The organism is Citrobacter sp. ANG330, assembly GCF_047467925.1.
Classification (GTDB): Bacteria; Pseudomonadota; Gammaproteobacteria; order Enterobacterales; family Enterobacteriaceae; genus Citrobacter_A; species Citrobacter_A amalonaticus_G.
This window is the reverse complement of sequence record NZ_JASJUI010000002.1, coordinates 459,205-550,663: the sequence shown is the minus strand read 5'-3', so window position 1 is coordinate 550,663 and position 91,459 is coordinate 459,205. Positions and strand designations below refer to the sequence as shown.

At 52.7% G+C, this 91,459-nt stretch carries 74 protein-coding genes, 1 tRNA gene and 1 pseudogene (1 of these 76 cut by a window edge); 44 read left to right on the top strand and 32 right to left on the bottom strand.

The annotated features are described in order from the left end of the window. Positions 1-857: dimethyl sulfoxide reductase anchor subunit family protein (locus QNN88_RS08335; RefSeq protein ID WP_414239790.1), on the top strand; the 857-nt coding region annotated here is incomplete at its 5' end. Positions 858-1,049: 192 nt separating this feature from the next. On the opposite strand, the gene ycaC is transcribed toward QNN88_RS08335, so the two are convergent. Next, entirely contained in the window at positions 1,050-1,676 is a 627-nt protein-coding gene (ycaC, locus tag QNN88_RS08330; protein WP_414239789.1) for an isochorismate family cysteine hydrolase YcaC, read from the bottom strand. Positions 1,677-1,989: 313 nt separating this feature from the next. On the opposite strand from ycaC, the gene QNN88_RS08325 reads away from it, so the two are divergent. Beyond that, a complete protein-coding gene (locus QNN88_RS08325; protein WP_414239788.1) occupies positions 1,990-3,138 on the top strand; it encodes an MFS transporter in 1,149 nt (382 codons plus the stop codon). A 119-nt stretch (positions 3,139-3,257) separates the two neighbouring features. Here QNN88_RS08325 and pflA read toward each other — a convergent pair whose 3' ends face one another. The 4 genes from pflA to ycaO all read right to left on the bottom strand — a co-directional run bounded on the left by pflA (position 3,258) and on the right by ycaO (position 9,566). After that, positions 3,258-3,998 carry a pyruvate formate lyase 1-activating protein gene (gene pflA, locus QNN88_RS08320; protein WP_061077019.1) on the bottom strand — a complete coding sequence of 247 codons (741 nt, stop codon included), beginning with the start codon at positions 3,996-3,998 and terminating at the stop codon, positions 3,258-3,260. Between the two features lie 204 nt (positions 3,999-4,202). Then, entirely contained in the window at positions 4,203-6,485 is a 2,283-nt protein-coding gene (gene pflB / locus QNN88_RS08315; RefSeq protein ID WP_414239787.1) for a formate C-acetyltransferase, read from the bottom strand. Positions 6,486-6,541: 56 nt separating this feature from the next. After that, complete coding sequence (focA, locus tag QNN88_RS08310; protein WP_414239786.1) at positions 6,542-7,399, bottom strand: formate transporter FocA; 858 nt, start codon at positions 7,397-7,399, stop codon at positions 6,542-6,544. Positions 7,400-7,805: 406 nt separating this feature from the next. Next, entirely contained in the window at positions 7,806-9,566 is a 1,761-nt protein-coding gene (gene ycaO / locus QNN88_RS08305) for a 30S ribosomal protein S12 methylthiotransferase accessory factor YcaO (protein ID WP_414239785.1), read from the bottom strand. Positions 9,567-9,702: 136 nt separating this feature from the next. On the opposite strand from ycaO, the gene QNN88_RS08300 reads away from it, so the two are divergent. From QNN88_RS08300 to QNN88_RS08240, 13 genes are all read left to right on the top strand, one after another. Continuing rightward, complete coding sequence (locus QNN88_RS08300; RefSeq protein ID WP_414239784.1) at positions 9,703-10,395, top strand: DUF421 domain-containing protein; 693 nt, start codon at positions 9,703-9,705, stop codon at positions 10,393-10,395. A 203-nt stretch (positions 10,396-10,598) separates the two neighbouring features. Further along, positions 10,599-11,687 carry a 3-phosphoserine/phosphohydroxythreonine transaminase gene (gene serC / locus QNN88_RS08295; protein ID WP_414239783.1) on the top strand — a complete coding sequence of 363 codons (1,089 nt, stop codon included), beginning with the start codon at positions 10,599-10,601 and terminating at the stop codon, positions 11,685-11,687. Positions 11,688-11,759: 72 nt separating this feature from the next. Beyond that, positions 11,760-13,043, top strand: a complete 1,284-nt coding sequence (aroA, locus tag QNN88_RS08290; RefSeq protein ID WP_414239782.1) for a 3-phosphoshikimate 1-carboxyvinyltransferase — start codon at positions 11,760-11,762, stop codon at positions 13,041-13,043. A gap of 181 nt (positions 13,044-13,224) precedes the next feature. Beyond that, on the top strand, positions 13,225-13,908 hold the full coding sequence (cmk, locus tag QNN88_RS08285) for a (d)CMP kinase (RefSeq protein WP_042320210.1): 684 nt from the start codon (positions 13,225-13,227) through the stop codon (positions 13,906-13,908). 113 nt (positions 13,909-14,021) lie between these two features. Beyond that, positions 14,022-15,695 carry a 30S ribosomal protein S1 gene (gene rpsA, locus QNN88_RS08280; protein ID WP_414239781.1) on the top strand — a complete coding sequence of 558 codons (1,674 nt, stop codon included), beginning with the start codon at positions 14,022-14,024 and terminating at the stop codon, positions 15,693-15,695. Between the two features lie 147 nt (positions 15,696-15,842). Further along, positions 15,843-16,127 (top strand): integration host factor subunit beta, encoded by a 285-nt coding sequence (gene ihfB / locus QNN88_RS08275; protein WP_002463068.1) that lies wholly within the window; start codon positions 15,843-15,845, stop codon positions 16,125-16,127. A gap of 202 nt (positions 16,128-16,329) precedes the next feature. Further along, a complete protein-coding gene (locus tag QNN88_RS08270) occupies positions 16,330-18,594 on the top strand; it encodes a ComEC family protein (RefSeq protein ID WP_414239780.1) in 2,265 nt (754 codons plus the stop codon). Between the two features lie 36 nt (positions 18,595-18,630). Further along, positions 18,631-20,379 (top strand): lipid A ABC transporter ATP-binding protein/permease MsbA, encoded by a 1,749-nt coding sequence (gene msbA, locus QNN88_RS08265; protein ID WP_414239779.1) that lies wholly within the window; start codon positions 18,631-18,633, stop codon positions 20,377-20,379. After that, positions 20,376-21,353, top strand: coding sequence for a tetraacyldisaccharide 4'-kinase (gene lpxK / locus QNN88_RS08260; RefSeq protein WP_414239778.1), 978 nt, complete (start codon positions 20,376-20,378; stop codon positions 21,351-21,353). The genes msbA and lpxK overlap by 4 nt, the downstream gene beginning before the upstream one ends. Positions 21,354-21,394: 41 nt before the next feature. After that, the gene (locus QNN88_RS08255) at positions 21,395-22,627 is read left to right on the top strand and encodes a winged helix-turn-helix domain-containing protein (protein WP_414239777.1); all 1,233 of its coding nucleotides are present in this window, start codon (positions 21,395-21,397) and stop codon (positions 22,625-22,627) included. Between the two features lie 51 nt (positions 22,628-22,678). Continuing rightward, positions 22,679-22,861, top strand: a complete 183-nt coding sequence (gene ycaR, locus QNN88_RS08250; RefSeq protein WP_414239776.1) for a protein YcaR — start codon at positions 22,679-22,681, stop codon at positions 22,859-22,861. After that, complete coding sequence (gene kdsB, locus QNN88_RS08245; RefSeq protein WP_414239775.1) at positions 22,858-23,604, top strand: 3-deoxy-manno-octulosonate cytidylyltransferase; 747 nt, start codon at positions 22,858-22,860, stop codon at positions 23,602-23,604. The genes ycaR and kdsB overlap by 4 nt, the downstream gene beginning before the upstream one ends. A gap of 152 nt (positions 23,605-23,756) precedes the next feature. Continuing rightward, on the top strand, positions 23,757-24,650 hold the full coding sequence (locus QNN88_RS08240) for a YcbJ family phosphotransferase (RefSeq protein ID WP_414239774.1): 894 nt from the start codon (positions 23,757-23,759) through the stop codon (positions 24,648-24,650). On the opposite strand, the gene elyC is transcribed toward QNN88_RS08240, so the two are convergent. Continuing rightward, complete coding sequence (gene elyC, locus QNN88_RS08235) at positions 24,627-25,406, bottom strand: envelope biogenesis factor ElyC (RefSeq protein WP_414239773.1); 780 nt, start codon at positions 25,404-25,406, stop codon at positions 24,627-24,629. The genes QNN88_RS08240 and elyC overlap by 24 nt on opposite strands. Before the next feature lie 136 nt (positions 25,407-25,542). Here elyC and cmoM point away from each other — a divergent pair, with 136 nt between their 5' ends. From cmoM to QNN88_RS08200, 7 genes are all read left to right on the top strand, one after another. Further along, complete coding sequence (gene cmoM, locus QNN88_RS08230) at positions 25,543-26,322, top strand: tRNA uridine 5-oxyacetic acid(34) methyltransferase CmoM (RefSeq protein WP_414239772.1); 780 nt, start codon at positions 25,543-25,545, stop codon at positions 26,320-26,322. 3 nt (positions 26,323-26,325) lie between these two features. Further along, positions 26,326-27,648, top strand: a complete 1,323-nt coding sequence (mukF, locus tag QNN88_RS08225) for a chromosome partition protein MukF (RefSeq protein WP_042320184.1) — start codon at positions 26,326-26,328, stop codon at positions 27,646-27,648. Continuing rightward, positions 27,629-28,333 carry a chromosome partition protein MukE gene (gene mukE / locus QNN88_RS08220; protein WP_043001183.1) on the top strand — a complete coding sequence of 235 codons (705 nt, stop codon included), beginning with the start codon at positions 27,629-27,631 and terminating at the stop codon, positions 28,331-28,333. Before mukF ends, mukE begins: the two co-directional genes overlap by 20 nt. Beyond that, positions 28,333-32,793, top strand: a complete 4,461-nt coding sequence (mukB, locus tag QNN88_RS08215) for a chromosome partition protein MukB (protein ID WP_414239771.1) — start codon at positions 28,333-28,335, stop codon at positions 32,791-32,793. Before mukE ends, mukB begins: the two co-directional genes overlap by 1 nt. A 333-nt stretch (positions 32,794-33,126) precedes the next feature. After that, entirely contained in the window at positions 33,127-34,977 is a 1,851-nt protein-coding gene (ldtD, locus tag QNN88_RS08210) for a L,D-transpeptidase (RefSeq protein ID WP_414239770.1), read from the top strand. Positions 34,978-35,153: 176 nt separating this feature from the next. Next, positions 35,154-35,702 (top strand): YcbK family protein, encoded by a 549-nt coding sequence (locus QNN88_RS08205; RefSeq protein ID WP_043001180.1) that lies wholly within the window; start codon positions 35,154-35,156, stop codon positions 35,700-35,702. Positions 35,703-35,721: 19 nt separating this feature from the next. Then, on the top strand, positions 35,722-36,369 hold the full coding sequence (locus QNN88_RS08200; RefSeq protein WP_414239769.1) for an MBL fold metallo-hydrolase: 648 nt from the start codon (positions 35,722-35,724) through the stop codon (positions 36,367-36,369). A 51-nt stretch (positions 36,370-36,420) separates the two neighbouring features. On the opposite strand, the gene aspC is transcribed toward QNN88_RS08200, so the two are convergent. From aspC to pncB, 4 genes are all read right to left on the bottom strand, one after another. Next, positions 36,421-37,611: an aspartate transaminase gene (gene aspC / locus QNN88_RS08195; protein WP_414239768.1), complete on the bottom strand. Its 1,191-nt coding sequence runs from the start codon at positions 37,609-37,611 to the stop codon at positions 36,421-36,423. A 183-nt stretch (positions 37,612-37,794) separates the two neighbouring features. Next, a complete protein-coding gene (ompF, locus tag QNN88_RS08190) occupies positions 37,795-38,904 on the bottom strand; it encodes a porin OmpF (protein ID WP_414239767.1) in 1,110 nt (369 codons plus the stop codon). Between the two features lie 602 nt (positions 38,905-39,506). Further along, positions 39,507-40,916 carry an asparagine--tRNA ligase gene (asnS, locus tag QNN88_RS08185; protein WP_414239766.1) on the bottom strand — a complete coding sequence of 470 codons (1,410 nt, stop codon included), beginning with the start codon at positions 40,914-40,916 and terminating at the stop codon, positions 39,507-39,509. Positions 40,917-41,078: 162 nt separating this feature from the next. Next, positions 41,079-42,281 carry a nicotinate phosphoribosyltransferase gene (pncB, locus tag QNN88_RS08180; protein ID WP_253318994.1) on the bottom strand — a complete coding sequence of 401 codons (1,203 nt, stop codon included), beginning with the start codon at positions 42,279-42,281 and terminating at the stop codon, positions 41,079-41,081. A 266-nt stretch (positions 42,282-42,547) separates the two neighbouring features. On the opposite strand from pncB, the gene pepN reads away from it, so the two are divergent. Then, positions 42,548-45,160 carry an aminopeptidase N gene (pepN, locus tag QNN88_RS08175; protein WP_414239765.1) on the top strand — a complete coding sequence of 871 codons (2,613 nt, stop codon included), beginning with the start codon at positions 42,548-42,550 and terminating at the stop codon, positions 45,158-45,160. A gap of 96 nt (positions 45,161-45,256) precedes the next feature. Here pepN and ssuB read toward each other — a convergent pair whose 3' ends face one another. From ssuB to ssuE, 5 genes are read right to left on the bottom strand one after another with little or no spacing between them, the layout of a single operon-like run. Then, positions 45,257-46,024: an aliphatic sulfonates ABC transporter ATP-binding protein gene (gene ssuB / locus QNN88_RS08170; RefSeq protein WP_414239764.1), complete on the bottom strand. Its 768-nt coding sequence runs from the start codon at positions 46,022-46,024 to the stop codon at positions 45,257-45,259. Beyond that, positions 46,021-46,812: an aliphatic sulfonate ABC transporter permease SsuC gene (gene ssuC, locus QNN88_RS08165; protein ID WP_414239763.1), complete on the bottom strand. Its 792-nt coding sequence runs from the start codon at positions 46,810-46,812 to the stop codon at positions 46,021-46,023. The genes ssuB and ssuC overlap by 4 nt, the downstream gene beginning before the upstream one ends. Positions 46,813-46,823: 11 nt before the next feature. Next, entirely contained in the window at positions 46,824-47,969 is a 1,146-nt protein-coding gene (gene ssuD, locus QNN88_RS08160) for an FMNH2-dependent alkanesulfonate monooxygenase (protein ID WP_414239762.1), read from the bottom strand. Then, the gene (locus QNN88_RS08155) at positions 47,966-48,940 is read right to left on the bottom strand and encodes a sulfonate ABC transporter substrate-binding protein (RefSeq protein WP_414239761.1); all 975 of its coding nucleotides are present in this window, start codon (positions 48,938-48,940) and stop codon (positions 47,966-47,968) included. Before QNN88_RS08155 ends, ssuD begins: the two co-directional genes overlap by 4 nt. Beyond that, entirely contained in the window at positions 48,933-49,508 is a 576-nt protein-coding gene (gene ssuE / locus QNN88_RS08150; RefSeq protein WP_414239760.1) for an NADPH-dependent FMN reductase, read from the bottom strand. Before ssuE ends, QNN88_RS08155 begins: the two co-directional genes overlap by 8 nt. A gap of 243 nt (positions 49,509-49,751) precedes the next feature. On the opposite strand from ssuE, the gene pyrD reads away from it, so the two are divergent. After that, a complete protein-coding gene (gene pyrD / locus QNN88_RS08145) occupies positions 49,752-50,762 on the top strand; it encodes a quinone-dependent dihydroorotate dehydrogenase (RefSeq protein WP_043001168.1) in 1,011 nt (336 codons plus the stop codon). 179 nt (positions 50,763-50,941) lie between these two features. Beyond that, entirely contained in the window at positions 50,942-51,484 is a 543-nt protein-coding gene (gene zapC, locus QNN88_RS08140) for a cell division protein ZapC (protein ID WP_414239759.1), read from the top strand. On the opposite strand, the gene QNN88_RS08135 is transcribed toward zapC, so the two are convergent. Next, the gene (locus QNN88_RS08135) at positions 51,481-52,590 is read right to left on the bottom strand and encodes a YcbX family protein (RefSeq protein WP_414239758.1); all 1,110 of its coding nucleotides are present in this window, start codon (positions 52,588-52,590) and stop codon (positions 51,481-51,483) included. The genes zapC and QNN88_RS08135 overlap by 4 nt on opposite strands. A gap of 97 nt (positions 52,591-52,687) precedes the next feature. Here QNN88_RS08135 and rlmKL point away from each other — a divergent pair, with 97 nt between their 5' ends. The 6 genes from rlmKL to rmf all read left to right on the top strand — a co-directional run bounded on the left by rlmKL (position 52,688) and on the right by rmf (position 60,612). Continuing rightward, positions 52,688-54,796 (top strand): bifunctional 23S rRNA (guanine(2069)-N(7))-methyltransferase RlmK/23S rRNA (guanine(2445)-N(2))-methyltransferase RlmL, encoded by a 2,109-nt coding sequence (gene rlmKL, locus QNN88_RS08130; RefSeq protein WP_414239757.1) that lies wholly within the window; start codon positions 52,688-52,690, stop codon positions 54,794-54,796. A gap of 11 nt (positions 54,797-54,807) precedes the next feature. Then, on the top strand, positions 54,808-56,715 hold the full coding sequence (locus QNN88_RS08125) for an ABC transporter ATP-binding protein (RefSeq protein WP_414239756.1): 1,908 nt from the start codon (positions 54,808-54,810) through the stop codon (positions 56,713-56,715). Between the two features lie 14 nt (positions 56,716-56,729). Beyond that, a complete protein-coding gene (pqiA, locus tag QNN88_RS08120) occupies positions 56,730-57,983 on the top strand; it encodes a membrane integrity-associated transporter subunit PqiA (protein WP_414239755.1) in 1,254 nt (417 codons plus the stop codon). Positions 57,984-57,987: 4 nt separating this feature from the next. Continuing rightward, the gene (gene pqiB, locus QNN88_RS08115; protein ID WP_414239754.1) at positions 57,988-59,628 is read left to right on the top strand and encodes an intermembrane transport protein PqiB; all 1,641 of its coding nucleotides are present in this window, start codon (positions 57,988-57,990) and stop codon (positions 59,626-59,628) included. Next, the gene (pqiC, locus tag QNN88_RS08110; RefSeq protein ID WP_414239753.1) at positions 59,625-60,188 is read left to right on the top strand and encodes a membrane integrity-associated transporter subunit PqiC; all 564 of its coding nucleotides are present in this window, start codon (positions 59,625-59,627) and stop codon (positions 60,186-60,188) included. Before pqiB ends, pqiC begins: the two co-directional genes overlap by 4 nt. Before the next feature lie 256 nt (positions 60,189-60,444). Next, the gene (gene rmf / locus QNN88_RS08105) at positions 60,445-60,612 is read left to right on the top strand and encodes a ribosome modulation factor (protein ID WP_042320000.1); all 168 of its coding nucleotides are present in this window, start codon (positions 60,445-60,447) and stop codon (positions 60,610-60,612) included. Between the two features lie 95 nt (positions 60,613-60,707). Here rmf and fabA read toward each other — a convergent pair whose 3' ends face one another. Together fabA and QNN88_RS08095 are read right to left on the bottom strand one after the other, a co-directional pair. Further along, positions 60,708-61,226 carry a bifunctional 3-hydroxydecanoyl-ACP dehydratase/trans-2-decenoyl-ACP isomerase gene (gene fabA, locus QNN88_RS08100; protein WP_042319996.1) on the bottom strand — a complete coding sequence of 173 codons (519 nt, stop codon included), beginning with the start codon at positions 61,224-61,226 and terminating at the stop codon, positions 60,708-60,710. A gap of 68 nt (positions 61,227-61,294) precedes the next feature. Next, positions 61,295-63,055 carry an AAA family ATPase gene (locus tag QNN88_RS08095; protein ID WP_414239752.1) on the bottom strand — a complete coding sequence of 587 codons (1,761 nt, stop codon included), beginning with the start codon at positions 63,053-63,055 and terminating at the stop codon, positions 61,295-61,297. Between the two features lie 185 nt (positions 63,056-63,240). Between QNN88_RS08095 and matP the strand changes: the two genes are divergently transcribed. Next, on the top strand, positions 63,241-63,693 hold the full coding sequence (gene matP / locus QNN88_RS08090; protein ID WP_061077056.1) for a macrodomain Ter protein MatP: 453 nt from the start codon (positions 63,241-63,243) through the stop codon (positions 63,691-63,693). 79 nt (positions 63,694-63,772) lie between these two features. Here the strand turns inward: matP and ompA are convergent, their stop codons facing one another. Next, the gene (gene ompA, locus QNN88_RS08085; protein ID WP_414239751.1) at positions 63,773-64,825 is read right to left on the bottom strand and encodes a porin OmpA; all 1,053 of its coding nucleotides are present in this window, start codon (positions 64,823-64,825) and stop codon (positions 63,773-63,775) included. Positions 64,826-65,180: 355 nt separating this feature from the next. Next, positions 65,181-65,690, bottom strand: coding sequence for an SOS-induced cell division inhibitor SulA (gene sulA / locus QNN88_RS08080; RefSeq protein ID WP_414239750.1), 510 nt, complete (start codon positions 65,688-65,690; stop codon positions 65,181-65,183). A 217-nt stretch (positions 65,691-65,907) separates the two neighbouring features. On the opposite strand from sulA, the gene QNN88_RS08075 reads away from it, so the two are divergent. Then, entirely contained in the window at positions 65,908-66,537 is a 630-nt protein-coding gene (locus tag QNN88_RS08075) for a TfoX/Sxy family DNA transformation protein (protein ID WP_414239749.1), read from the top strand. On the opposite strand, the gene yccS is transcribed toward QNN88_RS08075, so the two are convergent. Both yccS and QNN88_RS08065 read right to left on the bottom strand, forming a co-directional pair. After that, a complete protein-coding gene (gene yccS, locus QNN88_RS08070; RefSeq protein ID WP_414239748.1) occupies positions 66,491-68,653 on the bottom strand; it encodes a YccS family putative transporter in 2,163 nt (720 codons plus the stop codon). The two genes, QNN88_RS08075 and yccS, sit on opposite strands and share 47 nt — an antisense overlap. A gap of 6 nt (positions 68,654-68,659) precedes the next feature. Further along, positions 68,660-69,118, bottom strand: coding sequence for a YccF domain-containing protein (locus QNN88_RS08065; protein WP_414239747.1), 459 nt, complete (start codon positions 69,116-69,118; stop codon positions 68,660-68,662). Positions 69,119-69,241: 123 nt separating this feature from the next. Here QNN88_RS08065 and helD point away from each other — a divergent pair, with 123 nt between their 5' ends. Then, entirely contained in the window at positions 69,242-71,296 is a 2,055-nt protein-coding gene (gene helD / locus QNN88_RS08060; RefSeq protein WP_414239746.1) for a DNA helicase IV, read from the top strand. A gap of 12 nt (positions 71,297-71,308) precedes the next feature. Here the strand turns inward: helD and mgsA are convergent, their stop codons facing one another. Both mgsA and QNN88_RS08050 read right to left on the bottom strand, forming a co-directional pair. After that, positions 71,309-71,767, bottom strand: coding sequence for a methylglyoxal synthase (gene mgsA, locus QNN88_RS08055; RefSeq protein WP_414239810.1), 459 nt, complete (start codon positions 71,765-71,767; stop codon positions 71,309-71,311). Between the two features lie 93 nt (positions 71,768-71,860). Next, complete coding sequence (locus QNN88_RS08050; protein ID WP_414239745.1) at positions 71,861-72,523, bottom strand: DUF2057 family protein; 663 nt, start codon at positions 72,521-72,523, stop codon at positions 71,861-71,863. Positions 72,524-72,695: 172 nt separating this feature from the next. Here QNN88_RS08050 and QNN88_RS08045 point away from each other — a divergent pair, with 172 nt between their 5' ends. After that, positions 72,696-73,109 carry a CoA-binding protein gene (locus QNN88_RS08045; protein WP_414239744.1) on the top strand — a complete coding sequence of 138 codons (414 nt, stop codon included), beginning with the start codon at positions 72,696-72,698 and terminating at the stop codon, positions 73,107-73,109. A gap of 68 nt (positions 73,110-73,177) precedes the next feature. On the opposite strand, the gene hspQ is transcribed toward QNN88_RS08045, so the two are convergent. Together hspQ and rlmI are read right to left on the bottom strand one after the other, a co-directional pair. Then, complete coding sequence (gene hspQ, locus QNN88_RS08040) at positions 73,178-73,495, bottom strand: heat shock protein HspQ (protein ID WP_414239743.1); 318 nt, start codon at positions 73,493-73,495, stop codon at positions 73,178-73,180. A gap of 57 nt (positions 73,496-73,552) precedes the next feature. Beyond that, positions 73,553-74,743, bottom strand: coding sequence for a 23S rRNA (cytosine(1962)-C(5))-methyltransferase RlmI (rlmI, locus tag QNN88_RS08035; RefSeq protein ID WP_414239742.1), 1,191 nt, complete (start codon positions 74,741-74,743; stop codon positions 73,553-73,555). Between the two features lie 94 nt (positions 74,744-74,837). Here rlmI and yccX point away from each other — a divergent pair, with 94 nt between their 5' ends. Then, positions 74,838-75,119, top strand: coding sequence for an acylphosphatase (yccX, locus tag QNN88_RS08030; RefSeq protein WP_414239741.1), 282 nt, complete (start codon positions 74,838-74,840; stop codon positions 75,117-75,119). On the opposite strand, the gene tusE is transcribed toward yccX, so the two are convergent. Next, positions 75,116-75,445 carry a sulfurtransferase TusE gene (gene tusE, locus QNN88_RS08025; protein ID WP_414239740.1) on the bottom strand — a complete coding sequence of 110 codons (330 nt, stop codon included), beginning with the start codon at positions 75,443-75,445 and terminating at the stop codon, positions 75,116-75,118. The genes yccX and tusE overlap by 4 nt on opposite strands. Positions 75,446-75,694: 249 nt before the next feature. Beyond that, complete coding sequence (gene yccA / locus QNN88_RS08020) at positions 75,695-76,354, bottom strand: FtsH protease modulator YccA (protein ID WP_012905355.1); 660 nt, start codon at positions 76,352-76,354, stop codon at positions 75,695-75,697. A 274-nt stretch (positions 76,355-76,628) separates the two neighbouring features. Between yccA and QNN88_RS08015 the strand changes: the two genes are divergently transcribed. Then, a tRNA-Ser gene (locus QNN88_RS08015) sits at positions 76,629-76,716 on the top strand. Positions 76,717-76,784: 68 nt separating this feature from the next. Here the strand turns inward: QNN88_RS08015 and QNN88_RS08010 are convergent. Continuing rightward, positions 76,785-76,949 (bottom strand): annotated as a pseudogene (locus QNN88_RS08010) (hypothetical protein); the annotation flags it as partial. Between QNN88_RS08010 and QNN88_RS08005 the strand changes: the two are divergent. From QNN88_RS08005 to QNN88_RS07975, 7 genes are all read left to right on the top strand, one after another. Then, on the top strand, positions 76,903-77,130 hold the full coding sequence (locus QNN88_RS08005; protein WP_414239739.1) for a tail fiber assembly protein: 228 nt from the start codon (positions 76,903-76,905) through the stop codon (positions 77,128-77,130). The pseudogene QNN88_RS08010 and the gene QNN88_RS08005 sit on opposite strands and share 47 nt — an antisense overlap. 1,109 nt (positions 77,131-78,239) lie before the next feature. Further along, a complete protein-coding gene (locus tag QNN88_RS08000) occupies positions 78,240-78,800 on the top strand; it encodes a hypothetical protein (protein WP_414239738.1) in 561 nt (186 codons plus the stop codon). 206 nt (positions 78,801-79,006) lie between these two features. Continuing rightward, on the top strand, positions 79,007-79,567 hold the full coding sequence (locus QNN88_RS07995; protein WP_414239737.1) for a fimbrial protein: 561 nt from the start codon (positions 79,007-79,009) through the stop codon (positions 79,565-79,567). A gap of 91 nt (positions 79,568-79,658) precedes the next feature. Continuing rightward, positions 79,659-80,375, top strand: coding sequence for a molecular chaperone (locus QNN88_RS07990; RefSeq protein WP_414239736.1), 717 nt, complete (start codon positions 79,659-79,661; stop codon positions 80,373-80,375). Positions 80,376-80,511: 136 nt separating this feature from the next. Beyond that, a complete protein-coding gene (locus QNN88_RS07985) occupies positions 80,512-82,980 on the top strand; it encodes a fimbria/pilus outer membrane usher protein (protein ID WP_414239735.1) in 2,469 nt (822 codons plus the stop codon). 11 nt (positions 82,981-82,991) lie between these two features. Continuing rightward, positions 82,992-84,173: a fimbrial protein gene (locus QNN88_RS07980; protein WP_414239734.1), complete on the top strand. Its 1,182-nt coding sequence runs from the start codon at positions 82,992-82,994 to the stop codon at positions 84,171-84,173. Positions 84,174-84,501: 328 nt separating this feature from the next. Then, complete coding sequence (locus QNN88_RS07975) at positions 84,502-85,359, top strand: SdiA-regulated domain-containing protein (RefSeq protein WP_414239733.1); 858 nt, start codon at positions 84,502-84,504, stop codon at positions 85,357-85,359. 85 nt (positions 85,360-85,444) lie between these two features. On the opposite strand, the gene QNN88_RS07970 is transcribed toward QNN88_RS07975, so the two are convergent. The 3 genes from QNN88_RS07970 to QNN88_RS07960 all read right to left on the bottom strand — a co-directional run. Continuing rightward, a complete protein-coding gene (locus QNN88_RS07970; protein ID WP_414239732.1) occupies positions 85,445-85,993 on the bottom strand; it encodes a serine O-acetyltransferase in 549 nt (182 codons plus the stop codon). A 420-nt stretch (positions 85,994-86,413) separates the two neighbouring features. Continuing rightward, complete coding sequence (locus QNN88_RS07965; protein ID WP_414239731.1) at positions 86,414-86,962, bottom strand: invasion associated locus B family protein; 549 nt, start codon at positions 86,960-86,962, stop codon at positions 86,414-86,416. Between the two features lie 104 nt (positions 86,963-87,066). Next, positions 87,067-91,459, bottom strand: partial view of an autotransporter outer membrane beta-barrel domain-containing protein gene (locus tag QNN88_RS07960; RefSeq protein WP_414239730.1) — the final stretch only. 4,766 nt of this gene lie beyond the right edge of the window; only the last 4,393 of its 9,159 coding nucleotides appear in the window; the start codon falls outside the window, past its right edge; its stop codon occupies positions 87,067-87,069.

The window sequence follows — 91,459 nt, the reverse complement described above, 5'->3', positions numbered from 1 at the left end:
GTGGATGGCATGAATGGCCGCTGATGATCTTCACGGTCTTCGGACAATGTGTGGTCGGTGGTTTTATTGTTCTGGCGCTGGCGCTGATGAAAGGCGACCTGCGGGCAGAGACGCAGCAGCGCGTGATTACCTGCATGTTCGCGCTGTGGGTGCTGATGGGGATTGGCTTTGTCGCATCTATGCTGCACCTCGGCTCGCCAATGCGGGCGTTTAACTCGCTTAACCGTGTAGGGTCGTCGGCGCTGAGTAACGAAATTGCCAGCGGTTCGATTTTCTTCGCGGTTGGCGGGATCGGCTGGTTGCTGGCGATGACGAAAAAGCTCTCTTCCGCGCTGCGTAACCTATGGCTATTGGTCACCATGATTCTGGGCGTTCTGTTCGTCTGGATGATGGTGCGTGTCTATAACAGCATCGATACCGTACCGACCTGGTACAGCGTCTGGACGCCGCTGGGCTTCTTCCTGACTCTGCTGATGGGCGGTCCGCTGCTGGGCTATCTGCTGTTGCGCGTGGCGGGTGTCGACGGCTGGGCGATGCGTCTGCTGCCTGCGGTTTCACTGTTGGCGCTGGTGGTCAGTGCTGTCATGTCGGTGATGCAGGGGGCGGAGCTGGCCAGCATTCACAGTTCAGTCCAGCAGGCATCTGCACTGGTTCCGGATTACGGTTCGCTGATGGCCTGGCGAATTGGGATGCTGGCGCTGGCCTTGTGCTGCTGGATTGTTCCGCAGTTGAAAGGGTATCAGCCTGCGGTGCCGTTACTCTCCGTGGCCTTTGTTCTGCTGCTGGTCGGCGAACTGATTGGTCGCGGTGTATTTTACGGTCTGCATATGACCGTCGGCATGGCGGTCGCCGGCTAAGTGAAGAACCGGGGCTTTCGCCCCGGTCAGATTACTGACAAGGAAAGAAAAAACGTGGTTTTTCCTTCCTTGTGGTTATCAGCCGAAAATCAATGAATTGATTTTCCTGGTTTTTAATGAGGTGATCTTTGCTTTTCCGGTATCGGGATGAAGTTTGTCATCACTCTCACCGGGGCTTTCGCCCCGGTTTTACTATTTCTGTTTAGTCAACGTATCGTAGCTGGTCATCAGATTGCGGTAATCCGGAATGTGGTTGGAGAACAGCGTCGCCAGCCCCTCGATATCATTACGCCAGTCACGGTGCAGTTCACAGGCCACACCAAACCATGTCATGAGCTGAGCACCGGCCTGCGACATTCGATCCCACGCTGAATGACGGGTAATTTCATTAAACGTACCCGACGCGTCGGTGACGACGAAGACATCAAAACCTTCTTCAATGGCTGACAGCGCCGGAAATGCCACGCAAACTTCGGTCACTACGCCCGCAATGATCAACTGTTTTTTCCCCGTGGCTTTGACGGCCTTCACGAAGTCTTCGTTGTCCCAGGCGTTGATATTTCCTGGTCGCGCAATGTATGGGGCATCCGGGAACTGGGCTTTTAATTCGGGAACCAGCGGGCCATTTGGACCGGTTTCGAAGCTGGTGGTGAGAATGGTAGGCAGCTTGAAGTATTTGGCTAAGTCGCCCAGCGCCAGCACGTTATTCTTAAATTTATCAGGGTCAATATCCCTGACCAGTGAGAGTAGCCCGGCCTGGTGATCCACCAGAAGAACCGCCGCATCGTTTTTATCAAGACGAACATAAGACCTGGTCATTCTCTTCCCCTTGCTTGAGTCAACTCTGCGCCCGAAATCATTCAGGTGCGTATGGTTTATTCAAAGCATAGAACGGAAAAAAAATACTGCCGGGACTATGAGATTTTTCAACTAAACGAAACGGAACTCTTTTGCGTTAAATCAATAAAAACAGGCACCTGTAATGAGTTCGGCAGCAATAATACATAATCTTAATCAATAAATTCAATCGAAGACGGAAAAGGGCCGCCACGCCACGGTTTCCGCCGATTGACAATGTTTTTGTTGGTGGCATGATGCGCGTGAAATTTGAACTTCCTCACGGTTTATACTCATGTCCACCTATACCCGACCTGTCTTGCTTTTGCTGGCTGGTCTACTTCTGCTGACCCTGGCGATTGCGGTGCTTAACACGCTCGTCCCGCTTTGGCTCGCCCAGGAAAACCTGCCGACGTGGCAGGTGGGTATGATCAGTTCGTCCTATTTCACCGGTAACCTGGTCGGGACGCTGTTGACAGGGGCTTTAATCAAGCGCCTCGGGTTTAACCGTAGTTACTACCTTGCCTCGCTGATCTTTGCGGCTGGTTGTGTGGGCCTCGGGGTGATGGTCGGCTTCTGGAGCTGGCTGGCATGGCGCTTTGTCGCTGGCGTTGGCTGCGCGATGATCTGGGTTGTCGTCGAGAGTGCGCTGATGTGCAGCGGGACATCACGCAACCGAGGCCGTCTGCTGGCGGCCTACATGATGGTTTACTATGTCGGGACCTTCCTCGGACAGCTGCTGGTCAGCAAAGTCTCGACGGAGCTGATGAACGTGCTGCCGTGGGCGACAGGACTGATTCTGGCAGGGATTTTACCGCTGCTCTTTACCCGTATCCTGAATCAGCAGTCTGATGAACACAACGACACGCCAATTACCTCAATGCTGAAACTGCGTCAGGCGCGGCTGGGTGTTAACGGCTGCATTATTTCCGGGATTGTGCTGGGTTCGCTGTACGGCCTGATGCCGCTGTATCTCAATCATCAGGGTATGAGTAACGCCAGTATCGGTTTCTGGATGGCGGTGTTGGTTAGCGCGGGGATCCTCGGCCAGTGGCCAATCGGGCGGCTGGCGGATAAGTTTGGTCGACTGCTGGTTCTGCGTGTGCAGGTATTCGTGGTGATTCTCGGCAGTATGGCGATGTTAAGCCAGGCCGCGATGGCGCCTGCGCTCTTTATCCTGGGGGCTGCCGGTTTTACGCTCTATCCGGTCGCTATGGCCTGGGCCTGTGAAAAAGTGGAACATCACCAACTGGTGGCGATGAACCAGGCGCTGCTGCTGAGCTACACCGTTGGCAGCCTCTTAGGGCCTTCCTTCACCGCCATGTTGATGCAGAATTATTCCGATAATCTGCTGTTTATTATGATTGCCAGCGTGTCGTTTATTTATTTGCTGATGCTGTTGCGCAATGCCGGACACACTCCGAACCCGGTTGCTCACGTTTAATTCAGCGCCAACAGGATGCAATGGGTGTTATTGCATCCTGTTTTGGTTAATTCTCTGCCTTCCCTGACAGAAAATAAAAAGGCCGCCCGCCGGGCAGCCTTTCTAAAAGACTCAACGAGTTAGTACATCACTTTATGACCGTACTGCTCAAGAATGCCTTTGACGCGTTCCATCGTTTCTTTCTTCGGTGGATGTACGCCATCAAGTTTGTACTCTTCGCCCATCGCCACCCATTTATGTTTACCCAGCTCGTGATAGGGCAGAAGCTCGATTTTCTCAACGTTGCCCATATCGCGGGTAAATTCACCGAGTCGGTGCGCTGAGTCGTCATCGTCGGACCAGCCAGGTACCACGACGTAACGGATCCACACGTTGATATCTTTGTTTGCCAGATAGCGGGCGAACTCCAGCGTACGATGGTTAGAAACGCCGACCAGATTCTGGTGGATCTCATCGTTCATTTGCTTGAGGTCGAGCATCACCAGATCGGTGACTTCCAGCAGTTCATCAATCACCGGGTCGTAGCGGCGAACAAAACCATTGGTATCCAGACAGGTATGGATACCTTCTTGCTTACAGGCACGGAACCAGTCACGAACAAATTCCGCTTGCAGGATGGCTTCACCGCCTGACGCCGTTACGCCGCCGCCGGATGCGTTCATAAAGTGGCGATAGGTCACGACCTCTTTCATCAGTTCTTCAACAGTGACTTCTTTACCGCCATGGGTGTCCCACGTATCGCGGTTATGGCAATACAGGCAGCGCATCAGGCAGCCCTGGAAGAAAGTAATAAAGCGGATGCCCGGGCCGTCAACGGTACCACAGGATTCAAAGGAGTGAATGCGACCAATAACTGACATTGCGGTGTTTCTCCAGATGTGGCCCATCCGGGGCCGTGTTGGTGCACAGCTCATTGGCTGTGTCGAGTCTGTTTTGGCGGTTATCCATTGAGTATAGATAGCTGACAAAACAGGCTGCAGTCGGGAAACGACCTGTTAAAAAGGCCCCACTTACGTGGAGCCTTTATTGTACGCCTTTTACCGCGTGATTTCAGTCAAAACACATTACATGGTCTGAGTGAAGGTACGGGTAATAACGTCCTGCTGCTGTTCTTTCGTCAGGGAGTTAAAACGTACTGCATAACCAGATACACGGATGGTCAGCTGCGGATATTTTTCCGGATGTTCCATCGCGTCCAGCAGCATTTCACGGTTCATGACGTTCACGTTCAGGTGCTGACCACCTTCGATGGACGCTTCATGGTGGAAGTAACCATCCATCAGACCGGCCAGGTTAGTCTTACGAACTTCGTCATCTTTACCCAGTGCGTTCGGAACGATAGAGAAGGTATAAGAGATACCATCTTTTGCGTAAGCAAACGGCAGTTTAGCAACAGAAGTCAGAGAGGCAACAGCACCTTTCTGGTCACGGCCGTGCATCGGGTTAGCACCTGGTCCGAACGGCGCGCCAGCACGACGACCATCTGGGGTGTTACCGGTTTTCTTACCATACACAACGTTAGAGGTGATGGTCAGAACCGACTGAGTCGGGATTGCATCACGGTAGGTTTTCAGTTTCTGAATTTTCTTCATGAAACGTTCAACCAGGTCAACCGCCATGTCATCAACGCGCGCGTCGTTGTTACCAAACTGCGGGTATTCGCCTTCGATTTCGAAGTCGATTGCCAGACCGTCTTCGTCACGAATCGGTTTAACTTTCGCATATTTGATAGCAGACAGGGAGTCAGCCGCAACGGACAGACCTGCGATACCACATGCCATGGTGCGGATAACATCACGGTCGTGCAGCGCCATCAGAGAGGCTTCGTAGCTGTACTTGTCGTGCATGTAGTGGATAACGTTCAGTGCGGTGACATACTGCTTAGCCAGCCAGTCCATGAAGTGATCCATACGCTCCATCACTTCATCGAAGTCCAGAACGTCGCCTTTGATCGGCTCAGACTTAGGACCAACCTGCATTTTCAGTTTTTCATCAACGCCGCCGTTGATTGCGTACAGCATGGTTTTCGCCAGGTTTGCACGCGCACCGAAGAACTGCATTTGTTTACCAACGATCATCGGGCTTACGCAGCAAGCGATAGCGTAGTCGTCGTTGTTGAAGTCCGGACGCATCAGGTCATCGTTCTCATACTGCAGAGAAGAGGTGTCGATGGACACTTTAGCGGCGAATTTCTTGAAGTTCAGAGGCAGTTTTTCAGACCACAGAACGGTGATGTTCGGCTCCGGAGACGGACCCATGGTGTACAGGGTGTTCAGGAAGCGGAAGCTGTTTTTGGTAACCAGAGTACGGCCATCAACGCCCATACCACCGATGGATTCCGTTGCCCAAATCGGGTCGCCGGAGAACAGTTCATCATATTCAGGCGTACGCAGGAAACGAACCATACGCAATTTCATGACCAGGTGGTCAATCATTTCCTGAGCGTCTTGTTCAGTGATTTTGCCTGCTTTCAGGTCACGTTCGATGTATGCATCCAGGAAGGTGGATACGCGACCGAAGGACATTGCTGCACCGTTCTGAGATTTAACTGCAGCCAGGTAGCCGAAGTAGGTCCACTGGATAGCTTCCTGAGCGTTAGTAGCCGGACCAGAGATATCGCAGCCATATTTCGCCGCCATCTCTTTGATCTGACCCAGCGCACGGTGCTGTTCAGCAATTTCTTCACGCAGACGGATAGTCGCTTCCAGGTTTACGCCGTTTTCCAGATCGGACTGCAGGGAAACGAACTGCGCGTACTTGTCTTTCATCAGGAAGTCGATACCGTACAGCGCAACGCGACGGTAGTCACCGATGATACGGCCACGGCCATACGCATCCGGCAGACCAGTCAGAACGCCAGATTTACGGCAGTTCAGAATGTCTTTGGTGTAAACATCGAATACGCCCTGGTTGTGGGTTTTGCGGTATTCGGTGAAGATTTTTTTCAGCATTGGATCCAGCTCGCGGTTATACGCTTTGCAGGAACCTTCAACCATTTTGATACCACCGAACGGGATGATCGCGCGTTTCAGCGGAGCTTCAGTTTGCAGACCCACAATCTTCTCGAGCGCTTTATTGATGTAGCCAGCGTCGTGAGAAGTGATGGTGGAAGCAACAGAGGTGTCAAAGTCAACAGGCGCGTGAGTGCGGTTTTCCTGTTTAACGCCTTCCATTACGCTGTCCCACAGTGCAGTGGTCGCATCAGTTGCGCCAGCCAGGAAGGACTCGTCACCCTCGTACGGAGTGTAGTTTTTCTGAATGAAGTCACGGACGTTTACTTCATTCTGCCAGTCACCTTTGGTAAAACCTTCCCAGGCTGTGGCTAACTTTTCATTAAGCTCGGACATGTAACACCTACCTTCTTAAGTGGATTTTTTATTCACTGCGTGTATCGCGACATCAATTAATGATGATCGTTGTCACGCAGATAAATGACCCAGTATGTCAACCCAACCAACAAACCCCCGCCGATAATGTTACCGATCGTAACCGGAATCAGGTTATCAGTGATGAAGTTCATCGCGGTCAGGTGAGAAAAATTCTCCGGCGTCGAGCCAACTGCGCTCCAGAACTCCGGTGTGGCGAGATCACGGATTACAATACCCATCGGGATCATAAACATGTTTGCGATACTGTGCTCAAAACCGCTGGCAACAAACATCGCAACCGGTAATACCATGATAAACGCTTTATCCATCAGACTGCGGCCTGAGTAGCTCATCCAGACGGCCAGGCAGACCATCAGGTTTGCGAGAATACCGAGGCTGACGGCTTCAACAAAAGTATGGTGCATTTTGTGGTCGGCGGTTTGCAGGACGTTGAGTCCCCACTGGCCGTTGGCGACCATATATTCGCCAGAAAGCCACATTAACAGCACAAAGAGCAAGCAACCAATCAGGTTGCCAAAATAAACGTTGAGCCAGTTTTTTGCCAACTGACCCCAGGTGATACGGCCACTGGCTTTGGCGACGACAATCAACACGGTTGACGTAAAGAGGTCAGCACCGCAGATGACGCAGAGAATCAACCCCAGAGAGAAGCAGATACCGCCAATCAGTTTCGCCATACCAAAGGGCATCGTACCTGTACCGGTCGTGGCTGTGATATAGAAAACAAAGGCGATGGAAATGAACACACCGGCAGTAATTGCCAGGAAGAAAGTCTTAAGCGGATGTTTCGTTGCTTTATAGACACCTGCCTCTTCGGCCACTTTGGCCATTGCAGCAGGGAGTAAAAGATCAAAAGGGTTGTCAGCTTTCACACTAACTCTCTCTTTATTAAGTCGGCGACGAGATACTAACAAAGCATTATAGATGAGAAATTGATATAGATCATATCTCGCCTGGCTTATAGGCCCGCAATACGCATGGTTTTTATGCAATCTCGGGGTAATTTATTGATTAATTTGATAAAAATAAATTTTAAAATTTAGCAAATGAGTTGAAAGTTTTCCTCTTCGGGGCTGTTAGCCGGTTAATTAATATGGAGTAATTGGCAGGTAAAGTAACAACTATCCATTAAATTATGTAATATCAACTACCAATATTTAACCTTGTTATTACATTTATTTTGGGATATTCAAAAATAAGTAAAAAGGGGCGCTTAGCGCGCCCCGTAATATAGCTCAGACGATTATTTAAACCTACTCAGCGTAGGTTTAATTGGGTTTATTTTGACCAAAATGAAGATTTTGCGCGCTGCAACTTTTCATAGGCCTTTAACAACGACTGGTGTGATGCGAATGCGTGCAGATCGCTGTCGACCGGCTGTAGGCCATAAAAGGCGGCTTCACCGCTTAACGCTGCGCTGGCGGCTTCGACGGCATCTGCGCCATACATGCGAACAAACGCGTTCAGATACTGCAGCGGTTCACGTTCTTCTTCCTGCGACAGCAGTAACAGCGTTTGCAGGCAGCGGTAATAATTCGCCCGCTCAGCGCTAAAGATCGATGAATTAAATTCCATCGTCCATTCAGTCCAGATCAGCGCCTGTTCCAGATCGCCACCTGCCAGCGCCAGCATCGCTTTCAGCTCACCAATACGCAGGGTGTACCAGCCATTATCCGGACCGGTGGCCAGGCCTAACAGTTCACGAACACGGGTAAAATCATCAAACCCTTCTTCATCGAGTTGCTCAATCAGGTTGAGATAGTCTTCTTTATCCCAGTTACTGTTCGGCAGTGAGAGCAGGGTTTCGCGCAGATGGGCGCCCATGGCGTTGTTGGCTAACCACAGGTCTTCAGCAGGATAAATATCAGACATCCCCGGAACGATAATCCGGCAGGCGTACACGCCAAGGTGCTCGTAATCGGCGATGTATACTTCTTTATCTTCCGCGTTGAAGATAGCCATCAGCGTCGCAAACTCTTCTTCTGTGGTACCGGAGAAACGCCAGTCAACGAACGGGTAGTCGGCATCCTGCTTAAACAGATCCCAGGAGATCAGACCGCTGGAGTCGATGAAGTGCGTTTCCAGGTTGGTATGCTCGGCCACTTCTTCATCGTCGAAGGTCGGTGGTGTGAAGACGTCGAGATCTTTCAGTCCACGGCCCTGTAACAGTTCGGTCACCGTACGCTCCAGTGCGACGCCAAAATCAGGGTGTGCGCCGAAGGAGGCAAAGCAGGTGCCATTCGCCGGGTTGAACAGCACGACGCAGATCACCGGATACTGACCGCCCAGAGAACCGTCGTAGGCAAAGATTGGGAAACCTTCTGCTTCCAGCGTTGCAATAGATTCCACCACCGCCGGGTAACGTGCCAGTACGTCGGCCGGAATTTCCGGCAGACTGATACTTTCGGCAATAATGCGATTCTTCACGTAACGCTCAAAGACTTCAGAAAGTCCCTGCACACGCGCTTCATTACGCGTATTACCAGCAGACATCCCGTTTGAGACGTACAGGTTGCCGATAATGTTCATGGGAATATAGACGGTCTTGTTATCCGACTGGCGGGTAAACGGCAGACCGCAGATGCCGCGTTCTTCGTTGCCGGACTGCAGGTCGATCAGCATGCTGCCGGTCAGTTCGTTTTCTGGATCGTAGAACGCACGCAGGCGCGCATCCAGCAAGCCTTCCGGCACGTCGTCATTTTCGGTCAGCGGGAACCATTTCTCGTTCGGATAATGGACGAACGGACCATTGGCGATGGTTTTGCCCAGCCAGAAATCGGCAAAGAAATAGTTGGTCGACAGACGCTCAAAATATTCGCCCAGCGCAGAGGCCAGCGCAGCCTTCTTCGTCGCGCCTTTGCCGTTGGTAAAGCACAGCGCGCACTCTTTATCGCGAATGTGTACGGACCAGACGTTTGGCACCGGGTTCAGCCACGAGGCCTCTTCAATATGGAAACCGAGGTCGAGCAGTTTTTGCTGGAAGCGAGCGATGGAGTCTTCCAGTGCGGCGTCTTTGCCGGGAATAAATGTTTGCGTCATGAAAATCACTTTTGTCGTACGGAAAGCGCGCAATCATACGGGTTTTACGAGACTGACGCTATCGCCACCACTGAAGCGGCGCAAATAAAAGTTTTGGCTATGCTTTTATGCAGTGATCCACCATAAGAGCATAAAAATGAAAGCGTTTGATTTACAACGGATGGCACTCGATAAAGTGCCAATGGAATTCCTCGGTGAAGTAGCTTTACGCAGTCTGTATACCTTCGTACTGGTCTATCTGTTTCTCAAGCTCACAGGACGACGCGGCGTGCGACAGATGTCGCTCTTCGAAGTGCTGATTATTTTAACGCTGGGGTCGGCGGCGGGGGACGTGGCCTTTTATGATGATGTCCCGATGTTGCCGGTACTGGTGGTCTTCATTACCCTCGCGCTGTTGTACCGTCTGGTGATGTGGCTGATGGCGCGCAGTGAAAAACTGGAAGATTTACTGGAAGGTAAGCCCGTCGTGATTATTGAAGATGGCGAGCTGGCGTGGGCAAAACTGAATCAGTCAAATATGACCGAGTTTGAGTTTTTCATGGAGTTGCGACTGAATGGCGTTGAGCAACTGGGACAGGTGCGCCTGGCGATCCTTGAAACGAATGGTCAGATCAGCGTTTATTTCTTTGAAGACAGTGAAGTTAAACCCGGCTTGAGCATTTTGCCGAAGTATTGTACGCAGCGATATAAAGTCGTTCCTGAAGCAGGAGATTATTCCTGCGTGCGATGCAGCGAAGTGATCACAATGAAAGCTGGCGATCATCAGGTTTGCCCGCGGTGTAAAAATCCAGAATGGTCGAAGGCCAGCCGGGCAAAACGGGTCGTCTGACAGCAAAAATATCGGTCTTTCACCGTCAATCCCGAAGATTCTGTTGTGTGAGCGAATACTCATTTTTGCTCTGCTCAGTTTTAGCCATTGCGGCGCGTGTCACTGAATGATAAAACCGATATCCACAGGAATAACTTATACCCAATGTCTGTTCATGTATGAAAAGAGGTTGGGTTAATAACAACACAACGTGGTGAGGGGAAATGGCTCAGGTCTTCAATTTTAGTTCAGGTCCGGCAATGTTACCGGCAGACGTGCTCAAAATGGCTCAAAAGGATCTTTGTGACTGGAACGGTCTTGGTACGTCCGTCATGGAAGTGAGCCACCGCGGCAAAGAATTCATCCAGGTCGCGCAAGAAGCGGAGCAGGATTTGCGCGATCTGTTGAATATCCCCTCCAACTACAAAGTGCTGTTTTGTCACGGCGGTGGTCGCGGCCAGTTTTCCGCCATTCCGCTGAACATTCTGGGTGATAAAAACACGGCAGACTACGTTGATGCAGGCTACTGGGCCGCCAGCGCCGTTAAAGAAGCGAGAAAATATTGCACGCCGAACGTGATTGATGCCAAAGTCTCGGTTGATGGCCTGCGCGGCGTGAAACCGATGAGCGAGTGGCAGCTTTCTGATGATGCGGCGTACCTGCATTACTGCCCGAACGAAACTATCGATGGCATCGCGATTAACGAAACGCCCAATTTTGGTTCGAATGTGGTGGTGACCGCCGATTTCTCCTCAACCATTCTCTCCAGTCCGCTGGATGTCTCCCGCTACGGCATCATTTATGCGGGCGCGCAGAAGAACATTGGTCCGGCGGGTCTGACTATCGTCATCGTACGCGAAGATTTACTGGGTAAAGCGAAGGTGGCGTGCCCGTCGATCCTCGATTATTCCGTCCTGAACGACAATGACTCTATGTTCAATACGCCGCCGACCTTCGCCTGGTATCTTTCCGGCCTGGTGTTCAAATGGCTGAAAGCTAATGGTGGCGTGGCGGCGATGGATAAAATCAATCAGCAAAAAGCAGAACTGCTGTACGGTGTGATTGATAACAGTGACTTCTATCGTAACGATGTCGCGAAAGCGAACCGTTCACGGATGAACGTGCCGTTCCAGTTAGCTGACAGCGCGCTGGATAAGATCTTCCTCGAAGAGTCATTTGCCGCGGGTCTGCACGCGCTGAAAGGCCACCGCGTTGTCGGCGGAATGCGTGCCTCTATCTATAACGCGATGCCGCTGGAAGGGGTAAAAGCGCTTGCCGATTTCATGACTGATTTCGAGCGCCGTCGCGGCTAATCTGGTGTCTCTTTTCATCCCCACAGCGTTGTCTGTGGGGTTTTTATTTCTGTCTTTTGAGAGTTGAGTTTCATGGAATCCCTGACGTTACAACCCATCGCACGGGTCGATGGCACGATTAATCTGCCAGGCTCGAAGAGCGTATCAAACCGCGCGCTGTTACTGGCGGCGTTAGCTCATGGCACCACAGAGCTGACCAACCTGTTAGACAGCGATGACGTTCGCCATATGCTCAATGCCCTGAGTGCGTTGGGGGTTGATTATACGCTTTCAGCGGATCGTACCCGCTGCGACATCACTGGTAACGCGGGCTTTCTGCATGCCGAAGGCGCATTAGAACTGTTTCTGGGTAATGCCGGAACGGCGATGCGACCGCTGGCTGCTGCGCTGTGCCTGGGTGAAAACGACATTGTGCTGACCGGTGAACCGCGAATGAAAGAGCGCCCGATTGGTCATCTGGTGGATGCGCTGCGTCAGGGTGGGGCGAACATTGAGTATCTGGAGCAGGAAAATTATCCGCCGCTTCGACTGCGTGGCGGATTTACCGGCGGGCAGGTTGAGGTTGACGGCAGCGTCTCCAGCCAGTTTCTCACCGCGCTGCTGATGACCGCACCTCTGGCGCCGCAGGATACGGTGATCAGTATTAAAGGCGATCTGGTGTCGAAACCGTATATCGATATCACGCTGAACCTGATGAAAACCTTTGGCGTAGAAATAGAAAATCAGCGCTATCAACGCTTTGTGGTCAAAGGCGGCCAGCAATATCACTCTCCGGGCCGCTATCTGGTTGAAGGTGATGCGTCATCGGCCTCCTATTTTCTGGCCGCTGGCGCGATTAAAGGCGGTACGGTGAAAGTGACCGGGATTGGCCGCAACAGCATGCAAGGTGATATCCGTTTCGCCGACGTGCTGGAAAAAATGGGCGCGACCGTAACCTGGGCTGACGACTTTATTGCCTGCACTCGCGGCGAACTTAATGCTATTGATATGGACATGAACCATATCCCGGATGCGGCGATGACCATTGCCACGGCGGCGCTGTTTGCTAAAGGCACGACGACGCTTCGCAACATTTATAACTGGCGCGTCAAAGAGACTGACCGTCTGTTTGCGATGGCGACCGAACTGCGTAAAGTTGGCGCGGAAGTGGAAGAGGGGCATGATTACATTCGCATCACGCCGCCGGCACAGCTGAAATTTGCCGAAATTGGCACCTATAACGATCACCGTATGGCGATGTGTTTCTCGCTGGTGGCGTTATCTGACACGCCGGTCACGATCCTTGACCCGAAATGTACCGCCAAAACCTTCCCTGACTATTTCGAACAGCTGGCGCGCATTAGCACGCCTGCCTGATAAACGTAAAACACTGTCATCTTTCGGGCTGGTTTCTCCCCAGCCCGCTATAATTGCGCAATTATTCTTCATCTGAATACAGACAAAACTGGTTTTTGCACACAATGTTAACGATTGTGAGCGTTGGCGCGTATAATGCGCGGCGTTTACGTTAACAGAACGCCTGTTTAAGGAGATAAAGATGACGGCAATTGCCCCGGTAATTACCATTGATGGCCCAAGTGGTGCAGGAAAAGGCACCTTGTGCAAAGCGATGGCGGAAGCATTGCAATGGCATCTGTTGGACTCTGGCGCAATCTATCGCGTGTTGGCGCTGGCGGCATTACATCATCATGTTGATGTCGCATCGGAGGACGCGCTGGTTCCGCTGGCAACGCATCTCGATGTCCGCTTTGTCTCAACTGACGGTAACCTGGAAGTGATCCTCGAAGGGGAAGATGTCAGTGGCGAAATTCGCACGCAGGAAGTCGCCAATGCTGCCTCTCAGGTTGCGGCGTTCCCTCGCGTGCGCGAAGCGCTACTGCGCCGTCAACGCGCTTTCCGGGAAGCGCCAGGATTGATCGCCGACGGACGTGACATGGGAACAGTCGTTTTCCCGGATGCCCCAGTTAAAATTTTCCTGGACGCCTCCTCGGAGGAACGTGCGCATCGTCGTATGCTACAGTTGCAGGAAAAGGGCTTTAGTGTTAACTTTGAACGCCTTTTGGCCGAGATCAAAGAACGCGACGATCGCGACCGGAACCGTGCTGTAGCGCCGCTTGTACCCGCTGCTGATGCTTTAGTTTTAGATTCCACACGATTAAGCATTGAGCAAGTGATTGAAAAAGCGCTACAATACGCGCGCCAAAAACTGGCACTCGCTTAAGTGCGACCGAATTTGCAGTACCCCCGTTGCAATGGAATGACAGCGGGTATGTTAAACAACCCCATCCGGCACGGAGCCAGGTGGACGTTAAATATGAAACCTGAAGATTAAACATGACTGAATCTTTTGCTCAACTGTTTGAAGAATCCTTAAAAGAAATCGAAACCCGTCCGGGTTCCATTGTTCGTGGTGTTGTTGTTGCTATCGACAAAGATGTCGTACTGGTTGACGCCGGTCTGAAATCTGAGTCTGCCATTCCGGCAGAGCAGTTCAAAAACGCCCAGGGCGAGCTGGAAATCCAGGTGGGTGACGAAGTTGACGTTGCACTGGATGCAGTAGAAGACGGCTTCGGTGAAACTCTGCTGTCCCGTGAGAAAGCTAAGCGTCACGAAGCCTGGATCACGCTGGAAAAAGCTTACGAAGAAGCTGAGACTGTGGTCGGTGTTATCAACGGCAAAGTTAAAGGTGGCTTCACTGTTGAGCTGAACGGTATTCGCGCGTTCCTGCCAGGTTCACTGGTAGACGTTCGCCCGGTGCGCGATACGCTGCACCTGGAAGGCAAAGAGCTTGAGTTCAAAGTTATCAAGCTGGATCAGAAGCGCAACAACGTTGTTGTTTCTCGTCGTGCCGTGATCGAATCCGAAAACAGCGCAGAGCGCGATCAGCTGCTGGAAAACCTGCAGGAAGGCATGGAAGTTAAAGGTATCGTTAAGAACCTCACTGACTACGGTGCATTCGTTGATCTGGGTGGCGTTGACGGCCTGCTGCACATCACCGATATGGCATGGAAACGCGTTAAGCATCCGAGCGAAATCGTAAACGTTGGCGACGAAATCACTGTTAAAGTGCTGAAGTTCGACCGCGAACGTACCCGTGTATCTCTGGGCCTGAAACAGCTGGGCGAAGATCCGTGGGTAGCTATCGCTAAGCGTTATCCGGAAGGTACTAAACTGACCGGTCGCGTAACCAACCTGACCGACTACGGCTGCTTCGTTGAAATCGAAGAAGGCGTTGAAGGCCTGGTTCACGTTTCCGAAATGGACTGGACCAACAAAAACATCCACCCGTCCAAAGTTGTTAACGTTGGCGATGTCGTGGAAGTGATGGTTCTGGATATCGACGAAGAACGTCGTCGTATCTCCCTGGGCCTGAAGCAGTGCAAATCTAACCCATGGCAGCAGTTCGCGGAAACCCACAACAAGGGCGACCGTGTTGAAGGTAAAATCAAGTCTATCACTGACTTCGGTATCTTCATCGGCCTGGACGGCGGCATCGACGGCCTGGTTCACCTGTCTGACATCTCCTGGAACGTTGCAGGCGAAGAAGCAGTTCGTGAATACAAAAAAGGCGACGAAATCGCAGCAGTTGTTCTGCAGGTTGACGCAGAGCGCGAGCGTATCTCTCTGGGCGTTAAACAGCTGGCAGAAGATCCGTTCAACAACTGGGTTGCACTGAACAAGAAAGGCGCAATCGTAAACGGTAAAGTGACTGCAGTTGACGCGAAAGGCGCAACCGTAGAACTGGCTGACGGCGTTGAAGGTTACCTGCGCGCTTCTGAAGCTTCCCGTGACCGCGTTGAAGATGCGACCCTGGTTCTGAGCGTGGGTGATGACGTTGAAGCTAAATTCACCGGCGTTGACCGTAAGAACCGTGCAATCAGCCTGTCTGTTCGTGCTAAAGACGAAGCTGATGAGAAAGATGCCATCGCGACTGTTAACAAACAGGAAGATGCAAACTTCTCCAACAACGCAATGGCTGAAGCTTTCAAAGCAGCTAAAGGCGAGTAATTCTTTGATACTTCGGGATGTTTCATCCCGAAGTCAGATGAGAATACTTGACAGATTATAGAATTCGTTCTGTAATCAATGACAAAGGGCGGCTACGGCCGCCCTTAATCAATGCAACAGCAGCAGCCTATTGGAACCGGAGGAATCATGACCAAGTCAGAATTGATTGAAAGACTTGCCACTCAGCAATCTCATATTCCCGCTAAAGCGGTTGAAGATGCAGTAAAAGAGATGCTGGAGCATATGGCCTCGACTCTTGCACAGGGTGAGCGTATTGAAATCCGCGGTTTCGGCAGCTTTTCTTTGCACTACCGTGCACCACGTACCGGGCGTAACCCGAAGACTGGCGATAAAGTGGATCTGGAAGGAAAATATGTTCCGCACTTTAAACCGGGTAAAGAACTGCGCGATCGCGCCAATATTTACGGTTAAGTTTCCGCAAAACGTAACGTAAGAAAAGCACCTTGACGGTGCTTTTTTCTTGTCTGCTTTTCTGGCCGGAATGCCGCTCGCATTTCACACCGCACATTGCCTCGCAGTGATGAAAACTGCGGGATCATGGCCGTAAACCTCTCATTCTCCCCCTGACAACGGCTGTTGAAACCCACACACTTTCGCCAACACGGAGGTGTGTATGAAATTAACGACGGTCAGTCTGTGTGCGTTAGGGGGCATTTTCCCCTTATTCTTACTGCCCACGCTGCCGGGGTCATGGGCTGTTGGCATCCTGTTGGTGCTGGCCTGTCTGTCTGGTCTGCTCCGCTGTAAAGTGGCGCAGTGTGTCGGGTTTCTCCTGCTGTTTTTTCTCTGGGGCATCATGTCGGCGAAGCAGTCGCTATGGATGGTAAATACACTGCCAGCCGCCACGCAGGAGGCGATCGTCGAGCTTACGGCCACAGATAACATGGCCACGCATGCCGGACAGATCACCCATCTTAATGGACAGCGACTCTTCCCTGCCGCAGGTATTGTGCTTTATGACCAGTACTTGCCGATCTCTCCCTGTGCGGGGCAGCGTTGGGCAATGACGCTGAAGGTCCGTGCCACGCACGGCGAGTTGAATGACGGCGGATTTGACAGTCAGCGTTATGCCCTGGCACAGCATCAGCCGCTCACTGGCCGCTTTTTACAGGCGAAGGTTGTCGATAGCAAATGCAGTTGGCGAGCGCGCTATCTCGCCTCGTTAACGGCCTCTCTGAAAAACTATCCCTGGCAGCAGGTGATACTAGGTCTGGGGATGGGGGAGCGTCTGCTGGTGCCACAGGAAGTCAAAGCGATCATGCGTGATACCGGAACGGCGCATCTGATGGCGATTTCCGGCCTGCATATTGCTTTCGCCGCTTTACTGATAGCCACTCTGATTCGTGGCGTGCAGTTTCTGTTACCGCCCGCCATGATCCGCTGGCAACACCCGCTGATTGGCGGACTTATTTGCGCCGCGTTTTATGTATGGTTGACCGGACTCCAACCCCCGGCGCTGCGAACAGTGGTGGCGCTACTGGTATGGGGGGCATTGAAATTAAGTGGGCGACAATGGAGCGGATGGTCAGTCTGGTGCTGCTGTCTGGCAGCCATTCTGGTTGTTGATCCTGTTGCCGTGATCTCACAAAGCCTGTGGCTTTCGGCCTTTGCCGTTGCGGCTTTGTTATTCTGGTATCAATGGTTTCCTTGTCCCGCCTGGCCCACATCACGCGCCGGGCGCTTGCTGGTTGAACTGGCACACCTGCAACTGGGAATTACCTTGTTGCTCCTGCCGCTACAAATTGCGCTGTTTCATGGTGTCAGCCTGACCTCGTTTGTGGCGAATCTGCTCGCTGTCCCGCTGGTGACGTTTGTCAGCGTCCCACTGATCCTTGCCGGAATGGTCGCTCACCTCACCGGCCCGCTGCTGCTTGAGAGCGGACTCTGGTATCTGGCCGATCGCTCATTGGCCGCATTATTCTGGGCGCTTGAGCATCTGCCTGTGGGGTGGATTAACGTTGATACTCGCTGGCAGTGGCTGGTCCTTATCCCCTGGTTGATGCTACCCGGTTGGCGATTTATCGTCTGGCGCGCTTTCCCCGGCCTGTGTCTGGCGATGTTGGCGTTACTGAGCTGGCCGTTCTGGAGTCCGGTGCGTACTGACGCCTGGCAGGTACATATGCTGGATGTAGGACAAGGGTTGGCGATAGTCATCGCCCGCAATGGTAAAGCGCTACTCTATGATACCGGGCTGGCCTGGCCGGGAGGCGACAGCGCACAGCAAATTATCATTCCGTGGCTGCGCTGGCACCATCTACAGCCAGAAGGCATTATTCTCAGCCATGAACATCTTGACCACCGTGGTGGACTACACTCTTTACAGTCAACCTGGCCACTGCTTTGGGTGCGCAGTCCGTTAGGCTGGCAGGGGCATCTGCCGTGTTATCGCGGCGAGACCTGGCAATGGCAGGGACTGCGTTTTAGCGTGCACTGGCCGTTGAAGGGGGACCCGACGCAGGGAAATAACCACTCCTGTGTCGTAAAGGTTGAAGATGGTAAGCATAGTATTCTGTTGACGGGCGATATAGAGTCTCCGGCGGAACTAAAAATGTTAAGTCATTACTGGCAGCACCTTTTCGCAACGGTGATCCAGGTGCCACATCATGGCAGCAACACCTCTTCTTCACTGGCGCTACTTCAACGCGTGAATGGCAAGGTGGCGCTGGCCTCCGCTTCCCGCTATAACGCCTGGAGACTGCCGTCCTGGAAGGTAAAGCAGCGCTATCTACAGCAGGGATACCAGTGGAGTGACACCCCGCACGCGGGGCAAATTTCGCTGAATTTTTCAACACAGGGCTGGAATATAGTCAGCCTGCGGGAGCAAATTTTACCTCGTTGGTATCATCAGTGGTTTGGCGTGTCAGACGATAACAGGTAGAATATGCGGCTATTTCAACAGATGCTGGTTTCATGAATGCATAACGATAAAGATCTCTCTACGTGGCAGACGTTTCGCCGACTGTGGCCAACCATTGCGCCTTTCAAATCGGGTCTGATCGTGGCGGGTGTTGCGTTAATCCTCAACGCGGCCAGCGATACCTTCATGTTATCGCTCCTCAAACCATTACTGGACGATGGTTTTGGTAAAACAGATCGCTCAGTGTTGCTTTGGATGCCGCTGGTGGTTATTGGGCTGATGATATTACGTGGTATCACCAGCTATATCTCCAGCTACTGTATTTCCTGGGTATCAGGCAAAGTGGTGATGACTATGCGTCGTCGCCTGTTTGGTCATATGATGGGAATGCCGGTTTCCTTCTTTGACAAACAATCCACCGGGACGCTGCTGTCTCGTATTACTTACGATTCTGAACAGGTTGCCTCTTCGTCTTCCGGCGCGTTGATTACTGTTGTGCGTGAAGGCGCATCAATTATCGGCCTGTTTATCATGATGTTTTATTACAGCTGGCAGCTGTCGATCATCCTGGTTGTGCTGGCGCCCATCGTTTCAATTGCTATCCGCGTAGTCTCCAAACGTTTTCGTGCTATCAGTAAGAATATGCAGAATACGATGGGGCAGGTGACAACCAGCGCGGAGCAGATGCTGAAAGGCCACAAAGAAGTGCTGATTTTCGGTGGTCAGGGAGTGGAAACGAAGCGCTTCGACAAAGTCAGTAACAAGATGCGCTTGCAGGGGATGAAGATGGTTTCTGCCTCTTCCATTTCCGACCCTATCATCCAGTTGATTGCCTCTCTGGCGCTGGCGTTTGTTCTGTACGCCGCCAGCTTTCCAAGCGTTATGGACAGCCTGACGGCAGGTACGATCACCGTGGTCTTCTCCTCAATGATTGCTCTGATGCGCCCGCTGAAATCACTGACCAACGTCAACGCTCAGTTCCAGCGCGGTATGGCAGCGTGTCAGACCTTATTTGCGATCCTGGATAGCGAGCAGGAAAAAGATGAAGGTAAACGTGTGATTGATCGTGCAACTGGCGATCTGGAATTTCGCAATGTCACCTTTACCTATCCGGGCCGCGAAGTGCCGGCGCTGCGTAACATCAACCTGAAAATTCCGGCAGGCAAAACCGTTGCGCTGGTGGGACGTTCAGGTTCCGGTAAGTCAACCATTGCCAGTCTGATTACGCGTTTCTACGACATCAATGAAGGCGAAATCCTGATGGATGGTCACGATTTGCGTGAGTACACCCTGGCCTCATTGCGTAATCAGGTCGCGTTGGTTTCACAAAACGTGCATCTGTTCAATGACACGGTGGCGAACAACATCGCCTACGCGCGTAATGAGCAGTACACCCGTGAACAGATTGAAGAAGCGGCCCGCATGGCGTATGCGATGGACTTTATCAGTAAGATGGATAATGGACTGGATACGGTGATTGGTGAAAACGGCGTGCTGTTGTCCGGTGGTCAGCGTCAGCGTATCGCTATTGCGCGTGCCTTGCTACGAGACAGCCCGATTCTGATCCTTGACGAAGCGACGTCAGCTCTGGATACCGAATCAGAGCGCGCTATCCAGGCGGCGCTGGACGAACTGCAGAAAAACCGTACCTCGCTGGTGATTGCACACCGTCTCTCAACCATCGAGCAGGCCGACGAAATTGTGGTCGTGGAAGATGGGCTGATTGTGGAACGCGGCACGCACAGTGAGCTGCTGGAACATCGCGGCGTCTACGCGCAACTGCACAAAATGCAATTTGGTCAATGATCGCGCGAATCTGGTCCGGTGAGTCGCCCTTGTGGCGATTGTTACTCCCTCTCTCCTGGCTGTACGGTCTGGTGAGCGGGGGGATCCGCCTGTGCTATACGCTCGGAATTAAGCGCGCCTGGCGCGCACCGGTACCCGTGGTGGTGGTCGGTAACCTGACCGCGGGTGGCAACGGTAAAACGCCGGTGGTGATTTGGCTTGTGGAACAGCTCCAGCAGCGCGGTCTTCGCGTTGGAGTCGTTTCCCGTGGTTATGGTGGCAAAGCGTCGTCCTATCCCTTGCTACTGAATGCCGAAACGACCACTGCTGAAGCGGGTGATGAACCGGTACTGATTTATCAGCGCACCGGTGCGCCGGTTGCCGTGTCTCCCAACCGGGCTGACGCGGTCAAAACGATTCTTGCGCATCACGATGTGCAGATCATTGTTACCGATGATGGCCTTCAGCACTATCGCCTGGCCCGCGATGTCGAGATAGTGGTGGTGGATGGCGTTCGTCGCTTCGGTAACGGTTGGTGGCTACCAGCAGGCCCTATGCGTGAGCGGGCTGGTCGCCTGAAAACGGTGGATGCAGTCATCGTCAATGGCGGTATCCCGCAACCGGGAGAGATCCCGATGCGCCTGGCGCCAGGACTGGCTGTGAACCTGCGTACCGGTGAGCGTCGTGATGTCGCGCAACTGCAAAACGTGGTGGCGATGGCCGGTATAGGTCATCCGCCGCGCTTTTTTTCCACGTTAGAGGCTTGTGGCGTACAGCCGCAAAAATGTGTTTCGCTGGCGGACCATCAGGCATTGACTTCACGTGATGTCAACGGCTTACTGAACACATTACAAACGCTGGTCATGACGGAGAAGGATGCCGTTAAATGCCGCGCGTTTGCTGAAGATAACTGGTGGTATCTCCCTGTCGACGCACTTCTGTCGGGGGCTGAGCCTGAGGCATTACTCGAAAAATTGATCGCGCTGACACGTTAGCACACCACCATGACGGCAGCGTACAAATGAGGGAATCATGAATGTCGTTGCCGCACCTCTCACTTACGGATGCCCGTAACCTCCATCTCGCCGCCCAGGGATTGTTGAAAAAACCACGACGTCGCGCGCTGGCAAGCGACATCCTGCCGACGATTACCCGCATGTCGCTGCTGCAAATTGACACCATCAATATTGTTGCGCGAAGCCCTTACCTGGTGTTGTTCAGCCGACTGGGTGATTACACAACGCAGTGGCTGGATGAGGCATTAATACGGGGCGAGCTGATGGAATACTGGGCTCATGAGGCCTGTTTCCTGCCACGTAGTGACTTTTCGCTGATACGCCACCGGATGCTGGCACCTGAAAAAATGGGCTGGAAGTACCAGGCGGCGTGGATGAAAGAGCATGCTGACGAAATTGAGCAACTGTTGCAGCATATCCATCAAAATGGACCGGTACGCTCTGCGGACTTTGAGCATCCGCGTAAAGGCAGCAGTGGTTGGTGGGACTGGAAACCGCACAAGTTACACCTGGAAGGGCTGTTCACGGCAGGGAAGGTGATGGTGATTGAACGGCGTAACTTCCAGCGTGTGTACGATCTCACGCATCGCGTGATGCCGCACTGGGATGATGAACGCGATCTGCTGCCCAGGGCGCAAGCAGAATTTGTCATGCTGGATAACAGCGCGCGCAGTCTGGGGATTTTTCGCGAGCAATGGCTGGCAGATTACTACCGTCTGAAGCGGCCTGACTTACAAAACTGGCGTGACAGGCGGGTTGAGCAACAGCAGATTATCCCCGTTGAGGTCGAAAATTTGGGGACGCTATGGCTGCATGCGGATCTGCTGCCACAGCTTGAACAGGCACAGGCAGGAAAGCTGACAGCGACGCATAGCGCGGTACTGTCGCCGTTTGATCCGGTGGTCTGGGATCGCAAGCGTGCGGAGCAACTGTTCGACTTCAGCTATCGGCTGGAGTGTTACACGCCAGCGCCAAAGCGCCAGTATGGTTATTTTGTTCTTCCTTTATTGCATCGGGGTCAACTGGTCGGGCGGATGGACGCTAAAATGCACCGTAAAACGGGCGTGCTGGAAGTGATTTCTCTCTATCTGCAGGAGGGGGTAAAGCCGGGTATAACGCTGCAAAACGGCTTACAACAGGCGATAACCGATTTTGCCCGCTGGCAGAAAGCGGCTCGAGTGACGCTGGGTCAGTGTCCGCAAGGGATATTTACGCAATGTCGGCAGGGGTGGGAAATAGACGCAGTCGCATGAGCGAGTATGATAAGATTTCCCCATTCATTACCCGGTCCATCTGGAGGAACTATGGATCATCGTCTGCTTGAAATCGTTGCCTGCCCGGTCTGTAACGGCAAACTCTGGTACAACCAGGAAAAACAAGAATTGATCTGCAAACTGGATAACCTCGCTTTTCCGCTGCGAGAGGGTATTCCCGTTTTGCTGGAAACTGAGGCCCGTGTGTTAGCGGCGGATGAGCGTAAATCATGAGTTTCGTCGTCATTATTCCTGCCCGCTACGCTTCCACGCGTCTGCCGGGTAAGCCATTGCAGGATATCAATGGTAAGCCGATGATTGTCCATGTGCTGGAGCGCGCCCGTGAATCCGGCGCTGAACGCATTATCGTCGCGACCGATCATGAAGAGGTCGCGCGGGCCGTTGAAGCCGCGGGTGGGGAAGTATGCATGACCCGCGTCGATCATCAGTCCGGGACGGAACGTCTGGCTGAGGTGGTCGAGAAGTGCGGCTTCAGCGATGACACCGTAATTGTTAACGTGCAGGGCGATGAGCCGATGATCCCGGCCGTCATCATTCGCCAGGTGGCGGAAAATCTGGCGCAGCGTGAGGTTGGAATGGCCACGCTTGCGGCACCCATTCATAGCGCAGAAGAGGCGTTCAATCCTAATGCGGTGAAGGTGGTACTGGATGCTGAAGGCTATGCGCTCTATTTCTCGCGCGCAACGATCCCCTGGGATCGCGACCGTTTTGCAAAAAGTCGTGAGGCTGTGGGTGACACCTTCCTGCGCCATCTTGGCATTTACGGCTACCGCGCCGGATTTATTCGCCGCTACGTGAGCTGGCAGCCAAGTCCGCTGGAAAATATCGAGATGCTGGAGCAACTTCGCGTGCTGTGGTACGGCGAAAAAATCCATGTGGCTGTGGCAAAAGAGGTGCCAGGTACGGGGGTTGATACGGCTGAAGATCTCGAGCGCGTTCGCGCAGAAATGCGTTAATTCCCTTTACGACACTCCACTTTTCGTTGAGAGGAGTGTCGTACCGTTGCGATTTTCCTCGTTTTTTCTTTTCAACAATTGATCTCATCCGGGTGACATCTGTCGGTGTGGCGCTCATTATAAAAGCAGTAGCTTTTATGGGGGCAATCTGAATGGAACAGCTTCGTGCCGAACTCAGTCACTTACTGGGCGAAAAACTAAGCCGCATCGAATGCGTGAATGAGAAAGCTGATACGGCTCTGTGGTCACTGTATGACAGCCAGGGCAACCCGATGCCGTTGATGGCCCAAAGTTTCACCACGCCGGGAGTCGCACAGCAACTGGCCTGGAAAACCACCATGTTAGCGCGTAGCGGCACGGTACGCATGCCGGTCATTTATGGGGTGATGACTCACGATGAACATCCCGGTCCGGATGTCCTGCTGCTGGAACGTCTGCGCGGCGTCCCGGTTGAAGCGCCAGCCCGGACGCCGGAGCGCTGGGAACAGCTTAAAGATCAAATTGTCGAAGGATTACTGGCGTGGCATCGCCAGGATAGCCGGGGGTGTGTCGGCGCGGTGGATAACACGCAGGAGAATATCTGGCCTTCCTGGTACCGCCAGCGGGTTGAGGTGCTCTGGAGTACGCTCAACCAGTTTAACAACACCGGGCTAACCATGCAGGATAAACGCATTCTGTTTCGCACCCGCGAATGCCTGCCAGCGCTGTTTGAAGGTTTTAACGACAACTGTGTGCTGGTGCATGGCAATTTGAGTTTGCGCAGCATGCTGAAAGACGCCCGCAGCGATCAGCTTCTGGCGATGGTGGGGCCCGGCATTATGCTCTGGGCACCACGGGAGTACGAACTGTTCCGGCTAGTAGATAACACGCTGGCGGAAGGACTACTCTGGCATTACCTGCAACGCGCGCCAGTGGCGGAGTCGTTCATCTGGCGGCGTTGGCTATATGTGTTATGGGATGAAGTAGCGCAACTGGTCAACACCGGGCGCTTTAACCGATCTCATTTTGATCTCGCTGCGAAATCACTGCTGCCCTGGCTCGCCTGAAGCGCCTTTCAGCCACTGCCAGATTCTCCCCAGCGTCTCATAGCTCGCGCGATCGCTATGCATCAACCATACGGGAGAAGGGATCGCGCGTTCCCATGGATTCAGCGGCGAATCGATGGCCAGTTGATTCGCCGGAGCCGGCAATGGGTTTAACCCGGCTTGTTGAAAGAAAATTATCGCCCGCGGCAGATGAGAAGCTGAAGTGACCAGCAGGAACGGCGCGTCGCCGATAGCCTGCTTCACGGCAGCGGCTTCTTCCTCCGTATCCCTGGGCTTGTCGAGCGTGATGATATCTTCTTCCGGTACACCTAACGATTGCGCCACCCGTGCGCCGACCTCTGCCGTACTCACCGGATTGGTTCTGGCATTCGCGCCGGTAAAAATCAATTTTGCCCCCGGATTGGCCCGCCAGAGGCGTATTCCCTCATTAAGACGCGGCAGACTGTTATTGATCAGGTTGGAACTGGGTGCCCACTGTGGGTTCCAGGTATAGCCGCCGCCTAACACGACGATGTATTCAACTTTCTGCGTATCCTGCCAGGTCGGGTAGCGATTTTCTATCGGGCGCAGCAGATGATCAGCAACGGGTTGCAGGCTGAGCAGGAAAAGTGTCAGCCAACTGAGGCTGATAAATACCTTGCCGGTTTTCTGAAAACGACTAAACCACAGTAGTGCCAGACCGATACCCATCATCAGGAGCAGAAAAGGGAGAGGCAACAGCATGCCGCCAATCACTTTCTTCAGCGTAAAAAGCATCCTTTTTGGTTCCTTTTTTGACCATATAGCAGAAGAATAATCGTGATATTACACCAGAGAGGTTCATTCTCCGCGCGGGTGTGACAAAATAGCGGTTTTATCAGAGAAGCACCTAAGCCAGCCTGTGGAGAACCCGATGCGGGATCGCAATTTTGATGACATTGCTGAGAAGTTTTCCCGTAATATTTACGGCACCACAAAAGGGCAGCTAAGACAGGCGATCCTGTGGCAGGATCTCGACCGCGTTCTGGCAGACTTCGGCTCACAACCACTGCGTGTGCTGGACGCTGGCGGCGGTGAAGGGCAGACAGCCATTAAAATGGCGGAGCGCGGCCATTATGTGACGTTGTGCGATCTGTCTGGTGAGATGATCGACCGTGCGCAACGGGCGGCAGAAGCCAAAGGTGTGAGCCACAACATGCATTTTATACAATGCGCTGCTCAGGACGTCGCTTCGCATTTGGAAAGCTCTGTTGATCTGATATTGTTTCACGCTGTGCTGGAGTGGGTCGCCGATCCGGTCAGCGTGTTAGAGACTCTTTGGTCGGTATTGCGCCCCGGTGGCGTACTGTCGTTAATGTTCTACAATGCCAACGGCCTGTTGATGCATAACATGGTGGCGGGGAACTTTGACTACGTGCAGATAGGGATGCCCAAACGTAAGAAGCGTACCCTTTCACCAGACTATCCGCGTGATCCGGGACAGGTTTACCAGTGGCTGGAACAGATAGGCTGGCAGATCACCGGAAAGACCGGCGTACGCGTGTTTCATGATTATCTGCGTGAGAAACATCAGCAGCGTGACGGTTATGAGATATTGCTTGAATTAGAAACGCGTTACTGTCGCCAGGAGCCTTATGTCAGCCTGGGTCGTTACATTCACGTCACCGCGCGTAAACCGCAGATGCAAGGATAACCTATGAGTGAATTTTCCCAGACAGTCCCCGAACTGGTTGCCTGGGCCAGAAAAAATGACTTCTCTATCTCGCTGCCGGTAGACCGACTCTCGTTCCTGTTAGCGGTAGCTACACTGAACGGCGAGCGCCTGGACGGTGAGATGAGCGAAGGCGAACTGGTGGATGCGTTCCGCCATGTAAGTGATGCGTTTGAGCAAACCAGCGAAACCATTGGCGTGCGCGCGAACAATGCGATCAACGATATGGTGCGTCAACGTCTGCTGAACCGCTTTACCAGTGAGCAGGCAGAAGGGAACGCGATTTATCGTTTGACGCCGCTCGGCATTGGCATTACCGATTACTACATCCGCCAACGTGAATTTTCCACGCTGCGTCTGTCAATGCAGCTGTCGATCGTGGCGGGTGAACTCAAGCGTGCGGCAGATGCGGCAGATGAGGGTGGCGATGAATTCCACTGGCACCGCAACGTCTATGCACCGCTCAAGTATTCGGTCGCTGAGATTTTCGACAGTATCGATCTGACCCAGCGCATCATGGATGAACAGCAGCAGCAGGTGAAAGATGATATCGCGCAACTGCTGAATAAAGACTGGCGCGCGGCGATTTCAAGCTGTGAACTGCTCCTGTCAGAAACCTCCGGCACGCTGCGCGAGTTGCAGGATACGCTGGAGGCGGCAGGCGATAAATTGCAGGCTAATCTGCTGCGTATCCAGGATGCGACGCTGGCCCATGACGATCTGCATTTTGTGGATCGTCTGGTGTTTGACCTGCAAAGCAAGCTCGATCGTATTATCAGTTGGGGCCAGCAGTCGATCGATCTGTGGATTGGCTATGACCGCCACGTTCACAAATTTATCCGTACCGCCATCGATATGGATAAAAACCGCGTCTTTGCCCAGCGCTTACGTCAGTCGGTACAGACCTACTTTGACGAGCCGTGGGCACTGACCTACGCCAACGCCGATCGTCTGCTGGATATGCGTGACGAAGAGATGGCGTTGCGTGATGAAGAGGTTACCGGGGAACTTCCGCCGGATTTAGAGTACGAAGAGTTTAACGAGATCCGCGAACAGCTGGCGGCAATTATTGAAGGCCAACTGGCTATCTACAAATCTAAAGAGACCCCATTGGATCTCGGTCTGGTGGTGCGCGAGTATCTTGCCCAATATCCGCGTGCGCGTCATTTCGACGTTGCGCGCATTGTTATCGATCAGGCGGTACGTCTTGGCGTAGCGCAAGCAGACTTCACCGGACTGCCAGCCAAATGGCAGCCGATTAATGATTACGGAGCCAAGGTACAGGCGCATGTCATTGACAAATATTGAACAAGTGATGCCGGTTAAGCTGGCGCAGGCGCTGGCGAATCCGTTATTTCCGGCGCTGGATAGCGCATTACGTTCAGGCCGCCACATCGGTCTGGATGAACTGGATAATCATGCCTTTTTGATGGATTTTCAGGACTATCTGGAAGAGTTTTACAGCCGCTATAACGTGGAATTGATCCGCGCGCCGGAAGGTTTCTTCTACCTGCGTCCGCGTTCAACGACCATTATCCCGCGTTCCGTGTTGTCTGAACTGGATATGATGGTCGGTAAAATTCTCTGCTACCTCTACCTCAGTCCGGAGCGGCTGGCGAACGAGGGGATTTTCACTCAGCAGGAGTTGTACGACGAGCTGCTGACGCTGGCTGACGAAGCGAAACTGTTGAAGCTGGTGAATAACCGTTCAACCGGTTCCGACGTTGACCGCCAGAAGTTACAGGAAAAAATGCGTTCGTCATTAAACCGCCTGCGCCGTTTAGGCATGGTGTGGTTTATGGGGCACGACAGCAGCAAATTTCGCATTACGGAATCGGTGTTTCGCTTTGGCGCGGATGTACGAACGGGCGACGACCCGCGCGAAGCGCAGCGTCGTCTGATTCGCGATGGTGAAGCGATGCCGGTCGAAAACCACCTGCAGCTCAATGATGAGACCGAAGAGAATCAGCCGGACAGTGGAGAAGAAGAATAATGATTGAACGCGGTAAATTTCGCTCACTAACGCTGATTAACTGGAACGGTTTCTTTGCCCGCACTTTTGACCTGGATGAACTGGTCACCACGCTTTCCGGAGGGAACGGCGCGGGGAAATCCACCACCATGGCGGCATTCGTCACGGCGCTGATCCCGGATTTAACCCTGCTGCACTTCCGTAACACCACTGAAGCAGGCGCGACCAGCGGCTCACGCGACAAAGGTCTGCACGGTAAGTTGAAAGCCGGTGTCTGTTATTCGATGCTCGATACGATCAACTCGCGCCATCAGCGCGTGGTGGTGGGTGTGCGTTTGCAGCAGGTTGCCGGACGTGACCGTAAAGTCGACATCAAACCGTTTGCCATTCAGGGGCTGCCGATGTCGGTACAGCCCACGCAACTGGTGACGGAGACGCTGAACGAACGTCAGGCGCGCGTCCTGCCGTTAACGGAGCTGAAAGAAAAGCTCGACGAGATGGAAGGCGTGCAGTTTAAGCAGTTCAACTCGATAACCGATTACCATTCGCTGATGTTCGATCTGGGCCTCATCGCCCGTCGTCTGCGCTCTGCGTCTGACCGTAGTAAATTCTATCGTCTGATTGAAGCCTCTCTGTACGGCGGGATTTCCAGCGCGATCACCCGTTCTCTGCGCGACTACCTGTTGCCGGAAAACAGCGGGGTGCGTAAGGCGTTCCAGGATATGGAAGCGGCGTTGCGGGAAAACCGCCTGACGCTGGAAGCCATTCGCGTTACCCAGTCCGATCGCGATCTGTTTAAACACTTGATCAGCGAAGCCACCAACTATGTGGCGGCGGACTATATGCGCCACGCCAATGAGCGCCGGATCCACCTCGACAAAGCGCTGGAATTTCGTCGCGAACTCTACACCTCACGCAAACAGCTGGCAGCGGAGCAGTATAAGCACGTTGACATGGCGCGTGAGTTGGGCGAGCACAACGGCGCGGAAGGCGATCTCGAAGCCGATTATCAGGCGGCCAGCGATCACCTGAATCTGGTGCAAACCGCGCTGCGTCAGCAGGAAAAAATTGAACGTTATGAAGCGGATCTCGACGAGTTGCAGATCCGTCTCGAAGAACAAAACGAAGTAGTCGCAGAAGCCGCCGATCGTCAGGAAGAGAACGAAGCGCGCGCCGAAGCGGCCGAGCTGGAAGTGGATGAGCTGAAAAGCCAACTGGCGGATTACCAGCAGGCGCTGGACGTTCAGCAGACCCGCGCGATTCAGTACAATCAGGCGATCTCGGCGCTGGAGCGCGCCAGAGCGGTGTGTCATCTGCCGGATCTGACGGCCGATAGTGCCGCTGAGTGGCTGGAGACCTTCCAGGCGAAAGAGCAGGAAGCGACCGAAAAAATGCTCTCGCTGGAACAGAAAATGAGCGTGGCGCAAACCGCGCACAGTCAGTTCGAGCAGGCGTATCAACTGGTGGTGGCGATCAATGGCCCGCTGGCGCGAAATGAGGCCTGGGACGTGGCGCGCGAACTGCTGCGCGAAGGCGTTGACCAGCGTCACCTGGCGGAACAGGTGCAGCCGCTGCGTATGCGACTGAGCGAACTGGAACAGCGTCTGCGTGAGCAGCAGGAAGCCGAACGCCTGCTGGCGGAATTCTGTAAACGTCAGGGCAAAAATTTCGATATTGACGAACTGGAAGCCCTGCATCAGGAACTGGAAGCGCGTATCGCCTCGCTGTCTGACAACGTTTCCAGCGCACATGAACAGCGCATGGCGCTGCGCCAGGAGCAGGAACAGCTACAGTCGCGTATTCAGCACTTAATGCAGCGGGCGCCTGTCTGGCTGGCGGCACAAAACAGCCTGAGCCAGCTCAGCGAACAGTGTGGTGAAGAGTTTACTTCCAGCCAGGAAGTGACCGAATATCTGCAGCAATTGCTCGAGCGTGAACGTGAAGCGATTGTGGAACGCGATGAAGTTGGCGCGCGCAAGAACGCCGTCGATGAAGAGATCGAACGTTTAAGTCAGCCAGGCGGTTCGGAAGATCAGCGCCTGAATGCGCTGGCGGAACGTTTTGGTGGCGTGCTGTTGTCTGAAATTTACGACGACGTCAGTCTGGAAGATGCTCCGTACTTCTCCGCGCTGTATGGTCCGTCGCGTCACGCCATCGTAGTACCGGATCTGTCGCTAATCGCTGAACAACTGGAAGGGTTGACGGATTGCCCGGAAGATTTGTATCTGATCGAAGGGGATCCGCAGTCGTTTGATGACAGCGTCTTCAGCGTCGACGAACTGGAAAAAGCGGTGGTGGTGAAAATTGCCGATCGCCAGTGGCGCTACTCGCGTTTCCCGTCCGTACCGCTGTTTGGTCGTGCGGCGCGAGAAAACCGTATCGAAACGCTGCATGCCGAGCGTGAAGGATTATCCGAGCGTTTTGCCACACTCTCTTTTGACGTGCAGAAAACACAGCGTCTGCATCAGGCGTTCAGCCGCTTCATTGGCAGTCATCTTTCGGTGGCCTTTGAATCCGATCCGGAAGCTGAAATTCGCCAGCTCAACAGCCGTCGCGTTGAGCTGGAACGTGCACTGACCACCCACGAAAATGACAACCAGCAGCAGCGTCTGCAGTACGAACAGGCGAAAGAAGGCGTTACCGCACTGAACCGCCTGCTGCCCCGTCTGAATCTGCTGGCTGACGATAGCCTGGCGGACCGTGTGGACGAGATCCGCGAGCGTCTGGATGAAGCGCAGGAAGCCGCTCGCTTTGTACAGCAGCACGGTAATCAACTGGCAAAACTGGAACCGATGGTTTCGGTGTTGCAGAGCGATCCGGAACAGTTTGAACAACTGAAAGAAGATTACGCGTACTCCCAGCAGACGCAGCGTGATGCCCGTCAGCAGGCGTTTGCGCTGACTGAAGTCGTTCAGCGTCGTGCGCACTTTGGTTATTCCGACTCAGCGGAAATGCTCAGTGGCAACAGCGATCTGAACGAAAAACTGCGTGAGCGACTGGAACATGCGGAAGCGGAACGTACCCGCGCCCGTGAAGCCCTGCGCGGTCATGCGGCGCAACTGAGTCAGTACAACCAGGTTCTGGCCTCGCTGAAAAGTTCTTACGATACCAAGAAAGAACTGCTCAACGATTTACAGCGTGAACTGCAGGATATCGGCGTTCGCGCCGACAGCGGAGCGGAAGAACGTGCGCGCATTCGTCGCGATGAGTTGCATTCGCAGCTCAGCAACAACCGTGCGCGGCGTAACCAGCTCGAAAAAGCGCTGACCTTCTGTGAAGCGGAGATGGATAACCTGACCCGTAAACTGCGCAAACTGGAACGCGATTACCATGAAATGCGTGAGCAGGTGGTAACCGCGAAAGCAGGCTGGTGCGCGGTGATGCGACTGGTGAAAGACAGCGGCGTCGAGCGTCGTCTGCACCGCCGTGAGCTGGCCTATCTCTCGGGTGACGAACTGCGTTCGATGTCGGATAAGGCGCTGGGTGCGCTGCGTCTGGCGGTCGCTGATAACGAACATCTGCGTGACGTTCTGCGTCTGTCGGAAGATCCGAAGCGCCCGGAACGTAAGATTCAGTTCTTTGTCGCGGTGTATCAGCACCTGCGCGAACGTATCCGTCAGGATATCATTCGTACAGACGATCCGGTGGAAGCCATCGAACAGATGGAAATTGAGTTAGGCCGTCTGACCGAAGAGCTGACGTCGCGTGAGCAGAAACTGGCGATCAGTTCACGTAGCGTGGCGAACATTATTCGTAAGACCATCCAGCGCGAGCAGAACCGTATCCGTCAACTCAACCAGGGGTTGCAGAGCGTATCGTTCGGCCAGGTTCACAGCGTGCGTCTGAACGTGAATGTGCGTGAAACTCATGCCACGCTGCTGGAAGTGTTGTCTGAACAGCATGAGCAGCATCAGGATCTGTTCAACAGCAATCGCCTGACTTTCTCGGAAGCGCTGGCGAAACTGTATCAGCGTCTGAATCCGCAGATCGACATGGGACAGCGTACGCCACAAACCATTGGCGAAGAGTTGCTGGACTACCGTAACTATCTCGAAATGGAAGTGGAAGTTAACCGTGGTTCTGATGGCTGGCTGCGTGCGGAGTCCGGTGCGCTGTCGACCGGTGAAGCGATCGGTACCGGGATGTCGATCCTGGTGATGGTGGTTCAAAGCTGGGAAGATGAAGCGCGCCGTCTGCGCGGGAAAGATATCTCACCATGCCGTCTGCTGTTCCTCGATGAAGCCGCCCGTCTGGATGCGCGCTCTATCGCGACGTTGTTTGAGCTGTGTGAGCGTCTGCAGATGCAGCTTATCATCGCGGCGCCGGAAAACATCAGTCCGGAGAAGGGCACCACCTATAAGCTGGTGCGTAAAGTCTTCCAGAATACGGAACATGTCCATGTGGTCGGGCTGCGCGGATTCGCGCCGCAGTTGCCGGATCCACTCCCCGGCGAGGCTGACGCCCCGTCAGAGGCCAGCTAAAACCCTAAAGACGGCTGAAAAGCCGTCTTAGGCTGCTGACAAGAAAGGAAAAAACGTGGTTTTTCCTTCCTTGTGGTTATCAGCCGAAAATCAATGAATTGATTTTCCTGGTTTTTAATGAGGTGATCTTTGCTTGTCCGGTATCGGAATAAAGTTTGTCATCACTCTCGGACGGCTGAAAAGCCGTCTTTTTCATTTCTTAAACGATGGATTTCAGGTGCATTTTCTTTAAACTTCTTTACATTAGGTTAGGCAATCGCATATCAGCCTTTCTATAATGAAGGAAAGCTCCGATAGATGTGAGCATGTCGTAATGTAACCAGAGGGCAAGGGATGTTGCTTAATAAAATTGGTGGTCGTCGGCTCCCGGCAATGAGTTTATGCCTGGCCGTAGCATTCGCTCCACTGTCCAGTGTTCGGGCTGATGAGCCTGAGGTTATTCCTGGTGATAATCCTGTTGTTGCCAGTGAGCAGAGTCTCGCCCAACCGCAGGCGCAATCTGGCGCAACGGCAGTGATGGCGGGCCTGCAGCCGCTCCCTGAGGGGGCGGCGGAAAAGGCGCGAGCTGAGCTTCAGTCGCAACTTCCTTCAGGCTATACGCCTGTCTATATGAATCAGCTTGAACTGCTTTATGCGGCGCGCGATATGAAACCAATGTGGGAAAATCGCGAAGCTGTCAAAGCGTTCCAGCAACAGTTGGCAGAAGTCGCCATTGCTGGCTTCCAGCCTCAGTTCACCACCTGGGTGGCGTTATTGACCGATCCGGGGGTTAGCGGTCTGACGCGCGATCTGGTCCTGTCTGACGCCATGATGGGCTACCTTCATTTCATCGCCAATATTCCAGTCAAAGGTAATCGCTGGCTTTATAGCAGCAAGCCGTACGCGCTGGCCACGCCGCCCCTGTCAGTCATCAATCAGTGGCAGGTTGCGCTGGATAATGGGCAACTCCCGACGTTTATCGCCGGGCTGGCACCTCAGCACCCGCAATACGCACCGATGCACGCATCGTTATTAACGCTGGTGGGCGATTCGCGCCCGTGGCCGCAGTTAACCGCCAAAACGACGCTGCGACCGGGTCAGTGGAGTAACGATGTACCGGCGCTGCGCGAAATCCTGCAACGTACCGGGATGCTGGAAGGGGGGCCAAAAATTGCGCTGCCGGGCGATGAGACCCCATCAGACGCGGTGGTTAGCCCATCAGCGGTTTCTGTCGAAACGCCAGGCGTTGATGCAGCGAAACACACAGAGTCGCGCAGTAAACCCGCACCGGCTGTTCGTGCTGCATACGATAAAGAGCTGGTCGAAGCGGTAAAACGCTTCCAGACCTGGCAAGGGCTGGGCGCGGATGGCGCAATTGGCCCTGCTACCCGCGACTGGCTGAATGTAACGCCTGCCCAGCGTGCGGGCGTTCTGGCGCTCAACATCCAGCGTCTGCGTTTGCTACCGTCTGAACTATCAACGGGAATTATGGTGAATATTCCGGCGTATTCGCTGGTCTATTATCAGGGCGGCAATCAGGTGCTGGCATCCCGGGTGATTGTCGGTCGTCCCGATCGTAAAACGCCGATGATGAGCAGCGCGCTGAATAACGTGGTGGTCAATCCACCGTGGAATGTCCCGCCGACGCTGGCACGTAAAGACATCCTGCCCAAACTGTGGAACGATCCGGGTTATCTTGAACGTCACGGCTACACCGTGATGCGTGGCTGGAACAGCCGGGAGGCGATTGATCCGTGGCAGGTTGACTGGTCAACCATCACGCCGTCAAATTTACCGTTCCGTTTCCAGCAGGCGCCGGGAGCGCGTAACTCGCTGGGGCGCTATAAGTTCAATATGCCAAGTTCAGATGCTATTTATCTGCACGATACGCCGAACCACAATCTGTTTCAGAAGGATACCCGGGCGCTCAGCTCCGGTTGCGTGCGCGTAAACAAGGCGTCTGAACTGGCCAATATGCTGTTGCAGGACGCAGGCTGGAACGACACGCGCATTTCTGATGCCCTGAAGCAGGGAGACACGCGTTACGTGAATATTCGCCAGACGATTCCGGTCAATCTTTACTACCTGACGGCGTTTGTTGGCGCGGATGGGCGTACTCAATATCGTACAGATATTTACAATTATGATCTGACAGCGCGATCCAGCGCACAAATTGTGGCAAAAGCAGAACAATTAATCAGGTAAATGAAGAGGTTCTGGGAAATTTGTTGTCGTAATATTTGGCAGTGACAGGGGCATCGGCCCAGAAGCCCCGTCATTGCTGGGGTTGGGCCAACTTGACGGCGGCTTTGATGCCAGTTAAGGTGCCTATCGTGCGCTAAAGCATATCGACGATAACATTGACCTGTAGACCTTAAACCATGGACAAATTTGACGCTAATCGCCGCAAACTGCTGGCGTTAGGTGGTGCTGCCCTCGGGGCTGCCATCTTGCCTGTGCCTGCGTTTGCCACACTCTCTACCCCGCGTCCGCGTATTTTGACTCTGAGCAACCTCAACACCGGAGAGTCAATCAAAGCGGAATTTTTTGATGGCAGAGCTTATATTCAGGATGAATTAGCCAAACTTAACCATTTTTTCCGTGACTATCGCGCGAATAAGGTGAAGTCCATCGATCCCCGACTTTTCGATCAGCTTTTCCGCCTGCAAGGGCTGCTTGGAACGCGTAAACCTGTTCAGTTGATTTCCGGTTATCGATCGCTGGATACCAACAATGAATTACGTGCCCATAGCCGTGGGGTAGCGAAACAGAGCTACCACACCAAAGGCCAGGCAATGGATTTTCATATTGAAGGCATTTCGTTAAGTAATATTCGCAAAGCTGCGTTATCTATGCGCGCAGGTGGTGTAGGATACTACCCACGCAGTAACTTTGTGCATATTGACACCGGGCCGGCGCGGCACTGGTGATTAACGAAACAGGAGCAGTATGAACTATCGTATTATTCCGGTCACCGCGTTCGCCCAGAACTGTTCTTTGGTCTGGTGTGAGCAAACGCGTCTGGCAGCGCTTGTCGATCCCGGCGGCGATGCTGAGAAAATCAAACAGGAAGTGGACGCCAGTGGTACCACGTTGACGCAGATCCTGCTCACTCACGGACACCTTGATCATGTAGGAGCCGCGGCAGAACTGGCGCAGCATTATGGCATCCCGGTTATCGGTCCGGAAAAAGAAGATGAGTTCTGGCTGCAGGGCCTGTCTGCTCAAAGTCGCATGTTTGGCCTCGGCGAATGTCAGCCACTGACGCCTGACCGTTGGCTTAACGAAGGAGATCGTGTCAGCGTAGGGAATGTGACTTTACAGGTGTTACATTGCCCGGGCCATACGCCTGGACACGTGGTTTTCTTTGACGAGCGCTCACAACTTCTCATCTCAGGCGACGTGATTTTTAAAGGTGGAGTCGGGCGCAGTGATTTCCCGCGCGGCGATCACAGTCAGTTGATTGACTCGATCAAACGTAAGCTGTTGCCGTTAGGCGATGATGTGACGTTTATTCCGGGCCATGGCCCACTGTCGACGCTGGGCTATGAACGGTTGCACAACCCGTTCCTGCAGGATGAAATGCCTGTCTGGTGAGACCCAATAAAAAAGCCCGCGAGTAAGCGGGCTTTGCTTTTATTGCACGTCTTACAGCACGGCGACAATAGCTTCGCACAGCGGCGCCATGTTATCCGGGGTCATTCCGGCAACGTTGACGCGACCAGAAGCCACCGCATAAACGCCAAACTCTTCACGCAGACGCAGAACCTGCTCTTTGGTCAGGCCGCTGAACGAGAACATGCCGTTTTGTTTGATGATGAAGCTGAAATCGCGATCCGCCCCTTTCTCTTGCAGGGTGTTTACAAACAGCAGACGCATGCGCTGAATGCGCTGACGCATGTCGGTCAGTTCCTGTTCCCAGATTGCGCGCAGCGCATCGTTGCTGAGGATAGTGGCAACCACCGATGCGCCATGGGCCGGTGGGTTAGAGTAGTTCGCACGGATGGCGGATTTCATCTGGCTGAAGGCGCGGTCAACGGTTTCTGCATCAGCGGCTACCAGCGTACACGCACCGACGCGCTCGTTGTACAGGCCAAAGTTCTTGGAGTAGGAGCTCGCGACGATCAGCTCTTTGTGCAGTGCGGCGAATGCACGCAGTCCTTCGGCATCTTCTTCCAGACCACGGGCGAAGCCCTGATAAGCGAAGTCAAACAGGGGTAACCAGCCTTTCTCGACGGAAAGCTGAGCCAGGGTTTGCCACTGTTCAAGCGTAGGATCGATACCGGTTGGGTTATGGCAACAACCGTGGAACAGAACCACATCACCCGCCTGTGCTTCGCTCAGGCTATTTTGCAACGCGTCAAAGTCCAGAGAATGGTTTTCTGCGTCGTAATAAGCGTATTCGCGTACTTCCAGCCCGGCGGAGTTAAACACGCTCTTATGGTTCGGCCAGCTTGGGTTGCTCACCCATACGCGTTTTACTGCCGTATTTTTTGCCAGGAAGTCGGCTGCAACGCGAAGTGCGCCGGTGCCACCCGGCGTTTGCGCCGTGCGTGCGCGTTTGTCATTGATAAGCGCACTTCCTTTGCCGAACAGCAGCTCCTGCGTGCAACGGCCAAATTCTGGAATACCGTCAATGCCGAGGTAGTTTTTTGTTGTTTCATTTTCGAGTAAGTATTGCTCGGCTTTTTTAACGCTGGTCAGCACTGGCGTTTTGCCAGTTTCATCTTTATAGACACCGATCCCAAGGTTAATTTTCGAAGGACGGTCATCAGCACGAAACAGATCGGCCAGACCCAGAATGGGGTCGGCAGGGGCGGCAGTAATGTTCTCAAACATGACGAGGTTCCATTGTGGTTACAGAAGGGAAATCCGTTATCAGGTTAACGGTAGATTTACAAAATGCCAACCGTTAGTGATGAAAAGCCTGAAGGTTTTTTGAAGTCGCAAGATTTTGCTGACAGGCATAAAAAAACAGGACCGAAGTCCTGTTTTTTAGGCATTTAACAAAGGGGTCTGCTATTAGAACTGGTAGACGATACCCAGAGCAACGGTGTCGTCAGAGTTCACGCCCAGTTTGTTGTCAGAATCAATCTGGTTGATCTGGTAGTCAACATAGGTGGACATGTTTTTGTTGAAGTAGTAGGTAGCACCTACTTCAATGTAGTTCACCAGATCTTCACTACCCACACCTTCTACGTCTTTCGCTTTAGATTTGTTGTAGGAGATGGACGGACGCAGACCGAAATCGAACTGGTACTGAGCGACCACGAAGAAGTCCTGAGTTTTGTTGGCGAAACCACCGCTGATCGGAGTCGCGTTACGGGTTTCACCGTAGTTGGTCGCAAGGTAAATGTTGTTCGCGTCATATTTCAGGCCGGTCGCCCACTGCTCAGCTTTTTCGCCACTGCCACGCAGTGCCGGATCTTGCTGTGCATTAGTACGGTCAGCAGCACCGTAAGCACCTACAACAGCGAAGCCTTCGAACTCATAGCTGATGGAGCCGCCAACGCCGTCACCGTTAGAACGACGAACATCGCTGAAGTTGTTGCTGGTCGGATCGGTAGCGTCAACTTCGTAGCTGCTTGCGCGCTCGTTTTTGCCCAGGTACTGAACGCCGAAGTTCAGGCCATCAACCAGACCGAAGAAGTTAGCGTTACGATAGGTCGCTACGCCACCAACACGGCCAACGAAGAAGTTATCGCTGTACGCAGTATCACCGCCGAATTCTGGCAGCATATCGGTGTAACCCAGCGCATCGTAAACGATACCGTAGTTACGACCATAGTCGAAGGAGCCCGCGTCACCGAATTTCAGACCGGCGAATGCCAGACGGGTTTTGTTGTTGTTCTGCGCGTCAGAACCACCTTCAGAGTTGTTACCGGCGAAGTTATATTCCCACTGGCCGTAACCGGTCAGTTGGTCATTGATCTGAGTTTCCCCTTTAAAGCCAAGACGTGCATAAGTCTGGTCGCCGTCATTGCCTGCGTTGTCAGAAAAATAGTGCAGACCTACCGCTTTACCGTACAGGTCCAGTTTGTTGCCATCTTTGTTGTAGATTTCTGCAGCGTTAGCTGCACCGGCTACCAGCAGGGCAGGGATAACCACTGCCAGAATATTGCGCTTCATCATTATTTATTACCCTCATTGGTTTTTTTATGACACCTGCCACTGCCGCCAATAAATTCCGTCAATAAAAATTTACGGAACTATTGATGAGAGTTTGGTGTCTTTATGTGTCTGACAGGCATCTTTCCATTCAAACTATCGTTTCGCTACCGTGAAAGTGCTACAAAGATAAAGAATTGGTTTCAGAAAGAAAAAATGTGTAACCAATTATTACATTTTTGGAACTTTGTGAACGACATCATATTTCGAATCGATTTCAGCGCCAGATCACACCACTTATATCTATTTATATGATTTTCTTATCTTTAATTTGAATAAAAGAAAAACGGCGTACAGAAAATAGACGTTTCCAGTTTTGCTTATGGCAGTATCTGGACGTCTGGAATGCTGTAGAGTTGTGTATAAAATGTGCTATTGGATGAGTAAATACTAATCCGCAATAAGAATACGGATTATTTTTTGTGCGGAAATGTTACGACGAAATATCAGGTAACAGTAGTGAGGGATTGGACGGTTGATCTTAGAATTGCTTACTTATTCTTCACAAAAACTGACATTTCAGGCGATAAAAAAGGCCAGCAACGCTGGCCTTTTTGAGGACCGTTTTAGAACGTCGCGTTACGTGGTGTACGCGGGAAGGCGATGACGTCACGAACGTTCTGTACGCCGGTAACGTAGGCGATCAGGCGCTCAAAGCCGAGACCAAAGCCGGAGTGCGGCACGGTACCGTAGCGGCGCAGATCGCGATACCACCAGTAGTCTTCTTTGTTCAGACCCATTTCCAGCATGCGCGCATCCAGTACATCCAGACGCTCTTCACGCTGAGAACCACCGATGATTTCACCAATGCCCGGAGCCAGAACGTCCATTGCGGCCACGGTTTTTCCGTCTTCGTTCAGACGCATATAGAACGCTTTAATGTCTTTCGGATAGTTTTTCACCACCACCGGCGCTTTAAAGTGCTCTTCTGCCAGATAACGTTCATGCTCGGAGGAGAGATCGACACCCCAGTAAACCGGGTTCTCGAACTTTCTGCCTTTCTTAATGCACTCTTCCAGAATGGCGACGGCATCGGTGTAATCCACCTGGGCGAAATCTGCTTCGATGAAACGTTCCAGACGGCTAATCGCTTCTTTGTCCACGCGCTCGGCAAAGAACTTCATGTCGTCAGCACGCTCAGTCAGTACGGCTTTGAAGGCATATTTCAGCATGCCTTCAGCCAGACCTGCGATATCACTCAGGTTGGCGAACGCCACTTCCGGCTCCAGCATCCAGAACTCCGCCAGGTGACGGCTGGTGTTGGAATTTTCCGCACGGAAAGTCGGGCCGAAGGTATAGATTTTCGACAGCGCGCAGGCGTAAGTTTCGCCGTTCAACTGGCCGGATACGGTCAGGAAGGACTCTTTACCAAAGAAGTCTTTGTCGAAATCCACTTTGCCCTGATCGTCACGCGGCAGGTTTTCCAGATCCAGCGTCGACACGCGGAACATCTCACCAGCACCTTCGGTATCAGACGCAGTGATAAGCGGAGTGGAAACCCAGAAGAAGCCCTGCTCATCGAAGAAACGATGCAGCGCTTGCGCCAGCGTGTGACGAACACGTGCGACGGCGCCAATCATGTTGGTACGCGGACGCAGGTGGGCAACTTCACGCAGGTACTCGATGCTGTGACGTTTCGCCGCCATCGGGTACGTGTCCGGATCTTCTACCCAGCCGCTGACTTCAACATCCGTGGCCTGGATTTCAAAGCTCTGTCCTTGTCCCGGAGAAGCGACAACTTTGCCGGTGACAATAACGGAGCAGCCGGTGGTCAGACGCAGCACTTCTTCATTGTAATTGGGCAGAGAATTATTAATGACGGCCTGTACAGGATCAAAGCAGGAACCGTCATAAACGGCGAGGAAGGAGATGCCAGCTTTTGAATCTCGGCGGGTACGTACCCATCCGCGCACGGTGACTTCGCTGTCAACGGCTACGCGGCCCTGGAGTACGTCGGCTACAGGCACAACGCTCATAATATTCTCTCTGTTAATAGTCCGATATATAAACACACGTTCCCCGGAATGGGGATTTCCTATGTTACCTGGCATCTGCAATCAGACAAGTAGAATTAACAGGAAAAGAAAAGAATTCAGAAATAAATGCTAAAAGGGAGCCGACGCGGCTCCCTGGCAGGATTAACTGGCTTTTTTGATATGCGGTAAATCAAACGCTTTGCGCAACGCGCGAACAAAAGCTTTGTCGTGGCAAATAGTTTTTCCCGGGCTGTCAGACAGTTTGGCAACCGGTTTACCGTTGCACTCCACCAGTTTAATCACAATGTTAAGCGGCTTAACCTGTGGAATATCGCACGTCAGACGTGTACCAATACCAAAACTCAGCTGCACGCGGGAGGAGAAATGCCGGTAAAGATCGACAGCTTTATTCAGATCCAGATTGTCGGAAAAGACCAGCGTTTTGCTGTGCGGATCGATACCCAACTTCTCATAGTGAGCGATAGCTTTTTCACCCCATTCAACCGGATCGCCAGAGTCATGGCGCAGTCCCTGGTAACGGGTCGCAAATTCGCTGCCAAAGTCGCGTAAGAACGCATCCATTGTGATGCAGTCGGTCAGAGCAATACCTAACTGATCCGGATATTCATTTAACCATGCGGCGAGAGCGGCGCGTTGACTGGTTGCCAGTTCAGGGCTTATCTGTTGATGCGCCTGGAACCACTCGTGCGCCTGTGTGCCCATTGGTGTGAGCGACAATCGACGCGCCAGATCGTAGTTACTGGTGCCAACAAACCACGACTCCTGCTGCAAACGCTTAACGATAGCCTGTTGCACTTCACGGGAAAAGCGTCGACGGGTGCCGAAATCCATCAGGTGGAAGCGGGACATATCGAGACTTGACGTTAAAGCAGAGAAATCGACTAGTTTCGTCTCCAGCGTATCGAGAGCCTGCGCGACGCCCACTTCTGGTGAGCGATAACGATGGACCAGCTCACTGATCACCGCCAGCAGTGGGACTTCCCACATGATGACTTCACGCCACGGGCCGGTTAAGCGGATATTCAGCTTCCCGTTGTCGTTGCTGACGGATACCTGTTGCGGGTCATAGCGAAAATCACGCAGCCAGTTGAGGTAATCCGCTTTGAAGAAGGGCAGGCCGGAGAGCCACTGGTACTCTTCATCCTGCAGGCGCAGATGCTGCATAGCATTGACCTGCTCGCGAATGGTGTCGGCATAAATACCCAGCAGGTCGTCGCCTCGGCAACGAAATTCAGCCGCTACCTGCACATCATAGTAGTGGTGAAATACGGCTTGCTGCATATGCAACTTATAAGCATCTGTATCCAGCAACGAGTGCAGAACAGGAGAAGCGAATTGTGTCATAGGTGCGCAGTAGCATCCTCTCACGGGAGCGTTTAGTACAATAAACAACTAAGAAAACCGCTGGAGTATACCCTGTTTAGCGATTTATTGAACCCCGATCACACCATAAGCTGACGTTAGGGTCGAGTGCATTTCGTGCCTCGTGTTATAAAAATGTAGCGAAAAGAGTGTTTGTGCCTGAAAAGATAAACATTCTGCGTAGCGTGATTTCCGCAACAGGAATAGACTGGAGTTGAGACTCTTCAAAAGATGCTAAAGGTTTTTTTATGACACAACAGCCACAAGCCAAATACCGTCACGACTACCGTGCGCCGGATTACCAGATTACTGATATTGACTTGACCTTTGACCTGGATGCTGAAAAAACCGTGGTCACGGCAGTGAGCCAGGCTGTTCGTCATGGCGCATCGGATGCCCCGCTGAAACTGGATGGAGAAGATCTGACGCTGGTCTCTCTCCACATCAACGATGAACCGTGGACAGCGTATAAAGAAGAAGCGGGTGCGCTGGTGATCAGCAATCTGCCCGAGCGTTTTACGCTGCGTATTGTGAATGAAATCAGCCCGGCCCGGAATACCGCGCTGGAAGGTCTGTATCAATCGGGCGATGCGCTATGCACCCAGTGCGAAGCGGAAGGCTTCCGCCATATTACCTGGTATCTCGATCGCCCGGACGTGCTGGCGCGTTTTACCACCAAAATTATTGCCGATAAAAGTCAATATCCGTTCCTGCTCTCCAACGGTAACCGCACCGGCGAGGGGGAACTGGAAAACGGTCGCCACTGGGTTCAGTGGCAGGATCCGTTCCCGAAACCGTGCTATCTGTTTGCGCTGGTCGCCGGTGATTTCGACGTGCTGCGCGACACCTTTACGACCCGGTCAGGGCGTGAAGTAGCGCTGGAACTGTACGTGGATCGCGGCAATCTCGATCGTGCGCCGTGGGCGATGACCTCGCTACAGAATTCGATGAAGTGGGACGAAGAGCGCTTCGGCCTGGAGTACGATCTCGACATCTATATGATCGTTGCCGTCGACTTCTTTAATATGGGCGCGATGGAGAATAAAGGGCTTAACATCTTTAACTCCAAATACGTGCTGGCGCGTACAGACACCGCCACCGACAAAGATTATCTCGATATTGAGCGCGTGATCGGCCATGAATATTTCCACAACTGGACCGGTAACCGCGTCACCTGTCGCGACTGGTTCCAGTTGAGCCTGAAAGAGGGCTTGACCGTTTTCCGCGATCAGGAGTTCAGTTCGGATCTCGGTTCCCGTGCCGTTAACCGGATCAGCAACGTGCGCACCATGCGCGGCCTGCAGTTTGCTGAAGATGCCAGCCCGATGGCGCATCCAATCCGCCCGGACATGGTTATTGAGATGAACAACTTCTACACCCTGACCGTGTATGAAAAGGGCGCAGAAGTGATTCGCATGATCCACACCTTGTTGGGCGAGACGAATTTCCAGAAAGGCATGCAGCTGTACTTTGAGCGTCACGACGGCAGTGCGGCGACCTGTGATGACTTCGTCCAGGCAATGGAAGATGCCTCCAACGTCGATCTTTCCCACTTCCGCCGCTGGTACAGCCAGTCCGGCACGCCGATTGTCACGGTCAAAGATGACTACAACCCGGAAACCGAGCAATACACGCTGACCCTCAGCCAGCGCACGCCGCCAACGCCGGATCAGGCGGAAAAACTGCCGCTGCATATTCCGTTTGCCATCGAGCTGTATGACAACGAAGGTAAAGTGATACCGCTGCAGAAAGGCGGTCACCCGGTAAATTCGGTACTGAATTTCACTCAGGCGGAGCAGACGTTTATTTTTGATAACGTTTACTTCCAGCCGGTACCGGCGCTGTTGTGCGAGTTCTCCGCACCGGTGAAACTGGAATACAAGTGGAGCGATCAGCAACTGACGTTCCTGATGCGTCATGCGCGCAATGACTTCTCCCGTTGGGACGCGGCGCAAAGTCTCCTGGCAACGTATATCAAGCTGAATGTGGCGCGTCATCAGCAGGGGCAGCCGTTGTCTCTGCCAGTGCATGTGGCGGATGCTTTCCGCGCGGTACTGCTGGATGAGAAGATCGATCCGGCGCTGGCGGCGGAGATCCTGACGTTGCCTTCGGCAAACGAAATTGCTGAGTTGTTTGATATCATCGATCCGCTGGCGATCGCTGAAGTTCGCGAAGCGTTAACGCGTACGCTGGCGACTGAACTGGCGGATGAGTTCCTGGCGATCTACAACGCCAACCGGCTGGAGGAGTACCGCGTCGAGCATGCGGACATCGGCAAGCGTACGCTGCGTAACGCCTGCCTGCGCTTCCTGGCCTTCGGTGAAACGACGCTGGCGGACACGCTGGTGAGCAAGCAGTATCGTGAAGCCAACAACATGACCGATGCGCTGGCGGCGCTATCTGCGGCCGTGGCGGCGCAGTTGCCGTGCCGTGACGCGCTAATGCGGGAGTATGACGACAAATGGCATCAGGACGGTCTGGTGATGGACAAATGGTTTATCCTGCAGGCCACCAGCCCGGCTGATAATGTGCTGGATACGGTACGCGGCCTGTTGAAACACCGTTCGTTCAGCCTGAGCAACCCGAACCGTATTCGTTCGCTGATTGGCGCGTTTGCCGGCAGTAACCCGGCGGCTTTCCATGCGGAAGATGGCAGCGGATATCAGTTCCTGGTTGAGATGTTGACCGAGCTTAACAGCCGTAACCCGCAGGTGGCGTCACGTCTGATCGAACCTTTGATCCGTCTGAAACGTTACGATGCGAAGCGTCAGGAAAAAATGCGTGCCGCGCTGGAAGAGTTGAAAGGACTGGAGAATCTCTCGGGCGATCTGTACGAGAAGATAACCAAAGCGTTAGCGTGAGATGTCGTTTTGTAGGCCGGATAAGGCGGTAACGCCGCTATCCGGCAAAATGCCCGGTGGCGTTTATACTCACCGGGCTAAAACCGTTCTGAATACTTATCCATGCCGGCGAATAGGTTGTTCTGTCCCCCCGCGCTGCATCACACGATTTAACACCTCGGCTTCCAGTTCTGCTAAACGTACGGAGCCCAGACGACGCGGACGCGCAATGTCGACCGTCAGATCCAGCCCAATCTTACCATCCTCAATCAGCAACACCCGGTCGGCCATCGCCACGGCTTCGCTGACGTCATGCGTCACCAGCAGCACGGTAAAACCATGTTCCTGCCACAGCGAAACGATAAGATCCTGCATCTCCAGGCGCGTTAACGCATCCAGCGCGCCAAGCGGTTCGTCAAGCAATAGCAGGCCAGGTCGATGGATTAGCGCCCGCGCAAGGGCAACACGCTGCTTTTGTCCGCCGGAAAGCGCCGCCGGCCATTCTGTCGCCCGGTTTTCCAGCCCAACCGCCGCCAGCGCCTGACGCGCAGCGTCCCGCCAGTTCCCCTTTAGCCCCAGCCCCACATTATCAATAACCGATTTCCACGGCAGAAGTCGGGCATCCTGAAACATCATGCGGGTATCGTCCTGGATATCGCGAAGCGGCGTGGTACCGGCCAGCAGTTCACCCGCATTCGGCGCTTCCAGCCCCGCGAGCAGGCGTAGCAGGGTGCTTTTACCCCCGCCGCTGCGCCCGACGACGGCGACAAACTGGCCTGCCGGGATATGGAGATCAAGCTGATTCAGTACGATGTTACTCGCGTACTTTTTCGTTACCGCATTCAGCAGGAGCGGCGTACCCTGGTTCAGACGGGCGGTATTCATACGGTGGCCTCCTTCACATGATAAGCCGGGTTCCAGCGCAGCCAGACGCGTTCCAGTAGTTGAGCGCTGACGTCGGCCAGTTTACCGAGCAGGGCGTAGAGAATAATGGCGACAACCACGATATCCGTTTGCAGAAATTCCCGCGCATTCATCGCCAGATAACCGATTCCTGAGTTGGCCGAAATAGTCTCCGCGACAATCAGCGTCAGCCACATCAGCCCCAGCGCAAAGCGCACGCCGACCATGATCGAGGGCAGGGCGCCGGGCAGGATCACATGGATAAACAGCGAAAAGCCGGATAACCCGTAGCTGCGTGCCATCTCTACCAGACCGCGATCGATATTGCGGATCCCATGCCAGGTATTGATATAGATGGGAAAGAGCGTCCCCAGCGCGACCAGGAAGATCTTCGCGGTTTCATCAATGCCAAACCACAAGATCACTAGCGGGATGAGTGCCAGATGCGGAACGTTGCGCAGCATCTGGATGGAGGTATCCAGCAGACGTTCCCCCCAGCGCGATAAACCGCTAATCAGCCCCAGCGTCAGGCCAATCGAGCCGCCGATCGAAAAGCCGATCAGCGCACGCCAGGAGCTGATGGCCAGATGCTGCCAGAGTTCCCCGCTGGCGGAGAGCGTCCAGAAGGCAATGACCACCCCTTCCGGCGAAGGTAAAATGCGTCCGGAGAGCCAGCCTATGGAGGAGGCCAGTTGCCAGACGGCGACGATGCCCACCGGTAAAAACCAGGGGGCAACGCGTAACAACCACTTTTTCGTTGGCGTTGCCATTATGGTTCTCCTCAGCTCTGCGCAACTTTGCGCGGGATAAATTCATTCGCCACCGCTTCGCCCTGCTGATGTAAGCGTTGTGGCTGTGGGATTTCCGGGATTGCGACATCCAGATGCGGGAACAACAATTCGCCGACCCTGTACGCTTCTTCAAGATGCGGATAACCGGAAAGGACGAAACTATCGATGCCGAGTTCGGCATATTCATTGATGCGCGCTGCCACCGTCGGACCATCCCCGACCAGTGCGGTCCCGGCACCCCCACGCACCAGCCCCACACCTGCCCACAGATTTGGGCTGATCTCCAGTTGGTCACGCTTACCGTTATGCAGTGCCGCCATTCGGTGCTGACCGACGGAATCCGTCCGGGCGAACGCGGCCTGCGCTTTCGCGATGGTGTCATCATCAAGGTGGGCAATCAGCCGATCCGCAGCCCGCCAGGCTTCTTCATTCGTTTCACGAACAATGACGTGCAGGCGAATACCAAAACGCACCGTGCGCCCGCGCGCCGCGGCTTTGGCTCGTACCTGGGCTATCTTCTCTTTCACCAGTTCAGGGGGTTCGCCCCAGGTGAGGTAAAGATCAACCTGTTCAGCGGCCAGATCCTGGGCGACATCGGAAGAGCCGCCGAAGTAGAGGGGAGGATAGGGCTGCTGGATGGGCGGGAAGAACAGTTTCGCTCCGCGAACGTGGATATGCTTACCGCTGAAGTCGACGGTTTCACCCTGCAATAAACGACGCCAGACCTGGGTGAACTCCGCAGAGGCCTCGTAGCGTTCACTGTGATCGAGAAACACGCCGTCGCCCGCCAGCTCCTGCGGATCGCTGCCGGTGACCAGGTTAAACAGCGCGCGACCGTTGGAGAGGCGGTCAAGCGTAGCGGCCTGCCGTGCGGCGACCGTCGGTGAAGTGACGCTCGGGCGCAATGCCACCAGGAATTTGAGTCGCTGAGTTACCGGAATCATCGATGCTGCGACCAGCCACGCGTCTTCGCAGGATCGCCCGGTGGGGATCAACACACCGGTGAATCCCAGACGATCTGCCGCCTGCGCAATCTGCTGTAAATAGCCGTGATCCACCGGACGAGAGCCTTCCTCCGTTCCCAGATAGTGACCGTCACCGTGGGTCGGTAAAAACCAGAACATATTCAGGCTCATAATGATTTTCCTTCCTGTTGAGTGGGGTGCCAGATGCGCTGGCGGATGTCGATTTTTTTCGGTACCAGGCGGTTGTCGTAAAACAGATCTGCGGTTTGTTGTTGCAACGCGGCCACAGAGTCGCTGACCGGTGAAATAGTGGTGGGCGGGCGATGATCCAGATAGGAGGCAATGACCGGCTCCGGCAATCCCATTGTTTTCGCCAGCAGAGCAATGCTTTCCTGGCGCTGACTAAGGGTCAACGCATCCGCCTGACTGAAGGTGTTGAGCACGCCCTGAATGAAAGCGCCATTTTTCTCGGCATAAGGACGTGCAGCGAGATAGAACGATCCTGTTTGTTTCAGATCGCTGCCATCTTTCAGTACGCGCACACCGCCCTGTAATAATGCAGCGGAATAGTAGGGATCCCAGATTGCCCATGCATCGACGTTACCCTGCTGGAACGCTGCACGGGCATCGGCAGGGGTAAGATACGTTGGCTGGATATCGGTAAATTTCAGCCCGGCCTGTTGTAAGGCACGCAGCAGCAGGTTGTGCGAACTGGATCCTTTTTGGAACGCCACTTTATGGCCTTTTAGTTCCGCTACCGTTTTGATGGGACTGTTTTCCGGCACCAGAATCACTTCGGCTTTCGGTTTCGCCGGTTCGACGCCGACGTACACTAAATCTGCGCCGGCAGCCTGGGCGAAAATGGGCGGAATATCGCCGGTGCTACCCAGATCAATACTGCCGACGTTCAGGGCTTCCAGCATTTGCGGTCCGGCGGGAAATTCAATCCAGGATATTTTGGTTCCGGGATAACGCGTTTCCAGCAGCTGGTGGCTTTTCGCCAGAACCATACTGATGCTGCCTTTCTGATAGCCTATCCGCAGGGCATCAGGTGAGGGCTCCGCCGCCTGTGTTAGTCCGGAAAAGGCCAGCACTCCGGCGAATGCCAGCCATGCCGTATGGGCTTTGAAAAGATTACGCATGGGCTGCACCTCGCACCGTATCAAAAGCGGGAACCTTAACGTCGCGGCGATGCAGGGCGTGCCAGAACGTTTCCAGCGCTTTATCAAGACGCAGCTGTAAATTGGGCGTGAAATGCGGTTTATGCTGATAGTCGATCACCTGGGAGTCATCGGCAAAGACGCCGTGTAAAATCTCCTGGGCCTTCAGGGCACTGAGCACCGGTTTCAGCGCGTAATCGACGGCAAGCAGATGTGCAACGGTGCCGCCTGTCGCCAGCGGCAGAACTACTTTGCCTTCCAGCGCTCGCTCTGGCAGCAGATCGAGCAGCGTTTTTAGCGCGCCGGAATAGGCCGCTTTATAGACCGGCGTAGCAACGATCAGGCCGTCCGCCTCTTTCAGTTGCTCAACCAGTGTTTTCAATGCCGGGCTGTCGAAACGGGCATACAGCAGATCTTCAGGCTCGAAGTTGTGCAGATTCCAGTGGTAAATCTCGACATCCTGACCGTTCAATTTTTCCCGGGCATATTCCAGCAACGCACTGGATCGAGAGGGAAAGCGTGGGCTTCCCGCCAGAGTGATGACGCGCATAAATGCATTCTCCTCTTATAACCAATTGTTCGCTTTTATTTAACATTGATAACAATTTTTGCAGTCTGACAGAGGGGGATCGGGAATCGAAATGATTTATGCGCAATAGAAAATCTGAAAATTGCATAAAAAGAACATTGCAGGGAAAACGTTTGCTTTTTATTGCCGCAGGTCAATTCCCTTTTTGTGCGACATCGCTCATAATACGCCCCCGGTTTGCACACCGGGAATCCAGGAGAGTTCATGTACTACCCCTTCGTTCGTAAAGCCCTTTTCCAGCTCGATCCTGAGCGCGCTCATGAATTAACATTTCAGCAATTACGTCGTGTGACGGGAACGCCGCTTGAAGCGTTGATCCGCCAGAAAGTCCCGGCAAAACCGGTGACCTGTATGGGATTAACCTTTAAAAATCCGCTTGGTCTGGCTGCCGGTCTGGACAAGGACGGGGAGTGTATTGATGCCCTGGGGGCGATGGGATTTGGCTCGATCGAGATCGGCACCGTGACCCCGCGTCCGCAGCCCGGCAACGATAAGCCAAGACTGTTCCGCCTGGTCGATGCTGAAGGTTTGATCAATCGCATGGGCTTTAATAACCACGGTGTTGATAACCTGGTGGAGAACGTTAAAAAGGCGCATTATGACGGCGTACTCGGGATTAATATCGGCAAAAATAAAGATACACCGGTCGAACAGGGTAAAGATGACTATCTGATTTGTATGGAAAAAATCTATGCCTATGCCGGTTATATTGCCATTAATATCTCCTCGCCAAATACGCCGGGATTACGTTCACTGCAATATGGCGACGCGCTGGATGATTTGCTTACAGCGATTAAAAATAAACAAAACGATCTGCAAAAGATCCACCAGAAATATGTTCCGATCGCGGTAAAGATCGCGCCGGATCTTTCTGAGGAAGAACTGATCCAGGTTGCCGATAGTTTAGTACGCCATAATATTGATGGTGTTATTGCCACCAATACAACCCTCGATCGTTCTCTGGTTCAGGGAATGAAAAATTGCGATCAAATGGGTGGATTAAGTGGTCGTCCGCTGCAATTAAAAAGTACAGAAATTATCCGCCGTCTGTCTCAGGAATTAAAAGGTCAGTTGCCTGTTATTGGCGTCGGCGGTATCGACTCAGTGATTGCCGCGCGCGAGAAGATGGCTGCCGGGGCGTCTCTGGTTCAGATTTATTCTGGCTTTATTTTTAAAGGTCCGCCGCTGATTAAAGAAATCGTTACCCATATTTGATTTTTTCTCTCTCTTTATCAGAATATCAGACAGCCAGGGGTTTATTTCCTCCCCTGGTTGTTTTATATTCTTTCACTGTTGCTTATTTAAACATTTTAGGCTTTGCTTATTAAGGTAATAAACGAGGCGGCAAAAAAGGACAATTTTGCAACAGGGTGATGGAGAGCGGAGAGAACATAATGCGAATTAAACCTGACGATAACTGGCGCTGGTATTATGACGAAGAGCATGACCGAATGATGCTCGATTTAGCCAATGGCATGTTATTTCGTTCGCGTTTTGCCCGCAAAATGCTCACTCCGGATGCATTCGCACCGTCTGGTTTTTGCGTTGATGATGCCGCGCTCTATTTTTCGTTTGAAGAAAAGTGCCGCGACCTTGAACTCTCTAAAGAACAGAAAGCAGAACTGGTGCTTAATGCACTGGTGGCCATTCGCTACCTGAAACCACAGATGCCGAAAAGCTGGCACTTTGTGGCGCATGGCGAAAACTGGTCTCCCGGAACCGGAGATGCAGCCTGCGTCTGGCTGAGCGATACGCATGAGCAAATCAATCTGTTAGTGGTGGAGCCTGGCGAAAATGCGGCGCTCTGTCTGCTGGCGCAACCGGGCGTGATCGTGGCCGGGCGGACGATGCAGCTTGGCGATGCCATTAAAATCATGAATGACCGACTGAAGCCGCAGTTTCGTCCCCACAGCTTCAGCCTGGAACAGGCGGTTTAAGGCGCCAGCTTCAACGCGGTTTTAGGCACACAGCTACAGCTGAGAATAGTACCGTCATCACCCCGTGCGGATTTCTTCAGCGGATCCACATCGCCATCGAGCAGCTTGATTCGACAGCACCCGCAAATTCCCGCCCGACATGAGTAAGGGATCCGAATCCCCTGATTTTCCAGTTGTTCCAGCAGTACCTGCTGATTGTTTCCCTGAAATGTTTGCCCTTGCCAGTCGATGGTGACCGTCGCATCCGGTTGCTGCACGGCTTCAACCGTCTCCCCGGTGTCGGTAGCGCCATAAATACGAGCCGGACCGGTCGATAAAACCTCCACTTCATCGCCCACGCGAATGACGCCGCTGTTACGGGCAATCAGGTTCTGACCAAAATCGACATCGCCATTGTCAAGCGCGGTCCGGAAGGTTTGCAGCGTTGCCAGCGGTTCACCGGAAGGGTGCTTTTGCCCTTTTTCCGGGCTGACAGTGGTAAAAATACAGCGACTGCACGGTTTCGCCACATCAAAAATGACCTCGCCAATACGGATCACTTTCCAGCTATCTTCTTCCCATGCGGTCGCGCCGGAAACCACGATATTTGGGCGGAACTGTTCAACCTGAACACCCGCCGGGCAGCGCTGCTGTAAATCGCGCAGCGAGGCGTCATTCACCAGAAGGTACGGATAACCGTCGGCAAAGGAGAGTGGCACGCCCGCATGGCGTTTAACCCGACGGGTCAACTGTGGGCCGACCCAACGCAGTTGTACGCTGCGGGAGAAGAAGCCGCTGAGCCACTGGTTGATTGAATCCGGGGCGATGCGTGCGGTGAAATGGTTGCCCCAGACTTCCGTTGGCGCATCCTGAGCGGCGAAATCTGCAAAACGGACCTGTGCGCTGCTGCCGTCAGGCGCGGTTAAATGCAAACCATCATGGAGCAAAGAAGGGGTAAAGCGCACCATTTGCGGGAACTGTCGGGCCGTAATAAAGGTGCCGTCGGATTCGGTAATCATAAAAATACGATCAAAAGCCAGACCGCTGACGTCTGCCAGAGCGTGGGTCAGCCCAATGCCGCGCATTGATTTGACGGGGTGGATGAAAAGCCTGGATAGCGTCAACACGGTACAGTCCCTCGAAAGAAATAAGCCTTCAACTTTATGACATAGCGCCCATATTAGCTATAATGCGCAGCAATTTTCTTCGAGTATAAGTGACGCTATGAATTCTTTGTTTGCCAGTACGGCCCGCGGGCTGGAAGAGCTGTTAAAAACTGAACTGGAAAGCCTCGGTGCAGCGGAGTGCCAGGTGGTTCAGGGTGGGGTCCATTTCCAGGGCGACACCCGGCTTGTCTACCAGAGCCTGATGTGGAGTCGCCTGGCCTCGCGCATTATTTTACCGTTGAGTGAGTGCAAAGTTTACAGTGACTTAGACCTTTATCTTGGCGTTCAGGCCATTAACTGGACAGAAATGTTCAATCCCGGCGCGACGTTTGCGGTGCACTTCAGCGGGCTGAACGACACCATTCGCAATAGCCAGTATGGCGCGATGAAAGTCAAAGATGCGATTGTTGATGCCTTTACGCGTAAAAATCTGCCGCGCCCGAATGTTGACCGCGAATCGCCGGATATCCGCGTGAACGTCTGGCTGAATAAAGATACCGCCAGCATTGCGCTGGATTTAAGTGGTGATGGCCTGCACCTGCGAGGCTATCGCGATCGCACCGGTCTGGCGCCCATTAAGGAGACGCTGGCGGCGGCGATTGTGATGCGTTCCGGCTGGCAGCCGGGGACGCCGTTGCTCGACCCAATGTGTGGTTCAGGCACGCTGTTGATTGAAGCGGCGATGTGGGCGACCGATCGCGCTCCGGGCTTACACCGTGGGCGCTGGGGCTTTAGCGGCTGGGCGCAGCACGATGACGCTATCTGGCAGGAGGTGAAGTCGGAAGCGCAAACGCGCGCTCGCAAAGGCCTGGCTGAATACACCTCGCATTTTTACGGTTCTGACAGCGATGCCCGTGTGATTGAACGCGCGCGCAGCAACGCCCGTCGTGCGGGTATTGGCGAATTGATCACCTTCGAAGTGAAAGATGTGGCGAAACTGAGTAATCCGCTACCAAAAGGTCCGCATGGGACGGTTATCAGTAACCCGCCGTACGGCGAACGTCTGGACAGCGAGCCGGCGCTGATTGCGCTGCACAGTCTGCTCGGACGCACGATGAAGAACCAGTTCGGTGGCTGGAATCTTTCGTTGTTCAGCGCTTCGCCGGATCTGTTGAGCAGCCTGCAACTGCGTGCTGACAAGCAATTCAAAGCGAAAAACGGTCCGCTGGACTGCGTGCAGAAGAACTATCATGTGGCCGAAAGCACGCCGGACAGCAAACCGGCGACGGTGGCGGAAGATTACGCGAATCGCCTGCGCAAGAACATCAAGAAACTGGAAAAATGGGCGCGTCAGGAAGGGATCGAATGTTACCGCCTGTATGATGCCGATTTACCCGAATACAACGTTGCGGTGGATCGTTACGCTGACTGGGTGGTGATTCAGGAGTATGCGCCGCCGAAAACCGTCGATGCGCAGAAAGCGCGTCAGCGACTTTTCGACATCATCGCGGCCACGCTGTCGGTGCTGGAAATCGCACCGAACAAACTGGTGCTGAAAACCCGTGAACGCCAGAAAGGCAAAAACCAGTATCAGAAGATGAATGAGAAGGGGGAATTCATTGAGGTTGGCGAATATAACGCTCGCCTGTGGGTGAACCTGACTGATTACCTGGATACCGGGCTGTTCCTCGATCACCGTATCGCACGACGGATGCTGGGGCAGATGAGCCGCGGCAAAGACTTCCTTAACCTGTTCTCTTATACCGGCAGCGCCAGCGTACATGCCGGTTTAGGAGGGGCGCGCAGCACCACGACGGTCGATATGTCGCGCACTTATCTTGAGTGGGCAGAACGCAACCTGCGACTCAATGGTTTGAGCGGACGTGCGCATCGCCTGATCCAGGCCGACTGTCTGGCCTGGTTGCGGGAAGCCAATGAACAGTTTGATCTGATTTTTATCGACCCTCCAACGTTCTCCAACTCCAAACGTATGGAGGATGCTTTTGACGTTCAGCGCGATCATCTGGCGCTGATGAAAGATCTGAAACGTCTGCTGCGTAAAGGCGGCACGATCATGTTCTCCAACAATAAACGCGGGTTCCGTATGGATCTCGACGGCCTGGCGGCACTGGGACTGAAAGCACAAGAAATCACCCAAAAAACGCTTTCCCAGGACTTTGCCCGTAACCGCCAGATCCACAACTGCTGGCTGATTACTGCAGCCTGAAAGGATAAACAATGTCATTAATCAGTATGCATGGCGCATGGCTGTCGTTCAGCGACGCGCCGCTTCTCGATAATGCAGAGCTGCATATCGAAGATAACGAGCGCGTCTGTCTGGTGGGCCGTAACGGCGCCGGCAAATCAACGCTCATGAAGATCCTCAATCGTGAGCAGGGTCTGGACGACGGACGCATTATTTATGAGCAGGATCTGATAGTCGCACGCCTGCAACAGGATCCGCCGCGCAACGTTGAAGGTACGGTTTACGATTTCGTCGCGGAAGGCATCGAAGAGCAGGCGGTCTACCTTAAGCGATATCACGAAATTTCGCGTCTGGTGATGACCGATCCGAGCGATAGAAACTTAAATGAGCTGGCAAAAGTACAGGAGCAGCTCGATCACCACAATCTGTGGCAACTGGAAAACCGCATCAACGAAGTGCTGGCGCAGTTGGGGCTCGATCCGAATGCGGCGCTCTCGTCACTTTCCGGCGGCTGGCTGCGTAAAGCCGCGCTGGGTCGTGCGCTGGTCAGTAATCCGCGTGTTTTACTGCTGGATGAACCGACGAACCACCTCGATATTGAAACCATCGACTGGCTGGAAGGGTTCCTGAAATCGTTTAACGGGACGATTATTTTTATCTCCCACGACCGTTCCTTTATTCGCAACATGGCGACCCGTATTGTCGATCTCGATCGTGGCAAGCTGGTGACCTATCCGGGGAATTACGATCAGTACCTGGTTGAGAAAGAAGAGGCGCTGCGCGTCGAAGAACTCCAGAACGCCGAGTTCGATCGCAAGCTGGCGCAGGAAGAGGTGTGGATCCGCCAGGGCATCAAAGCCCGTCGTACCCGTAATGAAGGACGCGTGCGGGCGCTGAAGGCGATGCGCCGTGAACGCAGCGAACGCCGCGAAGTGATGGGTACGGCGAAGATGCAGGTCGAAGAAGCCACTCGCTCCGGTAAGATCGTTTTCGAAATTGAGAACGTGGATTACCAGGTCGATGGCAAACAGCTGGTGAAAGATTTTTCTGCTCAGGTACAGCGTAGCGATAAAATCGCGCTAATCGGCCCTAACGGCTGCGGTAAGACCACGCTGCTGAAGCTGATGTTAGGCCAGTTGCCGCCGGACAGCGGTCGTATCCATGTCGGTACGAAACTGGAAGTGGCTTATTTCGACCAGCACCGCGCTGAGCTGGATCCGGACAAGACGGTGATGGACAACCTCGCCGAAGGTAAGCAGGAGGTGATGGTTAACGGCAAACCGCGCCATGTGCTCGGCTATTTGCAGGACTTCCTGTTCCATCCGAAACGGGCGATGACCCCGGTACGCGCACTGTCCGGTGGAGAGCGAAATCGTCTGCTGCTGGCGCGTCTTTTTCTGAAACCCAGCAATCTGTTAATTCTTGATGAACCCACCAACGATCTCGACGTCGAAACGCTGGAATTGCTGGAAGAGCTGATTGATGGTTATCAGGGCACGGTGTTACTGGTGAGCCACGATCGTCAGTTTGTCGACAATACGGTGACCGAATGCTGGATTTTCGAAGGCAACGGAAAAATCGGTCGCTATGTCGGCGGCTATCATGATGCACGTAGTCAACAGGAACAGCATCTGGCGTTTAAACAGCCTGCGGTGAAAAAAACAGAGGAAGTGGTTGCGCCAAAAGCAGAAATTGTAAAACGCGCCAGTAGCAAACTAAGCTATAAACTGCAGCGCGAACTGGAACAGTTACCGCAATTGCTGGAAGAGCTGGAAGCAAAACTGGAAGCGCTGCAGGCGCAGGTTGCCGATGCTGCCTTTTTCAGCCAGCCTCATGAGCAGACGCAGCAGGTTTTGGCCGATATGGCAAATGCAGAACAAGAGCTTGAACAGGCCTTTGAGCGCTGGGAGTATCTTGAAGCGTTAAAGAATGGTGCATAATTAAGGAGCACACCATGTGCGAACATCACCATGCCGCAAAGCACATTTTGTGCTCGCAGTGTGACATGCTGGTGGCATTGCCCCACCTTGAGCATGGGCAGAAAGCGGCATGCCCGAGATGTGGCACAACATTGACGGTGATGTGGGACGCGCCGAGACAGCGTCCTACTGCTTATGCGTTAGTCGCGCTGTTTATGTTGCTTTTATCGAACCTGTTCCCTTTTGTGAATATGAATGTCGCCGGGGTGAGCAGCGAAGTGACCCTGATGGAAATCCCTGGCGTTCTCTTTTCCGAAAATTACGCCAGCCTCGGTACTTTCTTTTTACTTTTCGTTCAGCTGGTTCCCGCGTTTTGCCTGTTAACCATTCTGTTGCTGGTGAATCGGGTACAAATGCCCGCAAGGCTCAAAGCCCAACTGGCTCGCATTCTGTTTCAACTGAAGAGCTGGGGAATGGCGGAAATTTTCCTCGCGGGCGTGCTGGTGAGTTTCGTCAAACTGATGGCATACGGCGATATCGGCGTCGGCAGCAGCTTTATCCCCTGGTGCTTCTTCTGCATTCTGCAACTGCGCGCGTTTCAGTGCGTTGACCGTCGCTGGCTGTGGGATGACATCGCCCCTATGCCCGTGATTAAACAGACGTTAACGCCTGGCGTCCCCGGCATTCGTCAGGGTTTACGTTCTTGTTCCTGCTGTACGGCGATCCTTCCGGCGGATGAGCATCTTTGCCCGCGCTGCGAAACGAAAGGGTATGTGCGCCGCAGAAACAGCCTGCAATGGACGCTGGCATTACTGTTCACCTCTGTCATGCTGTATCTGCCAGCGAATATTCTGCCAATCATGATAACGGATTTGTTGGGGTCGAAACTGCCTTCCACCATTCTTGAAGGGGTGGTTTTAATCTGGAGTGAAGGCTCTTACCCGGTCGCGGCGGTGATCTTTATCGCCAGTATTATGGTGCCGACGCTAAAAATGATCGCGATTGCCTGGTTGTGTTGGGACGCCAAAGGTCATGGCAAGCGTGACAGTGAACGCATGCACCTGATTTATGAAGTGGTGGAGTTTGTAGGTCGCTGGTCAATGATTGATGTCTTTGTTATCGCCGTGCTCTCTGCGCTGGTGCGCATGGGAGGTTTGATGAATATTTATCCAGCAATGGGTGCATTGATGTTTGCTCTAGTCGTCATTATGACAATGTTTTCTGCGATGACATTTGATCCGCGTCTGTCGTGGGATCGTGAACCAGAACCAGACCATGAGGAGTCCTGACAACATGGAATCTAAAAGTGGGGAAGCCAAAATCCAGAAGGTAAAAAACTGGTCTCCCGTGTGGATTTTTCCCATCGTCACTGCGCTGATTGGGGCATGGGTTCTGTTCTATCATTACAGCCATCAGGGACCGGAAGTGACCCTGATCACCACCAATGCAGAGGGCATTGAGGGTGGAAAAACCACCATTAAAAGCCGCAGCGTTGACGTGGGTGTCGTCGAAAGCGCCACGCTGACCGACGATCTGACGCATGTTGAAATCAAAGCGCGTCTGAACGCCGGTATGGAAAAACTGTTGCACAAAGACTCCGTATTCTGGGTGGTGAAGCCGCAGGTTGGCCGTGAAGGGATCAGTGGCTTAGGTACGCTGCTTTCTGGCGCTTATATCGAACTGCAGCCGGGGAATAAAGGGAGCAAACTGGAAAAGTATGATCTACTGGATTCGCCGCCGCTGGCGCCGCCGGATGCGAAAGGGATCCGCGTGGTACTTGACAGCAAAAAGGCCGGGCAACTGAGTCCTGGCGATCCGGTTCTGTTCCGTGGCTACCGCGTTGGATCGGTGGAAACCAGCACTTTTGATCCGCAAAAACGCAGCATTAGCTATCAGCTGTTTATCAATGCGCCAAACGATCGCCTGGTCACCAGCAACGTCCGTTTCTGGAAGGACAGCGGGATTGCTGTTGATCTGACGTCCGCCGGAATGCGGGTAGAAATGGGATCGCTGACGACGTTATTTGGCGGTGGCGTCAGTTTTGACGTGCCTGAAGGGCTTGAACAGGGTCAGCCAGTTGTTGAAAAAGCCGCTTTCAACCTGTATGACGATCAGAAAAGTATTCAGGATTCGCTGTTTACCGAACATATTGATTATCTGATGTTCTTCAAAGATTCGATCCGGGGTCTGCAGCCGGGCGCGCCGCTGGAGTTCCGTGGTATCCGTCTGGGGACGGTGAGTAAAGTGCCGTTCTTTGCGCCGAATATGCGCCAGGTGTTTAATAACGATTACCGTATTCCGGTACTGGTGCGCATCGAACCGGAGCGTCTGAAAGCACAACTGGGCGAAGATACCGACGTGGGCGCTCATCTGGCGGACCTGCTCAAGCGCGGTTTACGAGCTTCGCTGAAAACAGGGAACCTGGTAACCGGGGCGTTGTATGTCGATCTGGACTTCTATCCGAAAGAGCCGCCAATTACCGGCATCCGCGAGTTTAACGGCTATCAGATCATCCCGACGGTGAGCGGAGGTCTGGCGCAAATTCAGCAACGACTGATGGAAGCGCTGGATAAGATCAACAACCTGCCGCTGAATCCGATGATTGAGCAGGCCACCAATACGTTGAGTGAAAGCCAGCGTACGATGAAACATCTGCAAACGACGCTGGATAACATGAACAAGATTACGTCCAGTCAGTCCATGCAACAACTGCCGGCAGATATGCAGAATACTCTGCGTGAACTGAACCGCAGCATGCAGGGCTTCCAGCCTGGCTCCGCAGCCTACAACAAGATGGTGGCCGATATGCAACGTCTTGATCAGGTGCTCCGCGAGCTACAGCCGGTGCTGAAAACGCTGAATGATAAGAGTAACGCGCTGGTATTTGAAGCGAAGGACAAGAAAGATCCAGAGCCGAAGAGGGCGAAACAATGAAAAAGTGGCTAGTGGTAGCAATGGCATTCTGGCTGACGTCATGCAGCTCCAGCGGAGATAACAAAAGCTATTACCAGCTTCCTGTTGCGCAGGGTGGCGTGCAAAGTAGTGCAAGCCAGGGTAACCGTCTGCTGTGGGTTGAGCAGGTTGCAGTGCCGGATTATCTTGCCGGCAATGGCGTCGTCTACCAGACCAGCGATGTGCAGTACGTGATCGCCAATAATAATCTGTGGGCCAGCCCGCTGGATCAGCAGTTGCGTAATACACTGGTGGCCAATCTGAGTAAACAACTGCCGGGTTGGGTGGTGGCATCTCAACCATTAGGCAGTGTGCAGGACACGCTCAACGTAACGGTCACCGGTTTCCACGGTCGCTATGATGGCAAGGTGGTAGTCAGTGGCGAATGGCTGCTCAATCATCAGGGGCGTCTCATTAAGCGTCCGTTCCACATTGAAGCCGTACAGACGCAGGACGGTTACGATGAGATGGTGAAAGTGCTGGCGACCGTCTGGAGTCAGGAAGCGGCGGCGATCGCTCAGGAATTGAAGCGCATTCCATAGTTTAAATTTTTGTAAATAAAACCGTCTCAGACAGCGTGTTTGAGGCGGTTTTTTTTTGCCGTAGAGAGGGGCCAGGAACTTGTTCCGGTTCACATTTTTTGTACAACCGAGTTTTTCGCTAGCTCACAAATATGACACCTGTGTGAATTTTGCGCATTGACGGAACAGGGGATTCGCGGTATTCGTTTAGTGTGATTGCACACTTCGTAATCACTGTTATCTTTTCCACCAGATATAAGTATGAGGGAAACGAGGCATGAAGAGACAAAAACGAGATCGCCTGGAACGGGCACATCAACGTGGTTATCAGGCCGGTATTGCCGGACGTTCGAAAGAAATGTGTCCCTATCAGACGCTGAATCAGAGATCGTATTGGCTGGGAGGCTGGCGAGAAGCCATGGCTGACAGGGTGGTAATGGCCTGATTCTGTCTCTTTAAAAAAGAAACCTCCGCATTGCGGAGGTTTCGCCTTTATGACCAGAGATAAATGACGCTGTCTGGCCATTCACCGGGCTGGCATCAGAACGCTGAGGTGTCCTGGAACAGACCGACTTTCAGATCGTTCGCGGTATAAATCAGACGGCCATCCACCAGCACTTCACCATCCGCCAGCCCCATGATCAGGCGGCGATTCACGATACGCTTGAAGTGGATACGGTAGGTGACTTTCTTCGCAGAAGGCAGCACCTGACCAGTGAACTTCACTTCGCCCACACCCAGTGCGCGGCCTTTGCCTTCGCCACCGAGCCAGCCGAGGTAGAATCCAACCAACTGCCACATTGCGTCCAGCCCCAGACAACCCGGCATGACCGGATCGCCGATGAAGTGGCATCCGAAGAACCAAAGATCCGGATTGATATCCAGCTCTGCCTCAACATAACCTTTGTCGAAGTTACCGCCCGTTTCAGTCATCTTGACGACACGGTCCATCATCAGCATGCTAGGAGCAGGCAACTGCGGGCCTTTCGCGCCAAACAGCTCACCGCGACCAGAGGCAAGAAGGTCTTCTTTTGTATAGGATTCGCGTTTATCTACCATGTTCTCTGTAAGCCTTATTTTATTGAAGCACGCAGGATAGCTAACACGTGTACGCTGAACAAGTCCGATCAGTTAGGAAAAAAACCGTTCAGCCAGCGCAGCGGCCATGGAAAACGGTGACGTCCTTCCTGTTGCGTCGCCTGAGCGATCCGCTCCTGGATAGTCTGCATCAGCGTCATCTGGCCTTCGCCATCCCACACCAGATTTAACAGCAGCGGTAATGCGTCGGTCACATCATCCACCGCCCAGATAGTGAACTTCTCTTCTTCAACGGCCTGTAACAGTGCGGGTTGCAGGCTCAGGTGTCTGACGTTTGAAGAAGGGATAATCACCCCTTGCTTACCCGTCAGTTCACGCTGTTGGCAAATCGCGAAGAAGCCCTCAATTTTTTCATTTAAACCGCCAACCGGCTGGGCACGACCAAACTGGTCAACCGACCCGGTAATAGCGATGTTCTGGTTCACCGGCACATCGGACAGGGCGCTGATAAGCGCGCACAGTTCCGCCATGGACGCGCTATCACCGTCAACTTCACTGTAGGACTGTTCAAACGTGAGCGAAGCCGAGAAGGGGAGCTGTTGTTCAAGCTGGAGTTCTGACATCAGAAACGCCTGCATGATCATCATCCCCTTAGCATGAATATTACCGCCAAGTTCTGCTTTCCGCTCAATGTCAGTGAACTCGCCATCACCGATATGTACGACGCAGCTGATACGAGAAGGTTCACCGAAGGCGCGGGGGTGACCCGGAAACTCAATCACCGACAGGGCGTTGATCTGACCTACGCGCTCACCCTCGGTTTCGATCAGAATCTGTTCCTGGAGGATCTCATCCTGCATGCGTTCAGCCAGGAACCCTTCACGCCACTCTCTTTGGGCAAGCATCAGGCGAAGCTGTTCACCGGTGCAGGTTTCGCTTTCACACAGCGGCGCGACTTCCGTGAACTGCCTGATGATCCATAACGGATTGAGCGGTAACGTATCCTGTTCCCCGGTATAACGCACTGCCTCGCGAACCAGTACTTCCCACGCGTCGGGCGCAGGATAAGGCAACTGATTACGTTTCGCGGTCCATGTTACCCACTGGCACCACTGAGTCATGGATTCTGCATCCACAATCTGTAGGTTATCTTCGAATTCGCTATAAATCGCCTGCTCAGCCAGTTCAGGTTCCATCTCCTGGAAATCCGCCAGCGATTCGCGCTCACCGACCAACAGCACTTTCAGTTTCAGCGGCATAGACGGGACAGAGACTGGCAGCGGACGTGATTCATCATAAGCTACCCAGTCAAAACGTTCGCGGCTGACAATCGCCTTCAGGCGCATCCACAGCAGGGGTTGCGCAAGCAGGGTGCGCAGCGAGATAACCAGCACGCCGCCATTGGCCTGGTGAACCAGTCCTGGCTGTAGCGTGATGTCGCCGTTGAATTGACGCAGGCAGCCAAAAAGCTGTTCTGCCTCAACCCAGTCGGCAATCACCACCTGTGCCAGGGTGGCAAAATTGTCTTCTACCCGCTCAGCGTCACGATAGCGAATCGTGTGACCAGAGATCTCGTAATGACCGCCCGTCAGCTGACCGGCATCGTGCTGTAAGGCACGTGCGGCATCGGCAAGAAGATTAAGATACTCAAGCTCTTCGGGCGCTTTGGCCAACATGAAAGGTGATGAGGCTCTGGGCTGTAACAATTGCTCAAGGGCAAATTGCAAACGTGGTTGAGTATCACTCAGTAATGTGTCGTTTTCTTCAGTGACATGTGGCTGTGCAAAAATTTCCTGATAACTTTCGGTATCAGGGACAAGGTCACGCCATGCAAGTTTCGTAATGGTCAAAGTTGATGTTTTTTAGTCTGTTGTAAAAGACGCGATTATAGCGTAACCGTCCGCGCTTCACACGTGGAAAGCAACGGCAAACGCACTGGAGGGTGAAGAGTGGCTCACAGCCTGAAGATTCTTTTCATCACAGGCTGAAAAAGCTGATATTCTGATAAGAGTGACACGGTAACATTGAGATCGCCATGAAATATCAACAACTTGAGAATCTTGAAAGCGGTTGGAAGTGGAAGTACCTTGTGAAGAAGCACCGCGAAGGGGAGTTAATTACCCGTTACGTGGAGGCCAGTGCTGCCCAGGAGGCCGTGGATTTGTTGCTTACGCTGGAAAATGAACCGGTGCGGGTTAATCTCTGGATTGACGAACATATGAACCCCGCGCTGCAAAACCGCATGAAGCAAACAATACGTGCGCGGCGTAAACGGCATTTTAATGCCGAGCATCAGCACACGCGAAAGAAATCGATTGATCTGGAATTTATCGTCTGGCAGAGACTGGCCGGACTGGCACAGCGGCGCGGCAAGACATTATCCGAGACCGTAGTGCAGTTGATTGAAGATGCTGAGAATAAAGAGAAGTATGCCAACAAGATGTCTTCACTGAAGCAGGACCTGCAGGCGTTGTTAGGCAAAGAATAATCCATTCCATTAAACGCTTTTTGTTTATCACAGGCCAAAAAAAACCCCGCAGCGCGGGGTTTTTTCATAAGACGGAAACTTAAGCCTGCGGCTGAGTTACAACGTCTTTGATGCCTTTAACTTCGATCTCAACGCGACGATCCGGGGCCAGGCAGTCGATCAGTGCAGCGCGAGCTTTCACGTTGTCACAGGTATTGCCAGTAACCGGGTTGGATTCGCCCATACCACGTGCGGAGATTTTGTCAGCCGGGATACCTTTAGAGATCAGGTAATCAACAACAGACTGAGCACGTTTCTCAGACAGACCCTGGTTGTAAGCGTCAGAACCGATACGGTCAGTGAAGCCCAGAACCACTACAGAACCGTCTTTCGGATCCAGGTTGCTCAGCTGGCTGTACATCTGATCCAGAGCCTGCTGGCCTTCTGGTTTCAGCGTTGCTTTGTTGAAGTTGAACAGAACGTCAGACTTCAGAGTGAAGTGTTTGGTCTGTACTTCAGGAGCCGGAGCCGGAGCCGGAGCTACGATCGGAGCCGCTTGTTCCTGACCGAAACGGTAAGAAACACCTACGCTCAGCAGACCGTTGTCTGGGCGAGTACCGATGGTGTTAGCGTCACCGATGTTGTTGGTCCACTGGTATTCCAGACGGGTAGCGATTTCAGGAGTAATTGCATACTCAACACCACCTGCGAATACTGGGGATACGCCAGTGTCGTGGTCTTTAAAGGAAGCGCCACCAGGTACGTTAGCCTTGGTGTCTGCACGCCATACCATACCACCCAGACGAGTGTAGATGTCCAGATCGTCAGTGATTGGGTAACCCAGTTTAGCGGTCAGCTGAACGCCCTGAGCCTTGTATGCGCCGTTGATGTTGTCGCCTTTGTACGGCATACGACCTAACCAGTCGTAACCCATTTCAAAGCCAACATACGGGTTAACCTGATAACCACCGAACGCACCGGCACCCAGTTGGTTTTCGTGGGTAGGACCGTTGTTGTTGATGAAACCAGTGTCATGGTACTGGGACCAGCCCAGTTTAGCACCAGTGTACCAGGTGTTATCTTTCGGAGCGGCCTGCGCTACGGTAGCGAAACCAGCCAGTGCCACTGCAATCGCGATAGCTGTCTTTTTCATTTTTTGCGCCTCGTTATCATCCAAAATACGCCATGAATATCTCCAACGAGATAACACGGTTAAATCCTTCACCGGGGGAGTAGTTCAATAGTTACTCTACCGATATCTGCGGCTTATGCCGAGCACCCCTGGCGATGTAAAGTCTACAACGTAGTTGAAAACTTACAAGTGTGAACTCTGTCAGGCATATGAAAAAAAAAAGCTTGTATACAAAATATTTAACATTTTGTGCAGCAGAATTTTGGGTCAGATTTCGCGGAAACCGCGTCCGCCAAGCGTTCACAGAAAAAAAATGTGAGTCCTAAATGCCTGGCTTCGGAGTGAAAAAAAATTCCAGGATAAATCCTAATTTCACTCAATGATACAGATTTGAGTGAATTTTTAGCCCGGTTTGCTGTCTCGTGGCATGGGTGTGTGCGCTTACGGGACGCATGATAAATCCCATCGCATTTCCCTCATCCGCAGCTCTCACCAATTCAGCATGTTCTTCTTCTGTTAATTCCTCTGCCAGCCAGCCGATCACCACGCTGTAGTTGCCCGTACGTAATGCACGAACCATCGATTCCAGCGTATGGCAGGGGGAAAGTTGGCTAATTTGCATCACTTTGGTCAGTGGTAGGCCGGCAGACTGAACCCATTCACGGCTCAGTTTTTGTTGTGGCGTCAGCCAGAGCTGCCAGCGCGATTGCTGACCTAACTGCTGAAGAAGCGGTAACAGCAGTAATTGCGTCATCATGGGCTGGTCTTCGCGGTAGACCACTTCGCTGATAAGCCCGGTGGACGCTTTCTCAGAAGAGACGCGCGCCATCGTGTTCGAAGTGGAAGAGAGTGACGGAGAACGATTTGCGTAGCCTGAAGTGTACATAATCAATCCAGCCCTGTGAGTTACTGTATGGATGTACAGTAACCCTGATGTCGTGAAAGATCAACTTTATTTTCGGAAACAAACTCGCAATTTTTATTCATGGTCGCGGTAAAAACAAAATACAACTTGCCCCCTGAGAATAAGTTGCCTATTTTCGTCATTAACGGATCCGCAGCAACAAATCATTCTTTTAGTTTATGATTTAACAGGGGATTTTATGAAAGTACACTCCTACGACAGGATCTATAAATCACAGGAATATTTATCTTCTCTGGGGCCGATCCATTACCGTTCACTGTTTGGCAGCTACAGTCTGACTATCAACAATACCGTCTTTGCGATGGTTGCGAATGGTGAGCTTTATCTGCGCGCTTGTGAACAAAGCGTACAGTATTGCGTGCAGCATTCCCCTGTCTGGCTGACTTTTCTCAAACGCGGGCGCCCGGTCATGCTCAACTATTATCAGGTTGATGACAGTTTGTGGCGTGACCAGCAGCAGTTGATCCAGTTATCGAAGTTTTCGCTGGATGCCGCGTTGCAGGAGAAGCTGACTCGCGGTTCTCAACAGCGGCTTAAGGATCTCCCCAATATGACCTTTCATCTGGAGAGTCTGCTGAATGAGTCGGGGATCTACGATGTCGCTACTTTGCGAATGCTGGGGGCTAAAATGTGCTGGTTGCGGCTTCGGCAGATTAACAAATCCATTACCGATAAGGTTCTGTTTAATCTTGAAGGGGCCATTTATGGCATTCATGAAGCCGCGCTCCCGGCAATACGCCGGGAGGAGCTTGCTTTGTGGGTTAAGATGCTTTCCCCGACGCCGGTATTTCCGGAGATGATTGAGTGATTTGTCGCTGTAGCCGACCCATTTCCGGCAGCAGGGCCACCAGTAAGCCGACCTGTTGAATCACCAGGGGTTCTTTGCTGTCCGGGCGCGGTTCCAGATGCTGGATGCGCTGTTTCAGGTCGGTGAGCGCCTGTTGCACGCGCGCTTCGTCAGCCGGGAGATGATGTAACGCATCATCGACATAGCAGACCGCATCGTCCAGTAGTGCCAGCACGTCGGGGTTAGTGAGTTGTTCACGATGCGCCCCTAGTGCAGAGATATAACTGGTGAATGTATGGTTGAGGCAGAGCAAACGGAACGCTGCCTCACGCGTTTGTGCCGTTACATCGGGCTCGCCAGACATGTTCGACACCACCGAGGCCAGTTCCGCATCGCGGTTATGGGCGTCGCGGCGAGCAATCCGATATGCCAGCCGATTGTCGCGTCCCTGATGGTACTGTTCCAGGATGGCGTCCAGATAGCGACAGTTGGCCTCGGTCGCTCTTTCCATCATTCTCGGCAGGTTGCGGAAACGCCAGTCCGGCCAGATGAAGCTCACGGCCGCCCAGGCGATGGCGCAGCCGATGAGCGTATCGATCACGCGGGGAAGGGCAACTTCAAACCCTTCACCGAGTAAATTGAAGCACAGCAGGACCAACAGCGTAATAAACATGGTGGCATGAGCATACTGGACGTTGCGGAAGGCAAAGAACAGAACGCCGGTGATCACCAGCAAAATGAGCTGGCCTTCCAGTGACGGAACGAACCATAAAATCGGGATACCAATGGCCACGCCGACCAGCGTCCCGATGATCCTTAGCGCCAGACGGTGTCGCGTGGCGTTGTAGTTAGGCTGGCAAACAAACAGGCTGGTCAGTAAGATCCAGTAACCGTGATGCATACCGGTTATCTGAATGATCGCGTAGCCGATACAGAGGACCAGAGACATCCTGACCGCATGGCGAAAAAGGGCCGATTCCGGGGTAAAGTTACGGCTCAACCGCAGCCAGGTATCGCTAAATCCGTGCGGACTATCATCGGCAAGCTGGTTTTCCGATTCGCTGCGCGGCATGGCTTGCGCTTGCTCTGATTCAATCGTCGCGAGCTGCGCGTCGATGGCACGCAAATTAGCCAGTAAAAAACCCAACGTTTTCAGCAGATCGGCAGAGGCGCCGTTTGCCCGCATTCGCTCAAGCGCGGCATCGAGGTGCGTGAAGGCGCGTTCAAAATGCGGATCGTGCTGATAGGGGACGCGCAATAAAATACAGCGGGACAGTTGCAAACAGGCCTGGCCCTGCATTGACATCAGACGTTGAAAGCGGAACATGACGTCGCTGTGACGGAAATGGTCACGCAGCGTCTGGTATTGAATATGTGAGGAACTGGCGCGCTCATGAATATCCTGCGCCACAAAGTAATAATGCAGTGTGCGCCGTGTGCCACGTTGTCCCCGATCGCCGCGCAGACGTGTCAGCAAAGACACTTTCGTCTGATTTAGCGTCGCCATCAGTTGACCGTTGGCCAGCGCTAAATCATACAGTGGTGCCTGACTTTCATCTTCAATATCCGGGTCAAAAAGCCGTGACTTCAGCTCCAGATAGTGCGCCAGTTGTTCATAACTGCGCGCCAGATTGTCCTGCAGGGGGCGAATTGGGAATAGCAGATGGCCCGTTAACGTTAGCCCGTTGTACCAGATAGCGCCCGCCAGCAATAAAAGCGGCTGCTGATACCACTGCGCGTACAACGACGCGCCAAGCATGGTGTAAATGGCGATAAGCAGCGCGCCAAAAGCAATCGTCGCGTAACGTTGCCCTAAACCGCCAAGCAGAATAAAACCGCTGGTAGAAAGCGTCAGCCCGATGGCAAACAACCACGGATAAGGAAACAACAGTTCTACTGAGGCGGAGGCGATAAAAAAACAGATGAGCGTAATGATTAAGTTACGCAATCGACCCGCGAGACGATCGTCCAGGTCGGTCAGCGCTGCAGCGACCATTCCCAGCGTCAGCGGGATAGTCAGTTTGACATCACCCAGCCACCAGGGCAGCGCGGTCGTTCCGCAGAGGGCGATAAAAATACGCACGTAGTACAGCCAGGTGCTGTTCCAGGTATAGCGGCGAAGCAGGGGACTTAACATACTGACTTAGCGTCCTGATGACTCAAAACGGCGACGGGCGTTGGCTTCACGCGCCGCACGTGCAACTTCTACAGAGACAACGCGACGTCCCACCGGCCACAGTGCAATTGCGGCAATCTTAAAGTTTGCAATGCCAACGGGAATGCCAATGATCGTGATGCACTGAGCGATGCCCGCGGCAATATGCATCAGACACAGCCACCAGCCGAAGAAGATCAGCCAGAAAATATTCAGCAACGTCCCGCCCGTATTCAACAGTACGTTTTTACCTGCCGGATCCAGTTCATCAACATGAACCGCTTCGTTTCCGTAAGGCAGCAGCGACAATTTGGTGATTTCCCAACATGACCGGGTGAGGGGCAGAGTGAAAATCAGCACAATACTCACCAGCGTTGCCAGGAACCAGGACAGCGTGGTGGCAAATCCCCCCAGCACAAAATTCAAAATATTCAGAACGGTACGCATAGACCCTCGGTTGATTCTGGTTTTCTATGATTCCTGGCAATTGTAACGTTTTTTTGGGCTGGAGCACGTATTCTCTGGCGGTTACACTGAGAAGAAATACGCTTTGTCTGGATTGGCTAAGTCATGGAACTGAAAGCAACGTCTCTTGGAAAACGTCTGGCGCAACACCCTTACGATCGGGCGGTGATCCTTAATGCCGGCATTAAAGTGTCGGGCGATCGCCATGAGTATCTCATTCCCTTCAATCAGTTACTGGCAATTCACTGCAAGCGCGGGCTGGTGTGGGGCGAGCTGGAATTTGTGCTGCCGAACGAAAAAGTGGTGCGGCTACATGGTACTGAATGGGCAGAAACCCAGCGCTTCCATCACCATCTGAATTCCCGCTGGCAGCAATGGAGCCAGGAAATGAGCGACGTGGCGGCCGGTGTCCTGCAAGAGCAACTGGATTTGATTGCGGCCCGTACGGGGCAAAATGCCTGGCTGACGCGCGAGCAGACGACAGGGTTACAGCAGCAGATCCTGCGTGCGTTTGCTGCGTTGCCGCTGCCGGTGAATCGGCTGGAAGAGTTTGATAACTGTCGCGATGCGCTGCGACAGTGCCAGGCGTGGCTGAAAGATATTGAAGCCTGTCGCCTGAAGCATAACCAGGCGTATACCGAAACAATGTTGACGGAATACGCCGGTTTCTTCCAGCAGGTGGAGTCGTCGCCGCTCAATCCGGCTCAGGCCAGAGCGGTGGTTAATGGCGAGCATTCTTTGCTGGTGCTGGCTGGCGCGGGTAGCGGTAAAACATCCGTGCTGGTGGCGCGTGCGGGTTGGTTGCTGGCGCGGGGGGAAGCGGCTGCAGAACAGATCCTGCTGCTGGCTTTTGGGCGCAAAGCGGCGCAGGAGATGGATGAGCGCATCCGCGAGCGGTTGCATACCGAAGAGATAACGGCGCGGACGTTTCATGCCCTGGCGCTGCATATCATCCAGCAGGGCAGCAAAAAAGTGCCGACCATCAGTAAGCTTGAAAATGACACCGCCGCGCGAAATAAATTGTTCATCAGCACCTGGCGTCAGCAATGCAGCGAGAAAAAAGCGCAGGCGAAGGGCTGGCGACAGTGGCTGGAAGAGGAGATGCAGTGGACGGTGACGGAAGGTAATTTCTGGGACGATGAAAAACTACAGCGGCGTCTGGCCTCGCGTCTGGATCGCTGGGTGAGCCTGATGCGCATGCATGGCGGAGCCCAGGCGGAGATGATCGCCAGCGCACCGGAGGCGATTCGGGATCTGTTTGGAAAGCGCGTGAAGCTGATGGCGCCATTGCTGAAGGCCTGGAAAAGTGCGCTGAAAGCGGAAAACGCCGTCGATTTTTCTGGTCTGATTCATCAGGCCATTGTGATTCTGGAAAAAGGGCGTTTTGTCAGTCCGTGGAAGCATATTCTGGTGGATGAATTTCAGGATATCTCCCCGCAGCGTGCGGCGTTGCTGGCAGCACTACGTAAGCAAAACAGCCATACCACGCTGTTTGCCGTCGGCGATGACTGGCAGGCCATTTATCGTTTTAGCGGCGCGCAGCTTTCATTAACGACCACGTTCCACCAGACATTTGGTGAAGGCGACCGTTGCGATCTCGACACTACCTACCGCTTCAACAACCGCATTGGCGAAATCGCTAACCGCTTTATTCAGCAGAATCCGCATCAGCTGAAGAAACCGCTTAACAGCCTGACGACGGGCGACAAAAAAGCCGTCACGCTGCTGGACGACACACAACTGGATGCGTTACTCGATAAACTGTCGGGTTACGCAAAGACTGACGAACGTATTGTGGTGTTAGCGCGTTATCACCATCTGAAACCGGCCAGTCTCGAAAAGGCGGCCACCCGCTGGCCGAAGCTGCAGCTTGATTTCATGACCATCCACGCCAGTAAGGGACAACAGGCAGATTACGTCATCATTGTAGGTTTACAGGAAGGTAGCGACGGTTTCCCGGCGCCAGCGCGTGAATCCATAATGGAAGAGGCATTGCTGCCGGTCGTGGAAGATTACCCTGACGCCGAAGAGCGACGTTTGCTTTATGTGGCGTTGACCCGCGCCCGCCATCGGGTTTGGGTCCTGTACAATAAAGATAATCCATCGCGCTTTGTGGATGTTCTCAAAGACCTGGACGTACCGGTCGCGAGAAAACCCTGAGACACGGTCGATTTACTTGAGGCGTTCTGCCAGATAACGCGCATAATCCGGGATCAGCACGTCAACATCATCATTGAAGTGCGGCGACTGGATGATGAAATCCGCAGTGGCGACGTTGGTGGCGACAGGGATATTCCAGACGGTCGCCAGACGCAGTAGCGCTTTCACATCCGGGTCGTGCGGAACGGCGTTTAGCGGATCCCAGAAGAAAATCAGCACATCAATTTTCCCTTCAGAAATCAATGCGCCGACCTGCTGATCGCCGCCCATCGGGCCGCTCAGCATGGCGTTAACGTCCATACCCGTCGCGCGCTGAATGAGATTTCCGGTCGTCCCGGTGGCGTAGAGCACATGTTTTTCCAGCAACGGCTGGTGGCGTTCTACCCAGCTCATCAACATCTTTTTGCAGTGATCGTGTGCAACCAGCGCAATGTGCTTACGCGCCGGCAAAGTGCGAGTCGTCAGTTCCATCATTCAGTTCCATTGTGGGTTTTGCTACAGAGTACTGAATGTGTCTGATGCTGCAAGAGAAAGACGAAAAAAAAGCCGGACGCGTCGAGGACATCAGGAAGAGGGTTGTTTCTCCGCCCACTGCAGAAAAGTACTGCGTGTCCGGGGATCCGCCTGGCGAAACCAGTACTTCAGACGCTGTTCTGTGAGCGTCTGAGATTGCGGCGGGATGGTATCGAGTTCTGAAACGCCCGAAAGCAGGGTGCTGTCGTCGGCCATCATCGTGGCAAACTGAGGTAAAGAGGCGCGTTTTGCCGATTTATTGTAGCGCTCCGTTTCTGCCTCAAAATCCATGGTTTTGCTTTTAGAGGTAATGGCGAGAATATCCAGTTGGACGGGGATCGGCATTGCATCGCCATCCAGCAATTCCAGACGCGGAGCGGCATCGAAGTGGCTGGCTTCACGGTCGCTTTCCAGACGTGGAAGGTGAAAATTAACCTGGTCCACACGCTGGGTGTTAAAACTGATCACCAGCGGCGGGGAAATGTAGAGCTGTTCTTCATGGCTGGACAGACGGATAGTCTTCTCAACCCGAAAAACGAGCTGGTGTGGGCCATTGTCGAGTTCAATGCTGTCCGCGCCACGCAGAAGTGAACTGGAGACTTTTTTACCATCCAGTACCAGTAGATCGATATCGGTTGAAAGGCGGAGAGTGGTAGCAAAAACCGTGACCGGCAAACAGAGGGCAATCATCAGGGTCACTGTGCCGGTTTTCATAGGGTTCTCCTGTCCAAAGACCGCCGGGTAAGAATGTATCAAAATTTTTCGATAATCATGTTTACTAACATATAGACATATTTTGGCGTTTTGCTCTCATACTTACGGGTGGGACGCATGGTTGGGTTGTCAGGATTGTCGTACACTTTGCAAAACAGCCTGGAGAATGATGATGAAAGAGACCGATATTGCTGGCATTTTGACCTCGACCCGTACCATTGCACTGGTTGGCGCAAGCGATAAACCTGACCGTCCAAGCTACCGCGTGATGAAGTATTTACTCGATCAGGGCTACCACGTCATTCCGGTATCCCCCAAGGTTGCCGGGAAGACGCTGTTAGGTCAGCAGGGCTATGCGACCCTGGCCGACGTACCGGAAAAAGTGGATATGGTGGATGTGTTCCGCAATTCCGAAGCGGCATGGGGCGTTGCCCAGGAAGCGATAGCAATTGGCGCGAAAACGCTGTGGATGCAGTTGGGTGTGATCAATGAGCAGGCGGCGGTGTTGGCGCGCGAAGCGGGAATGACAGTCGTGATGGATCGCTGTCCTGCCATCGAGATCCCACGGCTGGGGTTGGCGAAGTAAGTCGACGGGCCTGATGGCCGAAAAGAAACAGGCCCGATAAGCAATACGCCATCGGGCCTTAGCAAGGATCAGTTGCGCAGACGAGGCGCCTGCAACTGTCTACGGATGGTCTGAGCAAGCTCATCCATCGAAGGCTGTTCCGGATGCTCGTCTTGCGTTTCGCTGCTAAGCTGCGCCTCCGCAAGATAGGTATGCACCGGACGACCGTCATCATCTTCCATCACCACGTGATACCACGGAGCAGCGCGAAGCTCGTCGTTGACCGCCAACTCATCAGGTGACGGGTCTGCAAGCGAATAGACCGGGTCGATATCCACGACCACTCCGAGATATCCTAACAGGGAATGGCGGACCTGCTGGCCGATACCGAATTTGCTGGCAATCATAGTCACCTCCCGGGAAATCATTACTCTCGATATGAGGGTAAAATTCCACTTTTCAAGTTACATGACGCGACAGGCAAACCCTTTGAGATACAGCCCTTCCGGGTAGGTAGCGATCACCGGATGATCGGCGGCCTGACGGAACTGCTCTATAAATTGTACATCACGACCCGCATCTATTGCGGCATCGGCGATGATTTTCTGAAATAAATCTGTTGTCATCAGGCCGGAACAAGAGAATGTCAACAGCACGCCCCCTGGGTTCAGCAACTGGATCGCCAGCATGTTGATATCTTTATAGCCCCGGCATGCGCCCATCAACTGGCTTTTGTTTTCGACAAACTTCGGTGGATCCATCACGATGACATCAAACGTCTCACCACGATCGCGATAGGCGCGTAACAGTTTAAAGACGTCGTCGCGGACAAATTCAGCTTTGCTGAGATCGAGTTTGTTCAGTTCGATGTTCTGTTTCGCAATATCCAGCGCTTCCTGGGAGGTATCGACGCTGATCACCTGACGGCAACCGCCCATCAGCGCAGAAACGGCAAAACCCCCGGTGTAGGAGAAACAATTGAGCACCCGCTGATTTTCGACATACCGGCGCGTTGCCAGACGACTGTCACGCTGATCGAGGTAATAACCGGTTTTATGGCCACCCTGAATGTCCACCAGCAGCTTCATACCGTGCTCTTCAATGGGCAGCAGAGCAGGGGGGAGCTCACCGGTGACCGGACCTTGCGTCAGCTCCATTCCCTCTTTTTTACGCACCGCGACATCGCTACGGTCATAAATCGCACATTCCGGGTAGAGCGCTTGCAGCGCGCTAATCAATGCGGCACGCTGATATTCCGCGCCGGCGCTGAGCAGTTGCAGCACCAGAAAATTGCCAAAGCGGTCGATGGTTACGCCCGGCAAACCGTCGGATTCACCTGCGATCAGACGATAGCTGTCCAGACCGTCTTTTTTCGCCAGCCAGTCGCGCCATTGTTGCGCCTGTTGCAGACGGCGGGTGAAGAAGGCGATATCGACAGACTCGTTCTTGTCGAAAGTCCAGACGCGTGCGCGGATTTGCGACGCCGGTGAAAAGGCGCCACGGGCTAACCATTTACCCTGATGGTCAACAATGTCGATGGTTTCACCGAGGCTGGCCTTACCTTCCATGCGGGCAACGGCACCGGAAAAGACCCATGGGTGGCGGCGAAGTAATGATTTTTCGCGCCCTTTGGCTAACACTAAACGTACACTCATAATTAACGGTTCTGTCGAATCAAAGAAATGGGCGCCATTGTCCTGAGTTTTACCCGGATTTGCAACGCGCCCGAGGATGTGTAGGAGAATAACAATGTCGAGAGTCTGCATTATCGCGTGGGTTTATGGCCGGGTTCAGGGCGTAGGATTTCGCTATACCACCCAGCATGAGGCGCGGCGCCTGGGTTTAACGGGCTATGCGAGGAACAGGGATGATGGCAGCGTGGAAGTGGTTGCCAGCGGCGAAGCGGAGCAGGTCGATAAATTACTGAAGTGGCTCAAAGACGGCGGCCCGCGTTCTGCCCGGGTAGACAGAGTCCTGAGTGAGCCGCACCGCCCTCGTGAGGAGTTTACCGGCTTTAGTATTCGCTATTAAATACACTTCACCGGTTTTGGCAGGCCAGCAATTTTGGTGGCCTGTTTAGCCGGACCTTTCGGGAACAGACGATACAGATAACGGCTGTTGCCTTTCTCCTCGCCAAACTTATTCGCCATCGCTTTGACCAGCATACGAATCGCAGGCGAGGTATTAAACTCCAGATAAAAGTCGCGTACAAAACGCACCACTTCCCAGTGTTCCGGGGAGAGGGTAATTCCTTCTTTTTCAGCAATGACTACCGCCATCGCTTCGCTCCACTGTGCGCTATCTTTCAGATAGCCGTCGGTGTCGGTAGCGATTTCTTTACCTTCAAAGATCAACATAATTCTTCACTGCGTTAGACAACCTGGCGGCAGTTTACCAAAAAACAAAGCCCCGCATAAGCGGGGCCGGGAGGGATGACAAACCTTATTACAATACCGGACAAGCAGAGGTCACCCCATTAAAAACCTGGAAAATCAATTCATTGATTTTCGGCTGATAACCACAAAGGAGGAAAAACCACGTTTTTCCTCCTTTGTCATTCGTCTTAGCCCCGCATAAGCGGGGCCGGGAGGGATGTTTGGTTGCTTTTAATCGCGGCTGGCGAAGCCCAGGATGCTGAGCAGGCTGACAAAGATGTTGTACAGTGAAACATAGAGGCTAACCGTTGCGCGAATGTAGTTAGTCTCACCGCCACGAATGATGTTGCTGGTTTCAAACAGGATTGCGCCTGAAGAAATCAGGATAAACACCGCGCTGATCGCCAGGTGCAGCGCCGGCAGTTGCAGGAAGATGTTAGCAACCATACCAATCAGGACGACCACAATACCGGCCATCAGCATACCGCCGAGGAAGGACATATCCTTGCGGGTCGTCAGCACATAGGCGGAGCAGCAGAAGAAGACCAGCGCGGTACCGCCCAGAGCCATACCGATCACGTCGCCCATGCCTGCGGACAGGTAAGCGTTCAGAATCGGCCCAAGGATGTAACCCAGGAAGCCAGTGAAGGCGAACGCGGAAATAATACCGCTTGGCTTGTTTGCCGTTTTATAGGTCAGGAACATCAGCCCGTACATACCCACCAGTGTCAGAATCAGACCTGGAGAAGGCAGCATCAGCACGGTGCTGGCGGTGGCCGTGATCGCCGAAAATGCCAGCGTCAGGCTCAACAGGAAATAGGTATTGCGCAGCACTTTGTGCGTGCTGAGTAGCGATGTACGGTCATGTGATGAACTAACAATACGATCCATGAGTCACTCTCTTATGACAGATGTAATTAATGATGGAGGATAATGAAAACACAGGCGTGCACCCAGCGCTTTTACCCATCTTTACTCATTTGATCTAAATCAGGTTTCATCGTGGATGACGGTGAATGGCTGATAAAGTATGACTGTTATGCTGAATAAATGGTCAATCTGTTGTTATTTCAGGCAATTAATAGCATTTTGACTGTTTTTCAGGCAAACGAACACTTTCGGGCTTTACACGGCGCATCGGGATGTTTATAGTGCGCCTCATTCCGGAAGTGTGGCCGAGCGGTTGAAGGCACCGGTCTTGAAAACCGGCGACCCGAAAGGGTTCCAGAGTTCGAATCTCTGCGCTTCCGCCAGATTAAACAAGGGGTTACCGAAAGCTAACCCCTTTGTTTTTTTGGCTTTTGGTATACCAGTGGTATATTCACTGGGTATATTTCCCCGTACAGCCAATGATATCAGTCATCTTTTTCATCATCGGGATGTCCATCCCTGGTGAAATTTTAACCCTTCTGTCATAGGTCACAACCTGGTTTTCGGTCATGTGCCCACTGAACAATTGTTTCTCCTTACTACTCCCTCCAAAATCAGCCATTGCACAAGCTGAAGCCGTGAACGCGGGACTGATGGCAGATGCAGAGCGAGTTATCTCGCCGCTTAAGAGGGCTATAAAGTTCGGCATCACAACGAGTGATGTAGCGATAAAGGTGGAAGTAGGGGAAATGTACACGGTGAAATTAAACTGTGTAGATCCTTCAAAACCGGCCTGACCGTAAAAGCCGAAAAGCCAGGGCAAGAAGAAATTTTTTCTCAGAAATTCATAACGGTTTTAACTCCTGTCAAAAATCTCTTAATCCAACCATTAAGAAAAAACACTGTATACACAAGGATTTTTCACCAAATATTGGCTCGTCAACTGCAGCTGTTCGCACAGTCATAACCACTTTTCCGCCTGGATTTGGTCATCCCCTTATCGCTGTACAGCCACAGGAGTCGGGGTCCCTTTATCTTATCTCTATTTGTCTGCGCTGTGAGATGTTGTGAAAGTCAGGGGCAGGCCGAGGATATCTTTGATTAGGTAGCAATGTTTTTAATGCAAAACGGCACCACTGTGCTTGTGTAGAACAATCTCCTGATTTTTATGAGAGTGTCTGATCTATGAGGCACGAAACAATCTCATAAATTCTGGGTCATGCATTTATTAAAAAAAAGCCAAGTAAATTCTTCATTCTGTAAAAGTTATTTTTTGAGAATATTCCTTGTAATGTTAATGCTCTTAACAATAATGGTGATCAGGATCACGTAATCAAAAGTTTTTTTTGGGTGATTATTCTTAGGCTTCGACAGCAGCGAAGATTAATGCTCCGGGAAAATATCATTTTACAGATGGTATGATTAGGAATAATCACTTAATTATTCAGAAATTTCTCTCATCAATAATGAATTTTTATATGTAAATGCTAACGTCTACTTAATGAATTTCATTTAATAGATGTTTAACATTATTATGATCCAGGCACCAGGATTCCTCCCCATCTTAACAGTTGAAAATGTTTCCCTTAACAGCATTTTATCTTGACTAATTGTAATCTTATGCTGTTTATGTATGTCTCTGTTTGTTTTTGTTTTGTTTATTAATGAGTTATTGTGAATAAAGCAACAACAGTGATATTCAATTCACTGAATATGTTAGCAATATTAACTGTAGTAATTGTTGCGAAATTAATTTAAGTTGATAGCTAAAGCCTATTAAAAGAAATGAAATGGCAGGTCCAAAACGATTAAACATTATAAAAAAAAGTCCGGTAAGATGGCCACAAGTCAAATGGAAGTCTAATTAATTTTTTAGTGCATCATTAAATGGATGATGAGGTGGCCAATGAAGTACTGGTTTATTTCTGATGATGTTTTCTTTCTTAAATCACTTGAGCTGATAACTGAAGAGCGATATCAAGAATTAGCTTTTATCGATTTGAATAAACAATGGGCAGGAATACAACCAGCTGCAAATGATATTGTTGTTGTTACAGTTGATAACAACCATCTTCGCAGTTGCTTTCTTAAAATACCGACATTGCTATCAACCAAAATGATTGTCCTCGTTGACATCCCTTTAACACATTGGGGAACACGTTATTCTTTTCCCTGTTTATTATCCAAAAAAATGAGAAAAAAGGAACTTATCAATATACTTGATAACGCAGAAAGTATTCCTGTGCGACGTAAAATAACATCACTACGTGCAGTGGATATATTCACTCAGCTAAGCTATGGGGGATCAGTGCATGAAATAACAAGACCCCCAGGATTAACTACAAAGTCAATCTACCGAATAAAGCGTAAAATGTTGCAGGAGTATGGGCTAACACAATGCAATTCCGTCGGAGTATTGATATGTCGCGACCTGTTGTTAATGTCAAATTTACTCGCCAGTCACTGAGTTAAATAATCAAAGGATATATTCGCTGGTCTTTTTGACGGGCGAGCTGTATTCATTCACTGTCGTTGGAATATAAAAATGACTGATAATTATTTTGTTAAAATATAACAAGATATTGTCAATGGTATTCTGATGACGATGGATGGTGAAATACCTGCAGGATATTACCAGCGGGTGATTTTTATTAATAAATGGAGTTTTAAAATATGAAACTGAATCGTCTGTTGCTAACTACGCTGGTTTCCTCTGCACTGCTGTCTACCAGTGCCCTGGCTGCTGATACTGGCACAATCACGTTCAACGGAGCCATTACGGATAGTACCTGTAATGTCAGTATTGAAGGCGGTGGCGCTGACGCAACTGTAACCCTGCCAACGGTGTCTGCTTCTTCATTACAAACTGCTGGCGATGATAACGGGAAAACGCGTTTCAACATGGCTTTGAGCGGTTGTACTGGCACTGCACTCAATACGGCTAAGGCCTTCTTCCAACCGGGTAATACCGTAGACAGCGCAACGGGTCGTTTACTCAACACAGACCTGACTGGAGCGGAGTATGTAAGCCTGCAATTACGTGACGGCTCTGACGATAGCGTGATCAATGTAGGTGATCAGAGCCAGACAGGTACATCTGCTATCGGTTATGTGGATATTTCTGCTGGCTCCGCAACACTTCCTTACTTTGTTGAGTACTACGCCGAGGCAAGCAACTCAGTCACACCAGGAGCAGTAACCTCACAGGTTACCTACAACCTGGATTACCAATAATTCCGACCTACTGAGATAAGCAACTGAACATTAATCCTTAGCATCAACCTTTCGGGGGGGGCAATGCTCCCCCGCTTTACACGGAGTGTATATGGATTTTTCTGCGAAATACTGGTCCGGCTCAGCACTCTCTTTGGTCGCTGCATTGTTCAGTGCGCCGGCAAATTCCGGAGTAGTAATAGACGGAACTCGGGTTATCTACCCTTCTGATTCACGTGAAATTACCGTGAAGCTAACTAACATGGGAAAACGTCCCGTACTGGTTCAAAGCTGGCTAGATACCGGCGATTCGAAAGCGACGCCGGACAGGATCGTTACCCCTTTTGTACTGACCCCACCGATTAACCGGGTAGAGGCTGGAAAAGGCCAGTCGCTACGCATTAGCGCTATGAATACTTCAGCCCTGCGCCAGGATCGAGAGTCAATCTGGTGGCTCAATGTTCTTGAAATTCCGGCAAAACCAGAGAAGCAGATCTCCTCACAGGATAACTACCTGCAACTGGCTGTGCGTTCACGTATTAAATTTTTCTACCGTCCGGCGGCTGTAAATAAAACCAGCCCAGCAGAGACGGTGAAGCAACTGACCTGGACACAGGGTAGCAATGGTCTCACGGTAAAAAACCCAACACCGTTTTACTTCTCTTTAACCAGCATCACTCTCGGTGGGAAAAAAATAGAGGCGGGAATGGTATCGCCTATGGATCACAGGACTTATAGCAATATTCGCGCCACACCAGGAAACACGATTATCGCTACCTGGATAGATGACTACGGTGCCTCCCGTGAGCAGGAGTACATCGTGAAATAACGGACAATGCAGTGCGGAGTGTGCTGCAACGGTCATGTGCCGGAAGGGTCTGGCACATCAATTTAACTAAAACGTATCAGATGACCAACCTGAGGTTACCATGCAGGGATTTGTGTATCCGGGGAAACGCACCCTTTTGTCACTTGCTATCGCAATGACGGTTAGCCTGCCTGTTGCAGCACAAGCTACGCAAGAAGAAGAGGTACAGTTCGATCCATCCTTTCTTTCCATGGGCAGTGATGCCCCGCTGGATCTAGAACGTTTTGCACGTGGAGGCTCCGCTACTCCAGGGACGTTTCGCACTCGTATCTTTCTTAACGACCAGATACAGACAACGGAGAATGTGACTTTCCGCGAGCTCGCCGATAAAAGTGTGGAGCCCTGCCTGACGCCAGCATTACTGGCCCAGTTGCCGCTGAAATTATCGGAAAATGTAATGAGTGCACAGTGTGTTGATTTAAAAGCACTCATTCCTCAGGCTCAAGCCTTTTTTGACAGCAGCGATCAGTCTCTTCAGCTAAGCGTACCGCAGATGTATGTTGACCGAATGCCACGAGGCGCAGTCCCTCCCTCGGCATGGGACAGCGGAGTTCCGGCGGCACTGCTCGGCTATAACTTTAATGCTTATAACAGCGACGGATATAAAACCAGCTATCGCAGTATGTACAGTTCGCTAAACGGAGGAATTAACCTCGGCGGCTGGTATTTCCGTCATACCGGCAACTGGACATGGAATGACGATACCGGTAGCGACTACCAGGACATCAACACCTACATTCAACGCGACATTCCGCAGATCAAAGGACGGATTCTTGGTGGCCGAACGAATACCTCAGGGCGACTTTTCGACACGCTGCCGTTCACCGGACTTATGTTGGAAAGCGATGATCGAATGGAACCCATGTCACGTCGTGGCTATGCGCCGGAAATCCGTGGAATCGCACGAACAAACGCAAAAGTAACGGTGCGACAAAATGGGGCCGTGCTATATGAGACGACGGTTAGCCCCGGTGAATTTGTGATCGATGATTTGTATCCAACAGGATATGGCGGCGATTTGGATGTCGTTGTACGCGAGGCTGACGGAACGGAGCAGAATTTTAAAGTGCCATTCTCATCAGTAACACAGTTACTTCGCCCAGGGCAGTCTCGCTATGAACTGGTTGGCGGCGAGCTTAATGTGCCCTCACTACGAGATGACCCAATGCTCGTACAGGGGACATGGCAATACGGGCTAACCAACCGCTTCACTGTCTATGGGGGCGTACAGGGGAGCGAACATTATCTGGCCGGACAAGTCGGGAGTGGGTTCGCTACGCCTGTGGGGGCATTCAGTTTTGACGTAACCCACGCCCGTACCGAACTGGGTAACCGTTCGCAGGATGGCAGTACGCTTAATGGAGAAAGCTATCGGCTGAGTTACAGCAAGAATATTACCGAGACACAAAGCAATTTCTCCCTGGCGGCATACCGCTTCTCCACAGAACACTACATGGATTATCTGACAGCAATGCAAACACGAGACATCATGGAGAGAGGGTATGACAACAACACTATACGTCGGACGAAAAGTCGTTACACGCTGACGGCCAGTCAAGGACTGGCTGGCTGGGGACAACTGTATATCAGTGCATCAATACAGAACTACTGGAATGCGTCGGGTACCGACAAACAGTATCAGTTGGGCTACAACAACACATGGAATCGCGTGACGTACGGTATCAGTGGAGCCCGAAGTTACGATCAAATTGGGAAAAAGCAAGATACCATCATGCTGACGCTGAGTATGCCATTGGGCAACCAATCGGGGGCGCCAACAGGGCGTATGAACTACACGAATAACAGCGATGGGCGTAATGCATGGCAGGCAGGGGTCAGTGGCAGTGCCGGACGAGAGAGTCAGATGAGCTACGGTCTGACGGCAACAACGGCTGATAGCGGAAGAGGAAACAGTATGGCAGCGAATGGACAATATCGCACGCCAGTGACGACATTGACCGGTAGCCTGAGTGCAGGTAAGCACTACACAACAGCGTCGGCTGGGCTAAGTGGAACATTGATTGGGCACGGTGGAGGAGTGACGTTGAGTCCGTATCAGGGTGACACCTTTGCTTTAGTTGAAGCGAAAGGGGCTGAAGGCGCTAAGGTCAGTGGACATTCTGGCATCTATATTGACCGGTTTGGCTTCGCGGTAGTGCCCTATCTCAATCCGTATCAGTTGAATGAAGTGGCGATTGATCTTGCCGGGACTGCGGATGGAGTGGAACTGGAAAATACAGCCCAGAAGGTGGCGCCGAAGGATCTGGCGATTGTGAAGTTAAGTTATAGCGCCCGGCGTGGTCGCCCACTACTGATAACAGCGACACAGCGAGGCGAACCCGTACCGTTCGGTGCTGAAGCCCGTGACGATAAAAACAACGTTGTAGGTTACGTGGGGCAAGGAGGGCAGATATACGCGCGTGTTGAGGAAGATAGTGGAACATTGAGTATCCGGTGGGGACGCAACAATGATCAGCAATGCCGGGTGCCTTACAGTCTGAGTCCGGTCAATGAGAAAGCGCGAAGTACGACTCTACAGGAATTTCGTGCAGTGTGCGGTCAGTGAGGGATAAAAAGATGAAAGAAAAGATAAAGAATGGAATGACGAATTTTAAACTGACCGGCCTGATGGGACTCATATTACTGAGTGGAATGCTCACACCTGAAAATGCTCAGGCGACTTGTTCTCTGGAAAGCGGAAATGGGACAGTAAACGGGAATACTCCTCTAATTCAGCCAGTAGCCTTGACCGCACCTTTCAGTATCACTCGGCTAACGGGTTCCTCTGAAGCGACTGGAACTCCCTTGTATTCTGGTGAAATTATTCCCTATCTGAATGCAAGGGTATCCTGTACTTCGCCCATGGTGGCAAATGGTATAGTGGAAGTCTACGAGTACGAAAGCGCTCCTTTGGGATTATGGGCGGGTGATATTGGGATGTACAGTGGTAAAATCTACAATACGGGACTTGATGGTGTGGGGCTTGTCGTTGTGGAGATTGGCAATGAAAATAATGTTGCGCCGATGGAGAGGGTTATCCCTATCGGCAGTGGTACCACTAGCGCATCAATGACAGGTATGAATTTCGTTTATTATAGACTGATCAAAACAGGACCACTGTCTTATGGCACTATTGACGGCTCGCAACTACCTGTCCTGAAATATCATCTTCGAATCGATGACGGTACGATCAGCAAAATTGACGTTTTCAGTGTTAATTTTTCAGGAATTATCTCTGTAAATAAACCTACCTGCCACGCCACAGAGACAGACAAGGTTGTGCAATTAGGAACCTGGGATAAAAATAGTTTTGCGAATGTAGGCGACGCGAGTAGTTGGGTGGACAGCAGTCTGAACATGGTTTGCGATGACGCGTTCTACGGTTCAGGGGGGGAGTACAATTTCATGTTTGAAAATGATTCTGATGGCAATGTTTTCATATCATCTTCAGATAGCAAGGCAAACAGCAGTAATGTCTGGGGAGTTCGATTCACTTCATCAACTGGCTTGATTGACGCCACGCAAGGGATTATCGCACTTGATAGCAGCAACGGAGATAATGCGACTGGTGTTGGTATCCAGCTTTCCGCTTCCACGAATGTTGCTGGGATAGTTGACCTGACTACGGGGTGGAGTGGCACCATCGGATTGGGTAGCTCAGCCTTTCGCGTCCCCATTTATGCCCGCTATATCCGCACTGGCGATATTACCGCCGGTAGCGCTAATGGTAAGGTGATCTATACCGTGGATTATCAATAACGTCATTATAAATGGTGCGAGACTAACGTATTATTACGCTGACACGTTTTAAAATTCGAGTGTTTGTCTGACGATAGCGCTTTAACCGATTTCCTGAAGGCGATTAAATAAGGTGTAGGGAACAAAGCTTCTCCGCCATTCCGATTACCTGATTGTGTGTAATCTGGGCATATATTGATTTCTTATGTCCGGGTTACGCATGTGTTATTTCCTGATAGGTGTTCGTAATAATTCTTTGTCCTGTGTGAACTTGCAGTTTTGTCTATTGCTTATGCCATTTTTGTGACTATAACTATTTTTTGATATGAAAATTCCTGTCATATATTTCATGCGCGCAACAATCTTTATTGCGCTTGTTTTTTCTGCTTTTCTTTATATAAGAGAAGATATTCTGTACCTATACCGGTTATATGAAAGATATCACGACACGCCTTCAGCACTGAATTTACGTGCATATGTGGCAGACATCGAAGGAAAAGAGGTTAAAGGCGTTAAGGATAATTTGTCGGGGCTGACCTGGTCAGATAAACACAGACTGCTTTTTTCTGTGGTTAATAAACCGCCGCAAGTGGTCTGGCTTACACCCGAAGGTGAGCGGACTGGCAGTCTGTCCATACCTGATATTACGGACCTGGAAGCGGTGGAGTGGATAGGAGATAACCTCTTCCTGGTAGGCAGTGAGAAAGAGGGGAGTGCCTGGTTGTTAAACATAGACATACTAAAAGGAACTTACCAACTTCTTTCGTATATGTCGCTAAAAGGCTATACCCGACCCGGCAATAAAGGTCTGGAAGGGCTTGCCTGGGATAAAGAGAACCAGGTGCTATTTGCGGCAAAAGAGAAAAAGCCGGTAATAATAAGCCGGGTGGACGTTCAGAGCGAGGAAAACAGTGTCTCGACGTTACAAACGTCTGCCACATCGTCCGTCAGGGATGTGTCAGGGTTGCATTACCACTCCTCAACGGCCTCCCTTCTGGTACTGTCTGATGTATCAGGAAAAGTACTGGAAATAAACAGTGAAGGGCGGGTGACCGATCGCCTGTATCTGAATGCCGGATGGGCAGGATTGGCAGAGGATATTCCCCAGGCAGAAGGGATTGCTCTTGATGACGTAGGTAATTTGTATATTGTGAGTGAACCTAACTTGTTTTACCGTTTCACCAAAAAACAAAATCGCAGGACATGAGTTCATCGCCCCTTTTAAACAGAATTGATGTATCTACTATAGTATGGTTAAACGGCCTTCTGAATCATAGCGATTGAGGGGAGGCTTAAGCCTCCCGGTAGACGACTTTGCTTTTCTTTTCGGTGTAATAAATACAATTGTCAGGAATATCATCAACGACAAAAGACATCGCTCCGATTGTCACGCCATTACCAATTGTAATGTTATCACCTATTATGCAACTATTCGCACCCACCGTAACGTTATCACCAATGGTGATTTTGTAGCTCTCATCATTTTTTTCCGGGTGTTTAATCCCAATGGTGGTATTTTGTCTTATTAAAAAATTATATCCTATCTCGCAGACAGAACCTATCACAACACCATTATAATGAGCTATGCATAGCCCAGGTTTAATCTTCGCGCCTAACCCAATTTCAGTATTATATTTATGTATTAAACGCCTGTTTAGAAACTTTGCAATTTTCTTGCCTGACTTCCCTTTTTTTTCAAAAAGATATGATGCTATACGCCACCAAAATAAAAAACGACGTTTCGGTTGACGCCAGATATGCCGAATTGCGCGAGGCCATGAGAATTTTTTGTCTTTACCGCCTATAACCTCAACCCTCAGGCACTCCTTCAAATTTTCCATGTCTACTGTAACCTCAACGTTTATTTCTTATTGATAAAACTATCCCCTACTAACCCTATGGTATCCGAAGTTATTTAAAGAAATCTATTTATTTCAACCTCGTCAATGTGGGTTATGTACAGTATTTAGTGTGAGGTGTTTGCATTAATTAAGTGAATAAAAAGTATAATATTGTAATCAATAGTGAAATATATTGACTTAACTTGTTAAGCTAACTTATTGGGTTTATATAAAGAAACCCAGGTGTGACAGTCTTTGAAGTGATATATCTTTATGAAATTTATAGGTTTTGTCAGCGCAGAGAAGCAGCGCGCTGAAGGGTTGCAGCGTTCGAGTCTCTGCGCTTCCGCCAGATTAAACAAGGGGTGACCGAAAGGTAGCCCCTTTGTTTTTGAGGCAAAAAAGATTCTCTGAAAACACTCATGAAGACGGTGGTGTATCCGTCTTTTTCGCCTGTAAGAACTGAATGCGTTGCAGAGCTTTATCCAGGCCGTTAACCGGCAACTGCAGTTCAATTTTCTCAGCACTCACTCCTGAATTCTTGCCTGTCAGCGTCCATTTACCCGCGTTCATCAGTATCTTCACCTGTTCTTTATCCCATTGAACAGGAACGACACACCCTTCCGGTAAACATGTACTGAATTTCAGTGTTTGCAGGGGCTTCTCGTCAGCAGACAGACTGATACCTTCTGTAAGCGCCAGCCCAAAGGGCAGGGTGAGCGTTCCGGTTAATGACGTCTCCGGGTCACCGCTCAGTTGTGCTGAGAGCACTCTGGCACCAGCGCGTGTCTGCACCTGCAGTGCAGAGCATACTGTCCCTGCTGTGTCCGTATTTTCCTGACAAACAACCATCCAGTTTCCATAACGCTCCTGAAGCACCACTGCATCGGCACCATCAGGCAAAATTGCCTGAGCCTGAAATCCCGAAGACAGACAAATCAATGCCGCTGCGGCTAATAAACGTTTCATTCGTTCCTCTTTTTATATTGTCGTTACCCTGATCCGGGATAACAGAACCAGGCCAGGAGCCGGTCATTCCGGCTCCTGGCCCTCGGCGGCTGACTGTCTGTGATTTACCAGTTGTATTTCACCCCCAGCATACCCTGAGTATCGCTGTAGCCCTTGTCACCCATTTGCACCCCCACGCTGCCCCAGACGCTTAGGCGGTCGTTCAGTTTGCCTTCCACGCCGGTGCGGACTTCGCCCAGGTTGCGGGCTCCGTCACGACTCACCGTCGTACCGTCCATCTTCACGCCAAAGGATTCGGTATTGTGGATCCAGTTCACTTCTACGAATGGCTGGAAGGTACGCTGTTTGCCGTCATCCATTTTGTGGTGACTGTTCAGGTACGTTCTTACCCCGAGGCGGGTATGGATATTGCCGTCGCCCTGTGTTTCGATGCGGGTACCGTCGTGCCGGGTGTGCGCGTTATCCTTCACGCCCATCCAGGTGATCTGCGCCTGCGGCTGTACATACCAGGTATTGAGCGTGCCCTCGCTGCCCCAGAACTCACCGGCTTTCAGGGTGTAACCGGCTTCCAGCGAAGCGGTTAGTCCTTTGGATTTGTAGCTGTCGCTCTCACGGTTATCCGCTTCCACCGTGTTGTCGAACCAGTTGTAGAGCATCCAGCTGTCCACGTACATGCCGGTTTTGTCCGCGTCGTTCTGGTACCAGGTGCCGTACAGACCGGCGCTGTAGCCGCTGACACGTCCGTCGGAACCGTATCCGGCACGATCGCTGCGGGTGTGACTGCGCTCATTGGCATAGCCTCCCATCACGCCCAGATGCCAGCGGTCCAGACCATCGGCACTCCACTGGGCGATATCTCCACCGAGCTGCAGCACATAGCGGTTGCTCTGCGTTTTCAGTTGCCCGCTGCCAGCAGAAGAACGTTCGTGACCGCCGACGTGGCGCATCCACAGGCTGCTTACATTGCCGTCACCGTTACGCAGGGCGTCGGTGTACTGCGGTTCACCGAGACGGTCATGCAGGCGGTGGTTAAACAGTGTGTTGGCCGCCGCGATGTTGCTGATATAGCTACCGGCTTCAGGGCGCAGCGCGTCCGGAGCGGTCGGGTCGACAACTGGCGGGTCCTGCGCGGGTACTGCGCCATTCCATTTGCTGGTCAGATACCAGTTCTTCGCCGCCTCACCGGTTCCTTTCGCCAGCGTATAGACATACGCCCCGGCTTCTACGCTACCATTCGTCAGCGCGAAGTTACCGGCTGAGCGGCCATCCACCTGCACCAGTTCAATGCCGTTTATTGTCTGCGCACCCGTACCGCCGACGTTATTCACGTCAACACGGGTGTTACCGCTGGTGTCACCGTGTACCGTCAGTTTATCCGTCGGTGAGTTGTCGCCGTTCAGAGTGGTGTTCAGCGACAACTGTCCGTCGTTGCCGGTGTAGTTACCGTTGACCACCAGCTGGTTGCCCGTTTTGCTGCCGGCAAGGTTCACCGTCCCGCTGTTGCTCAGGTTACCGCCCAGTGTCAGGAGAGCCGCCGCCGCAGATTCATGTCCGGGTAGGGCGTTCATGGCAATGAGTGTCCCACTGTTCATGACACTCCCTCCCACCAGACCCTGTCCGCCCAGCATGCCACCGGAGGCCACCGTGACCTCACCAGCACCCGCGCCACCCAGTACCGTGTCAGGTGAAGCCAGTACGATGGTGGCGCTGTCAGCCACTGCTACGCCAGCCGTCATGTCACTGTTTGTACTTTCCATCGTCAGGATACCGCCACTCACATTAAGCTGACCGCCCCCGGTTATTTCTCCCTGTACGCGGCCACCCTGTGACAGATTCAGCGTCCCGTTATTCAGTGCCAGCGTTCCGTCCTGCAGGGTATTCAGTCGTCCGGCTGACTGGGTGGTGCCGTTAAGATCTGTTTTCGCACCGCTGTTAATCGTCAGCTTCGCGGTGGCACCCAGCGCACCGTCCACATCCGTGCGCAGGGTTCCGCTCACCACGGTAGTGTCACCGGTGTAGTCGTTACTGCTGTTGGAGAGCGACAGCACATCATCGCCCGTGGTACTGATGGCAAGATTACCGCTTCCCGTGATGCGGGCAGACTGGTCTGCGGCAGCGGCGGTGGCACCCGGTGTCCCGTCGAGCGTCAGGGTCTGGTTCTGCAGGATCTCCAGCTCTTTCAGACCGTAGTTGACATAAAGGCCATCCTGGCTGCCGGTAGTCCCGGTGGTAGTCACGCGGAAATCCCAGGTGCCTTTAGCCACCGTGTTGCCACCCTGGGCGATATCCACCTCCGTGGCGTCGCTGATGGTATTGCCATTCTGATCATGCAGCATCAGGTTTCCACCACTACCGGTAACCTGAGCGGCGCTGGCCAGCTCAAGCTTGACGTTCGCCTCATCCTGGGTCATCAGGGACGCCCGGGTGTCGGTCTCATGGTCAGGAACATAGGTTTCAGGAAGGAGAATCTGCACCGTGCCGTTACCGGTTGCATCCAGCGTGCCGGCGGTTATATGGCTGTCAGCCATTTTCCCATCAGGCGCCGTCGCGTTAAATACCATCTCACCCCCGGCAAAGGCGAGGCCACCGATGGTCTGCTCCCCGTCTGCCACCGTAGTGATACTGCCGACATTTGCTTTCAGAATGGCGCTGGTCAGGGCAGAGGTGTTCACGCCACTCAGTTCCAGTGTCGCATTGTTCAGGTCAACGGTTCCGGTAAAGGCGTTGCCTGCTGTTGATGAGAAGTTAAATGCCCCGTCTGCGGTATCCACCTTCAGCACACCGGCACCGGTCAGGACATTCTGCAGGGTGAAGGCGCCTGCGCTGGCGAGATCAATCAGCCCGTTGTCTTTCAGGGTGGCTGCCGCTGGCAGTGTGGCGTCAGTGACGTGCAGCGTGCTGCCGGTCTGTACATCGTATGTACCGGTAAACGAACTGCCGGTGTCCGTGACCGTTACATCCGCATTGCTGGTCAGGGCCACCGTACCGGCACCGGTGATCCGGCTGTCCAGGTCACCGTTAAAGGCATCCAGTGAGAGGATACCGGTGTTATGAGTACTGACCGTTGCTGTTCCTGTGTTCTCCGTCCCGGAAGCATGCAGTCGGGTCCCATCTGTAACATCCCAGGTCCCGGTAAACAGGCGGTTATCCGCTGTCGCCATCACATCCGTTGCGTTATTCAGCGATACGATCCCCTGTCCGCTGAGACGGTTCGCGAGCGACCCCGTCACACCGTCCAGCATCAGGGTGCCGTTATCCTTAATATCACCGGTACCTGCGCCCTGTGCATCATTCATCACCACTTGCGCGCCATTGCTGATGGTGGTCGTCGCACTCAGACCGCTGTTGGCACCGTCAATCGTCAGCGTGCCGCCGGTGACATTCAGACTACCGGCACCGGTCAGGCTGCCGTTGCTGTAACCGCCACTGGTCAGGTTCAGCATACCGCCGTTAATGTTGAGGACGGAATCGACATCACCCGCCAGTTGACCGGCAGTTTGCTCAGTACCGTTCAGGTCTGCCTTCGCAGTGCTGTAGATATGTAACTCACCGGTATCACCCAGCGCGCCGTCTGCATCCGTCCGTAATGTCCCGGCCTGAACCAGCGTGGTCCCGCTGTAGTCGTTAAGACCATTTGACAGGGAAACCCGTCCGTCGGTACTGATGGCAAGGTTACCCGTCCCAGAGATTTTCGCTGACATGTCCGCATCTGCACCGCTGGCGCCCGCGAACTCAGCCAGCGTCAGGGTCTTCCCGGCACGGATATCCACTTCCTTCAGGCCGTAGTTTACATACAGACCGTCTCCTGGCGCGGTGGTCAGACGGATACCGTACTGACCATCAGCCACAACCGTGCCGTTCTGCGCGATGGCAATACTCTCGTCGGTGCCAATAGCATTCCCGTTCTGGTCAGTGAGCGTCAGGGCGCCGCCGGAGCCAATGACCGTATCGGCCTGGACAAGCTGAATAGCCGGTCTTGTATCATCCTGCTGCAGCAGGTTCAGACGGGTGTCCGGGTCAGCCGTCAGACCCGGGTCATTCCACGGGTCCGTTAGTGTCACCTGAACGTTACCGGTGCCGCTTGCCTGAAGGTCACGACCGTTACGGCTGAAGGTGCCTGCACCGGCAACCAGCGTTCCCGTCTGAAGCACGCCGTCAGACAGGGCTGCACCTGGCAGGGAAATATCCAGCGCCAGCGTACCGCCGTTGAAAGCCAGTCCGTCGGTATGCTGAACCCCGCCGCTTACCATCGTGGTGTTGCCGGTACTGGTCATCAGCATGGCCTGTGTCAGCGCCGCGGCGTTATCCCCGGACAGGGCGAAGGTGCTGTTTTGCAGATCCGCTGTGCCCGTAAAGGCCGTTCCGGCTGAAGAGGCAAATGAAAAGATGTCGTCCGCAGACGCCAGGTCCACACTTAGCAGGCCGCTGCCGGTGAGCACATTACTGAACGTGAAATTACCTGTACCGTCGGTTGTGGCACCGGCCACGTCCAGCGTT

Bases quoted from the DNA above. Each gene is read 5' to 3' on its own strand.
- msbA (WP_414239779.1), top strand. From the start codon at position 18,631: ATGCATAACGATAAAGATCTCTCTACGTGGCAGACGTTTCGCCGACTG.
- ssuE (WP_414239760.1), bottom strand. From the start codon at position 49,508: ATGCGCGTCATCACTCTGGCGGGAAGCCCACGCTTTCCCTCTCGATCC.
- QNN88_RS07975 (WP_414239733.1), top strand. From the start codon at position 84,502: ATGCGCGCAACAATCTTTATTGCGCTTGTTTTTTCTGCTTTTCTTTAT.
- matP (WP_061077056.1), top strand. From the start codon at position 63,241: ATGAAATATCAACAACTTGAGAATCTTGAAAGCGGTTGGAAGTGGAAG.
- ycaR (WP_414239776.1), top strand. From the start codon at position 22,679: ATGGATCATCGTCTGCTTGAAATCGTTGCCTGCCCGGTCTGTAACGGC.
- pqiB (WP_414239754.1), top strand. From the start codon at position 57,988: ATGGAATCTAAAAGTGGGGAAGCCAAAATCCAGAAGGTAAAAAACTGG.
- ssuC (WP_414239763.1), bottom strand. From the start codon at position 46,812: ATGGCAACGCCAACGAAAAAGTGGTTGTTACGCGTTGCCCCCTGGTTT.
- pflA (WP_061077019.1), bottom strand. From the start codon at position 3,998: ATGTCAGTTATTGGTCGCATTCACTCCTTTGAATCCTGTGGTACCGTT.
- yccA (WP_012905355.1), bottom strand. From the start codon at position 76,354: ATGGATCGTATTGTTAGTTCATCACATGACCGTACATCGCTACTCAGC.
- rlmKL (WP_414239757.1), top strand. From the start codon at position 52,688: ATGAATTCTTTGTTTGCCAGTACGGCCCGCGGGCTGGAAGAGCTGTTA.
- rpsA (WP_414239781.1), top strand. From the start codon at position 14,022: ATGACTGAATCTTTTGCTCAACTGTTTGAAGAATCCTTAAAAGAAATC.
- yccS (WP_414239748.1), bottom strand. From the start codon at position 68,653: ATGTTAAGTCCCCTGCTTCGCCGCTATACCTGGAACAGCACCTGGCTG.
- QNN88_RS08300 (WP_414239784.1), top strand. From the start codon at position 9,703: ATGAAAGCGTTTGATTTACAACGGATGGCACTCGATAAAGTGCCAATG.
- yccX (WP_414239741.1), top strand. From the start codon at position 74,838: ATGTCGAGAGTCTGCATTATCGCGTGGGTTTATGGCCGGGTTCAGGGC.
- serC (WP_414239783.1), top strand. From the start codon at position 10,599: ATGGCTCAGGTCTTCAATTTTAGTTCAGGTCCGGCAATGTTACCGGCA.
- pyrD (WP_043001168.1), top strand. From the start codon at position 49,752: ATGTACTACCCCTTCGTTCGTAAAGCCCTTTTCCAGCTCGATCCTGAG.
- cmoM (WP_414239772.1), top strand. From the start codon at position 25,543: ATGCGGGATCGCAATTTTGATGACATTGCTGAGAAGTTTTCCCGTAAT.
- mukF (WP_042320184.1), top strand. From the start codon at position 26,326: ATGAGTGAATTTTCCCAGACAGTCCCCGAACTGGTTGCCTGGGCCAGA.
- tusE (WP_414239740.1), bottom strand. From the start codon at position 75,445: ATGTTGATCTTTGAAGGTAAAGAAATCGCTACCGACACCGACGGCTAT.
- mgsA (WP_414239810.1), bottom strand. From the start codon at position 71,767: ATGGAACTGACGACTCGCACTTTGCCGGCGCGTAAGCACATTGCGCTG.
- QNN88_RS08065 (WP_414239747.1), bottom strand. From the start codon at position 69,118: ATGCGTACCGTTCTGAATATTTTGAATTTTGTGCTGGGGGGATTTGCC.
- QNN88_RS08050 (WP_414239745.1), bottom strand. From the start codon at position 72,523: ATGAAAACCGGCACAGTGACCCTGATGATTGCCCTCTGTTTGCCGGTC.
- QNN88_RS08325 (WP_414239788.1), top strand. From the start codon at position 1,990: ATGTCCACCTATACCCGACCTGTCTTGCTTTTGCTGGCTGGTCTACTT.
- QNN88_RS08125 (WP_414239756.1), top strand. From the start codon at position 54,808: ATGTCATTAATCAGTATGCATGGCGCATGGCTGTCGTTCAGCGACGCG.
- fabA (WP_042319996.1), bottom strand. From the start codon at position 61,226: ATGGTAGATAAACGCGAATCCTATACAAAAGAAGACCTTCTTGCCTCT.
- aroA (WP_414239782.1), top strand. From the start codon at position 11,760: ATGGAATCCCTGACGTTACAACCCATCGCACGGGTCGATGGCACGATT.
- rlmI (WP_414239742.1), bottom strand. From the start codon at position 74,743: ATGAGTGTACGTTTAGTGTTAGCCAAAGGGCGCGAAAAATCATTACTT.
- pncB (WP_253318994.1), bottom strand. From the start codon at position 42,281: ATGACACAATTCGCTTCTCCTGTTCTGCACTCGTTGCTGGATACAGAT.
- QNN88_RS07980 (WP_414239734.1), top strand. From the start codon at position 82,992: ATGAAAGAAAAGATAAAGAATGGAATGACGAATTTTAAACTGACCGGC.
- aspC (WP_414239768.1), bottom strand. From the start codon at position 37,611: ATGTTTGAGAACATTACTGCCGCCCCTGCCGACCCCATTCTGGGTCTG.
- pqiA (WP_414239755.1), top strand. From the start codon at position 56,730: ATGTGCGAACATCACCATGCCGCAAAGCACATTTTGTGCTCGCAGTGT.
- QNN88_RS08005 (WP_414239739.1), top strand. From the start codon at position 76,903: ATGTGCCCACTGAACAATTGTTTCTCCTTACTACTCCCTCCAAAATCA.
- pflB (WP_414239787.1), bottom strand. From the start codon at position 6,485: ATGTCCGAGCTTAATGAAAAGTTAGCCACAGCCTGGGAAGGTTTTACC.
- QNN88_RS08200 (WP_414239769.1), top strand. From the start codon at position 35,722: ATGAACTATCGTATTATTCCGGTCACCGCGTTCGCCCAGAACTGTTCT.
- ihfB (WP_002463068.1), top strand. From the start codon at position 15,843: ATGACCAAGTCAGAATTGATTGAAAGACTTGCCACTCAGCAATCTCAT.
- QNN88_RS08270 (WP_414239780.1), top strand. From the start codon at position 16,330: ATGAAATTAACGACGGTCAGTCTGTGTGCGTTAGGGGGCATTTTCCCC.
- asnS (WP_414239766.1), bottom strand. From the start codon at position 40,916: ATGAGCGTTGTGCCTGTAGCCGACGTACTCCAGGGCCGCGTAGCCGTT.
- QNN88_RS07965 (WP_414239731.1), bottom strand. From the start codon at position 86,962: ATGAAACGTTTATTAGCCGCAGCGGCATTGATTTGTCTGTCTTCGGGA.
- pepN (WP_414239765.1), top strand. From the start codon at position 42,548: ATGACACAACAGCCACAAGCCAAATACCGTCACGACTACCGTGCGCCG.
- sulA (WP_414239750.1), bottom strand. From the start codon at position 65,690: ATGTACACTTCAGGCTACGCAAATCGTTCTCCGTCACTCTCTTCCACT.
- QNN88_RS08045 (WP_414239744.1), top strand. From the start codon at position 72,696: ATGAAAGAGACCGATATTGCTGGCATTTTGACCTCGACCCGTACCATT.
- QNN88_RS07995 (WP_414239737.1), top strand. From the start codon at position 79,007: ATGAAACTGAATCGTCTGTTGCTAACTACGCTGGTTTCCTCTGCACTG.
- QNN88_RS08255 (WP_414239777.1), top strand. From the start codon at position 21,395: ATGTCGTTGCCGCACCTCTCACTTACGGATGCCCGTAACCTCCATCTC.
- QNN88_RS07970 (WP_414239732.1), bottom strand. From the start codon at position 85,993: ATGGAAAATTTGAAGGAGTGCCTGAGGGTTGAGGTTATAGGCGGTAAA.
- ldtD (WP_414239770.1), top strand. From the start codon at position 33,127: ATGTTGCTTAATAAAATTGGTGGTCGTCGGCTCCCGGCAATGAGTTTA.
- hspQ (WP_414239743.1), bottom strand. From the start codon at position 73,495: ATGATTGCCAGCAAATTCGGTATCGGCCAGCAGGTCCGCCATTCCCTG.
- QNN88_RS08075 (WP_414239749.1), top strand. From the start codon at position 65,908: ATGAAAGTACACTCCTACGACAGGATCTATAAATCACAGGAATATTTA.
- rmf (WP_042320000.1), top strand. From the start codon at position 60,445: ATGAAGAGACAAAAACGAGATCGCCTGGAACGGGCACATCAACGTGGT.
- QNN88_RS08205 (WP_043001180.1), top strand. From the start codon at position 35,154: ATGGACAAATTTGACGCTAATCGCCGCAAACTGCTGGCGTTAGGTGGT.
- mukB (WP_414239771.1), top strand. From the start codon at position 28,333: ATGATTGAACGCGGTAAATTTCGCTCACTAACGCTGATTAACTGGAAC.
- kdsB (WP_414239775.1), top strand. From the start codon at position 22,858: ATGAGTTTCGTCGTCATTATTCCTGCCCGCTACGCTTCCACGCGTCTG.
- ssuB (WP_414239764.1), bottom strand. From the start codon at position 46,024: ATGAATACCGCCCGTCTGAACCAGGGTACGCCGCTCCTGCTGAATGCG.
- zapC (WP_414239759.1), top strand. From the start codon at position 50,942: ATGCGAATTAAACCTGACGATAACTGGCGCTGGTATTATGACGAAGAG.
- cmk (WP_042320210.1), top strand. From the start codon at position 13,225: ATGACGGCAATTGCCCCGGTAATTACCATTGATGGCCCAAGTGGTGCA.
- elyC (WP_414239773.1), bottom strand. From the start codon at position 25,406: ATGCTTTTTACGCTGAAGAAAGTGATTGGCGGCATGCTGTTGCCTCTC.
- pqiC (WP_414239753.1), top strand. From the start codon at position 59,625: ATGAAAAAGTGGCTAGTGGTAGCAATGGCATTCTGGCTGACGTCATGC.
- QNN88_RS08000 (WP_414239738.1), top strand. From the start codon at position 78,240: ATGAAGTACTGGTTTATTTCTGATGATGTTTTCTTTCTTAAATCACTT.
- QNN88_RS08155 (WP_414239761.1), bottom strand. From the start codon at position 48,940: ATGCGTAATCTTTTCAAAGCCCATACGGCATGGCTGGCATTCGCCGGA.
- QNN88_RS08240 (WP_414239774.1), top strand. From the start codon at position 23,757: ATGGAACAGCTTCGTGCCGAACTCAGTCACTTACTGGGCGAAAAACTA.
- ycaC (WP_414239789.1), bottom strand. From the start codon at position 1,676: ATGACCAGGTCTTATGTTCGTCTTGATAAAAACGATGCGGCGGTTCTT.
- lpxK (WP_414239778.1), top strand. From the start codon at position 20,376: ATGATCGCGCGAATCTGGTCCGGTGAGTCGCCCTTGTGGCGATTGTTA.
- ssuD (WP_414239762.1), bottom strand. From the start codon at position 47,969: ATGAGCCTGAATATGTTCTGGTTTTTACCGACCCACGGTGACGGTCAC.
- ompA (WP_414239751.1), bottom strand. From the start codon at position 64,825: ATGAAAAAGACAGCTATCGCGATTGCAGTGGCACTGGCTGGTTTCGCT.
- ycaO (WP_414239785.1), bottom strand. From the start codon at position 9,566: ATGACGCAAACATTTATTCCCGGCAAAGACGCCGCACTGGAAGACTCC.
- helD (WP_414239746.1), top strand. From the start codon at position 69,242: ATGGAACTGAAAGCAACGTCTCTTGGAAAACGTCTGGCGCAACACCCT.
- mukE (WP_043001183.1), top strand. From the start codon at position 27,629: ATGTCATTGACAAATATTGAACAAGTGATGCCGGTTAAGCTGGCGCAG.
- QNN88_RS07990 (WP_414239736.1), top strand. From the start codon at position 79,659: ATGGATTTTTCTGCGAAATACTGGTCCGGCTCAGCACTCTCTTTGGTC.
- ompF (WP_414239767.1), bottom strand. From the start codon at position 38,904: ATGATGAAGCGCAATATTCTGGCAGTGGTTATCCCTGCCCTGCTGGTA.